The following is a 115,343-nucleotide window of genomic DNA, read 5'->3' as shown; positions in this document are numbered from 1 at the left end:
TTTGGCTAAATGCTGGATACAAGAGATGACGCTCAAAATCATGCCGTAATTCACAGCGTCTCTAGTGTTTTTGGGTAAAACTTCTAAAGAATCTAAGGCTTTGAAAGGTTGCTCTAAAATTTTGGCGCTTTTTTGATACGCATGGATATATTGGGCTAAACCAGGCAAAATACACCCTCCTAAATGCTTGCCCTCTTTGACTAAATCAATCGTAATCGCGCTCCCAGCATCCACCACCACGCCATTATTTAGCGCTAAACACGCCATTTGCCTATCTATCCCAAGCCCTATATAGTCGGTTTCTAAATGAAAAAATCCTGCAATATTTTTAGCGTTAGGGTAACAATTCAAAAGGGCTTTTTCATTTTCTTCATTCACGCTGATGTAAAAAATTTCCTTTTGAATACCCAAACGCTTTAAATCTTCTTTAGTGCTTGAAAAGAGCTGGTAGTTTTGTGCAAAATGGATGCGCGTATTACCTATATCGCATAGAACCAAATCCTTTAAATCTTTAAAACATTTTGGCATGGGGCTACTTCGCTTTTAAAGCTTTTTTTCTTTCTTCAAGCTCTTTTTCATCTCTTTCTTGTTGCTCTTTGGCTCTTTGTTCAAATTCTCTCGCTCTTTGTGTAGCTTTGGCTTTTTTCTTTTCTTCTTTCAAGCGGCGTTTTTCTTCTTTAGAATTTGGTTTATTCTCTTCTTTAGAAGCCTTGTTCTCTTTAGGAGCGTTTTCTGTGCCTTTTTCGTTACTCTCTTTTAAAGCAGGAGCGTTTTTGTTTTCTTGATTTTCTTTTACGCCTCGTTGGATAGCGTTATTTTGATTGTTAATAGGCTCCATATCGTGCCTTCTGGTTTTAACTTCTTCTTCTTCAAACCCGCTATTCCCTTGAGTTGGTTTGATTTTTTCTTCTAAAGGCTGTTTATTTTCTTTAGTTTTATGCCTTTCTTGCAAATAAATAGGAGCGTTCCCTTTTTCGCCTTTTTGAGATGGTTTGAATCCAGCGGCATGGGGGTAAAGTTTTGGTTTAAAATCATTATAATCTAAATAGTAGCGATCATAATACACCCGATTTTTATCATAGAATACCCCTTTATCCAAACGATTGGATGAAAAAAACTTAAAACTGCCTATAGTTGGCGTTTTATAGACATTATACGAATCAAAATCATTCAAATCCACCTCTATCACATACCCGCGCTTTTCTAAAGAATACAATTTATTATGGTTTAATACAATCGTATTGAGCGAAGCAAAGGGCAGTTTCACGCTGTTTAATTCCCTCAAACTCTTATCCATTTGCAAAATCTGCCCGTCTAGCGTGAGCACGTATAAAGTCCCCTTATTATAAAGCAAATCCACAATATCCCCATCATAGTTGAACTCTTGACCGCTCACTACTGAGAGTATTCTTTTCCCTGTAGAAGCAATCATGTTATTGCCATCTACGATAAGGTAGGTGATATTGTTAAAAAACTTATCGCTGCTGATAACAATGTTTCTAATAGGCGTAGGGTTTCCATGCACATAATCCACGACTAACAAGCGCCCATCTAGCATAGGGAATACCACGACCGTATCCATAAAAATAGGCATCGCCATTAAAGAATTGATCGTGGTGCTTGGGGAACCTTTCTCACTAAAAAGCAATTTTTGAGAAGTGATGTCGTATAAATTCGCTGAATTGTCCGCTAACACCACCGCTAAAAGATTCCCTTTAACGCTTGCGCTCAAGGCAAAAGTCTCCAAAGGAATAACGATAGATTGTTGGCTGGCGTTAGGGTTATTGCTAATCAATTCTACTTGATGGCAGACTTTATCTTGGACTTCCGCTTCAACGCCCTTTAATTTCAATTCCGTTTCTTCAGTCTTAGCCGCCTTGCGTTTGCTTGTTTTTTTATCAATCTTGTTCAAACAATCTTGCGCAAGGATGAAAAACCCTTGACTCTCATTTAAAAAACTGCTTTCATAATTGAAATTCTTACCGATTCTTAATTGCGTTAAACCTTTATCGCCTATAACCGCTCCATTTTTCAAAATGGCTCCATAACGATTAGACGAAACGATACTTTCTTGCAAATGGTTAGGGAAATACGCTTCGCCTTTAACTTGATGTTTAGCGGGTTTGAAGTATTTTTTCATGTTACAGCCACTAAAGACAATTAGGGCTATGAGTGAGATTAAAAATGATCTATTCATCAAATCAATGCGTTCCTTGAATGGTTTCTTTCTTTAGATTAGTTGGTTTGGAAGGGTTTTGTTGGATATCTTCTAACATTCCATAATGTTTTAAAACAGAGATTATAGCATAGAGTGAAGAACTTAGAGGGATAGTTGATAAACTTTGATGCGCTTTTATGATTGCGTCTTTAGAATTTTCTTCATACAACAAGCTCACTTCTTGTAAAGCGCTCATTTCTTTGAGAATGGGGCTTTTTTCAAGCAAGTTTTTATCTCTAGAGAGCGATGCGTAAGAATATTTGGCAAACGCTTTAACGATTCCATTAGAAGATTGCGAAAGTTTTTTAAACGCATCTGCATCGTTATGCTCACTCGCTCTAGCGAACTGATACAAGTCATACAACTCTGGGGCGACTTCTTTCAATCTTTTTTGCAAGGCTATATTATTAGGACTCTCTAGCACTTCATTATAAATTTGAGTGATCCGCTCTCTAGTTTGCTCATGCTTATAATCTTGCAATTTTGTATCCCCTAAATAAGCGATAAAAGCCACCACGATAAACAACAACACCCACTTGTAGCGTTTGAAAAACTTTTCTAATCTAAACGCTCCTTCTAAAAGCTTTTCATCGCTTTTAAATTCGTTTCTGACTTGCTCTAAATTTTCCTTAATGCTCATGCCTTACTCACTCCTGTGCTGCCAAACCCCCCACTACCCCTTGAAGTTTCATCTAATTGTTCGCATTCTATAAATTCGGCTTTATAAGTTTTTTGAATCACCCCTTGAGCGATCCTATCCCCTACTTGAACTTTAAAATCTTTATCGCTCAAATTCGCTAAAATGACTTTAATTTCGCCCCTATAATCATTATCCACCGTGCCAGGAGAATTTAACACCATCACCTGATGATTCAAAGCCAAACCGCTACGGGTGCGCACCTGTAATTCATACCCCACTTCTAAAGACAAACAAATCCCTATTTTCACCAACCCCACGCTATGAGATTTGATCGTTACTTCTTCTACAGCATGCAAATCAAAGCCTGAAGAACCCTCGGTTTGGTATTTAGGGATAAGGGCGTTTGGGTGGATTTTTTGGATTTTAATTTTCATCAAAACGAATCTCTTTATAATAAATGTCTAAAATTTCAAACTCGCTCTCGCCATTAGGCAATTGAATACTCACCGCATCGCCCTTGCTCTTACCTATCAAGCTCTTAGCGATCGGCGAACCAAAAGAGATTAACCCTTTAGACGGATCGCTCTCCACGCTCCCTACTATCGTATAAGAAAACTCTTTATCGTTGTCTAGATTAAGGATTTTAATCGTGCTCCCAAAACTCACTTTATTATGGGCTAAAGCGCTCGGATCAATCACCTGAGCGTTAGCGACAATTTCGCTTAAATCCACGATTCTCGCTTCAATGAAGCGTTGTTTTTCTTTAGCAGCATGGTATTCAGCGTTTTCTTTCAAATCCCCATGCCCTCTAGCAATATCAATTTCTTTCACAATATTAGGCCGTTCCACCTCTTTTAATTGCTTTAATTCCGCACAAATTTTATTGTATCCATACATACTCATAGGTTCTTTATTCATTTAATCTCCTAAGCTTATTCAGTAGAGATTATAGTAAAAATTAAGTTAAATTCAGCAAAAAAGCCATTTCATTAGCGATTTTTCTCGCGCTCCCACTGGCTAAATATTCCCTTAATCTCAAACTTTCTTTAAAATAGCGTTCTCTATCCATTCCTTCATACGCTTTTAACAAACCCTCTACGCTCAAAAAATGCTGGATCAATTCCGGGTGTAATTGGCTCTCCCCAAGCCCTGGAGTCTCATTATTTAAGGCGTTATAAAAGATGTTCGCTAAACCTATATAATGCAAATTGACAAGCATTCTAGCGATCAAAAAATCCATCTTTTTAGCCCTATACGCTAACACAAAAGGCGTGCCAATCAGAGCGGCCTCTAAAGTCGCTGTGCCGCTGCAAATAAACGCAAACTCCGCTTCAAACAAACTTTTATGCGCATCATAAGAAATTTCAAATAATTTAATGTCTTCTCCATAAAGGGCTTTCAAATCCAACCCTTTAAAGAAACTCGGCACGACCAACACACGCCTTTTAAACCCTTCGTTTTGTTCTAAAATTTGAGCCGCTTTGACAAACAAAGGGAATATTTTAGCGATTTCACTTTTTCGGCTTCCTGGCATAAATACCAGAGTTTCGCCCTTAATATCTTTTTTATAGTATTTAATTTCATCTAATAAAGGGTGTCCTACATATTGGGCTTTTTTTTGGTAATAGCCCACTTCAAAAGGCAAAATCGCTCCCAAAAAATCGCAGTGTTTTTCAAGGCTTTTAGCGCGCCATTTTTTCCATGCCCAAACTTGCGGTAAAATATAATACATGATTTTTTTATGTGGGTCTTGTTTTTTGATTTTTTTGGCTAGGGGGATATTGAAAGAAGAAGAATCCATTAAAAGCACCATATCAGCTTGTTTGGCTAATTGGACCATTTCTTTATGGGCTTTGAGTAAAAACCCCAAACGGCCTATCACATCTCTAAAACCCATGATAGAAAATTCCCTAGGGCTATAAAGCGCCTCTTTTCCTTCAAACACCCCAATAAAACGATAATCTTTAGACAAATTACGGCGTAATTCCTCTAAATGCATATTAGAGCTCGCTTCTAAAGCGCTCACTAAAATCGTGGGCATTATTTGTCTTTCAAAAGGTTTTGGACTTGATAGAGCTTGATTTCTTTATGCAAATCCCTTAATTCAATTTTGAGTAACGCATTTTCAAAATCTTTTTTAGAGAGATGGTTTTTTAAAAACCTGTTTTCGCGCAAAACGCTGCGGTATTGCAAGTAAATCCCTTCATCAAACACGCGCTTGCTGGGTTTTGCCATTACAACCTGATTGTCCTTAGTGTAAATCTCCACTTCTTCAAGGGCTTTAGGGAAAACCACATCCTTTTCTGTATTTTGTGTTTCTTTGTTGGAGCGGGAGTGTTCTTTTTCTAATTTCTTTTGATAGATTTCTTGCTTCAAACCTTTCAAAGCGCTCTTTTTCTTACGCAAGATTTCTTGGACTTGCTTCAATTCCAAACGGATTTTTTTTAAAACTTCTCTAGTGTCTTTAATTTCTTGTTGGTAAGCGTTCAATTCTTCTTGCATCGGTTTTTATTCCGCTAACATTTCTAAAGACAACAAACGCATTTCATTGCCTTGAGTGATAATGACATTCTTGCTGTGGCATTTCTCACACACCCCATAATCTAGTGCGTTAGGCTTAAAAACATGCGAACAATCCTTGCATTCTAATTCAACCTTTTCATCCACAATGTCTAAAATAGCGTCTTTACACACCAAAGATTCTTCTCTAAAAGTCTCAAACGCACTCACAAACAAGCTCTTATCCATAGCACTTCTTTCGCCAATACCGACCACGACTCTTTCAATCTTATGGGCTTGATTTTTCTTCGCATGCTCTTCGCAAAGAGCGATTAAAGAAGAAACGACCGAGTATTCATGCATACTAAACCTTAATCTTTAAATTAGCCCCTATTATATTGTATTGGAGTAATCTTTTAGTTTATTGCTTAAGATTCAATAGGGTGTTAAGGATTTGATCGGATGTGGTTACCGCTTTAGAGTTCGCTTGAAACCCCCTTTGAACCACAATCAAATTCGTTAAACTCCGGCTCAAATCCACATTACTAGACTCTAGTTTAGATCCTGAAATCGAACCCCTACGCCCCGTATTAGCCGCACCGATTAAGGCTTGCCCTGAATTCCCGGTTTGAGAAAAGACATTCCCGCCTAAAGCCTGTAAGCCCGCATCGTTAGCGAAATTCGCTAAAGCCACTTGAGCGAGCGCTAAAGTCCTGCCGTTACTGAACGCTCCTAAAAGCACCCCGTCTGAATCAAAGCGGACATCCATCAAATCGCCCGCTTGATAGCCGTTTTGCTCAATCGCATAAGTTTCAGAAATCTTATCCACGCTCGTGAGCCCGTCAAAGCTCCCTGAAGAACCAAAGGCTAAATTGATGCGTTGAGGGGCATCAGCGCCATTTTTAGGGTCAAATTGCAAAAGAGGCGGGTTCATGCCTGCAAGCGATCCGTCGTTATTAAAATGCAAACGACCTCCTTCAAACACATTAGGCCTAGCCGCTGACCCCCCTACTAATTCCCCAGGCTCAGGCACGATCACTCTAAAATTCCATTCCGCTCCTCCGCTCCTATAAAACTCAATGCGCATAGCGTGTTTAGTGCCTAAGCTGTCTATCACATCAATGCTTGTCGCATGCGTAGCGTGGGTGAATTTGGAACTGCTCGCTGACGCTCCCCCTTCAATTAAAGAAGCGGTATTAAGCCCTTTCATCGCATTTTTAAACAAAACATTGTTCGTTACGCTGTCTGAAGAATACCCGCTCACAAAGATATTAAGATTTTCTTTAATGACATTTTTATTGTCTTTATTGTTGATTTCAAACATGCCGTATTGATTGATTGTAACCCCTATAGAAGCGGCTGAGTCCTGGTAATTGTCCGCCAAGCTAGGATCTTTAACGATATTAGCGTCATGCTGGATCAATGCACGCAAGTCTTCAGTGGTCCTAAACTGCCCAATATCCGCATTAGGGCTGATAGAATGCGTGTAGCTGTATTTGAAAGCCGTTACATCTTTATCGCCGTCTAAAAAGTTAGCGAACGCCCCAGTTCCGGCTTGAGTGACCACAATGTTTTTAAGCTTTTCATCGCCGTCTAATTCATTGGTGTTTTCCAAACGCAACTGCTTGCCGTCCAAATAAGCTTCAATGCCTGTCTGGCTTTTGACCGCATTGATCGCATTTTTCGCCGCCACCAAGCTTGAAGTCCTGCTCACCGCTGAATCGTTCGTGAAAGAAATCTTAACCCCATTCAACTCAAGCGTGCTGTTTTCTGCAGAAGGGAGGATGTCTTTGATCATTTTTGCGCTCTTATAGCTCACCCAAATCCCTTGATTTTCATTCAATAAAAGAGCGTCGCCATCTTCATTGTATAAAGACCCCATGTCTTCGGCGACTTGAGCTAGATTCGTGCCTGAATCATACACCGGATTAATGCCATCTGAAGGGGTTTTAGCCGAAGAATCCAAAGCAAATATCGCCGCTGTTTGATCCGCATGCCTTCCAGCGTTTAAATTCGCTCTCATAGAAATGCGGTTACTCGCTCTGGCTGGCATCACCATTCCAGGATCAATTCTAATGTTTTCTAAAGGGCCGGTGTTATCCACTTTTAAAGCGTCCGTATCGCTCCCTTTATTGCCGGTATCGCTCCCGTTTCTCACCCACCCTTGCACCACAAGACCGCCGGTAGTAACCAAACTCCCTTGCGAGTCAAAAAGGAACTCCCCATCTCTAGTGAAATTGCGCGTAATCCCCCTATCAGGGCTAATGATAAAAAAGCCATCGCCTTGAATCGCTAGATCGGTTTTGACATCTGTGTTTTGGATATTGCCTTGTGAAAAGATTTTAGTCGTCGCATCCACGCCTACCCCAAGCCCTACGGAAAAGTCATTCTGCCCTGCTAACCCGTTTTTATAGGGTGCGGTAGCGATGAGTTTGACTTGAGAGAGCATATCCACAAAAGAAGCCCTAGAATATTTAAAACCAGTGGTATTCACATTCGCAATATTATTACTCTCAATATCCAAAGCGATTTGGTGGGCTTGCATCCCATTGACACCAGACCATAAAGACCTAAGCATGGTTATCCTTTAATTTAAAGAAATTCAATCTATGCAAAATAAAGCAAAAGTTGTTCCTAAATAGCTTTTTAGAATGATTGATTGCGGATTTTAATTTTTGTTAATCAAAAAGATCAGTCAAATTCATAAGGGATAGGGGGTTTTGTAACACTACCCCCATAACGCTTTTTAAAGGTTGTCGCTCAAGCTTAAGAATCTACCTTAACGCAAAATCGCGCATTCATGATCTTGAATCTCTTCGGCTGAAGCGCGATTGGAAGTCAATGGGTTAAATCGTGTCGCTAACAAGACAAAGGAGTTATCGCTTTGTTGCACCACCGCCAAACCATAGTCTCCCATGCGTTTGCGCGCATTAGGCATTTCTTCAGCAAGCATGATAAAGGGGCTTTTTTGCGCCAACTCGCTTTCTGTTACCCGACGCGCCAAATACTTATGCCCACTCAAGCCACCTGATAATGGAGACCAACGGCTGTTGATTTTTTTTAGATTATTGTCCAGCTGTTTGCGCGCTTCAAGGCTAATGCAAGAGATATGGATATGAAAATGATTTTGCGATCGCCCCTTACGAGAGTTAATCGTCAAAGAAATCGCGCTATCAGGAATGGGTTTGCCGTATTTTTTACTCATAAAATCACGTGCTTGCCAGGATAAATAAAAAAAGTTAGGCGTAGAGGGATCAAGCAACAAAGGGCTTTCAATACCGCTAATGTGATTTGTTGGCATCAATAAATATTGCAACGGGCCATTAATATCTTTTAAAACCACATACCCAACATCGGGTTTGACTTCTATGCATGGCGAAGGATTCTGATTTTTCTCATAATTAGGCAAACATTTTTCAAAAACAATCTTACGCAACACATTCGGATCTTTAGCGTTTAAACTCATAACAACGATAGCCACCACTGCTAAAAAAAGAAAGCCCGCTTTTTTCATCTTTTTTGCTCCTTGTTTTTAATGAGAGTTTTTACAACCCTCTTGTTATTTTTCTACAATAGTGGTTAAAAGCTTTAATCATTATGATTATTTTAACGAATTTTAATTTATTAGTAACTTTTAGTAACCTATTTTTAAAAAGACTTTTTGAATACTAGCTAGAAAAAACTTCAATTGATGGCATTAAAAAATGCTAAAAGAATTTTTAAAATATGAAATAGCTTGCGCTAAGCAGGCGGTAATTTTCGCCATGCGATCTTATGGGGTTGATACTTATCAAAATAAAGCGTTTTATAACCTTGATTCAGGTAATATCATCATCTTAATACCACGATAAGGACGATTATCATGCAAGATTTACCCCCATGCCCTAAATGCAACGACACCTACACCTACCATGATGGCACGCAATTGGTTTGCTCTAGCTGTTTGTATGAATGGAATGAAAATGAAGCTAATGATGGAGAATTGATCGTTAAAGATTGCCACAACAATCTTTTACAAAATGGGGACTCGGTCATTCTCATTAAGGATTTAAAGGTTAAAGGCTCATCTTTAGTGCTTAAAAAAGGCACCAAAATCAAAAATATCAAGCTTGTCAATGGCGATCACAATGTGGATTGTAAAATAGAAGGGCAGAGCCTGTCTTTAAAATCTGAATTCCTCAAAAAAGCTTAGGAAAATACAAAAGCTTAAGAGTAAGAAAAGATTAGTGGCTTTTTAAGCTTGTAAAAATCATTTTTTAGAAAAAATCAACTTATCCAACTTGAAAAAAATTACCGCCCCAATGGTTTGCCCCAAGAAAAGATTGAGCCACAACGGAAAATTGAAATAATAAAAAATCTCCATAAAAGGCAGCATCACCAACGCGCTCAACATCCATCTAAGCCAATAAACTAAAAACAGCTTAGAAGCGTATTCTGTGCCAAGTTTCTTAAAAAATTCTCGCATAAAGACAACCCTTTAAACCCTTTTTGCAAACCTCCCTAAAAAGGAAAGCTCACTATCAAGGAATATTCCTAAATTTCATGCCTTTAGACAATCGTATAGGATACTCTTTTTTCAAAAAGTTTGCTCTCGTAATTGCCTAAATCCCTACCATCCACAAGGGCAAAGGCATCGCCAAAAGTCGCCAATAAGGCAGAATCTAACTGCATGTCTTTATGACGATTCAACGGGATAAAAACTTCCTTGTGATTATTTTGAAAATCAAACGCTAGAAATGAATCTTTCAAATACACTTCTACCCTAGAAGTGTTTTTCACCACGCTGTTTTGAGCCAATTTCAAGCCTTGCACTTCAGCGCTTTTAATCCCACACGCATGGCATAAGGACACAAACATGCTCTCTTTTGAAATGGTTGCAAACCAAGGCAAACTCTCACGCTTGGATAAATTTTCTTTACCCTCTAAAGCCTTCTGCCTCTTAGGCATCTCATGCTTGATAAACGCATAAAAATTACGAACGCTTTCTTTAGGGGTTGTTCCCTTGAGCTGGTTGGCAATGTTAGCCACGCTCGCATCGTCTCTTTCATAACGCCCCATTGCTACAAAATCGCTCGTTTCAAACAAACGCTCATTCAATTGATAGCTAGCGATCTCATAAGACAAATGGACTTGCTTTTTTTGAGCGCTTTTTAAAAAATCCACTTGCAAATAAGGCACTCCAAAATTGAGCATGCTTTTATAGCTAGCATGATTGCCTTGTAAATGCACATTGCTCGCTACAACACTCGGCATGGGAACGAAAAGTGAAGTGTGTTCTGCAGAATCAAAATCAATGCTGTATTGAGCTTCTATTTTATATTTTGCAACACTCCCTTTGCTTTCTTCTGCCTGCAAAATCTGTGCCCCTAAAACAGCACCTGTAGCACCTAAAGCAGTCGTCTTAATAAAATCCCTTCGTTTCATAACTATAACTCTTTATTGTAATTTTTAAATTCGTTGAACGAATGAAAAAGTAGGACACGCCACCAACCCTAAAGGATTGATAAGTATCCAAAAACCTAAATTTTGAAAGACAAAGCATTCCTAAAAAATAAGAACGCTCAAAGAAAAAGGTTACTTTTTCTTTTTCATGTGATGCATGTCTTTTCCATGCATGTCATGCATGTCTTTCATCATTTTTTGGTGTTTTTCAAGAGCTTTTTTAACTCCCTCAGCGTATTTGGGGTCAGCTTTCTTGAAATGCTCCAATTGTTTATCCACAATTTCCTTATGGGTAACATGCGCTAAAGACTCTCCAACAGTGTCATGCAACCTTTCTTTTTCATCAGCCGGCAATGAGCGGTAGTAATCACCTGGTTGGGTGTAGTAATCGCTATCATCAGCCCTATAATCCCAATTCCACACTTCAAACTCTTTCTCAATATGAGCTAAGTTGAACTTAGGATCTCTCGCACTCTTATCTTCTTTATAACCTGGTAACGAGCTAGGCGTATAGTTTTGTAAAGAGCCGTAGTATCCATTTTGCATGTAACCATCTCTGCTAGAAGAGTGGAACGGGCATCTTGGTTTATTAACCGGTATCTGAGGATAATTAACCCCTAAGCGGTAGCGCTGTGTGTCTGTATAAGAGAATAAGCGGGCTTGCAACATCCTATCAGGGCTATAGCCAATTCCAGGAACGACATTAGACGGAGCGAATGCCGCTTGCTCCACTTCTGCGAAATAGTTTTCAGGATTTTTATTCAACTCTACAATACCCACTTCCATCAATGGGTAATCTTGGAGATACCAAATTTTGGTGACATCAAACGGATGGAATCGATACTTCTTGGCATCCTCTTCTGGCATCACTTGAATGCTTAATTTCCATTTTGGGAAATCCCCTCTAGCGATCGCATTGAATAAATCCCTTTGATTGGAATCAGGATCATATTTTCTGATTTCTGCGGCTTCTTCGTTAGTCAAATGCTTAACGCCTTGCATGGTGTGAAAATGGAATTTCACCCAAAAGCGTTCGCCTTTAGCGTTGATAAGGCTGAAAGTGTGGCTACCAAAACCATCCATGTGGCGGAAAGATTTAGGAATCCCTCTATCGCTCATAACCCATGTTACTTGATACAAACTTTCAGGAACATTGCTCCAAAAATCCCATACCATGTCGTGGTTAGGCAAATTGGTTTGAGGATCTCGTTTTTGAGTGTGGATGAAATCAGGGAATTTGATCCCGTCACGGATAAAGAAAACAGGCGTGTTGTTCCCCACTAAATCCCAGTTACCCTCTTCAGTGTAATACTTCATCGCAAAACCTCTAGGGTCTCTCACCGCATCCGCACTACCTTTTTCACCAGCCACAGTAGAAAACCTGAAAAAGCATTCAGTTTTTTTGCCCACTTTAGAGAAAATTTTCGCTTTAGTGTATTTAGTGATATCTTTAGTCACGGTGAAAGTGCCATAAGCTCCGCTTCCTTTAGCATGCACTACCCTTTCAGGGATCCTTTCTCTGTCAAATGCCGCTAACTTTTCCAAAAACCAAGTGCTTTGTAATAAAACAGGACCTCTAGGACCAGCCGTAATCACATTGTTGTCATCCCAAACGGGAGCGCCAAAAGCAGTGGTTTGTTTCACATCTTTATTAACCATCTTCTTTCCTTTATTTGATTTTAAATCTTCGTAATCAGACACTAATCCAATTACTTGTGGTGATTATCACATAATTTGTTATACAAAGACTAACAAGATTCAATTTCCTTAAAAAATCTTTTTTTTAAGAATAAAAAACCCCTTAAATATTTCTATTTGTAACAATTAATGAAAATAAGAAGGATTAAAAACAAAATTTTATTTTTAATCTGGTTTTAATAATAATTATCATACTATTATATCTCAATGCATTGATGGATTTTGTTTTTTTTGATTTTTATTTTTTGAATTTTTAGATTAAGGAGAGTTGTTGGATGTTTTTAAGATCATACCCAAAGCTTAGATACGCTTTATGTTTCCCCCTGCTCGCTGAAACTTGCTATAGCGAGGAGCACACTTTAAATAAGGTTACCACCCAAGCTAAAAGGATTTTCACTTACAACAATGAGTTTAAAGTAACTTCTAAAGAATTGGATCAACGCCAAAGCAATGAAGTCAAAGACTTGTTTAGGACTAACCCTGATGTGAATGTGGGCGGAGGGAGCGTGATGGGGCAGAAAATCTATGTGAGGGGCGTTGAAGACAGGCTTTTAAGAGTTACGGTGGATGGGGCTGCGCAAAATGGCAATATCTACCACCACCAAGGCAATACCGTGATTGATCCTGGCATGCTCAAAAGCGTGGAAGTTACCAAAGGTGCGGCGAATGCGAGCGCGGGGCCAGGAGCGATCGCGGGAGTGATTAAAATGGAGACTAAAGGAGCGGCTGATTTTATCCCTAGGGGGAAAAATTATGCAGCCAGTGGGGCGGTGAGTTTTTATACCAATTTTGGGGACAGAGAGACTTTTAGATCGGCTTATCAAAGCGCGCATTTTGACATTATCGCTTACTACACGCACCAAAACATCTTCTATTATAGAAGCGGCGCTACAGCGATGAAAAACCTTTTCAATCCCACACAGGCCGATAAAGAGCCAGGAACTCCTAGCGAGCAAAACAACGCTTTGATTAAAATGAATGGTTATTTGAGCGACAGAGACACGCTCACTTTCAGCTGGAACATGACACGAGATAACGCTACACGCCCTTTAAGGAGTAACGCTATAGGGTTAGCCTATCCTTGTGAAGCCCCCTTTAGCCCTGATAGTTCTCAAGGGTGTCCTAATGTGTTAGACAGCTTCACTAGATACATGTATCACTCTGTCAATAGCGCTAACAACCTTTCATTACAATACAAAAGAGAAGCAGGAAATTCTTTTGGCGACCCACGATTAGATTTTACCCTTTATACAAGCATTAGAAACGCTAAGTTTGATCCCCTATTTGATCCTAATGGCGTTTATGCTAGATTCCTCACTTCTCAAGCGAGCGCATGGGAAAAAGAAAATTACCCATGCGTTGAAGGCGGGTATTGCACCCCAAGCTTTTCAGATGTGGATAAACCAAGCTCACAGCCTAGGGATTTGTTTTTAAACAACACCGGGTTAAACCTTAAGGTCGCGCATGTGATTGATGAAGCCACAGACAGCCTTTTTGAATACGGATTCAACTACCAAAATTTAAGCGTTTTTGACGCTCGCATCCCTAAATCAGAATTATACAAGCCTAATCAAGTTTATACTGATGATAAAGGACAAAAACAAATCGCTTGCAGTCTTGTGGATAATAACCCCAATGACCCTACTCTGTGCCAAAGAGGGAAAGCGAATGGGAATATTTATGGAGGCTATGTGCAGGCGAATTACTCGCCTCATAAAATCATCACTTTTGGAGCCGGGGTCAGGTGGGATGCATACACGCTTTATGATAAAGACTATAACTACCGCTACACTCAAGGCTTTAGCCCTAGCGCGGCTCTTGTGATCAGCCCCATTGAGCCTTTATCTTTAAAAATCACTTATTCTCAAGTTACAAGGGGAGTTATGCCAGGAGATGGCGTGTATATGCGCCAAAACGATTTACGATACGCTAAAAATATCAAGCCTGAAGTGGGCTCTAACGCTGAATTCAATATTGATTATTCAAGCCAGTATTTTAGCGGGAGGGCTGCGGCGTTTTATCAAGCTTTGGATAATTTCATCTCACAATACGCGCAAAATTTGGTTGTAACCAATTTGAGTCAAGCAATTAGGATTTATGGCTATGAAGTGGGTGGGATTTTCAGATATAAGGGCGTGAGTTTGAATGTAGGGATCTCGCGCACTTGGCCCACCACTAGGGGGTATTTGATGGCAGACAGCTATGAGCTTGCCGCAAGCACCGGTAATGTTTTTATCATTAAATTGGATTACACCATCCCCAAAACAGGGATCAATCTTGCATGGCTTAGCCGTTTTGTTACCGGTTTAGATTATTGCGGGTTTGATATTTACTTGCCTGATTATGGGACGGCTGAAAAACCCAAAACCCCTACCGATTTAGCCAAATGCGGATCACAATTAGGGTTAGTGCATATGTATAAACCAGGCTATGGCGTGAGTAATTTTTATGTCAATTGGAGTCCTAAAACCAAAAGCCGCTGGAAAGGTTTGTTGCTTTCAGCTGTATTTAATAATGTTTTCAACAAATTTTATGTGGATCAAACAAGCCCTTATGTCATGAGCCCGGATATGCCAGGCACTGACGCTGTTAAAAGAGCGATCGCAGAACCTGGTTTTAACGCGCGTTTTGAAGTGGCTTACAAATGGTAGTTAGTAGGGCTTCAATCGTTGCGCATGCGTGATAGCAACGGCTATCGCATCGCTAATATCCAAAGGCTTGATTTCGCTTGTGATGTTAAGCAAGCGTTTGACCATAAAGGCCACTTGCTCTTTAGCGGCTTTCCCGTTACCGGTCAGAGCTTTTTTGACTTGTAAGGGCGTGTATTCGCTAAAATTACCAATCCTTTCTAAAATCTTTAAGGACAACGCCCCCCTGAATTGCGCGAGCTTAATCACGCTTTTAGGGTTATACCCAAAAAAAATATCTTCAATTGCCACTTCATTGACTTCGTAACGATCCAATAAGCAATCTAAGGCTTCTATCAAGTCTAAAATCTGTTCTTGCAAGCGTGTCGTGGTGATATTAATGAACCCGGCCGTGATTAAAGAAAGCTTGTTAGAAGTGTGAGAGATAATAGCATACCCGCATTTCCTACTGCCCGGATCTATTCCTAAAATACGCATCAACCATTCCTATTATTTAAGCGCAAGGTTTAAAAAACGCTATTATTATATCCATGTTTCTTGTTAGCGCAAAATACAAGACTGCATTAAGAATTTTAAAAAATTTAGCCTATAAATAAGGGAGCAATAAATGAAAGCAAACACAATCATACTAGTGGATTGGGAGAATTTCAGGCGCGATATTAAACAAACAAAATGCGTTAATTATAATATCGCTTTAGATGTTATCGTTACTATTAGGGCTTTTTTACTGGATGATGAGAGGATCAGTCGTATTTACTTTTATACCACCCCACCCTTTGATTTTAAACATGCGTTATGGGATAAGAGGAATGACACCCTCCAAAATGAAAAAAATCCGGGAACAGAAATGAAAATCTTCACAAGCAGCGACATTGAAGAGATCTTACAAAGCAGTGGAGCGACTAAATGGGAAAAGATTTATAGCGATGTGGAAAATTTCCAACACGATCTGGCTTCATTGGATCAAGTGGAATTGAGATTAGGGAGAACGAAATTGCATGCAATAAGAGTGGAGTTTGATGGGAGTTATAGGGCGTTATTAGAGCAAAAACAGGTGGATATGCTCATGGGTCTTGACATTCAAAGAATAGCCTTTAAAAAAATAGCTGATAGGATTCTTATATTTTCAAAAGATACTGATTTGATCCCAGCACTCAAATTAGCCAGAGATGAGGGGCTAAGGGTGGATATTGCCGATTTGTCTAACAGATTGTCTCTTCTTAGCCAGGATTTGAAATACAATTCTGATAAAGTGAGGAAATTGAGTAGTAACGAAGTCAAAGACAAGTTCTTTTCAATCAGAGAAAATCTCACTAAAACCAACTGGGCTTTAAACTAAAAACCAACAAAGTTCTAGTAACGAGGCAAACAGAGTAACCAAAATTTCTTTTTTTAAAAATTAAAAGGCTTTAACCAAAGAGCTGACCCATTAACGATCCTATTCCTTAGGTTGTGGAAGTTTAAAATGAAGGATCTTACTGTCCTTATCGGTTTGGATTTTAATCTCCATGAGATTTTTGCAATCGTGTTCTATTGTCAGAGATTCTCCAAATTTAAGCTTGGACATAGCGGTTTTTTTGGCTTCGAACTCCTGGGAGTTGTCTTGTGCTTTATCCGTTTCATCTATGAGGTTTAGTTCAGATTTGTTACTATCTAGAAGCTCTTGAACCTTATTTTGCAATTCTTCAACTGAATGTTCAATAGAACTTAAAAGGCTTTTTTTAAGGGATTCAAAATCAAGATCATTATCCCAAGTATAAGAATCTTTTCGTTCATTGAGCCAACGGATTAACGCCGGATAATCATCAATATTTATTACATCTTTATAGTATTTTTGAAAATTAGCAATTTCATTTTGATACTCTTAAATCGTTTTTTCATTTTTAGCGATGAAATTTCGATCACTCTCAAGCTCATAGTAAAAGTATTCTCTTGCTAGTTCTTCTTCTGACTCTTTTTCAATTCTTTCTGAACCTTTATTGTAAGCAGTATCAGAACAATTCCCCCTATTAAACTCAATATTTTGGATTTCTATATTGTCTGTTTTAGAGATGATTGTCAGTTTGTTTTCATGGAGTCTTGTTTCAATGGGGATTGTATCATCTTTTATTAGACTAATTAATCCCTTACCTAATGACATTATAATCAATAAAGTCAATAATACTTTAGCGCTTGTTCATTGTGTGATTGCCCTTCAACATCTATTGGTGGTTTCTATCATGGGACTGGCAAAACCAAAAATTATTATTAATATTAGGCCCACTTCTTTTTATTATACCCACATTAAAACCTTTTCACCTCTTTCAAAACTTGTAATCGTATAATGATTTTTTAAAGGCGTATTTCCTTTTTGACTGCTTCAACCTTTTTTTAAGAACGCAGTTGCTGTAAGGCTTCTTTAATCGCTGCTTCGGTGCTGAGATTGGGTTTTAGGGTTTTTAAAACTTTATTGATTTCAACGCTTTTAAAGCCCAAACTCTCTAAGGCTAAAAAGACTTCATTGCGTGCAGGGCTGGTTTCATCTTGAATGAAAAAGCCAATCAAATCCACCATGATCTTATCAGCGAGCTTTTTGCCTATGCCTGGGACTTGCTGGAGTCTTTTGACTTCTTTAGTGGCGATAATGTTTTCAAATTCATTCGGCGAAAAGCTTGAAAGAATGGCCAAAGCGATACGCCCCCCTACCCCATTGATTTTTAAAAGCCTTTCAAAGAGAATTTTTTCGCTCTCTTCTAAAAACCCGTATAAAAGATGTGCATCTTCTTTAATTACTTGTAAGATTTTCAAACGCGCCTTTTGGCCCGCTTGAAGCAAAGCAGAAGTTCGCATAGAAACTTGCACCCCATAAACAACCCCTTGCACTTCTATATGCACTTCTAAAGCGGAGATTTTTTCCACAACCCCTATCAAACCCACTATCATTTTTATCCCTTTTTTATTTCTCGCTCTAGCCTTTTATAGCACTTTTAGGGACTTTTTTGATTTTATGATCTTCATAGATCACATTCACGCTTTCATTATGGCTTAACATAGCGCTCAAGTTGCTCACTTTAGGGTAATTGCGATGGTAGATCACGATATTTTCTTGCTTGAAAGGGTTTTTAGTCATAACGCTTGCATGCTGGAAGCTGTTTTCTATGCTAATGAGTTTAGCGTAGCATTCGTTGTTGATTTTTTGCAATTCTAGCATTTGGGCTTTTAAGATTTTCAAACGCTTTAAAGCAAACATAAACTCGCTATAAGCGTCTTTCACGCTTTCTTGTTGCATTAAAGAGCGTTTGATTTCTTCGGTGGCATTTTTAAGCTTTTCCATGATGGCTTGATTGTTTTTGACTAAATGGTTTAAGGACTGGTGCTGAGCGATGATTTTTTTAGATTTTAACCCTAATGCATTGAGTTTTTGTTTAGCGGCTTTCAATTCTTCTTGGTTTTCTCGCCCCCCAAAAGCGTAAAAAATAAAGCGGTTGCCATTGCCATCCACCTCATCAATCAAACATTGCTTGGAAAAATACAGCTTGTTATCGCTTTTAAGCTTTTCTAAAGCGATTTCTTTCGCATAGACCACGCTCCCCGCGCTCGCTTCCACTTTAACGCTATTGGCATACACTTTAGCACGCTCTAAATACTTGCACTCAAACTCTTTAGCGTAGCACACGCCCTTATGGTTAGTGATACGCGCTTTATTGGCATAGACATAGCTTTCAGGGTGGATTTGCCCCTCTATAGTAATTTCTTTAGCCACTAAGATCACATTCTTGCCCACATTGCCCTTAATGTTAATCGCACTCGCTTCTAAAATGAGGTTAGAATCAATCGCATCGCTCAATTCATCTTTAGCTTGAATCTCTAAAACTAGAGCGCTTTCCACTCCCCCTAAAAGATTAGGCGTTTCAATGGATTTGATCCCGTTTTTAAAAATAAAATTTTGCTTAGAAACCAAACGCCCTTTTTCCATTTTAACCCCTTGTAAGGCTTTGGAGTAATACACTAAAGCGTTATTTTCTTCTCTTTCTTCAAAAGCGTTTTTGTCATGCCCTATAGGGGTGGGCGAATTGGCCGCTTTAGGCAATTCAATATAAAGACCTTTAAGGTTACGGCCGTCTCTACCTTGTTTGGGGTAATTCACGCAAGCGACTTTTTGATTTTCTTTAGCGATATAATAATTTTCTTTAACAAACGATTCTTCTTGATCGCTTAAGGGAATGGTATGCGTTGGAAGGTATTCTTCTTCTAATAAAAAATGGGATTGTTCTTCTGTATTGGGGATAAAGGTTGAAGAAGCGTATAAAATAAAGCGCTTATTTTGGGCTTCTTTTTTATATTTTCTTAATTCTGTTTTTAAATTTTCATACATTTGTGGAAGATGGCGGAACACCACGCCCTCAAAGGCTAAACGCTCTTTAATATACGCAAACATTTCTTGGTAATGCTCTTCAGTGTCTAGGACAATAAAACACTCGTCTAAAACAATTTCTATCCCACTCAAATTTTCATCCACTTCCACTTCAAAAAAGCGCTTATAAGCGTTTGATTTGATTTTAATGTCGTGGGTTTGATAAAGGGTTAGCTCTTTTTTTTCATAGTATTCATCTTCTTCTAATTGTTGCAATTCCCCACCAAAAGCCTCGCTAAAATCGTCTTTAGCGCTGTTTTTGATAAAAATAGAAGTTTTTAAAATCTCAAACCATAGATCTTCTGTTTGTAATTTATTTTCAGCAGCCGCTTTTTTTAATTCGTTTTGAATGTCTTTGCACCGCTCAACTTTTATAGGGGCAAAATGCTCCAAGCTCATTTTTTAATCCTCAAATGGTATAATATAAGAATTTGAAAAAAGAAATATGCTAACAAAAAAACACTGAAAATTAGGTAATAAATACGGCTAGCATGCTAAAAAAAATATTTTTAACGAATAGCTTAGGGATTTTATGCTCTAGGGTTTTTGGCTTTTTACGGGATTTGATGATGGCTAATATTCTAGGGGCTGGGGTGTATAGCGATATTTTCTTTGTGGCTTTCAAATTGCCTAATTTATTCAGGCGTATTTTTGCGGAGGGCTCTTTTTCTCAAAGCTTTTTACCGGGCTTCATACGAAGTTCTATTAAAGGGAGCTTTGCGAGTTTAGTGGGGCTTATTTTTTGTGGTGTTTTATTGGTATGGTGCTTATTGGTGGCATTAAACCCCTTATGGCTCACCAAACTCCTCGCTTATGGCTTTAATGAAGAAACGCTCAAACTCTGCGCTCCTATTGTAGCGATCAATTTTTGGTATCTTTTATTGGTGTTTATCACCACTTTTTTAGGTGCGCTTTTACAATACAAACACAGCTTTTTTGCCAGCGCTTATAGCGCAAGCTTACTCAATTTATGCATGATTTTAGCCCTTTTTATTTCTAAAGAAAAAACGCATTTAGAAGCGTTGTATTATTTGAGCTATGGCGTGCTTTTAGGAGGTGTGGCTCAAATTTTATTACACTTTTATCCTTTAGTGAAATTAGGCTTATGGGCTTTATTATTTAAAGGGTTGTTGGGCTTTAAAACTAAAAACGCGCTCAAAAAAGAATATCGTTTGAATCGGGCTAAAAGGGATTTGAAAGGGTTTTTCAAGCAATTCTTCCCCAGCGTCTTAGGCAATTCTAGCGCTCAAATCGCTTCTTTTTTAGACACCACGATAGCCTCTTTTCTAGCGAGCGGGAGCGTGTCTTATTTGTATTACGCTAATAGAGTTTTTCAGCTCCCTTTAGCTTTATTCGCTATCGCTATCTCTAGCACCCTTTTCCCTAGCATTGCGATCGCACTTAAAAACAATCAGCAGGATTTAATCTTACAGCGCTTGCAAAAGGCGTGGTTTTTTTTGGTGGGGGTTTTGCTCTTTTGCAGCATTGGAGGGATAATGTTAAATAAAGAAATCACAGAGCTTTTATTTGAAAGAGGGCAATTTAGCCCTAAAGACACCTTAATCACTTCGCAAGTCTTTTCGCTCTATCTTTTAGGCTTACTCCCTTTTGGGCTAACCAAACTCTTTTCTTTATGGCTTTATGCGAAATTAGAACAAAAAAAAGCGGCTAAAATCTCTTTAATTTCGCTTTTTTTAGGTTTAGTGGCTTCTTTGAGTTTAATGCCTTTGTTAGGGGTTTTAGGTTTGGCTTTAGCGAATAGTTTGAGCGGGTTATTTTTATTTGTTTTAACGATAAAAGCGTTTGGCTTTCAACCATTCTTGGGTATAATTAAAAATTTAAAATTATGGCTTGTAATCCTTTTCCTCGCTTGCGTGGAAATCTTATTACTCTTAGCGTTCAAATCGTGGGTTACACATTTACATTTATTTTATTATTTTCAAGGTTTTTAAATGTTTATTTATGATACCAAATTAAAACAAAAAGTCCCTTTTGAGCCTTTAGTTGAAAAAAAGGCGAATATTTATGTGTGCGGGCCTACGGTGTATGATGACGCTCATTTAGGGCATGCCAGGAGCGCGATTGCTTTTGATTTGCTAAGGCGCACGCTTGAATTGAGCGGCTATGAAGTGGTGCTAGTAAGGAATTTCACGGATATTGACGACAAGATCATCAACAAAGCCTTAAAAGAAAACAAAAGCATTCAAGAATTAAGCAGTATTTATATTGAATCTTACACGAGGGATTTAAACGCTTTAAATGTGAAAAAACCCAGCCTAGAGCCTAAAGCGAGCGAGTATTTAGACGCTATGGTGGGTATGATTGAAACGCTTTTAGAAAAAAATATCGCTTATCAGGTCTCTAATGGGGATATTTATTTAGACACGAGCAAGGATAAAGATTACGGCTCTTTGAGCGTGCATAATAGCAGCATTGAATTTGGCCGTATTGGTTTGGTGCAAGAAAAACGGCTTGAGCAGGATTTTGTTTTATGGAAAAGCTATAAGGGGGATAATGATGTGGGCTTTGATAGCCCTTTAGGCAAAGGGCGCCCTGGCTGGCATATAGAATGCTCTAGCATGGTTTTTGAAACTTTAGCGCTCACTAACACCTCTTATCAAATTGACATCCATGCAGGCGGAGCGGATTTGTTATTCCCCCACCATGAAAATGAAGCGTGCCAAACCCGTTGCGCCTTTGGCGTGGAGCTTGCTAAATACTGGATGCATAATGGCTTTGTGAATATCAATAACGAAAAAATGTCTAAAAGTTTAGGGAATAGCTTTTTTATTAAAGACGCTCTCAAAAACTATGATGGCGAAATTTTGCGTAATTACTTACTAGGGGTGCATTATCGCTCTGTTTTGAATTTCAATGAAGAAGACTTGTTAGTGAGTAAAAAACGCTTGGATAAAATCTATCGCCTAAAACAGCGCGTTTTAGGGACTCTTGGAGGAATAAATCCTAACTTTAAAAAAGAAATTTTAGAATGCATGCAAGATGATTTAAACATTTCTAAAGCGTTGAGCGTTTTAGAAAGCATGCTTTCTTCTACTAATGAAAAACTTGATCAAAACCCCAAAAACAAGGCTTTAAAGGGCGAAATTTTAGCGAATTTGAAATTCATAGAAGAACTGCTTGGCATCGGGTTTAAAGACCCTACTATCTATTTCCAATTAGGCGTGAGTGAAAGCGAAAAACAAGAAATTGAAAGCAAGATAGAAGAAAGAAAACGCGCCAAAGAACAAAAAGATTTTTTAAAAGCCGATAGCATCAGAGAAGAGCTTTTGAAACAAAAAATCGCTTTGATGGACACCCCACAAGGCACGATTTGGGAGAAGTTTTTTTAAACGCCTCCAATTTTACCTTTTTACACATTCTAGCCACAACTTTCAATATTTTTGCTTTTTAATCTTGTAAATTTTATATTTATTTACCTAATACTTGATAAAATTAAACATCTGTTGTAAATACTACATATTTATAACCTTAATCGTAAATGCAACAGAAATTTTCTAGTCTAAAGTCGCACCCTTTGTGCAAAAATCGTTTTATAATAAAGAAAGGAAGAAAATGGAATTACAACAAACACACTGCAAGATCAATCGCCCTCTAGTTTCTCTTGCTTTAGTAGGAACGTTGGTCAGCATCACACCGCAACAAAGTCATGCCGCCTTTTTTACAACCGTGATCATTCCAGCCATTGTTGGGGGTATCGCTACAGGCACCGCTGTAGGAACGGTCTCAGGGCTTCTTGGCTGGGGGCTCAAACAAGCCGAAGAAGCTAATAAAACCCCGGACAAACCCGATAAAGTTTGGCGCATTCAAGCAGGAAGAGGTTTTAATGAATTCCCTAACAAGGAATACGACTTATACAAATCCCTTTTATCCAGTAAGATTGATGGAGGTTGGGATTGGGGGAATGCCGCTAGGCATTATTGGGTCAAAGGCGGGCAATGGAACAAGCTTGAAGTGGATATGAAAGACGCTGTAGGGACTTATAAGCTTTCAGGGCTAAGAAACTACACTGGTGGGGATTTAGATGTGAATATGCAAAAAGCCACTTTGCGCTTAGGCCAATTCAATGGCAATTCTTTCACAAGCTTTAAAGATAGTGCTGATCGCACCACGAGAGTGGATTTCAACGCTAAAAATATCTCAATTGATAATTTTTTAGAAATCAATAATCGTGTGGGTTCTGGAGCCGGTAGAAAAGCCAGCTCTACGGTTTTAACTTTGCAAGCTTCAGAAGGGATCACTAGCAGTAAAAACGCTGAAATTTCTCTTTATGATGGCGCCACGCTTAATTTGGCTTCAAACAGCGTTAAATTAATGGGTAATGTGTGGATGGGCCGTTTGCAATATGTGGGAGCGTATTTGGCCCCTTCATACAGCACGATAAACACTTCAAAAGTGACAGGGGAAGCGCATTTTAACCATCTCACTGTGGGCGATAAAAACGCTGCTCAAGCAGGCATTATCGCTAGTAAAAAGACTAATATTAGCACATTGGATTTGTGGCAAAGTGCAGGGTTAAATATCATCGCCCCTCCAGAAGGTGGTTATAAGGATAAACCTAATAATACCAATTCTCAAAGTGGTGCTAAAAATGACAAAAATGAAAGCGCTAAAAACGACAAACAAGATAGTAACACTCAGGTCATTAACCCACCCAATAGCGGGCAAAAAACAGAAATCCAACCCACGCAAGTCATTGATGGGCCTTTTGCTGGAGCCAAAGACACGGTGGTCAATATCAACCGCATCAACACTAACGCTGATGGCACGATTAAAGTGGGAGGGTATACAGCTTCTCTTACCACCAATGCAGCTAATTTGAATATCGGCAAAGGCGGTGTCAATCTGTCCAATCAAGCGAGCGGGCGCTCTCTTTTAGTGGAAAATCTAACCGGGAATGTCACCGTTGATGGGGCTTTAATGGTGAATAATCAAGTGGGCGGTTATGCTTTGGCAGGCTCGAGCGCGAATTTTGAGTTTAAGGCTGGTGTGGATACCAAAAACGGCACAATCGCTTTTAATAACAATATCAGTCTGGGAAGATTTGTGAATTTAAAAGCGAGCGCTCATACGGTCAATTTTAAAGATATTGATACTGGTAATGGTGGTTTCAACACCTTAGACTTTAGTGGTGTTACAAACAAGGTCAATATCAACAAGCTCATTACAGCTTCCACTAATGTGGCCATTAAAAACTTCAACATTAATGAATTGTTGGTTAAAACCAATGGGATAAGTGTGGGGGAATACACTAATTTTAGCGAAGATATAGGCAGTCAATCGCGCATCAACACCGTGCGTTTGGAAACTGGCACTAGGTCAATCTATTCTGGGGGTGTTAAGTTTAAAGGCGGTGAAAAACTGGTTATCAATGATTTTTACTACGCCCCTTGGAATTATTTTGACGCCAGGAATATTAAAAATGTTGAAATCACCAACAAACTTGCTTTTGGGCCTCAAGGGAGCCCTTGGGGCACGGCAAAACTCATGTTTAATAATCTAACCCTAGGTCCCAATGCAGTCATGGATTATAGTCAATTTTCAAATATAACCATTCAGGGGAATTTTATTAACAATCAAGGCACTATCAATTATTTGGTTCGAGGCGGGAATATAGAAACCTTAAGCGTAGGCAATGCAGCAGTCATGAGTTTTAATAATGATATAGATAGTGCGACTGGATTTTACAAACCGCTTATCAAAATTAACAGCGCTCAAGATCTCATTAAAAATAAAGAACATGTCTTATTGAAAGCGAAAATCATCGGTTATGAAAATGTTTCTTTAGGCACTAACAGCATTAGTAATGTGAGTCTAATAGAACAATTCAACGAGCGCCTAGCCCTTTATAACAACAATAACCGCATGGATACTTGTGTGGTGCGAAATACCGATGACATTAAAGCATGCGGGATGGCTATCGGCAATCAAGCCATGGTGAATAACCCTGACAATTACAAGTATCTTATCGGTAAGGCATGGAAAAATTTAGGTATCAGTAAAACGGCTAATGGCTCTAAAATCTCTGTGCGTTATTTAGGTAATGCTACAACACCTACTAATCCTACAGATTTACCCAAAAACGCTGAAAACAGCACTAAAAATGCGCGTTTCGCTAGCTACGCTCTTATAAAGAACGCTCCTTTCGCTCACGCCACTCCTAATTTAGTCGCTATCAATAAGCATGATTTTGGCACTATTGAAAGCGTGTTTGAATTGGCTAACCGCTCTAGCGATATTGACACGCTTTATGCTAACTCAGGTGCAAAAGGTAGGGATCTCTTACAAACCTTATTGATTGATAGCCATGATGCGGGTTATGCCAGAACCATGATTGATTCCACAAGCACTGGTGAAATCACCAAGCAATTGAATGCGGCCACTGACGCTTTAAACAACATAGCCAGTTTAGAGCATAAGACAAGCGGCTTACAAACTTTGAGCTTGAGCAATGCGATGATTTTAAATTCTCGTTTAGTCAATCTCTCCAGGAGGCACACCAACAATATTGACTCGTTCGCCCAACGCTTACAAGCTTTAAAAGGCCAAAGATTCGCTGCTTTAGAAAGCGCGGCAGAAGTGTTGTATCAATTTGCCCCTAAATATGAAAAACCCACCAATGTTTGGGCTAACGCTATTGGAGGAGCGAGCCTAAATAGCGGTGGCAACACTTCATTGTATGGCACAAGCGCAGGCGTAGATGCTTACCTTAATGAGAAAGTGGAAGCCATTGTGGGCGGATTTGGAAGCTATGGTTATAGCTCTTTTAGTAACCAAGCGAACTCTCTTAACTCTGGGGTCAATAACGCTAATTTTGGCGTGTATAGCCGTATCTTTGCTAACCGGCATGAATTTGATTTTGAAGCTCAAGGAGCTGTAGGGAGTGATCAATCAAGCTTGAATTTCAAAAGCGCTTTATTGCGAGATTTGAATCAAAGCTATAATTACTTAGCCTATGGCGCTGCAACAAGAGCGAGCTATGGTTATGACTTTGTGTTTTTTAGGAACGCTTTAGTGTTAAAACCAAGCGTGGGCGTGAGCTATAACCATTTAGGTTCAACCAACTTTGAAAGCAACAGCACCCATAAAGTGGCTTTAAAAAATGGTGCAAGCAGTCAGCATTTATTCAACGCTAGTGCTAATGTGGAAGCGCGTTATTATTATGGGGACACTTCATACTTCTATATGAATGCTGGAGTTTTACAAGAATTTGCTAATTTTGGTTCTAGCAATGCGGTGTCTTTAAACACCTTTAAAGTGAATGCCGCTCGCAATCCTTTAAATACCCATGCTAGAGTGATGATGGGTGGGGAATTGCAATTGGCTAAAGAAGTGTTTTTGAATTTGGGCTTTATTTATTTACACAACTTGATTTCCAATGCAAGCCATTTCGCTTCCAATTTAGGAATGAGGTATAGTTTCTAAATACCGCTCTTAAACCCATGCTTAAAGCATGGGATGTGATGGATTTAAAAAGCGTAACTAGGGGAAGGGTTTAATCTCATGTTTGATTTGGTTTATCACCCCTTTCATGCTAGTGTGTTATTAGCAAACCAACCTAAGGGATTAGCCTTTAAAATAAACTCCACTAACGCAAACAAAAAGACTCTAGCTTTTTAAAAATCTTAAATAAAACATATTTTATTAGAAGTTTTTTATTCAGCCTAGTGTTTAAAAATTCAAAAAAATCCTTTTTGTTGTGGTCATTAATTTCAGTAAAACTTTTAATTTTACCCACTAAATTCTCAAAAACTAAAGAATCAAAAGAAGTTTTAAAAGCTACTTGGTGCCATTCTTGAGAATACGGGTAGCCAAAATGTTTCCAAGGCTTTTCATCAGCATAAAAATGCAACATGCAAGCATCAGATTTTTTAGGTATCATCCTCGTCCCAACCATGCGTGGATGGACATTATACTTGCAAGGTATTTCTAAAATACACCCTTGACAAACAAGCACAAATAAATCTTGCTCTGGCAACAAAAGCCCTTCATCTCTTGTTTTAAAAAAATCAATCAGTTTTTCTTCCAAATGACGCTCCCTCCACAACGCCAAATTGACTAGCATAAAACCTGCATTAATAAGGGTTTTCATATAAAATTTCCACTTCTTGAAAGGTTAGGCTTTTATGACTGATTTTAACACCCATTCCACTAGACCAGTTAAGACGAGACAAAAACAAATCATTAGCGCTATGAATGCCAATCAATGAAAAGTCTTCTTTAACTGCTCCCCAATACTCTCCATCCATAGGGATAAAAAAGCTCTCGCTAATATCGCCCGCAAACAAGGTATCCACATCAAATGTGATAATTTTTTCATATTGAGGAAAAATACTCGCTAGTAGCAAACGGCATAAAATCATTTTAGTAAAACGCTTTTTAGCAAAAGAATTGACTCTTAAGAAAAGTTGAGAAATCAATTTAAAAGGGTAAGCGTCATTCTTTGAAATATCACAAAATTCAATATTAGAAAATGCGCTAAATGGGGCTATAGTTCGCTTTATTTTTTCTATACTTTCAGTACTCAAACTATCCACTAAACAATGGATTTGATAAAAAAGTTTTACTCCATCTCTTTCTTGCTTGGCACAAGAAAGCATGGAATATAAACTCACACCAGCAGGGATGCAATAATTATTGTCAAAAGCTACTACTATAGGAATAGTCTGAAATGGGGGGGTAACAGATGCACTAATTTTCATATAAATCCCTTGAAAATAAAAATAATTGAAACATTATAACCAAGATCCTCTATTTTCAAGCCCTACAACGCATACACGACAAGCTTATTATCATGCCAAATCGCTTCTAATGGCGTATCATAGAGCGCGCTTAAATTGTGTGAAGTCATAGCGATTTGCGTGGAAGCTTGCAAGAAAAGTTTTTTATCTTTGAGCATGACCACATGCGTGGAGTGCCTGGCAACCAAATTCGGATCATGGATATTGACTAAAACGCTCAATTCTCGTTTTTTCATCTCATCTTTAATCGCATCAAAAAAAAGGGCTTGATTTTTTAAATCTAAAGCACTCGTAGGCTCATCCAGTAACAATAAAGGCGTTCTTTGCAATAAACTTCTGGCTAAAAGCACCATTTGCCTTTGACCGCCGGACAAATCATTGATGCCTTGATCTTTTAAGGACTCTAAATTCAAGCGCTCTAAAACGCCAATAGCTTCTTTAATGTGCTTAGCTTTAGGCATAGCGAACAGATTCAAATGCGTCGCTTTCCCCATTAAAACAAAATCCAGCACGCTGAAATTAAACGCATAATATTCCACTTGGGGGATATAAGCAATCAATTTGGCTTTTTCATAAGGCTTTAAGGGTAAAATATCTTTGTTACACGCTTTAATTTCGGTTTCTTCTAAAGGCTTTAAAAGCCCTAAAAGGCATTTTAAAAGCGTGGTTTTACCGGAGCCATTAGGCGCTAGTATGCTTGTAATGCTGTTTTTTGGCACGCTGAAACTCAATTTATCCAAAATGAGTTTTTGAGAATATTTAAAGGACAGGTTTTTAACTTCTAAGACCATTACACCCCCCTAGTTCTGAATAAAAGCCACAAGAAGAAAGGCGCTCCTAAAACGCTTGTCGCAATGCCTACCGGTAAATCATAGGGGGTAATGGTTTTAGCCACCACATCCGCTAAAAGCAAGAAAAATGCTCCCATTAACAAAGAGCTTAAAAGCAGTTTTTGCAAATTCGCCCCAAAAAACAACCTCGCTACATGCGGAATGACTAACCCAATCCAACCAATCGTGCCGGACACGCTCACCGCTAAAGCGCTCGCAACGCTCACGCACACCAAACAAAGCGATCGCAACAGCACCGGATTAATACCCAAACTCAAACTTTGCGCATCGCTCAAGCTCAATAAATTGATGCGCCACCTTAACAAAAAAAGCGGGATAAAGCCTAAAGATAGCCCTATGAAAGCGATCAAGCAATCCTTATAACTGCTCAAAGACAAGCTCCCTAAAAGCCACACGACAATCGCTTGCGCTTTTTCGGGGATCACAAAGAATTTTATCGCTCCGGCTAGCGCGCTTAAAAACGCGCTCAACACCACCCCTGAAAGCACCAATGAAAGGACGGAATTGCCTAAAACCCTATTCATCGCTAAGACGGCAAGACTGGCTAAAATTGCCCCAAAAAACGCTAAAATCGCAATATTAGACTCCACTACCGCTATCGCCATCGCCACGCCTAGCATCGCCCCACTAGAAATCCCTAATAAAAAAGGATCGACTAAGGGGTTTCTGAAAATCGTTTGCATCACCACCCCACTCCCGGACAAACTCGCTCCCACCAAGAGCGCTAAAATCACTCGTGGTAGTCGTATTTCTAAAATAATAATACTTAAAGAGCTCAGTTCTTCATTGTGCAAAAAGTGGTTTTTCACATTGAGACACACTTCTTGCCATTCTTCCAAACTCAAAGACTCCCCTCCAAATAAAAGCACCACCACTGCTAAAATCACGCAAGCTAATGCAATATGATAGGTTTTAAGCATCACGCTTCCTTTTAAGAACGATCAATCTAAACAAAGAATCATACCAACTACTGGGGAGGATTCTATACAACGCTAACAATAATTGGGTTTTTAAGCCGATCAAATAGCGGGCCTTGATTTTTGGACTCATGGTAAGAAAAACGATTTTTTGCGCCACTTCTTTAGCGCTTAAAGCTTTTTGATACACGCCAGAATAAAAGCTTTTAGCCGCATCCACCTCTAATGCATAAAGGCTATCTTTTCGCTCATCGTTTTCAAAAGCGGTTTTTTCCCAGTTGCTTTTCACCGGGCCTGGCTCAATCAAACACACCTGAATGTTAAAGGGTTTAAGCTCTAAACGCAAGGCATCGCTATAAGCCTCTAAGGCATGCTTACTCGCGCTGTAATGGCCTAAAAAGAGCATGCTCACACGCCCTGCTATGGAAGAAAGATTAAAAATCTTAGAGTAAGGCTTGTTTTTCAGTAAGGGCAAACAAAACTGCACCACTTCACAAAGGGCAAAAAAATTCACACCAAATTGTTTTTTAACCTCGTCAATAGGCGTGTCTTCTACGCTCCCAAACACCCCATAACCGGCGGAATTGATCAAAACATCGCAATGATTTTCTTTAGCACTGATGTTTGAAAACACTTCTTTTAAAGCGTTAGAATCGCTCACATCAATATCAATGCTCTCGCATAACGCATGGTTTAACGCTACGCACAAAGTCACGTGCCTAGAGAGTGCATAGACTTTATACCCTTGATCTAACAGCATTAACGCACACTCTAACCCAATCCCAGAACTCGCCCCAGTGATAATCGCTACCTTTTGGCTTTCTTTTCTCTCTCCAACGCCCATTATCTAACGCCAACCCTCTTATTATTTTTATAATTCCTCTAATATTCACTTAATATTACTTAATTTTTACTAATATATAGTTCTTGGAATGTTTTTTACAAAAAACATTTTTAACATCAATTTTAATTCAAGGAGAAACAATGCCCCACATACAATCATCGCATTCCAATCATTTTGATTTTTCCCTAGACACAGCGGATTGCACTAAATTATTGATGAGCTATCTGGTTGTGCCTACAACCGCTAATTTCAACAATGTCATGCATGGGGGGGAATTATTGAATTTATTGGATAAAGTGGCTTATGTGTGCTCGGCTCGTTATTGCGGTAAAGGAACGGTCACTTTAAGCGTGGATGGGGTCACTTTTAAATATCCCATTCCTGTAGGGAATTTGCTCACTTTTTTAGCCAGCATCAATTATGTGGGAAACACCTCGTGCGAAGTGGGGATTAAGGTTTTGAGCGAAGATATTAAAACTCGTGAAATCATGCACACTAATTCATGCTATTTCACCATGGTAGCTGTAGAAAATGGCAAACCCACCCCCATGCCTAAATACGAGCCTAAAACAGAGGTTGAAATCCGCCGTTATGAAGGGGCTTTGAAGCGCAAGGAAATGCGCACACGAGGGTATTTAAAAAGCGGGAAACACGAGGGTATTTAAAAAGCAAAAAAAGCGTAAGCGGTGTTTTAACCCTAAATTTTATCCCTAAAAAAGGGGGGGTAGTTGGTGGGCGGTTAGTTTAAGAGCGTTATGGGTGGCTTAAAACAACTCGCTATGACTGCCCAGTCTTACTAAAAAGAGAGCGTTTTCTTGTTTTTTAATTTGATAGACAAGCAATAAATCCGGTTTTAGGTGGTATTAATCTTTTAAACCGCCTTTGAGCGATCGGTCTTTGTATTTGGGAGCGTTACTCTTTGGCTCAATTTTCAACCACTTTAAAACTTTAAATCAAACCCGTTTTGAACAGGTTTTTTAAGATCCTTATCAAATTTTTACTGGTTTCAATCATCAGCATTTTTAAATCTTATTTATAAGTTTTGCTTTTTAAAATCCTCTATGCTTTTAAAACAAAGGCGGTTCTTGGTGTCTTTATCTCTTGCTAAGATTTCTTGCTATTCTCTTATGGTGTATCCATTTTCGGTTAAATGGAGCGCTTTCAATTGGAGCGCTTTTTTGATTCTTTGTTTTTGAGCTTGGATTTCTTTTAATTTTTCTAACGCTCTTTTTTGTTGGGTCTTGATAGAATTTAAAAAGTTAAAAAGCTGTTTTTCGCTGTATTGTGTGTAGTCTTTTTCTGCAGTGGTGTTAGGCATGTTGATTTCTTTTTTTAAAAATACCAGTTCATTATATTATAGTGCAAGCGATAGAGCGGGACTTAGTTCGTCTAACTTCTTAAAAATGTAAGTGGTCGGTATGTTTCTGACAATGTTACTCACTAACCTTTGCGTGATTTTTTGATGTAAGGCGCCTTCTAGGCTTGTTGCTAGAGGGCTTTTAATGTCTTTTGTAGTAGCCTTGTTCTAGTATATTAAATATTGAATAATAAAGTTAAATAAGGCTTTTTGAGTATTAATATTTGATTGGAGCAGAGCCTTTCAATATTTTAAAAAGGCTAATCAAAAATATCCATTAAGGATAAAATGCTAGTAAATCCTAAAACCATAAGTAATGTTAAACATTATATGACTCCTGTCAGAATACACATTATGTGTTAGAGGCTGTGTCCCAGGTCCATTAGGATCGGCTGGAACATACATGCCACAATACCCAATACAATAGCCTTTTTTGGTGATATTGCCATAATATTCTAGCTTCAAATCCATTCTAATATTATACTTATTAGAAAAATAACTCAAAAAGAGCGCAAGACTCCTTTCATCAGCCCTTGGGCTATCCGTCCAACGACCTAAAATTTTCCAACTAAACCCCCTATACTGTGAGCCTACATATAAAAATCCGTTAATAACATTAGCACCAACAATATTGTTAATTTCGGCATCATAAATACTATTCGTCCAAATGTTATACCCCAAAGGATCCCCATAAATACCGATATCACCATTAGCGTTACCGATATTTTTATAGACACTGCCCCCAAATTGCCATTTATTATAGTAAAAACGGGTGCGCAAGAAATAAGTTTGCCCGCTTTTTCCTAACGGCACTTGTTGGAAGAGGATAATATCATTTTCATTAGCCGGAGTGGCAAAAATGGGGAAAAACCCCACGAAAGTGCCTACAAAACGAAAACCTTTATTGTTGAAATTAGGGTTAGTGTCGTAAGTGATATTAATGCCTGGTGCATACATTCTTTGAAAGATCGCATAAAAATAAGGGTTGATTTTTAAGTTGTCTTTTTCATATTTCAAATCCGCTACCATTAGAGCCTTACCGCTTGTATAGTAACGCCCAAAATACCAAAACCAGTCGCTTGATGCTGAAGCCCTAGCGTCTGAATACATCACTCTTAATCTGGTGTCTTTATATTTGACAAAGCCTTCAACCCCTTGAGTGTAAGAAGTGAACCAATCATACTCTTCAGCATCATAGCGCCCCCCTTTCACGCCAAAACTGAATTTGTCTTTTTTGTAGTTGTAGCTCAAAAAAGCGTTATGCACCATGGCTAAACGAGGTTTTTGCACTTGCAAACCACTATGCCCTGCATACCAACCAATATATTGCCAAAAGATACCCGCCCCAAAAGGATCGGTCCTAGAGCCGGGCTGGCCATTAGGGATATTGTTGCCTTGATAGGCGGTAGAGTCATAGGGAAGCGCTGCCATCATAGCCCCCACTTCCGCTCTCAAACCCTTGTATAAACTCATACTTAAATTCAATTCACCGAGCAAAGAAGTATAGCTACCTGTAGGATAAATGTCTTTAGAAGGTTGGTATCTTTGATTGTTAAAGCCAAACTTGGTATAGCTACTCACCTTTCCAACAATGCTCATGTTGAATTTATAAGCTTGAAGTTTGGATAAAAAGAGACTAGAAAAAAACAAAAAAAATAGAGAGTAAGAAAAATATTTCTTAATTTCCAAAACCCTAACTCCCAAAGATATTAAAATAAAAATATAAAAGAAGGCATATCTAAGAGATAGGGGAACTCTCTTAGAAGCTATAACTGATGTGTGTCATCAAATGGCTTCTATCTTGGGTAATGCTTTTTGCGATACCGCCCATGTTTTGAGGACCTTGTGCGAACGCAGAAGATTCAAACAAACCATTATTCAAGTTAAGCGGCTGACCGTTTGGCCCAAGGAAACCGGTTCCAGGGTTGTAACCCGCACGAATTTGGAACTCTAACCATACGAGTTTGAGACCCGCTTTAACATGCTTACTGAACTGATAGTCTAGATACATACCAATACCATATTCCAAAGCCCTTGGAGCGGTAGTGAAGCGTTGATAAACGCTCCAACTAAACTTACCATGCTTGCCTCCACCTTTAACATACTCGGTGAATGCGTCAGCGTCGGTAATGTTGTCAATCCCCGCAAACCCTAAGCTGTAGATACTGCCAACCCATTGTTCGATACCATCCACAGCGATGATGTTACCCCAAGTACCTAAGTTCATGTTAGGGTTACCAATGTTGAGATAAGCACCACCAACCACAAAGTAGTTGTTAATATCTATATGGTGGCGCAAAAAGAGCGTCGCACCACCAGGACCTTGCAAGCCACGCCACTTACCATTATCCAAGAACGGATCCCAAGTGTTATAACGAGCGGGCGCATAACGACCGTATTCAGCGTTATTCCAACGATAGTCATACAACGCATAGAAAGTCGTTCTGTTTCTCATGCCTATCCCTCTAAACTCAGGATTGGTATCATACTCTACTTTAACACCGGGCAATGTGCCTACTTCTGGGATAAGATACACATAAGGGTGGATCATCCAATTCTTTGTAGGGCGATAAATAATACCGGCTTTATGAATACCCCAAGGCTTTTCACGATAGATAGGGAACAACCACTGACCGTCAGCGATACCACGACCCCAAGAGCTAAAGAGCAAGAACTTCATCTTATTGGTAAGCTTGAAAGTCCCATAAAAACCTTGGAACAATTGGTAAACCCAATCCATTTGCTCCTGCTCCGTAACATCAAAACGCCCCATTACCATATGGACTCTGTTGCTATCATAGGTGAGATTCGCTTTATAAACTTCATAGCGTCTTGAACCCCCAGGCAAGTAGGCGTTAGCCGGATAGTAGTTGGGGAACAAGCCGTTCCACTCACCCATATATTCCCAACCAATACCTCTAGGGTCAATAATACCGCCTGGCCCTTGTTGCTGCCACATTTTAGTGGCATTCATACAAAGGCTCAAAGAATCAGTGCCGCAAGAAGTTTTATCCCAATAGCTTGGGGGGGTAAAATCCTTTGCCCACCTATCATACCTAGTGCTATCATAAACTTGTCCGCCCAAAACACCGCCTAAATTCACGGTCCATCCTCTACCTAAATGCACAGACCCCTCTAGCTTACCCGTAAGGTTAACAAAAGTTTCTGTGGGATAGATACCTTTAACAGGGTTAATAGGCGAATGGTTAAAACCCACTTTGGAGAAGTTGATAAAATCCCCATGCACCTCATAAGTAACCGCCCCTAATGAACCCGTAGTGAACAATAGTGGCAAGGTAAAACGCTTTAGCAATGTAGCCGCAACTTTTCGTTTCTTTAATTTCATTCCTCTTCCTTACTTTACCTGAGAATAGATAAATTACTCTGTAGAAGTAATCATAGCATAAAAGAATATAGAATTAGTTTAAAATCAAGCTAATTTTTCTTAAAAATTACAAAATTTAAAACGCGAGTTTATCCTTAAAAGCTTGCTAATGATCATGCAATATGGATAGGATAATCTTTTAAGATCCTAATAAGATATTAAAAAAAGGCTTTTTTAAGGGTCAATGGGGAATTTACTGATACAATAAAAAGCGTTGTTTTATATAAAAAATAACAATAAGGAGCGAAAAAATGAAAAAAATTGGTCTGAGCTTGTGTTTGGTTTTTAGCTTGGGTTTTTTAAAAGCCCATGAAGTGAGCGCTGAAGAGATTGCGGATATTTTCTACAAACTCAACGCCAAAGAGCCTAAAATGAAAATCAACCACACTAAGGGGTTTTGCGCTAAAGGCGTGTTCCTCCCTAACCCGCAAGCAAGAGAGGATTTAGATGTGCCATTACTCAATGAAAAAGAAATCCCTGCATCTGTAAGGTATTCTTTAGGAGGCGTGGCGATGGACGATAAAAGCAAAGTGAGGGGAATGGCGTTAAAATTAGAAAAACAAAACGCTAGCTGGACAATGGTGATGCTCAATACAGAAATCAATTTTGCCAAAAACCCTAACGAATTCGCCCAATTTTTTGAGATGAGGATCCCTAAAAATGGCAAGGTGGATGAAGCAAGAATCAAAAAGCTTTATGAAGAAGTCCCCTCTTATAGGAATTTTGCCGCTTACACAAAAACGATAGGGATTAGCTCAAGCGTGGCTAACACACCTTATTATAGCGTGCATGCCTTCAAGTTTAAAGATAAGAAAGAAAAATTATTGCCTGCGAGATGGAAATTTGTGCCTAAAGACGGCATTAAGTATCTTAGCCCCCAAGAATTGAAGCAAAAAGATTCAAATTATCTGCTTTCTTCATTCCAACAACACCTTAAAACTAAGCCCATAGAATACCAAATGTATCTGGTGTTTGCGAATAAAAATGATGCCACCAACGACACGACCGCGCTTTGGAAAGGCAAACACAAGGAATTATTGGTAGGGACATTGAAAGTGGAAAAATACGAAGGAATGGGTTGCAATAAAGATGTGTATTTCCCAGCCGATCTCCCTAAAGGCGTAGAAGCCCCTACTGATCCCTTATTCCAAATTAGGAATGAAGTTTATGGGATCACTTTTAGCAGGAGGCAATAAAAAGACTAATGCAAATCAAAATACAAGTTGATTGAAAAAAGGCGTTTTTATGGGTTTGGGGGAGTGGAATTTTTGTTTAAAACTTTTAAGTGTGCCCACTAAAACACTTTCTCTCTTATTTGAGGCACACACACTCACTCTGAATGTTGGGCAAAAAATAACGAACGGTCAATCCACCCACCACATTTTTAATGCTATTATCTTGTATTTTATTTAGGCTGTATTATGCTATTGATTTTTATGAAAGCGGCTTATTAGGTATTTCTGTAATTTTGTAATCAAAAAAGTTTTGCGAAATATTAAAAACGCTCTGCCCTTCCATTTGTTGGCGGGTTATCCAATTCAAATCATTGTCTTTAATTTTAGAAATTTCTACGCACGCTACTTGCCCGTTAAACAGATCAAAATGCACCACAATAGTAGGAATTTTATCCGTTATCAAACGCCTTTTAGCTTCTAAAACTTTATATTCTTTAATATCATTGATCCCTTGAAACCCGCTTTGAACTTCTAGCAATAAATGATTGTCTAACAAAAAATCGGCTTTAGGATTTCTTTTAAAACTTTCTATGCTCTCAAAATTATCGCCACCAAAAAATTTGATGGTTTCTTTTTGTGCACCAAAAAGACAAGCGATAAAATCCTTAAAAAACTCCGCTACTAAAAACCCACGCATCCAAGAAAAACAAACTTCTTCAGATCTTCTGCCTTGATTATTCAGCTTATGAATAATATGAGTGTCCACTATCTTTGAAAACACTCGCTCTATGGAGTTTTTAAAAAAGCATTCCCATTCATACTCATTATATTTAAAACAATAAATACTATTGATAAGGTTGTATGTCTTTAGCGCCTAAAAATTTTAAACGCATTTTGAGAATTAAAACCCAGTAAATTCCTATAACCTTTAAAATCGTTATTATCAAACATTTTTACCCCTTAAAAAATCAAAGACAGCATGAGCGAGCGCTGCACTCAATAAAGGCGGCACGGCATTGCCAATTTGCAATCTTTTAGCGCTAGCGCTCCCATAAAATTTATAATCATCAGGAAAGCTTTGTAATCTTGCCCCCTCTCTAATGCTTAACGCTCTAGAGTCTCTTGGATGGATACATCTAGAACTGCTTGGAGTGGAAAAATTTCTTGTAATGGTGGGGGCTGGTTTTTCCCACCACATTTTAGCATAGGTATTAATATAACCACTTTTGGGGCGCAATTTTTCTGGCAAATCATCTTTATTCTGTCCGTCTTTTAGCGTTTGCATGATTTTTATCAGTTTTTCATTGTTTTTAGGGCTGCTATGCTCGCTCAATTCTTTAGAATTTCGCACAAATTCCAAAAAAACATTATCCGCATTTTTAAGATAACCTAAAGCATCACCATTCTCACCGCTTTGAATGGGTGGTAAATCCCCTAGCGCGTCTTTTAAAGAAACTTGTGTTTTTATGGGTTTAGGGAAGCAAAATTTTTGCTTAAAACTTTTAAGCGTGCCCACTAAAATCACTCGTTCTCTTATTTGAGGCACACCATAATCTATGGCGTTTAAAATGGCATGCTCTAAAATATAACCTCTCTCTTTAAAAGCGTTACAAATTTGTTTGAATAATTGCCCTTTTTGCATAGACATTAAACCCACCACATTTTCAAAAACAAATATTTTTGGTTTTACTAAATCTAAGAGCCGCAAATATTCTTTAAACAGATTCGCTTTTTCATCCATTTTTCTTTTGCCAAGGGTAGAATAGCTCTGGCATGGTGGTCCGCCTAGTAAAATATCAATTGAAACGCTTGGTAAGTTGTGGCAATTAAGTTGCATAATATCGCATAGAATGGTTTGCGTTTCTTTATGATTGGCTTGATAGCTTAAAATGGCATCCTTGTCTATATCATTAGCCCATATTAATTCAAAATAAGGGTGCATAGAAAAGCCATAGCTCAATCCTCCAGCACCACAAAAAATATCTGCTACCTTATACAAGTTTTATTTTTTCCTTTCATCTAAACCCATACTTTTTAAATGGAGTAAAGACTTGAAGTTCTTTTTTTTTGAGATTGAGTTAAGACTATTTCTTAATCTTTTAAAGTTCCGCTAGGTTTGTCAATCGCTTTTCTATGGACAGCCTTTTCTCCGTTTTGAGCTTTTTGAGTGATATTGGCATGCTCATCTTTAATATCATTTGGCCAATCTTTGCCTTGCTCTTGCACATTCCATTCGGGTAATGCGTCATTGCTATTGTTTCTATAATCCGTCAGGCAAGCTTGCTCTAAAAGTTTATAACTTATACTTACATCTTTAATTGCATGAAAACCAAACAAGCCTTTCACTTGAGTTTCAAAATTAGGCTGATAAATCATGTAAAATTCTATTTTAGCCTTTGTGAGTATTGTGTGATAAAGAAAATACCACACGCCAAAACTTCTAATACTAGGCCTCCCTTTGACTCCCCCATCTTTATAAATGTTGAGCGTGCTTTTAATCCCACCATCTGCTTGAGAACCACCGATTTTTTTAATCTCACCATCCACAACAATTAAATACACTCTAGCCACATTTTGAGTTAAAATATTTTGAGATAAAGATTGATTATTTTCATCTTTTAAATCCTTAAGATAGTTGAAATTTAATTTTGTGCTGTCTTTCACATATTCTACATCAGCGATTTTAAAGGCAGTTTTGACTTCGCTAATATGCATTCTTACTCCTTGATAATCAATAATTCATGGGATTGTTTGACATGGTTATTATCGCCTCTTTCTAAGCGATTTTTACCCATTCTGGTTTCGCCTTGTCCCATAGTGTATTGCCAAGATGGTTCTAAAATTTTAAAATCTTTATAAGCATTCCTTACAAATTCGCAGTCATTATAACTTAAAATAAATGGTCCTTTATGCCTTTTTAGCATGTGAGCTAATACTTCATGTTTAAAACCATTATGGTGGATAGGAAAATTACGCATAGGATAAATCCCCTTAAACATTTTAGAATTTTCTAACACATAAGGGGGATCAAGATAGAAAAAATCATTAGGATAAGCGAGCAACACTTCTTCAAAACTAGAGCATTCCACCTTTAAACTAGAGGCATTAAAACCTTTAATTTTTAAAAGGGCGTTTAAATAGCGTTGTTTATCAGTATAAATTTTACTCATCCACCCTAAAAATCCTGGCCCATAGCTTAAATTAAAGTTAAAGTAATAATCTCTAGCCAAAATTAAAGGGTCTAAAACGCATTCTTTTTTATAATGGGTTTTTAACTCTTGTTTGATAATGCTGTAAGTTTCTTGTGTGGGTTCTAAAGAGAGCAAATGATTATAAAGAGCTTGTTTGTCTTTGAGCAACACTTGATAAAAATTCACTAAAATGTCAAAAATATCAAAGCCCAACACTTCTAAACCCAACTCTGTTGCGCATGCAATTTCTACGCTCCCCCCACCTATAAAAGGGCTAATAATCCTACGCACACCATTAGGTATATACTCCACTATTAACCCTACAGCTAAAGACTTGCCTCCACCATATCTTAAAGGGGCTTTTATGTAGCGTTTGTAACGCCCATTATTAGAGCGTAAATTGTGCAAAAAAACATCTTTTTTACTAGCGTTTTGGTTGAATAAATTGGCATGCATTCCAAAAAATTCTATTTATTTTTTCGCCCTTTTCCTCATGTTAGGATCTAAAATCTTTTTCCTGATCCTTAAATTCAAGGGGGTAACTTCTAAAATCTCATCTTCTTCAATCCATTCTAACGCTCTTTCTAACACCATAGTCCTAGGCGGAGTGAGTTTGATTGCATCATCGCTCCCGCTCGCTCTCATGTTGGTTAAATGCTTGGATTTGATAGGATTGACATCTAAATCATTATCCCTGCTGTGCTCGCCAATGACCATGCCCACATAAACCTTAGTTTGGGGGTTGATAAAAAGCGTGCCTCTTTCTTGGATATTGAAAAGGGAAAAAGCGGTCGCTTCGCCATTTTCCATGCTAATTAGCGCCCCATTTTTGCGCGATTCCACGCTCCCGCTAAAAGGGCGGAATTCTAAAAAGCTATGATTCATCACGCCTTCACCCTTAGTGTCGGTTAAAAACTCGCTCCTATAACCGATAAGCCCTCTTGCAGGGATTTCAAATTCTAATCTTGTATAGCCGTCACTCATGGGATTCATCGCTTTCATCTCAGCTTTTCTTTTGCCTAATCTCTCAATAATGGCCCCGCTAAAATCTTGAGGCGTGTCAATCACTAAATGCTCAAAAGGCTCGCATTTAACGCCATTTTCTTCTTTAATGATGACTTCAGGGCGTGAAATGCTAAACTCAAACCCTTCACGGCGTAAATTTTCAGCTAAAATAGTGATTTGTAATTCCCCACGCCCGCTCACTTTAAACTTGCCCTCGCCCATTTCTTCGCATTTCATAGCGATATTGGTTTGCATTTCTTTCAAGAGCCTGTCTTTCAATTTATTAGCAGTAACATGCTTTCCTTCTAACCCGGCTAAGGGCGAATCATTGACGGCAAAATACACGCTCATCGTAGGCTCTTCTAAATGCATGGGATCTAAAGGCATAGGGTTATTGGGATCAACGACGCTATCGCCCACATCCATTGCGTTAAACCCAGCAATCGCTACAATATCGCCCGCATAAGCGTTTTCAATCTCAGTCCTAGCCAGTCCTAAAAAGCCTATAAGCTTAGTGATACGGCCATTTTCTTTACTCCCATCGCTTTTCATCAACAGCACGCTTTCATTCTTTTTAACCGAGCCATTAAACACTCTAGCGATACCAATTTTGCCCACATAATTGTCATAATCAAGCGTAAAAATTTGCATTTGCAAAGGCTCATCCACGCTCCCGCTAGGGCTTGGCACATGCTCTAAAATCGTTTCAAACAAAGGCTCTAAATTTTTCTTTTCATCGTCTAAACTTCTCATCGCATAGCCATCTCTAGCAGCAGCATACACCACAGGGAAATCCAATTGTTTATCGCTAGCCCCCATCGCTACGAACAAGTCAAAAACTTCATCCACCACTCTATCTGGTTCAGCGGCAGGCTTATCAATCTTATTCACCACCACAATCGGGCAAATCCCAAAACTCAAAGCCTTTTTAACCACGAATTTAGTTTGAGGCATGACCCCTTCTTGAGCGTCCACTAAAAGCAACACCCCATCCACCATTTTTAAAACGCGCTCCACTTCGCCCCCAAAATCAGCATGCCCAGGAGTGTCAATGATATTGATTTTAGTGTCTTTGTAATAAATGGCGGTGTTTTTAGACAGGATAGTAATGCCTCTTTCTCTTTCCAAATCATTGCTATCCATCACCCTTTCATCCACTTTTTCTCTCTCACTAAATGTGCCAGATTGAGAAAGTAAGCCATCTACTAAAGTAGTTTTCCCATGATCAACATGCGCGATTACAGCGATATTTCTAATATTTTTCATGAATGTCCTAACAAGCAAAATTGAAATCAGAAGTATAACACAATATTATAATAGCCCCAAATGGCGGAATTTTTTGGCTAAATCCTGTTCTATAGAATGGCTTTTATGGGCTTTTAGAAAATTTTCATTCTTACTATTAGGTGGCATGAAATCATCATTATCCCTATAAAAAAAGATAAAATAATTTTTCTTTAAATAGTAAGCCAAATGGATCAAAAACGAATCCCCCCCTATATACAAATCGCTTTCTAAAATCAGGTTTTTAACTTCTTCTAAACTGGTTTTAGCGCGATAGTGAGTGGCTTCATTTTGTAAAAAAGCGTATCGTTCTTCAAAATCTAAAAGCGTAACACAAAAGGGTTTCAAGAGTTTTAAAACGATTTGCAAATGCTCTAAAGAAATGTTTTTATCCTTTTCTCTTGTAAAGGGGTTGATCAAAATCTTTTTGGGGTTTTTTAAATTCATGGGATATGGAGAATAATCAAAAACATGCCCATAAATTTGAAAAAACAACTCCTGGCGGTTTTGATAAACATTTTTAATTCCTTTATTTGGAGTGGTTATTGGAATGCATTTGGCTAAAAGAGCACTTCTAAAATCCTGTTTTTCTAAAATCAAATGTTTGATTTGATGCTTTTTAATGGCTTTTAACAACAATAAAAAATCCTTCATCGCCCAAAAAACGCCTTGTTTTTTAAGGTCATAAAAAGCAGGGATATTTTCAAAAAGAGGAATGATTTCAAAATGTTTTTCGCATTCTAAAAGCTTGGCGATTTTTAAAGTCAAATGAGTGCCTAGGATTTTAAGGGGTTGTTGCTGTTTGAAAGCAATTTCTTTTAAAAGGCTAAGCGTGATGAGATTATCCCCCAAAGCTAAAAGACAAGCGATGTGCATGATTTTTCCTGATTGTAAAATGTTTAGGGTCTTTTTTTTCTATCCCTAAATTTTTTAAATAAAATTTTTCATCAAAACGATTGTTGATAAATTGTATTAGGGGCAAGCATTCCAAATCTTTTCTTAAAATTTTATGCGTTTTAAAAAGCGATTCAAAAATAAATTGCATTAAATCGCTGTTTAATAATTCTTTTAGCGCATTAGCGTTGATAGGAAAATTTTCTTTTAAAACAAACATGTTCGCGCTATTTAAAAAAAGGCGTTGCTTATTATCATAAAAAAAACAAGCTTTGAAGAAATGAATTTATACACGATTTTTTCTCTAGACTGATAAAGGCTTAAGGGAGCGACTTGCTGGCAGTCTTTTAAATCAGCGTTAATGAATTGGCTAGGGGCTTTTAATCTGTCTTTTAAAATATCTGAACCCCTAAAAATAGGAATGGTATTTTTTTCTTGTTTGGAGTGTAATTTTTCTTTATTGTTGCCTGTAACAATCCCTAAAGCAAAATGAGCGTTATTTTTTAAAGTTATATGAGAAATGGAAAAAAGGTGGTCTAAAATTTTATTTTCTTTGCTAGAGCAATGGATATTAAAAATCTTTTTAGGGTTGTTAAAAAAAGAAGAGGGTGAGCGTTTGAACTTACTATTTTGATAAAAGCATGAGATTTTTTGATCCTTGTTAGGGGTTTTTTTAAGCACCAAACCCACAGCCTTAGTCATTAGGGTTTTAAAGGGTTTGTTAAAATCAATAAGGCTTCTGATTTGAAACTTCAGAGCCATTTCTCGCATTTTGCTAAACGCATCAATATTCAAACAACTTTCTGGTAATAATAGCCCCAAATGGGCGTTTTCTTTTAAACAATTCAAACTCGCTATAAAAAAGAGCGACGCGCTATCTAGGCTTTGAGAGAGGTTGAATTGCTGTTTGAAATTTTCTTTTTGGTTTTGATTGTATTTCTTACCCCATGGCGGGTTAGTGAAAATGCAATCAAATTGTGGGGTGTGTTTTAAATTTAAAAAATCTTTTTGCACAATATTAGGGCAATCTAAATGATAACGCTCTTTAATACGCTTTTTAATCAAAGCGATAGCAAAAGCGTCCGTATCATAGCCATAAATATTTTCAACCTTAAACCCCAGTTTTAAAGCATGCATGATAAAATTCCCGCTCCCCACAGCCGGATCGCAAAAAACCGCTTGAGAGGCATCAAAATCTTTAGGGATAGTGAAAAGTTGTTCTACTACTTTATTAGGAGTGTAGTAAATGCCTTCTAAATTTCTGGTGGTGTTAGAAAGCTCTTCTTCATAATAAGAACCCAACTTTTCTAAATCAGAGCTATTTTCTAGTATTTTTAGGTATTTTAAAACCAATTCTTGATGGTTATGCGTGCCTTTTAAGGATTTGTTAGCGTATTTGTTAAGTTTGTTTTTCCCTAAATGGTTGCGGCAAAAATCTAAAAAAGAGCTTGTTTTCACATAAATTTTGTGATCAATCTCTAGTTTCTCTAAAAGATTGGTTTTGATCCAGTTATGCACGCTGCTATGAGAAACATTGACTAGGCGAGCGATTTCTTCAATAGAAAGAGCGTTTGAAGGCATTTAATCAAAAATAATCTCAATAATACACTTTTAATAGAAAAAAGTGAAACCATTTTTAAGCCATTTTTGAATACAATAAGAGTATTTTATTTTTAAGGTTAGAATAATGAGTTCGATCGTTACGCGCTTCGCTCCATCGCCCACTGGCTATCTCCACATAGGAGGCTTAAGAACAGCCATCTTTAATTATCTTTTTGCACGAGCCAATCAAGGAAAATTTTTTTTACGCATTGAAGACACGGATTTGAGTCGTAACTCTATAGAAGCGGCTAACGCTATTATAGAGGCTTTCAAATGGGTAGGGCTAGAATACGATGGAGAAATCCTCTACCAATCCAAACGCTTTGGAATCTATAGAGAATATATCCAAAAACTCTTAGATGAAGACAAAGCCTATTATTGCTACATGAGTAAAGATGAGTTGGACGCTTTGAGAGAAGAACAAAAGGCCAGGAAAGAAACCCCACGCTATGACAATCGTTATCGTGATTTTAAAGGCACGCCCCCTAAAGGCATAGAGCCTGTAGTAAGGATTAAAGTCCCACAAAATGAGGTGGTTGGTTTTAATGACGGAGTTAAAGGTGTAGTGAAAGTGAATACTAACGAATTAGACGATTTTATTATCACACGAAGCGATGGAACGCCCACTTATAACTTTGTGGTTACCATTGATGACGCTTTAATGGGGATTACTGATGTGATTAGAGGCGATGATCACCTTTCTAACACCCCTAAACAAATCATTCTCTATAAGGCTTTAAATTTTAAAATCCCTAATTTTTTCCATGTGCCGATGATTTTGAATGAAGAAGGACAAAAATTAAGCAAACGCCATGGGGCCACTAATGTGATGGACTATCAAGAAATGGGCTATCTTAAGGAAGCGTTAGTGAATTTTTTAGCGCGTTTGGGGTGGAGCTATCACGATAAAGAGATTTTTAGCATGCAAGAATTACTAGAATGGTTTGACCCTAAAGATTTAAATTCTTCGCCCAGTTGCTTTAGCTGGCACAAGCTTAATTGGATCAACGCTCACTATTTAAAAAACCAAAGCGCTCAAGGATTATTGGAGCTTTTAAAGCCTTTTAGTTTTAGCGATCTCTCGCATTTAAACCCCACCCAATTAGATCGCTTGTTGGACGCTCTCAAAGAAAGATCTCAAACTTTAAAAGAATTAGCCCTTAAAATAGATGAGGTTTTAATCGCTCCTGTGGAATATGAAGAAAAGGTTTTTAAAAAGCTCAATCAAGCGCTTATTATGCCCTTGTTAGAAAAGTTTAAGCTGGAATTAAATAAAGCCAATTTCAACGATGAAAGCGCTCTAGAAAACGCTATGCACAAAATCATTGAAGAAGAAAAGATTAAAGCGGGTAGTTTTATGCAGCCTTTAAGATTAGCCCTTTTGGGTAAGGGGGGTGGGATAGGCCTTAAAGAAGCACTTTTTATTTTAGGCCAAACAGAGAGCGTCAAAAGAATAGAAAATTTTTTGAAAAACTAAAAGATTGGCTCTGTTTTCATTGAATGCTAATAATAAAAGAGTTTGATTTTAGCGGTTGTTATGAGAGCGACTCCCTAAAACTTTAGCGCTATTTCTCATACTAAAATGGGTGCATAAAATTTGCATTTTTTGAAAAATAAAAGGGTTTTAAGAGAAAAATGAAAAAAATATTTCTAAAATTTTTTACCCTGATTGAAATCAAGCTTAAAAGTTGGGTTCAGGCAATCTTTTGGCAAACTGATCGTTTGAGGAATGACCTCATAATGGCAATAATTTTCATCTTCAAAGAGAAGTTTTATCAATAAGCGGTTTGAAAAAGGCAGATTTTCTTGATTAGGATCAATAACGCCATTGTTTAAAAAGAGAGAAGTTCGCACGAGTTTGGTTGTTTCATTTGGATCATGGCTTACCAATAACACGCTTAAATTTTCACGCTTGATAAAATCAAGCAAATCTTGTTGCACTTCGTTTTTTAAGGCATTATCCAAGGCGTTTAAAGGCTCATCTAAAAGCAATAAATTCTTGGCTGCGATTAAAGCTCTTTCTAAAGCGACTCGTTGGGCTTGTCCGCTAGAGAGTTGAGGAATTCTTTGCTGGCTTAGATTTTCTAAACGCATTAAGCGTAACACTTCGTGGATTTTATTTTTATCTTTAGGGTGAGCAAAGGCGATGTTTTGATACACACTTAAATGAGGGAATAGGGCGTAATCTTGAAACACAAAGCCGATTTTTCGTTGTTGTGGTTTTAAAAAAATCTTTTTTTTTGGGTGTCTAGCCACACTGAATGATTGGCTTCAATATAGCCACTATTCACGGCTTCAAGCCCTGCTAAAATTGATAAGCGTGAGCGTTAAGGCGTATTGGTGGGCTTTAGGGTAATTGAGTACTTCAGTTTCGTTAAAAATCGCAATACTAGCCACTCTTGTTTCCCCTAATATATCACCCCCAAGCATCATCACCACGCCAAATTCACCTATAGTGTGCGTAAAAGTTGTAATGATAGCTATCAATAAACTGGGTTTAATGTTAGGGAGTAGGACAAAAAAAAGGGTGTAATATTCCCCTTTACCCAAACTATAACTGGCTTCTTTTAAAGAAGTGGGCAAGGAAATTAATGCGCTTTTAATAGGGCTTACCATAAAGGGTAAAGAAAAAATCACACTCCCTAAAATAAGCCCTTGAAAGCTAAAAACAAGTTTCACATTTAACGCATCTTGTAAAAACGCTCCCAAAAAAGAAGGAGGCGAAAAAATGAAAAGAAGATAAAACCCTAGCACGCTTGGGGGCAAAACTAAAGGCATATACACAAGCATTTCGGTTAAGCTCGTTAAAAAATTGCGTTTAAGGCTTAAAAAATAGCCTAAAAAAATCCCTATAGGGAGTAAAATAAGGGTGGTAATAAAAGCTAAAGAAAAGCTCAAACGCATGGTAATCAAAAATTCATGATCTATTGTTCGCCTTTTTTATGCGTTTTAATCCACAATATAGCCGTATTCTTTAAAGACAGCTCTAGCTTTAGGTCTGAATAAAAAATCTTTAAAGACTTTAGCTAAAGGGTTATTAGCCCCATTTTTAGTGATAATCAAGGCTTGTTCAATAGGGTTATAAAGGGCTTTATCAATGATGAAATAAGAGAGGTTTTTATCTTTTTTATCAATCAAGGATAACGCTCCAAAGCCTATTTGAGCGTTTTTAGTAGCGACAAATTGATGGGTTTGAGAAATAGAAGCGCCATAAATGATTTTAGATTTAAGACTGAAAGTGAGTTTTAAACGATCTAAGACTTCCATACTGGCTTTTCCATAAGGGGCTAATTTAGGATTAGCCATAGCGATACGCTTAATTTTAGGATCTTTAAGAATTTCTAAAGAATCCATTTTCAGATTTTCGCTCCATAAAACCAACACGCCTTTAGCATAGACTTCTCCTTTAAAAGGGGTTATTTTTTCATCATAAAGCTTTTTAGGTCTAGTAATATCTGCTGAAATGAATAAATCAAAAGGGGCGTTTTGGATGATTTGAGCGTAGAGTTTGCCTGAAGAATTAAAGCTAATACTAATAGCGTCTTTTGAGTGTTCTTTTTGGAATTCTTTAACAAGGGCTTTTAAAACGCATGTGAAATTAGCAGCAGCAGCAATTTTTAAATCCTGTGCCAACAGAGCGCTTGAAAAAATACGATTAAAAAGGCAAACGCTTTGAAAGTATTTTTCATAGAATTCCCTTTTGTTAAATGATTGGAGTTGGTGATTATACCTATTTGTATCTTAAAAATTTGTATTTTAAAAGTTTGAGATGGTTTTGTAGGTGTATTTCACTTATCCATATTTAATCAATATTTTCACTCTAAAACCCTCAATCTTTGATAAAAAATTAAATCTTTTAGAAAAATAACCGATTCTAGGGTGTAACTTTAATTCAACGAGAGAAGGATTTATTATGATTAAAAGAATTGCTTGTATTTTAAGCTTGAGCACGAGTTTAGCCCTTGCTGGCGAAGTGAATGGATTTTTTATGGGTGCGGGTTATCAGCAAGGTCGTTATGGCCCTTATAACAGCAATTATTCTGATTGGCGCCATGGCAATGATCTTTATGGTTTGAATTTCAAATTAGGTTTTGTAGGCTTTGCCAATAAATGGTTTGGGGCTAGGGTGTATGGCTTTTTAGATTGGTTTAACACTTCAGGGACTGAACACACAAAAACCAATTTGCTCACCTATGGTGGCGGTGGCGATTTGATTGTCAATCTCATTCCTTTGGATAAATTCGCTCTAGGTCTCATCGGTGGCGTTCAGTTAGCTGGAAACACTTGGATGTTCCCTTATGATGTCAATCAAACGAGATTCCAGTTCTTATGGAATTTAGGTGGGAGAATGCGCATTGGGGATCGCAGTGCATTTGAAGCGGGCGTGAAATTCCCTATGGTTAATCAAGGCAGCAAAGATGTAGGGCTTATCCGCTACTATTCTTGGTATGTGGATTATGTCTTTACTTTCTGATTTATTCTTTCATCCGCTCTTCTCCATCAAATTAGACCCTAGCCTACTCTTAAAAGGTTGGGGTTCAAAAATCTTTTTCATAAATAGAAAGTTTGCTTTAGTGCAGTATAATCCTAGCGTTTTAATTTTTATTTTACTAAATAGAGTGTTTGGTATTTGCGTTTGAATATGGGTTTAGTGAGATTTAAATAATAAATTACTTATATATATTTGATAGATATTATTTTATTTAATAGTGTTATTTAATGGCTCAATTTAATAGGATAGTTTCGCTTTTATTTCTTTAAAACATGGGGAAAGGTTTTTATGGAAAATAGCACACTTTATATTGTTATTGCTGGCTTATGGCTTGCTGTAGGTTTTGGGATCTTTTTAAAGAAATTAGACATGCCTGTTATCATTGGTTACATTTGCACAGGAACGGTCTTAGCGGCTTTTTTTAAAATTAATGATTTTAATTTATTGTCTGATATTGGTGAATTTGGTATCGTCTTTTTAATGTTTATGATAGGCATTGAATTTAATTTTGACAAGCTCAAATCCATCAAACAAGAAGTGCTCGTTTTTGGGCTTTTACAAGTAGTTTTATGCGCTTTAATCGCTTTTTTATTAGGGTATTTTGTCTTGGGTCTTTCACCCATTTTTTCCCTTGTTTTAGGCATGGGGCTTTCGCTCTCTTCAACCGCCATTGTGCTGAAATTCTTTGAAGATTCCAAACAGCTTAGCACACCCATGGGAAAGAGCGCGGTGGGGATTTTGATTTTCCAAGATATTGCAGCCATTCCCATGCTTTTAATTTTGACGATTCTAGGCAGTAAAGACTCTAATGTTAATTTACTCATTCTTAAAACCCTTATTTCAGCAGGGATTATTTTAGTTCTTTTATTATTGCCTGGAAAAAAAGGGGCTAATCTCATCTTAGAGCAAGCAAAAGACACGCATTTGCCTGAAATTTTTATAGGCACGATTTTAGTGATTGTTTGCAGCGCGGCGGGTTTGAGCCATTTTTTTGGGTTTTCTATGTCTTTAGGGGCGTTCATTGTGGGCATGGCCATTTCTAAATCGCGCTATAAAATCAATGTCCAAGAAGAATTCGCGCAATTAAAAAACCTCTTCTTAGCCCTTTTTTTCATTACGATAGGGATGCAAATTAATGTGAGTTTCTTCATAGAGAAGTTCTTTGTTGTCATCTTTTTACTCATTTTAGTGATGGGTTTTAAGACTGCTATCATTTATGCGCTTTTGCGTTTTTTTAGAGACGCTAAAACTGCCATAAAAACCGCTCTTTCTTTGGCGCAAATCGGGGAGTTTTCTTTTGTTATCTTTTTAAATTCAGGCTCGCACCAGCTCTTTAATTTGCAAGAAAAAAAAGGGATTCTTGGTTTTTTACACCAAAAAAATATCTTAAATATCGCTCAAAATGACATCCACCAGCTCCTTATCCTTATGGTGGTCTTTTCTATGTTGGCAACCCCTTTTATTTTAAAATACCTAGAATCTATCGCTCAATTTATTTTGCACCAAAAGAGCCAAGAAAATGAGCCGGCTAAAAAATAATTGCGTAAAAACCAAATTATAAGTTTGCTTGTATTGTCAGTGTTATGTTAAAATACAAGTGCATTGAACTCAAACTATTAAACAAAGGGGGCTTTTATGAAAGAGCAAGAATGGGATTTAAGTGCTTTATTTGAAAATAAAGAAAGCGCAGAAGAATTTTTAAAAACCTTACAAACAGAAGCACAAGAATTTGAGAGTGCTTATCAAAACAACCTTAAGAATTTAGACGCTACAGGGTTTGCCAACGCTCTTAAACATTACGAAAACTTGTCAGAAAAAATCTCTAGAGTGATGACTTACGCTCAATTACTTTTTGCCAAGAACGCTAAAGAAGCGAAGTTTTATTCGCAATGCGAAATGGCTTGCACGAATATCCAACAGCACTTTTTATTCTTTGAAATTGAATTTAAAAATTTAGACGCCAAAAAACAGCTCGCTTTCATTAAAAAATGCAAAGATCATGCTTTTTACTTAAACAATCTCATAGAAAAGAAAAAGCACACCCTAAATTTAGACGAAGAAAAGATCGCTCTAGCCCTTTCACCTGTGGGAGTGGGCGCGTTTAGCCGTCTTTTTGATGAGCATTTTTCTTCTTTGAAAATCCCTTTTGAAGAGCAAAATTTAAGCGAAGAAGAAATTTTAGCCCTCTTGCACAACCCCAAACGCAAGATCCGTAAAAAATCTCAAAAAGCTTTCAGTAAAGCGTTAGAAAAATCTCGCCCTTTGCTCACTTACATTTTAAACATGGTGCGTAAAGATTTGCTCATTGAAACCAGGCTAAGAAAATACGATAAAAAAGAGAGTTTCCGCCACATTGACAACCAGATCTCGCAAGAGAGTGTGGATAGCATGATAGAGATTGTGAACGCTAATTTTTCTTTAGTGCATCGTTACTACCATCAAAAAGCGCAAATTTTAGGGCATAAACTCAAAGATTACGATCGCTACGCCCCTTTAAGCGATGGAAATACCACCATGACTTACTCTCAAGCTTTAGAAGAAGTGCTTAACACCCTTAAAGCCTTTAGCCCTGAATTTTACAAAATCGCTTCTAAAGCGATTAAAGAGGGGTGGGTGGATTCACACCCTAAAGACTTTAAGCAAGGCGGGGCTTTTAGCCATGGTGCAGTGCCTAGCGCTCACCCTTATGTGTTATTAAACTACACAGGAAATCGCCGAGACGCTTTCACTATCGCTCATGAATTCGGGCATATGATCCACCAAGAATTGTCCAAAAAACAAGGCGTATTAAACATGGATACGCCCTTAACCACCGCAGAAACCGCTTCTGTCTTTTCTGAAATGCTGTTTTTTGAGCATTTAAAAAAGGGTTTAAAATCTGACGAGATCCTTTTCATGCTTGCAGGCAAGCTAGAAGATATTTTTTCTACCCTTTTTAGGCAAGTGGTGATGACTAATTTTGAAAGAAGAATCCATGAAATTGATGAAGAATTAGACACCAAAGATTTTGACAGGATTTGGTTTGAAGAAAATCAAAGGATGTTTGAAAAGAGCGTGAAACTCACTAAAAACTACCATTTGTGGTGGAGCTATATCCCCCATTTTATCCATTCGCCTTTTTATTGCTACGCTTATAGTTACGGGCAGCTTTTAACTTTGGCGCTTTATGGGCTTTATAAAAAAAGCGACGCTAAAGAGTTTGTTAAAACTTACACGGAATTTTTGAGCTTAGGAGGGTCAAAAAGCCCTAAAGAATTAGTGTCCATGTTTGGCTTTGACATTGACAGCAAAGAATTTTGGGAAATTGGCATGCAAGAGGTGCGTCATTTGTTAGAAGAATTTGAAAGGTTGCTCGCATGCAAAGAGAATTAAGGCTTTTAAACAACAAACATTGCATGGAATACTTGCAATTTCTGTCAAAAAACCATTTGAGTTTTAACCTTTTGTGCGGAAGAGATGCGATTGATTTTTCCCCCAAGCTCCCTAAAGAAATTCATGAAAAATTCGGCTCATTGGTGCTGTTTGTTTTAGCCGGATACACCTTAGAAAGCTTGATAATTGATGCACAAAGCGTGCAGTTTGAAGCCGGGTTTGGCCCTAATAACATTGGCAGCGTGGTTCAAGTGGAACTTCCTGGCATCATTCAAATCCTTATCAAAGAAAAAAATGAAAATGTCGTTTTATTCAATCGCTGCGATTCGCTTGAATTGTTTCAAAGAGAAGAGCCAATTGCACAAGAGCCAAAAAAAGACGAGCGGGAGTCTAAAGAATGGTTGGATTCTAAAGAGGCCCTTTTTTCCAATTCCAAAAACCGTGCGATTTTAGAAAATCTGCACAAAAGCTAAAGGACTGATTGATGAGCGTTTTGAAATTGCATGTAAAAGTCTTTCGTTTTGAAACCAACAAAGATTACAACCCTGCTTATGAGTCTTATTTTTTAGAATACCAAGAAGATCAATACCTTTTGGATCTCTTAAAACAACTCAAAGGCGTGAGCTATAATGAAAATATCGCGCTTAAAATCAACCAAATTGCGGTGTTTGAAGACGCTAAAGTGAGCGATTTGGTGGCGTTTTTTTCTAAAGAGTGGGTGCTAGATCCCCTATCCAAACGATACGCTTTAAAAGACTTAGTGATTGATGAAAAGGCGGTTTTAAAAAACTATGAAGATTTTTTCAAACAAGTCCCCTATATCACTAAAGGCGAAAAAGAAGAATTAGAAAAGTTTATTCAAATCAATTTTATCAACCCCCAAACAAACCCTAAATATCTGGGCGATGGCTTTTTCTTGTATGTTAAATGGCTGATGAAACGCTACCCCACAGAGCGCAACCGGTTATTAGAGATGATTTCTCAGCCTGAAAGCGGCGTGATGAATTTTTTAAGCGTGGCGCATTATCTATATAAAAACGATGACAACATTGACCATGAAATCTATGAATTGCAAGAAATCCTAACCAATTCCAAAATCAAGCCATGGAAAGATTTTTCTAAAAACCTTTTAAGCCTTTTTCAATACCATTCTAACCCCCCTAAAACGCCTAATCCCCCTAAAACTTGCGCACTCTTTAACACTTATGCAAAGCATTTAAACACGCAATCGCTTCTCAAAAGCGCTAAGCTCTATTTAGAAAAAATGGGGCAAAAAATCATTGATCTACCTTTTTGTTATGATGGAGGCTATTATGGGAAGATTATAAGCACGCATGATTTTCTCACCGCTTCTGCGTATAATCTGGCTCTGGCCAAAGCCAATGGCGTTTCGCTCATTTTTTGCGAAGAAGATGCGTATTTGAATATCTTGCATGCTAGAGAAGTTTTAGACAACAACCCTGAAATCATCGACTCCATTAATGAAAAACTGAAAAAATACCAACTTGTTTATGAAAAAGGCGTTGAGGTAGTCTATCTTAATGAGTGGGTTAATGAGTTTTTGGCATGGGAATTGAAAAGCCCTTTTGATGCGTTTTTAGGGGCTGAATTTTCTCGCATTAAACAAAGCGATCATTTTTTCAATAAAATCCGTTTAAAAGCCCCCCATTTTTTAGAGTCTTTTCAAAATTACGCCCCCCTTTTAGAAGTCAATGAAGAAAGCGGCTTACTCCAGTGCGCGCATTTACGCTATTTAGGGATTGATTTGGGGGCGGATTTTTTAATCGCGCATTCTTTAGGGCTTTTTTACGCTTTTGAAAATTTAAGCTTAAAAGCTTCAAAGATTTATAAAAGAGATAATGACAACACCCCCACTTTATTTTTATCTCAAATCGCACTGATGGCTATGGGGGAAAAAGACACGCAAGCTTTAGGGCTTGATACGCATTATCATAAGGTTACTTTCATTTAAAATGAACGCTTTTTTAAAACTCGCGCTCGCTTCTTTGATGGGGGGGCTTTGGTATGCTTTCAATGGCGAAGGCTCTGAGATTGTCGCCATAGGGATTTTTTTATTGATTTTGTTTGTTTTTTTCATCCGCCCTGTGAGTTTCCAAGACCCAGAAAAACGAGAAGAATATATAGAACGGCTTAAAAAAAACCATGAGAGGAAAATGATCTTACAAGACAAGCAAAAAGAAGAGCAAATGCGTCTTTATCAAGCCAAAAAAGAGCGAGAGAGCAGGCAAAAACAAGACCTTAAAGAACAAATGAAAAAATACTCATAAAGGAAAAAGATGGAAATCATTTTATTAATTGTTGCGGCGGTTGTGTTATTCTATTTTTACAACACTCTCAAAGAATATTTGAAAAACCCCCTAAACCCTAAAACAAAAACCGAAGAATACGACTTGAAAAATGACCCCTATTTGTTGGTGCAATCTAGCCCCCTAGACAAATTCAAGCAAACCCAAACGGGTGCGTATATGCGTCTTTTAAAGTTTTTAGACATTCAAAAAAACGCTTTGGATAACGCCTTAAGATCACTTTTTATCAATGAATTAGAACAACCCTTAAACAGCGAACAACAAAATTTAGCCAAAGAGCTTCTTAGTGAGCCTGTGGATAAAAAAGAAAATTTTGAATCCTTATGCCAAGAAATCGCCGACCACACGCATGGGGAATACACCAAACGCTTGAAATTAGTGGAATTTCTCATGTTATTAGCCTACGCTGATGGGATTTTAGACAGCAAAGAAAAAGAATTGTTTTTAGATGTGGGGGCGTTTTTGCAGATAGACAATCAGGATTTTAACGAGCTTTATGATCATTTTGAACGCTTCAATGCAATAGAAATCCCTATGTCTTTAGAAGAAGCAAAAAATCTTTTTGAAATCCCTAAAGAAACTAATGCAACCAAGCAAAATTTAGAGGAAAAAGCCCTAAATTTAAGCACCCCCTATTACCATAAAATGAATGACAACAAACGCTACAGCGAACAAGATTTTATCTCTCTAAAAAAGATCGCTCTCGCTTCCCAACTCTTAGAAAACGATTTAAAAGACTCATAAGGGTCTTATGAAAAAGGCTATTGAATGCCCTTTTTAAAAGCCCTAGAATCTTTTGATGCGCCCTTTTTAGAAAAAGAAATTTTAAAGCGTTTTAGGGATAATTTAGTTTTTTTCAAATCTTATAATCCCAATCTTTTTAATGCTCTCAATACGCCTTTTAAAAATTACCGATTGCTTTTTGAAAAAAACCACTTCAATCTCTTACACACGCACACAAACGCTTTAAGCTACCCTAAAAATCAAATGATAGAAATCGCTTTTAACATGGCTTCTGACCCCTTGAATAATCCCAGATGGTCATTAGACAATAACCACCTCTCTTTAAATTATTTAAAAACTCAAAACAACCACAAACTCCCCCTAACCCTTAAAGCCACGCATGCGATCTTAAACTTTTTAAATAACCATCAAACGCCTTGCTCTTTAAAGAAATTCTTACCCCCTACCATAATTTATGGCGTCTTGGACGGCTTGTTTTTGGCGATTTTACAGGCTCAAAATTACCGCTTCCATTCGCTTTATTTGTTTGAAGAAAATTTAGATTTGTTTAAAATCAGCTGTTATTTTACGCGTTATAAAGATTTGATTATAAAAGGGGCTAAACTCTTTATTCAAGGGTTTTTTAACCCCAATGAATTGAAAATGGATTTTTTGAAACGCCCTATCACGCATTCTTTTTTAAAGCTAGAAATCATGCCCTATAAAAGCGCTTTTAATTCACGCATGAAAGAAAACATTCAAAGCTATTACAAACAAGCTTTAAGGGGTTGGGGGAGTTTTGAAGATGAATTACTAGGATTAAAAAACACGCTTAAAAACTTACCCTTATATCCAACTCTAAAAACCAAACCTAAAAAGATTAACTCCCCTATTTGCGTGGTGGGTAATGGGCCAAGCTTGGATTTATTGTTGGATTTTTTAAAAGAAAATGAAGACAAATTCATTATTTTTTCATGCGGAACCGCTTTAAAGCCTTTAAAAACGCATGGCGTTAAAGTGGATTTTCAAATAGAAGTGGAGCGCACAGACTATCTTAAAGAGGTTTTGGAAAAAGCCCCCCTAGAAGACACCCCCTTAATGGGGGCTAACATGCTCAATCCTAACGCTTTTAATACAGCCAAAGAAGCCTTAATGTTTATGCGTGGGGGGAGCGCTTGCGCGTATATAGACCCTTTAAGCATAGAATACGCCGCACCTTTTGTGGGCAATGCCGGGGTGGCTTTAGCGAGTTTGATGAGCGATGAAATTTATTTGTGTGCTTTAGATTGCGCTTATATTAAAGGGTTTAAAAAGCACGCTAAAAATTCCTATTATGAAAATGAAAAAGAAATTGACACTTCGTCTTTAATCAGCGTAGAGGGTAATTTTAAAGGTTATGAAACTTTTAGCGACTCGCTTTTTTTGCTCTCTAAAGAAAGGATTGAAGAAGCCCTTAATTATTACCAGCCTAAAAAAGTCTATAATTTAAGTTATGGGGCTAAAATCAAGCATGCTGTTAGCCTGAATTACTCTCAAGTGGGATTGAAAAATCCCGACAAACAAGAAGCTATCGCTCGCATTAAAAGCATGTTTAGCCCTAGAAATAATCATGCTAACGATTTAAAAAATTTACAAAAAAATCTTATTAGTTTTAAAGAGGATTTTTTCACGCATCTAAACACGCCTTGCAAAACCAAGCAAGAAATATTTGAATGGGTGGATAATTTGAGTGGATTTTGCCAAACCGCCAGCGCTAAAACCCCCACTATAGGCATTTTATTTGAAGGGAGTATCGCTCATATCTTACAAAGCGTTCTAATCGTTTCATTGCATCTTAACGAAAATGAGCTCACACCTTTTATCAACCACTCTCAAAACGCCTTAAAACAATTTCTTAAAAAAGCTTGTTTGTTATTGCAAATGTAACTCAAACAACCATGATTTTTATTTTTACACTATAATAACAACCTTAAACCAAAGGGGTGTTCATGCCATACAATGAAAAAACAAGGGTTCAAATCCCTGCCTTAATGCATTTAGCTAAGTTGGGCTATGATTTTATCCCCATTAATTCTAAAGAAAATAAGCCTAACCTAGATGCAACCACTAATCTTAACGGATAGTTTCACTCAAGCGTTTAAAAGATTAAACCCCACTAAAAACGCAAAAGAAGCGCTCACTGAAATGAAAAAACGCTTGGATTATGGTGATTTAGGCAAAAGCTTTTATGAATACTTGCTCAAAAGCGAACATCAAATCATAGACTTTGATAACCCTAACCATAATCTTTATGAAATGATGGCTGAATTACCCTACAAATCTTTTAGACCTGATATAACCCTTTTTATCAACGGCTTGCCTTTGGTGAATATAGAAGTTAAACAGCCTTTAGCTCAACAAGGCATTAAAGAGGAAAAAGATCGCCATATCAAACGCTATACAAACACTGAAAACAGAGTTTTTTATAACCTTGCACAAATTTGGCTCTTTAGCGATAACTTACCCTATGATGAAAACAACCCCGATCAAGGCGCGTTTTATAGCGCTTCTTATTCGCCCATTTTCCAACGCTTTATTGAAGCCGATAAGCTAGATATTACCCCCCCCCCGAAAATGATCAAAATCATAGATCGCTTGAAGAAATTCAAAAACGCATCTTAAACGAATTCAACCTTAAAGACACCGCCTATTTAAAAAGCCCTGAAGACACCCCCACAAACTCCCTTTTAACTTCGTTTTGCTCTCAAAAAAGGCTTTGCTTTATCCTAAAATACGGCATTAGTTTCTTAAAAGAAAAAAATTCAGAGTTTAAAAAACACATTTGGCGTTACGCGCAGATGTTTGCAAGCTTGAATGTTTTAAAAGAATTAAAAAAGCATTATAAAAGCAATGAAACCAACTCAAAAGATCCCCTAAAAGGCGTCATTTGGCACACGCAAGGCAGCGGTAAAACCGCTTTAACCTACCACTTAACCAAAATCATAAGAGACTTTTTTAGCCCGCTAGGGAAAAACGCTAAATTTTATTTTATTGTGGATAGGTTGGATTTATTAGAGCAAGCCAAAAGCGAGTTTTCAAAAAGAGGCCTTCAAGTGCATGAGGCAAAAAATAAAGAGGATTTGAGCCAAAAATTAAAAAGCCCTAGCGTGTATGTTGGTCCTCAAGGGAATGATGAAATCATCGTTGTGAATATCCAAAAATTCAAAACCCCCAATGAAAACCTCTCTGATAGCGCTGAAATGATTTCTAAAACAGAATTACAAGAATCCATTCAAAATAGCGGCAATTTACAAAGGGTGTTTATCATAGATGAAGCCCATAGGAGCTATAAACCTGGAGGTTGTTTTTACGCTAATTTGATAGAATGCGACAAGACAGCGGTTAAAATCGCCCTCACAGGCACGCCCCTATTAGAAGAAAATGCGCAAGATAAAGCCACTAAAAAAACTTTTGGCAACTACTTGCACACCTATTCTTATGTAGAATCTATTAAAGACGGACACACCCTAAAACTCCAGTTAGAAACCATTGAAAAGAGCTACAAAGAAGAACTACAAAAAACCTATCGCCTTTTACAAGAAAGCATCACGATTGAATATAAAGAGATTAAAAAAGAAACGATTTTTAATGATGCAACATACATTAAAGCCATACTCTCTTATATCATTAGAGATTTATTATATTTCAGGCGTTTGAATGATGAACATGTAAAGGCTATGGTGGTTTGTTTTTCAAGCGAGCAAGCCAGATTAGCTAATTGTCTTTTTGATGATGCCCAAGAGAAAGTCTTACAACAAAACCCTAACCTGACAATTTTAAACAAACTCAAATCCAGCCTGATTTTGCATGATAAAGAAGAAGTCAAAGAAGAAATTGATTCTTTTAAACATGGGGATACGGATATAGCCTTTGTGTTTAACATGCTTTTAACCGGCTTTGATTTACCCAATCTCAAGCGCCTTTATATCCACAGAGAATTAAAAGATCACAATTTACTCCAAGCCCTAGCCAGAGTGAATCGCCCCTATAACAACATGTCTTTTGGCTACCTTATAGATTTTGTAGGGATTCAAGAAAATTTTGACAAAACGACTGATGATTATTTGAAAGAATTAAACCGATTCAATCAAAGCGATGCCAACAGCGATTCTAATATCAAAGACATCTTTGCGGATCGTGAGGTTTTAGAAAAAGACATTAAAAACGCTTATGATGATCTTTTTAATTACCCCATTGACGATATAGAGAAAATGACTAGCGCCATTGTCAATATAAGCGAAATGAACGAGCTTTCAAAAGTTTCACGCGCCATTAACACGCTTAAAGAGCGTTACAATTTAATCCGCACTTCTGATGATGAAAAAATCCTTTCACTAAAAGAAAAAATTGATATTGAAAAGATCCATAAAATCTCTTCAACGCTCAACCAAAAAGCCAAACAACTCCATGCGTTAAAAAATATCAATGATCCCAAAAATCCGAACGATTTAATCATGTTAGAAGACCTCATCGCTCTTTTAGACTTTAAAATAGAGTTTAAAGAACGCAAAGAATTACGCTTTAAAGAAAAAGAAGAGATTGAAGCCAAAGAGAAGCAAGTTAAAGAGCTTTTAGAGAAAACCACGGACCCAAAGAATAAAGAAATCCAAAAGATTTCTAAAGAGCTTTCAAAACTGATCCAAGAGCCCCTAACAAGCCAGAATTTTAATGAAATTTCTCATTCCTATAGCGCAATCATTTCACAATTAGAACAAAATAACCAACAAACCACCCACCTATTAAATAAATACAACAATGATTTATCTTATGCGAAAACGCATAAGCGCCTTATGGAAAAAGATATTTCTAACCCAACGGACATTTTCACGCTTTTAAGCGCGTTAAAAAAAGCTATTGATAAGGATCTTTCTAAGCGTAAAGAAATCTTATACGAAGAAGGCTTAAAAGATACCATAGAAGTAAAATTAAGGGACACTATTAAACAAAACTCCTCCTTAAAAGATTTAAAAAAAGAAGAAAAAGAATTTATCGCTCAAACCCTTTTTGACGAACTCACACAAAACCACAATCAAGGAAATTTGCATGCCTAATGACGCTTTAAAGCAAATCAAACAAGACACCCTAAACCTCATTGATGATTTAAAAACCATTTGCACGAGTTTTGGTTTAGGGAACGACGGCAACGAATACAAGATCATCACGCAATGCTTTTTGTATAAATTCTTATGCGATAAATTGGAATTCCTTTTTGAACAAGAATTTCCCAACAAAACGATACAAGATTACAAAAACTTTAACGAAGAAGAATAAAGAAGACTTTTTTCTTACCTTAAGATATAAAAAACTCCCCACACTCTCTTATGATGAGCTTTTAAATTATCTTTTTGAAAAACATTTTAACGATAACGATTTACACCTAAAGCTAGACGCTATTTTTGATCGCATTTCTAGCAATAATGCCAAGCTTTTTAACACCATAAGCACAGATAATACCACTATCGCTTTATTTGAAAACATTTCAAAATACATTAACGAAGAGTCTAAAAGGGCTAATTTTACAAGAGCTTTACTAGACAAACTCAAAAATTTTAATTTCAAACAAGCTTTTTTAAACCTGCAAAACCAACAAGGCTATGATTTTTTCGCTCCCATTTTTGAATACTTACTCAAAGATTACAATAACGCCAGCGGAGGGAAATACGCCGAATACTACACCCCTTTAAGCATCGCTAGCATCATTGCTAAGCTTTTAATTAATGAGCCGACTCAAAGCGTCAAAATCTATGATCCAAGCACAGGCACAGGAACGCTTTTAATGGCATTAGCCCACCAAATAGGCACGGATTCTTGCACCCTTTATGCCCAAGACATTTCGCAAAAATCCTTAAGAATGCTCAAACTCAACCTCATTTTAAACGACTTGACCCACTCTTTAAGAAACGTCATTGAGGGAAATACTTTAACCAACCCCTACCATTCTAAAGACTATAAAGGGAAAATGGATTACATCGTGAGTAACCCCCCTTTCAAGCTGGATTTTTCCGACTATCATGCCGAAATCTCGCAAAACAAAAACGATTTTTTCTTAGGCGTGCCCAATATCCCTAAAAAAGATAAAAGCAAAATGCCCATTTACACGCTCTTTTTCCAGCATTGCTTGAACATGCTCAATCCAAAGGGTAAGGGGGCTATAGTCGTGCCAACCGGATTCATTAGAGCTAAAAGCGGGGTAGAAAATAAGATTGTCAGGCATTTAGTGGATGAAAGGCTCGTTTATGGGGTAATTTGCATGCCCAGTCAGGTTTTTGCCAACACCGGCACTAATGTGAGCATCATCTTTTTTAAAAAAACTCCAGATGAAAATAAAGTAGTTTTGATTGACGCTTCCAAACTCGGCGAAAAATACACCGAAAACAAAAACAAAAAAACGCGCTTAAGAGAAAACGATATTAATTTGATTTTAGAAACTTTTCAAAATAAAACCCAAAAATCGGATTTTTGCGCTCTGGCTTCTTTTGATGAAATTAAAGAAAAAAATTATTCTCTAAACCCCGGGCAGTATTTCACCATAGAAGACACAAGCGAGAAAATCAGCCAATCGGAATTTGAAAATTTAATGAAACAATATTCAAGCGAACTGACAAGCCTTTTTGATGAAAGCCAAAGCTTGCAACAAGAAATTTTAGAAGTTTTAAAAGGGGTTAGGTTTGAGTGATAATAAAACGTATAAACTTAAAAATATAGGAAAAATCGTAACAGGAAAAACCCCTAAAACTTCTAATTTAGACTTTTTTAATGGCAAATACATGTTTATTACGCCAAATGATTTGCATGGCACATATCGTATTATTAAAACATCAAGAACGCTTAGTGATAGTGGTTTAAAAAGCATACAAAACAACACAATAGATAATACAAGCATTCTTGTAGGGTGTATAGGTGATGTGGGTATGGTTCGCATGTGTTTTGATAAATGCGCAACAAATCAACAAATAAATTCTATTACAGACATTAAAGATTTTTGTAATCCATACTACTTATACTACTATCTATCTAATAAAAAAGAGCTTTTTAAAAATATAGCTCTCTCTACAGTTGTGCCAATTATTCCAAAAACAATTTTTCAAGAAATAGAAGTCTTATTGCCAAATATAAAAACACAACAAAAAATAGCCCGCACGCTTTCTGTCTTAGATCAAAAAATAGAGAACAACCATAAAATCAATGAGCTTTTACATACGCTCGCTCATAAAATCTATGAATACCATTTCAAATACAAACCTAAAAATGCAAAGCTAGAACGAATTATTATTGAAAATCCTAAATCTAGTATTATGGTTAAAAACGCCCAAAAAACCCAAGATAAATACCCCTTTTTTACAAGCGGGGATAATATCCTATCCTATCCTAAAGCGATCATTAATGGCAGAAATTGCTTTTTAAACACTGGGGGTAATGCTGGTATTAAATTTTATGTAGGCAAAGCTTCTTATTCAACGGATACTTGGTGTATTTGCGCTAACGAATTTAGCGACTATTTATATTTACTGCTCTCAAGTATAAAAACCCATATCAATCAAAGCTTTTTTCAAGGAACTAGCCTTAAACACTTACAAAAAAATTTGCTTAAAAAATATTCTATTTACATGCCGTCGGTGCATGAAATTAAAAAATTTAATCAAATTATGATGCCACTACTCACGCTTATATCCATTAACACAAGAACTTCTAAAAAATTAGAACAAATCAGAGACTTTCTGCTCCCCCTACTTTTAACACAACAAGTCAAACCCCAATAAAAACCAAAAATAAGCAATAACTAAGAAAACTTATATTAAAATACCCCTTTTGATTGCGGAGTATGGCGCAGCCTGATTAGCGCGCACCCTTGGGGTGGGTGAGGTCGTGGGTTTGAATCCCGCTACTCCGACCATGACTTTTTTAAAAAAGCTTCAATTGCTATCATTTCATTATATAATCACACCAAGCAAAATGATTTTAAACATGAGGATTTAAAGGATTTCTATTGAATCGTTTCTTTAACCGAGAGCTTTCATGGTTAGCTTTTAACACAAGGGTTTTAAACGAAGCCAAAGATGAGAGCTTGCCTTTATTAGAGCGCTTGAAATTTTTAGCCATTTATGACACGAATTTAGATGAATTTTACATGATAAGAGTGGCAGGGCTTAAGCAACTCTATGAGCACAAAATCGCCTCTAAAGGCATTGATGGCGCAAGCCCTGAAGAACAATTAGAAAAAATCAAGCATTATTTAGCACATGAAATTGAAGAAAGGGAGTTAGAATTTCAAAAAATCCAAGCCCTACTCTTTAAAAAAGGGCTTTGCATCACCCCCTATAATGAATTGAATTTAGAGCAAAAAGCTAAGGCTAAAACCTATTTTAAAGAGCAACTTTATGCACTCGTTTTGCCTTTTAAGTTGGATTCTTCGCACACCTTCCCGCCTTTAGCGAATCTGACTTTCGCGCTTTTTGCCCGCATTAAAGACAAAGAAACCCAAACCATCTCCCATGCACTCATCAAACTCCCCTCTTTTATTTTCCGTTTTGTAGAGCTAGAAAAAGGCTTGTTTGTGCTGGCTGAAGAAATCGTAGAAGCGCATTTAGAAGAATTGTTTTTAGAGCATGAGATTTTAGATTGCATGGCGTTTAGGGTAACTTGCGATGCGGATATTGCCATCACTGAAGATGAAGCGCATGATTATGCGGATTTGATGAGTAAGAGTTTAAGGAAACGCAATCAAGGTGAAATCGTGCGCTTGCAAACCCAAAAAGGGAGTCAAGAGCTTTTAAAAACCCTTTTAGCGTCTTTAAGGAGTTTTCAAACCCACTCCCACAAAAAGCACAAACCCACCGGCATGCATGCCTATAAAAGCGCGATCATGCTCAATTTAGGGGATTTGTGGGAATTGGTCAATCACAGCGATTTTAAAGTACTCAAATCGCCCAATTTCACGCCCAAAATCCACCATCATTTCAATGAAAACGATCTTTTTAAATCCATAGAAAAACAAGATCTGTTGCTGTTCCACCCTTATGAAAGTTTTGAGCCTGTGATCGATCTCATAGAGCAAGCCGCTAGCGATCCAACCACCCTTTCTATCAAAATGACGCTTTATCGTGTGGGCAAGCATTCCCCCATTGTCAAAGCTTTAATTGAAGCGGCGAGCAAGATTCAAGTGAGCGTTTTAGTAGAATTAAAAGCACGCTTTGATGAAGAGAGTAATCTGCACTGGGCAAAAGCTTTAGAAAGAGCAGGTGCGTTAGTCGTTTATGGCGTTTTTAAACTCAAAGTGCATGCCAAAATGCTAGTGATCACTAAAAAAACAGACAACCAATTACGCCATTTCACCCATTTAAGCACGGGCAATTACAACCCTTTGAGCGCTAAAATCTATACCGATGTGAGTTTTTTTAGCGCTAAAAATGAAATCGCTAACGACATTATCAAGCTTTTCCATTCCTTGCTGACTAGTAGCGCGACTAATAGTGCCTTAGAAACGCTTTTTATGGCGCCCAAACAAATCAAGTCTAAAATCATTGAATTGATCCAAAATGAAATGAACCACAAACAAGAAGGCTATATCATTTTAAAAGCCAACGCCCTAGTGGATAGCGGAATCATTGAATGGCTCTATCAAGCCTCTCAAAAAGGGGTTAAAATTGATCTCATTATTAGAGGGATTTGCTGTTTAAAGCCCCAAGTTAAGGACTTGAGCGAAAATATCAGGGTGTATTCTATTGTGGGGAAATATTTAGAACATGCACGCATTTATTATTTTAAACATGAAAATATCTATTTTTCTAGCGCGGATTTAATGCCCAGAAATTTAGAAAGGCGCGTGGAATTGCTTATTCCGGCCACAAACCCAAAGATCGCTAATAAATTGTTGCATATTTTAGAAATCCAATTAAAAGACACCTTAAAACGCTATGAGTTAAATTCTAAAGGCCGTTACACTAAAGTTTCAAACCCTAACGATCCTTTAAATTCGCAGGATTATTTTGAAAAACAAGCCCTTAAAACCTTTTAAGGGTTATCGTTCAAATCATAAAAGATAAGGATTTAAATGCTTTATTCATTATTAAAAAAATATCTTTTTAGCCTGGACGCTGAAGATGCGCATGAAAAAGTTTGTAAAATTTTAAAAAGGCTTTCTTCATCGCCCTTTTTGTGCAGTTTGATTCATGCTCAATGGGGTTATAAAAACCCAAAGCTTGAAAATGAAATTTTAGGCTTGCATTTCCCTAACCCTTTAGGATTAGCCGCCGGTTTTGATAAAAATATCTCCATGCTCAGAGCGTTAATCGCTTTTGGGTTTGGCTATTTAGAAGCAGGTACATTGACTAATACCGCTCAAATCGGGAATGAAAGGCCAAGGCTTTTCAGGCACATTGAAGAAGAGTCCTTACAAAATGCGATGGGGTTTAATAATTACGGGGCGGTTTTAGGAGTAAGATCGTTCAATCGCTTCGCTCCTTATAAAACCCCTATTGGCATCAATTTAGGCAAAAACAAACACATAGAGCAAGCGCATGCCCTAGAAGATTACAAGGCGGTTTTAAATCAATGTTTAAACATTGGCGATTATTACACTTTCAACCTTTCTTCGCCCAACACCCCTAATTTAAGGGATTTACAAAACAAAGCGTTTGTGAATGAGCTTTTTTGCATGGCGAAAGAAATGACCCGTAAGCCTTTATTTTTAAAAATCGCCCCGGATTTAGAAACAGACGCCATGTTAGAGGTTGTCAATAGCGCTATTGAATCAGGAGCGCATGGGATTATTGCAACTAACACCACGATTGATAAAAGCCTGGTGTTCGCTCCTAAAGAAACGGGGGGCTTGAGCGGGAAATGCTTGACTAAAAAAAGCCGTGAAATCTTTAAAGAACTGGCTAAAGCTTTTTTTAATAAAAGCGTTCTTGTTTCTGTGGGGGGGATTAGCGATGCCAAAGATGCTTATGAAAGGATTAAAATGGGAGCGAGTCTGTTACAAATTTATAGCGCTTTTATTTACAATGGGCCAAATTTATGCCAAAATATTCTTAAAGATTTGGTAAAATTACTCCAAAAAGGTGGATTTTTGAGCGTCAAAGAGGCTATAGGAGCGGATTTAAGATGAGATATTTTTCTGTTAAAAGACTTTTGAGGCTTAGTTCTGTCTTGTTAGTCACTTTAGGAGCGAGCATGCACGCACAATCTTACTTACCCAAGCATGAGAGTATTACCTTAAAGAATGGGTTGCAAGTCGTAAGCGTCCCCCTAGAAAATAAAACCGGGGTTATAGAAGTGGATGTGCTTTATAAAGTCGGCTCTAGAAACGAAGTCATGGGCAAGAGCGGGATCGCTCACATGTTAGAGCATTTGAATTTTAAAAGCACCAAAAACCTTAAAGCCGGCGAATTTGATAAGATCGTTAAGCGTTTTGGGGGCGTGAGTAACGCTTCTACCAGCTTTGATATTACACGCTACTTCATTAAAACCAGTCAGGCTAACTTGGATAAATCTTTAGAATTGTTCGCTGAAACCATGGGTTCTTTGAATTTAAAAGAAGATGAGTTTTTGCCTGAGCGTCAAGTGGTCGCTGAAGAAAGGCGATGGCGCACCGATAATTCCCCTATCGGCATGCTTTATTTCCGCTTTTTTAACACCGCTTATGTCTATCACCCCTACCATTGGACGCCCATTGGTTTTATGGACGATATTCAAAATTGGACTTTAAAAGACATTAAAAAATTCCATTCGCTCTACTATCAGCCTAAAAACGCTATCGTTTTGGTGGTAGGCGATGTCAGTTCTCAAAAGGTTTTTGAATTGAGTAAAAAGCATTTTGAATCCTTAAAAAACCTTGATGGAAAAGCTATCCCCACCCCTTACATGAAAGAGCCTAAGCAAGATGGGGCCAGAACGGCAGTCGTGCATAAAGATGGGGTCCATTTAGAATGGGTAGCCCTTGGGTATAAAGTGCCTGCCTTCAAGCATAAAGATCAAGTCGCTTTAGACGCATTAAGCAAGCTTTTAGGCGAAGGTAAAAGCTCGTGGTTACAAAGCGAATTAGTGGATAAAAAACGCCTAGCTTCTCAAGCCTTCTCACACAACATGCAATTGCAAGATGAAAGCGTGTTTTTATTCATTGCGGGGGGTAATCCTAATGTCAAAGCCGAAGCCTTGCAAAAAGAAATCGTAGTGCTTTTAGAAAAGCTTAAAAAAGGCGAAATCACTCAAGCTGAGTTAGACAAGCTCAAAATCAATCAAAAAGCGGACTTCATTTCTAATTTAGAAAGTTCTAGCGATGTTGCGGGGCTTTTTGCGGACTATTTAGTGCAAAACGATATTCAAGGCTTGACCGATTATCAGCAACAATTTTTGGATTTAAAAGTGAGCGATTTGGTGCGTGTGGCCAATGAATATTTTAAAGACACCCAATCAACCACCGTGTATTTGAAACCTTAAAAGAGCCTTACAACATGCAATTTCATTCATCTAGTGCGTTAATTACGCCTTTTAAAAAAGATTTGAGCGTTGATGAGGCCGTTTATGAAACCTTGATCAAGCGCCAAATTTTTCAGGGCATGGATGCATGCGTTCCTGTTGGCACGACAGGAGAATCCGCCACGCTCACCCATAAAGAGCATATGCGTTGCATTGAAATCGCCGTAGAGACTTGCAAAAACACTAAAACGCCCTCAAATTCAAGCATGAAAGTGTTAGCCGGCGTGGGCAGTAACGCCACGAGCGAGTCCCTTTCTTTGGCAAAGTTCGCTCAAAAAATCGGTGCGGATGCGATTTTATGCGTAAGCCCCTATTATAACCGCCCCACCCAACAAGGCTTGTTTGAACATTATAAAGCTATCGCTCAATCGGTGGAAATCCCTGTCATGCTTTATGATGTGCCAAGCCGAACAGGCGTGTCTATTGAAGTTCCAACCGCTCTCAAACTCTTTAGAGAAGTCCCTAACATTAAAGCCATTAAAGAAGCGTCTGGCTCTTTGAAAAGAGTAACAGAATTGCATTATTATGAAAAAGATTTTAAAATTTTTAGTGGGGAAGATTCACTCAACCACTCTATCATGTTTTCAGGGGGGTGCGGCGTGATTTCAGTGACCGGTAATTTAATGCCTAATCTGATTTCACAAATGGTCAATTGCGCGCTCAAACTTGAATACCAACAAGCCCTAGAAATCCAGAATAAGCTTTTTCATTTGCACCAAGCCCTTTTTGTAGAAACAAATCCTATCCCTATTAAAATGGCTATGCATTTAGCCGGCTTGATTGAAAACCCAAGCTACAGACTGCCTTTAGTGGCCCCAAGCAAGGAAACGATTCAACTTTTAGAAAAAACTTTACAACAATATGAGGTAATTGCATGAACAATTCCAATCACATGAAAAATAAAACCCTAGTGATCAGCGGCGCGACTAGAGGGATTGGCAAGGCGATATTGTATCGCTTCGCTCAAAGTGGTGTGAATATCGCTTTCACTTACAATAAAAATGTTGAAGAAGCCAACAAAATCATAGAAGATGTGGAGCAAAAATATTCCATTAAAGCCAAAGCCTACTCCCTTAATGTTTTAGAGCCTGAGCAATACACGGAGCTTTTTAAGCAAATTGACGCTGATTTTGACAGAGTGGATTTTTTTATTTCTAACGCTATTATTTACGGGCGTTCTGTCGTGGGCGGATTCGCACCGTTTATGCGATTAAAGCCTAAGGGGTTGAACAATATTTACACAGCCACTGTGTTAGCGTTTGTAGTGGGGGCTCAAGAAGCGGCAAAACGCATGCAAAAAATAGGCGGTGGGGCGATCGTAAGCTTAAGCTCTACCGGGAATTTGGTCTATATGCCTAATTACGCTGGGCATGGCAATTCTAAAAACGCCGTAGAAACCATGGTCAAATACGCTGCTGTTGATTTAGGCGAGTTTAACATTAGAGTGAATGCGGTTAGTGGTGGGCCTATTGATACGGATGCTTTGAAAGCCTTCCCTGATTATGTGGAGATTAAAGAAAAAGTAGAAGAGCAATCGCCCCTAAAACGCATGGGCAATCCTAACGATCTAGCCGGAGCGGCTTATTTTTTATGCGATGAAACCCAAAGCGGTTGGCTTACAGGGCAAACGATCGTTGTAGATGGTGGGACCACTTTTAAATAAAGATATTTCTTGCAAAACATTATCCATATCCACCAAAACAAAGAGTTGCAATTCATTAAAAAATGCTTGTTGTGCTATTTTTTCGCCCCTTTGTGTGGGGCTATCTTGTTGGTGCTTTTTCTTGTTTCAAGTGGGGTAAAATCGTTTCAAATTTCTAACCTCTTTAGCAACCAACTGGCTTATATCGTTTTATTGTCTCTTTTTTTATGTGCGCTCGGGTTTATTGCCGGAGCAATTGGTTTTTACAGGCTTTCTAAAATCACACGCCATCTGAGTTTTTTTGAAAATTTTGCTTTTAGTTTTTTGGCGGTGATTTTATGCGCCCTTTTAAGCTATCTTATCCCTAACGCTAGCAACGCTCTTTCGTTAATCGGTAATGGCGTTTCTATTTTTTATTTGCACAAACTCTATAGAGAATTGAGCCTTTACACGCAAGAAAGATTTTTTTTAAGCGGGTTTAGGTTACTGCTTTTTAGTTTCATGCTGGCTCTTTTAGGGGTTTTAGCGCAAGCGTTAGTTGTCCTTTTTTTAACGATCGCTGTGGTTTTAATGTGTGTGGCGCTTGGCTTTTTAGGGCGTGCGTTTTTGAATTTTTCACAAGTCTTTTTGAAAGCATGAAAGTTTTAAAACTCCTGCCTAATTTTTTAACGATTCTACGCATTGTCTTATCCTTATTTTTATTATTTTTATTGTTAAACACGCGCACTTATTTTAGTTTTTTAACCCCCTTTCACATCAACATGATCTCTTCATTGGTTTTTTTGTTTGCCGCGCTCACGGATTTATTGGACGGATACATCGCTAGAAGCTATAAAGCCAAATCGCGCTTTGGGGAAATCTTTGATCCTTTAGCGGATAAAATCCTTATTTTGAGCGCGTTTTTAGGGTTAGTCCATTTGGATCGCGTGAATGCGTGGATCCCGTTTGTGATTTTAGGGCGTGAATTTTTCATTTCAGGGCTTAGAGTCTTAGCCGCTAATGAAAAAAAGGATATTCCTGTCAATGCGCTAGGCAAGTATAAAACCGTTTCTCAAGTCGTGGCGATTGGCGCTTTATTGGCTGATTTAACTTACTCTTATGCGCTTGTGGCTATAGCGGTTTTTTTAACCCTTTATTCGGGGATAGATTACACTATTAAATATTATAAATCTTAATGTTTTAAGATAAGTTTTTAGCTTTCTTTAAAAAATACCTTAAAACTCCGTTCTCATCAAATATTGATAAACATTAGCCTTAACATTCTTTCGTTTTTTTAAATTCTATTTTCAATATTCAATTAAAAAAAATCATTTTATTTTATTTTTGTTATAATTCAAGCTATTTTTATTTTCAATCTAAGGAGGTGTCGCATGAACAATCAAAAGATAACGCATCAAAATATCACGCAAAAACAAGGCGAGCTTAAAAGAGACATGAAAATGCGCCATCTCTTAATGATTGCATTTGGGGGAGCGATTGGCACAGGGCTTTTTGTAGGCACTGGGGGTAATATTGCGAGCGCTGGCCCTTTAGGGACCTTGATCGCTTATTGTTTTGGAGGGCTTGTGGTTTATTGCATCATGCTCTCTTTAGGCGAATTGGCTAGCGTTTATCCCACTACAGGCAGTTTTGGGGATTATGCGGCTAAATTCATAGGTCCTGGCACGGGCTATATGGTTTTTTGGATGTATTGGCTTGGCTGGGTGATCACGGTTGCGTTAGAATACATCGCTATAGGCATGCTCATGCAACGCTGGTTTGCTAGTATTCCTATCCATTATTGGGTTATTTTATGCATTGCGTTAGTTTTTTTACTGAACTTTTTTTCGGTTAAAATTTTTGCCGAGGGCGAGTTTTTCTTTAGCCTGATTAAAGTTTTAGCGGTGATCGCTTTTATAGGCATTGGCACGATTGGGATTATTTATCAAATCTATTTGCATGGGTTTAGTTCTATTTTTGATAACTTCTATTTTGGCGATAAGGGGTTTTTCCCTAACGGGAGCGCAGCGGTTTTTAGCGCGATGCTCGCTGTCATTTTTGCTTTCACGGGCACAGAGGTGATTGGGGTGGCTGTGGGAGAGACTAAAAACGCTAGCGAAGTGATGCCCAAAGCGATTAAAGCGACTTTGTGGCGGATCGTCTTTTTCTTTTTAGGCTCTGTGTTTGTCATTTCCGTTTTTTTACCCATGAGCGATTCTTCTATCACGCAAAGCCCTTTTGTGAGCGTTTTAGAACGCATCAACTTGCCCTTTATTGGCATGGGTATCCCTTATGTGGCTGATATAATGAACGCTGTTATCATTACGGCGATGTTTTCTACCGCTAATTCAGGGCTTTATGGAGCGAGTCGCATGATTTATGGGCTGTCCCAACAAAAGATGTTTTTTAAGGTTTTTTCCAAACTCAACCGACAAGGCATGCCCACTTATGCGATGTTTTTTTCCCTTTCTTTTTCCCTCATAGGGCTTTTAGTCCAAATTTATGCCAAAGAAAATGTCGTGGAAGCTTTGATTAATGTGATCAGTTTCACGGTGATTATTGTGTGGGTTAGCGTGTCTGTTTCGCAATATTCTTTCCGCAAACAATACTTAAAAGCCGGGCATTCTTTAGAGGATTTGCCTTATAAAGCCCCCTTTCTACCCTTTTTGCAACTCATAGGGATCACTGGGTGTATCATCGGCGTGATTGGTTCGGCTATGGATAAGGATCAACGCATTGGGATGATTTTAACGATTGTTTTTGCCATTGTGTGTTACATTGGATACTATTTTACACAAAAAGCTAATGAAAATAACAAAAAAGATTTGATATAATCTTTTTTTAATTTTGAAGTTTAGCAAATTTTAAGGAAGTAACCATGATGAAAAAAACTTTTTTTATCTCTTTGGCTTTAGCGTTAAGCTTGAATGCGGGCAATATCCAAATCCAAAACATGCCCAAAGTTAAAGAGCGAGTGAGTGTCCCCTCTAAAGACGATACGATCTATTCTTACCACGATTCTATTAAGGATTCGATTAAGGCGGTGGTGAATATCTCTACTGAAAAGAAGATTAAAAATAACTTTATAGGTGGCGGTGTGTTTAATGACCCCTTTTTCCAACAATTTTTTGGGGATTTGGGTGGCATGATCCCTAAAGAAAGAATGGAAAGGGCTTTAGGCAGCGGCGTAATCATTTCTAAAGATGGATATATTGTAACTAATAACCATGTGATTGATGGCGCGGATAAGATTAAAGTTACCATTCCAGGGAGCAATAAAGAATATTCCGCCACTTTAGTAGGCACGGATTCTGAGAGCGATTTAGCGGTGATTCGCATCACTAAAGACAATCTGCCCACGATCAAATTCTCTGATTCTAATGATATTTTAGTAGGCGATTTGGTTTTTGCGATTGGTAACCCTTTTGGCGTGGGTGAAAGCGTTACTCAAGGCATTGTTTCAGCGCTCAATAAAAGCGGGATTGGGATCAACAGCTATGAAAATTTCATTCAAACAGACGCTTCTATTAATCCTGGAAATTCCGGCGGCGCTTTGATTGATAGCCGTGGAGGGTTAGTGGGGATCAATACCGCTATTATCTCTAAAACCGGAGGCAACCACGGCATTGGCTTTGCCATCCCTTCTAACATGGTTAAAGATATTGTAACCCAACTCATCAAAACCGGTAAGATTGAGAGAGGTTACTTGGGCGTGGGCTTGCAAGATTTGAGCGGCGATTTGCAAAATTCTTATGACAATAAAGAAGGGGCGGTGGTTATTAGCATAGAAAAAGACTCTCCGGCTAAAAAAGCAGGGATTTTGGTGTGGGATTTGATCACTGAAGTCAATGGGAAAAAGGTTAAAAACACGAACGAATTGAGAAATCTGATCGGCTCTATGCTACCCAATCAAAGAGTAACCTTAAAAGTCATTAGAGATAAAAAAGAACGCACCTTCACCCTCACTCTTGCTGAAAGGAAAAACCCTAACAAAAAAGAAACCATTTCGGCTCAAAACGGCACGCAAGGACAATTGAACGGGCTTCAAGTAGAAGATTTAACTCAAAAAACCAAAAGGTCTATGCGTTTGAGCGATGATGTTCAAGGGGTTTTAGTCTCTCAAGTGAATGAAAATTCCCCAGCAGAGCAAGCCGGATTTAGGCAAGGTAACATTATCACAAAAATTGAAGAGATTGAAGTTAAAAGCGTTGCGGATTTTAACCATGCTTTAGAAAAGTATAAAGGCAAACCCAAACGATTCTTAGTTTTAGATTTGAATCAAGGTTATAGGATCATTTTGGTGAAATGATAGAGGTGGGTTGTCAGTCGCATGTCTTTGATTAGAGTGAATGGGGAAGCTTTTAAACTCTCTTTAGAAAGTTTAGAAGAAGACCCTTTTGAAACTAAAGAAACGCTAGAAACGCTTGTTAAACAAACGAGCGTTGTTTTATTGGCTGCTGGGGAATCTAGGCGTTTTTCTCCAACAATCAAAAAACAATGGTTACGCTCTAATCATACCCCCTTATGGCTCAGCGTTTATGAAAGCTTTAAAGAAGCCCTAGACTTTAAAGAAATCATTCTAGTTGTAAGCGAATTGGATTATCTTTATATCAAACGCCATTACCCTGAAATCAAGCTTGTAAAAGGTGGGGCATCAAGGCAAGAATCCGTGCGTAACGCTCTAAAAATAATTGATAGCGCCTACACGCTCACCAGCGATGTGGCTAGGGGTTTGGCCAATATTGAAGCGCTCAAAAGTTTGTTTTTAACCCTCCAACAAACCAGTCATTATTGCATCGCTCCTTACTTGCCTTGCTATGACACGGCGATCTATTATAACGAGGCTTTAGACAGAGAAGCGATCAAACTCATTCAAACCCCGCAATTAAGCCACACCAAAACGCTCCAATCAGCCCTAAATCAAGGGGATTTTAAAGATGAAAGCAGCGCGATTTTACAAGCTTTCCCTAATCGTGTGAGCTATATTGAAGGCAGTAAGGATTTGCACAAGCTCACCACGAGCGATGATTTGAAGCATTTCGCGCTCTTTTTTAACCCAGCAAAAGACACTTTTATAGGCATGGGCTTTGATACGCATGCATTCATTAAAGATAAGCCTATGGTTTTAGGGGGGGTTGTTTTGGATTGCGAGTTTGGGTTAAAGGCTCATAGCGATGGCGATGCTTTGTTGCATGCAGTGATTGATGCGATTTTAGGGGCGATTAAAGGGGGAGATATTGGCGAATGGTTTCCTGATAATGACCCCAAATACAAAAACGCCTCTTCTAAAGAGCTTTTAAAAATCGTGTTGGATTTTTCTCAAAGCATTGGGTTTGAATTGCTTGAAATGGGAGCGACCATCTTTAGCGAAATCCCTAAAATCACTCCTTACAAACCGGCGATTTTAGAGAATTTGAGCCAACTTTTGGGTTTAGAAAAATCTCAAATCAGCTTGAAAGCCACCACAATGGAAAGAATGGGGTTCATTGGCAAACAAGAAGGGCTGTTAGTCCAAGCGCATGTGAGCATGCGTTATAAACAAAAACTTTAAAGGTAAGGAAGAATTGATGAAAATCTTAATCATTGAAGACGATTTAGCGCTAGCTAGGAGCATTTCGCATAATTTGCATGATTTAGGGCATTTTTGCGAGATCATCTCTAGCATTTCAGAAGAAAATAAAGAGCCTTATGATGTGATTTTAGTTTCTTCTAAAGTTTGCACTCAAGGGCGTTGCGAACATTTTGTGCGTTATAATTCCAAGCAAATCATTATCATGATGGCTTCGCATGTCAATGAAGATGGCGTGAATAAACCCATTCAAGCGGGAGCGAGAGATTATATTCTAAAACCTTTTAAAATGGATGAATTGTTGCGTAAGATCCAATACCACAAAGCCTACCAAGAAATGACCGCTCGCTTGGGATTTTATGAAAATTACTTAGACTTTATCCATGCGGAATTGCCCTTGCCTAAAGATTTTTCTTACCGACCGCCCTTTATCATCCACACGCCCTCTCAAGATCTTGCGAACGCTTATTTATTGCAATACGCTAAAGAAAGGCAAATGGATTTTTCTTTTTTCTCTTTAAAGGATACCACTTGGAAAGAACTATACAAGAATAAAGACAAACTAGAACGCCCTTTTTACATCATGCATTTAGAAGAGCTTAAAAAAGATGAGCAATTGAAATTACTAGAATTGGCCCGTTCATGCCCTATTGTTTTGTCCTATACCCATAAAGAACCCCTAGAATTTCCTAAAATTGTGAGCATTGAATGCGGCAATAAACCCCTATCTTTGTTTAACAACCACACGACTTTCCTTTCCATTCAAGAATATGAAAGAGAAGCGATTAGGCATTTTTCTTCTACTTGCACCGATACAGAATTGGCTAACAAGCTTGGCATTAGCCGCAAAAGTCTTTGGGAAAAACGCCGGAAGTATAACTTACCGCGCAAATAAAAAAAATCCTTAAGCTCTGTTTTCATTGGGCGTTTGATCATAAAATGTAAAAATGCCAAAAGCGTTTTTACAATCAAAAGATCTAAAACAAGCGATAACCTCTCAAAATTTAGCGTATTTAATGAGAATAGAGCTAATTATTATTAAAACAACTTATTATTTGCTATATATTTACTATAATAGTTTAGCCTTTAAAAAAGAGAAATTCAACTTAAGGATTAACCATCAGACAAGCGTTTAACAAGACAAGATTCACGCATTCAAAAACCCTTTTACTAGACATTGATTGCGTTATCCCTAATATTGTTAGGCGTTTGCTCTCTAATAAAACGCTCCCTAAAAGATTCGCCGCTTATAGCTTGCAAGAAGTGGGCATAATCTTTCTTACCACTCAAATTTTATCCATCATGCGTAAAACCCGTTGCTCCAAAACGCTTTTTTTTATCACTAGGGGCAGAGAGAGTTTCCGCTACCAGCTGTGCGATCATTATAAACAAAGACGCCACCAATTTGATGAAGATTTTAGATCTCTTTTAAAAGCCCTAAAGATCGCTTTAGTGGAAAAATACCCCCTAAAAAAAGGGGCTAGAATCCAGGGCGAACATTGTTTTGAATATGAAGCCGATGATATTATCTCTTTTTACAAAAAGAAAGACCCCAAAAATTATGTGATAGCCAGCATGGATAAGGATATTTTGTATTCTAATAGTGGCTCTCATTTCAGCCTCAAAACAAACGCTTTTTTTAATGTGAGTCAAAAAGAGGCTCATTTTTTTGCTTATTATCAGTGCGTTGTAGGGGATAAGGGGGATAATATTAAAGGGGTTAAAGGGATTGGCGGTTTCAACTATAAAGATTTTTTAAACGAAGACGCTAAAGAGCATGAGCTGTGGGAGCAGATCATTCAAGCGTTCAAAATTAAAGAAGATTTGAGCGACAGCGAAGCTAAAGAAAAGGCTCTTTTAAACATGCGTTTAGTCAATATGCACCAGATGACCCACCATGGCGTGATCAAACTATGGGAGCCTGAGTTTAAAAAAACTTTTTTCCCTAAAAAACCCCAAAGATCTGATTTTAAAAGAATTTCTTAAAACAAAAACTTCTTTTAATGTTGATTTTTTAAAAAAAGAAACTATCGCTTGCTTTTGACAAGCCTTTCACTATTGATTGTAGAAATGGTATTTTTTAAAACAAAAACTTCCCAAAAAAGACAAAAGAACTATTTCCAAGACTTTTTCTCGTGGCTTTAGAATTATAAGCATACACATACCCCCCACCCATATCAAAAGACAAACTCCTATAAGTCCAAACCCTAAAACTGCTCATTAAAGAATATTCTTGGTAATCCCCAAAAGCCACCATCGCATCTAAACGCACCCTTTTAGTCTTAAGCCCTAAAAAAACATAGCCTGAAATGCTAGAGTTAGCAAAATAAATCGCTGGCACGCCGGGCGCGTTGATCCCACGGCCATAGAATTTAGTCCTGTCATTAAAAGTCCATAGATAGCCCTTATTGTTTCTTGCCGGAACGATATAAAAACCCGTTCCAAAATTAAAAATTTTGTATTTAAAAGTTTGATCGATCAAAAACAAGCCGGCATTTTTAGCGCTTGTAGCAGCGTCAGTGTTGCCGTATTGATACATGCCATGCACTAGAGTGCGCGAAGTGAAACCCTTAGCTAAAGAAGCGTCATACTCAAACTTACCCCCCACTTGCACTAAAACATTTTGAGTGGGCAAAGGCAAGCGGGTATCCGTTAAAATAAAAGGAACCACTTTAAGATTTTCATGCCTGTATTCTGCGCCTAAAACAAACACTTCCCCCCCCACATACAAGCGTTTAGACACAGGGTCATAAGACGCTAGAGTGTTTAGAGAAGTAGCGATCCGATTCCCTTGCTCTTTATTGATTTGATGCCCATTATAAAGCATGCTATCCATAAAAATCCCAAAATAACGCATGGAATTTTGCTTAAAAGCCACAGAGACCCCTTGAATATTGCCCCCTATCCAATCAAAATCCACAAAATCGGTATTGAAACGCCCTAAAGCTATTTTAAAACGCTGGTTAGTGTATTGAACATACGCATCTGAAACATCGCCAGCGCTCAAATAAGGTTTAACATTTTTAGAACTACCAAAAAAATTCCCTAGACTGATGTAAAGGTTAGCCAAACGCTGTTTGTTATAAATATTCCAAGCTCCAATCGCTCCAATGCCAAAGGACCACCCATTGCTATAAGAAAAATCCACCCCAAGGCGCGCTAAAGCTCCTACATAGCTGTGAGGGTTTTTTTGCACCCCTTGATTATACAATAGCCCCAGATAGCCAAAAGGTTTGATTGCGATTTCTAAAGCTTTCAAAGACAGACCATTTAAAAAAAGGATCCATAACGCTAAATAATAATATCTTTTCTTATTTTTCTTATATTGCATTAAAAACTCATCGTGGATTTAAACTCAATATTTTAGTTAAAATTCCTTTTAATTGCGCTGAAACGGGTTTAAAATCTCAATTACCTAAAAGCATTATCAATAAACTTGATTGACTAACACTAAAGATTTATGATAGTATTCTAATAAAACTATTTTAAAGGTGATCCATGAGCAAGAGTTTATACCAAACTTTAAATGTGAGCGAAAACGCCAGCCAAGATGAAATCAAAAAATCCTACCGCCGTTTAGCCAGACAATACCACCCAGATTTGAATAAAACCAAAGAAGCCGAAGAAAAATTCAAAGAAATCAACGCCGCTTATGAAATTTTAAGCGATGAAGAAAAACGCCGCCAATACGATCAGTTTGGCGATAACATGTTTGGTGGGCAAAATTTCAGCGATTTTGCCAGAAGCCGGGGTGCTAGTGAAGATCTAGACGATATTTTAAGCTCTATTTTTGGGAGAGGAGGTTTTTCACAAAGATTTTCTCAAAACTCGCAAGGCTTTTCTGGCTTTAATTTTTCCAATTTCGCCCCTGAAAATTTAGACATGAGCGCCACTTTAAATGTCTCTGTTTTAGACACCCTTTTAGGCAATAAAAAACAAGTGAGCATCAATAATGAGACTTTTAGCCTTAAAATCCCTATCGGCGTGGAAGAGGGCGAAAAAATCAGGATCCGCAACAAGGGGAAAATGGGGCGAACGGGTAGGGGCGATTTGCTCTTGCAAATCCATATTGAAGAAGATGAAATTTATAGGCGCGAGAAAGACGATATTATCCAAATCTTTGATTTACCCTTAAAAACGGCTCTTTTTGGAGGGAAAATTGAAATCGCTACTTGGCATAAAACCTTAACCCTAACCATTCCCCCTAACACAAAAGCGATGCAAAAATTCCGCATTAAAGACAAAGGGATCAAAAACAGAAAAACTTCGCATGTGGGGGATTTGTATTTGCAAGCTCGTTTGATTTTGCCTAAAACTGAAACGCTTTCTAATGAGTTAAAAGCGTTATTAGAAAAAGAATTGTAAGGAGGAATCGTGTGCGATTATGATGAACCGCTTTATTTGATCAGCGTTGTGGCTAAAATCTTAGGCGTGCACCCTCAAACCTTGCGCCAATACGAAAAAGAGGGTTTGATAGAGCCTAGCAGGACTGATGGGAAAATGCGCTTGTATTCCCAACGAGACATGGACAAAATCAAAACGATTTTACGCCTTACAAGGGATATGGGGGTTAATCTGGCGGGCGTGGATATTATTTTGCGCTTAAAAGAAAAGCTTGATGAATTAGACAACCTGAATAAAGAATTGCAAGACGCTCTGCAGAAACACTCCAAAAACAACAAAACCCCAACGAAAAATTTAAACACCCCTACTAATTTTTATGAATTGATTTTATTTAAAAAATGAGCCTGACTTCGCTTTTAAACCCAAAAAGCCTAGAAGATTTTTTAGGCCAAGAGCATCTAATAGGGAAAGACGCCCCCTTATTTAAAGCCCTACAATCCAAACACTTCCCCCATGCCTTTTTCTATGGCCCTCCTGGCGTGGGTAAAACAAGCCTGGCTCAAATCATCGCCTGCATGCTAGAGCGCCCCATTCTTTCATTTAATGCGACAGATTTCAAATTAGAGGATTTACGCCTTAAGCTTAAAAATTACCAAAACACTCTTTTAAAGCCCGTTGTTTTTATGGATGAAACCCACAGATTGAATAAAACCCAACAAGAATTTTTACTCCCCATTATGGAAAAAGATCACGCTCTGATCTTAGGGGCTAGCACGCAAGATCCTAATTACAGCCTAAGCCAAGCGATTCGCTCAAGAAGTTTTATTTTTGAATTAACCCCCCTAAACAAGAGCGATTTAGACAAGCTTTGCACTAAAGCTTTGACATTGCTCAAAAAACAAATAGAGCCTAATGCTAAAACCTATCTCTTAAACAACAGTGCTGGCGATGCCAGAGCGTTATTAAACCTTTTAGATTTGAGCGCTAAAATAGAATATCCTATCACTTTAAAAACGCTGCAATCTTTACGGCCTCATAGCTTGAATGACGGATCTTATAGCGGTGATACGCATTATAATCTTACTAGCGCTTTAATCAAGTCTTTAAGGGGGAGCGATGAAAACGCTTCCATCTACTATCTGGCGCGCTTGATTGCTGGCGGGGAAAACCCGGAATTTATCGCCAGAAGGCTAGTGGTTTTTGCGAGCGAAGATATTGGTAACGCTAACCCGAACGCCCTTAATTTAGCCGCTTCTTGCTTATCTTCAGTCAAACAAATCGGCTACCCTGAAGCGCGCATCATTTTAAGCCAATGCGTGATTTATCTGGCCTGTTCGCCCAAGTCTAACACGGTCTATAGAGCGATCAATCAGGCTTTGGATTGCGTTCAAAAAGGCTTGCTCTACCCTATTCCTAAACACCTACTGCCTAACGCTAAAGATTACCTTTACCCGCATGATTATAACGGCTATGTCAAACAAGATTATTTGGAAAAACCCCTAGATTTGGTTTCTTCTCAAGGCATAGGGTTTGAAAAAACCCTTTTAGAATGGCTTGATAAGATAAGAAATTGATCTTATAAGTTACATTAAAATGCGACAATGGTAATAAAAAAATCAATATTTTTTGATTAAATTAAAATAATAATGAGTTTTATATATGTTTCATCACATTATTATTGTATAATAATATTCTAGTTATAAAAATCATTTTACGGATAAGGAAAAGATTAGCATGAAAAGATTAGAAACTTTAGAATCTATTTTAGAGCGCTTGAGAATGTCTATCAAAAAAAACGGACTCAAAAATTCAAAACAGAGAGAAGAAGTGGTGAGCGTTTTGTATCGCAGCGGCACACACCTAAGCCCTGAAGAAATCACGCATTCTATCCGCCAAAAGGACAAAAACACCAGCATTTCTTCAGTCTATCGCATTTTGAATTTCTTAGAAAAAGAAAATTTTATCTGTGTTTTAGAGACTTCAAAAAGCGGTCGGCGCTATGAAATTGCGGCTAAAGAGCACCATGATCACATCATTTGTTTGCATTGCGGTAAGATCATTGAATTTGCCGACCCTGAAATTGAACACCGCCAGAATGAAGTCGTTAAAAAATATCAAGCCAAGTTGATTAGCCATGACATGAAAATGTTTGTGTGGTGTAAAGAATGCCAAGAGAGTGAGTATTAAAAGATTTTAAAGAAGAAGCTTAAATAGGGCTATCTTTAATGGTTTTAAGGACTTCATTCAAGTTAAAACGCTTGAGTTTTAGATTTTTGATTTCTTCATCGCTCAAGCGTTTCCAAGTAAAAGTCTTACCCACATACCCCCATTTATCATAGCTTGAAGTGAATTCTAAATCCCCGTTTGAATTTTGAGTGACTCTCACATAGTAGGTCTTGCCGTCATAAAAATTATACGCCTTACCGCCTTTATAAGATCGTTCTCCAACCTTAATCAAATCGCTTAAAAACACCACGCCTTTATCGCTGCGATCCCTTAGTTTTGGGTTAGGGTTAAACTTGTCTTTTCTGGCTTTAGAGCCATCCGCATCAGAAATACCATAGGCATAGAACTTCCCGTTATGCTCAAAAAACTCCACAAAAGAGCTTTTCATGTATAAAAATTCTTGAGTTTGATAAATTCCAGGCAACTCTACAGCCCCTAAAAAACAACAAAAAACTAATGTTATAACAAGACTCACTAATTTCATAATTTTAATTTGATCAATCCTTTAGGCGCTTTAACGACCGCTTTAAAAATCGGCTCTTCCCTATATTTTTCAAAAGACTCTCCATAAAACCTCAACGCATGCGCATCGTTTTCAAAAAAAATAGCTAGCATGCCCGCATGCAAACGCAAAAAAGAAGCTTCACTGACCGGCTCATAAACGATCAAGTCTCTTTTTTCATCGTAAGGGTTTTTAATGACAGCTTGATTGATACCAACCGCTTTAGCCCCCTCAACGCCTTTGACAATCAGCTGGAAATCCACATATTTTTTGTGGCTTTCAAAAAAGCCTTTCTCGCTTTCTTTGGCATGCTCTAAACAATAACTCTGCTCTATGCTAAACATGCCATGCCCTAAAGGCACTTGAAATTCTGTATTGGTAGCGAGATTTAAAACCCTTTGATGCGCTCCACTACCCTTTTGCATGACCTCTTTTAAATACTCGTGCAAAATTTCTAACGCTTGCGTTTTTTTAAACAAATGCCCAAACGAGCTTAATTCCCCAAAAATAGCCATATCCCTTTCCTTTTTATGATAAAAAATTTAATGTTTCAATTGCTCTAAGCGTTCTTTTTTAGTGCCAATATCCGTGATCTGAATGCCAAAATTCCCATCCACGATCACCACTTCGCCCTTAGCGATCACCTTGTCATCTACAAGAATTTCCAAAGGGTCATTCACCAATTGATCAAGCTCTACCACGCTCCCTATATCCATAGAGACCACATCTTTTAAAATCATCTTTTTTTGCCCGATGCGCACCTTAACATTCAATTTCACGTCTAAAAGCATGCTGATATTGCGGATTTCTATGTTTTCTAAAGACGCATCATGGGTTTTAACCTCTTCAGTAGCGCTCTCTGTCGTTTCTTCTTTTTCTTCTTTATGCGTTTTTTCAAATTGGCGTTCAAAAGCCGCCGTAGTCAATAAAATGATTTGGCTTTCTTTGAGTGCTTCCATTTTAAAAGAAAACACTACCGCTTTAGCGTAATCTTCTTTTTTAGGAAGCTCCTTAGCGATTTCAGCGTTTATAGTGGTGAAATTGAGTTTAGGGAGCAATTCTTGAGACTTCAAGCTTGTAGCGATCGCGCCAAAAATATTAGAAGCCATTTCTTTAAAAGCATCTAAATCGTCGTTATCCATTTCTTCCTTACTCGCTCCCTCACCTCCTAGCATCAAATCGCTTAAAGCGGTAACTAAAACTACCGGGGCCAGTAATTCAATAGAGCTCTCTTCTTTTTCAATCGCACTCATCTTGACTCTTGCATAAGGTGCCTTGATCAACCCCAAAAAAGATTCTTCACTATTAGAAACTTCTTTTTCTAACCCCACGCTTGGAGCCTTACCCACTAACCCTTCTAAAGTAGAGACAGCCTCTTGAATAAAAATTTTAATAAAATCTTGCATTTCTCACTCTTCTTCTATTTTCATAATATCGCCCACTTTGCCTCTGCGCTGTTCTTCTAGCATTTCTAGAATTTCTTTAGTGCGTTCTTTTTCGCTATAAACCACTTCTTTAATTTGAATGGTTTTCCTATACCCTTGAAACCCCACGCTCGCTAAATAACGCTTTTTTTTATGCACATACACACTCACTTCATCATTAGCGATCTTATTCAACCGGATAGTATCCCCCACATCTAAATCCAACATTTCTTTCAAACTCAATTCCACCGCGCCCAAAAACACCATCATATCCACGCTCACACCGCTCAATAACGCTTGCAATTCCTTATTACGGCTCTTTTTGGAATTCGTTTCTGAAAGCATCAAATCCCTACTCCCCATTTTAGAAAGAATGCTCTCAATTGAAATCACCGGGTAACAAATATTCATCATCCCACGACTATGCCCGATAATAATCTCTAAAACCACCATGATAGAAATTTCATTTTGAGCGACTATTTGGACCACATTCGCACTGGATTCTTTAGCGTCAATGGTAGGAAACATCTCCACCACGGGCGACCACACTTCCTTTAAAATTTGCATCACTTGGCGTAAAATCGTATCCAATAAATTCAATTCAATATCGCTAAACTCCCTGTTTTGATCATACGCACTCCCCTTGCCCCCTAATAGTCTGTCAATCATAGGGAAAGCGATGCTAGGATTGATTTCTAAAACCCCTGTTCCTCCCATAGGCTTCATGGAAAAGACATTAAAACTCGTAGGGCTAGGCAAACTCATCAAAAATTCGCCATAAGTCATTTGATCCACGCTATGGAGCTGAATTTCCACAATAGAACGCATGATAGAAGAGACTTGACTGGAAAGATTCCTAGCCATTTTGTCATGGATGCTCCTAAAAGAGCGCAGTTGCTCCTTACTCACACGATTAGGGCGTTTGAAATCATAGAGAGTTACGCTGCGCTGCGGGATAATATCTTTTTTTTGGACATTTTGAATATCCACATTCTCATCAACGACTTCTAAAAGCGCATCAATTTCTTCTTGGCTTAAAATATCAGCCATGATCCACTCCTAAGGATTTACGCACCTTTTTAATCACTTCTTTAATAATTTGAGAAATGCGCGATTCAGTAATGCCTAAAATCTCTTTAATCTCGTTCAAATTCAACTCTTCAAAGTAATAAAGCTGGATAAGGATTTGCTCTCTTTCGCTCATTTGATTCAATACTTTTTGGACATGCTCTAACAACTCTTCGGCTTCAATCTTTTTAATGATTTCGTCTTGCTCAATCGCATTAAATTGTTCGTCTATTGGCACTAACGCATAAATATCTGAAGCCGTTTTGGCTTCTCTGATTTTTTCAATATTTTCGCCTAAAGCTTCCGCTAAATACGCATCGCTAGGCTCTTTCCCATGCTCATTAAGGTGTTTGGTGACCTCAGCATCAATGCTTTTAATCAGCTTTCTGTTGGAGCGAGAAATCACATCTAAAGAGCGCAAATAATCCAACATCGCCCCATTGACACGAGTTTTAGCATACCCCCAAAAAGAGTCATTTAACGCACTCTCATAACGCCTGGCTAATTTAATCAATTCTTCAGTGCCAATAGAAACCAGATCGTTAAAATCAATAGAGCTGGGCAAGCGCTCTTTTAAACGAAACGCCATAGCACGCACGGCCGGTAAATACTGGATAGCGAGCGCGTCTTGATGGTGGTGTTGTTGCTTATCATAGGCGTTCAAAACCTTTTCTATACTTTTTTCGCTTGTTTCAGTTTTTTGAATTTCTTTGGGCATTCTATTTTCCATCATCAAAATCATAATTTCTAATGTAATTTAAAATACTAGCCACTTCTTTTTCTCTGTTCTTAAATTCATGGTTGAAACGAAGCAAGCTCTCTTCAGTGCCTTTTTTGTCAAAAAGACAAATATCTAAATCCGTGCAAGCGATAAAAACAGACGCGAACAACAACGCAATCAAGTATCCCCCAAGCGTGGATAACACCGTCCATAATAAAATGCTCTCTGGCTCATTGAATTTCAACACCGAAAACACTAACCCCAAAAAAAACCCTACCACAACAGAAAAATGGATAAAATTTTGTACTTTCATGAGCCTACCTCAAATATGTCAAAAGCCTTTTAAAAAAGCTTTTCAAACCTTCTTTTGGTATTTCTAAAGCGCCGGTTTCTAATTTAGAAACTAAAAGACCCGCTATCTGATCAATGGATTGCGAAAACAAATCATTAGGGGCTATTTTTCTCAGAATTTTGCGCTCTCTCACATAGCGTTTCAATAAGGAGCTGTTTTCAATCGCTCCTAAGTAATGCAATTCTAGTGAAGCGATATTGTTTTTAGCCACTTTAAACAGCCTTTCATAAGTCGCCCTGCCCTCTTTAGGTTGGGCTACCATGTTAGCAATAAGAAACAATTCGTCTTTATTTTTGGAGTTGATTTTAATGCATGCATACGCATCTGTAATGGCTGAGGGATCTGGTGTGGTTACAATCACCACGCAATCGCTCGCATTCAAAAACGCTTGCGTAGTGGCTCCAATCCCAGCACCTGTATCAATCACAATATAATCCAAAGAGCTTAAAACCCCCTCTTCATCCACGAATTGATCTAAAGCTTCTGCGCCGCTAATGTATTTTAAAATTTCTTCACCACTATCCCCAGGAATGAGACAAAGCCCGGGTTCAATCTCGCAAACGATTTCTTGTAATTTGGCTTCACCTTTTAAGGCATGCAAGATGTTTTTATGGGTTTTTACCCCAAAAATAACATCTAAATTCGCTAAACCAATATCCGCATCAAACACCCCTACCTTATAACCTTTCTTGTATAAAGAATAAGCTAAATTAGCGCTAATATTGGATTTCCCCACGCCTCCCTTACCGCTTGTGATAGCGATGAATTTGGTATTCCCTTTATTGTCAAAAAAACTTTTGGGGTTTTTAATATTTATCAAATTATCTAAGCGACTCGCTTGATTGTTCATGCTTGTTCCTTATTAGGGTTACTAAAGCCATCTAGCATGCAATCCACTAAATATTCATTAGTAGCCACTTTCAAATCCATAGGCACTTCTTGCCCAATAGAAAGATAGCTGATAGGCTTTTGGCTTTCATGCACTAAAGAAAACAAATTCCCTAACCCTCTACTCTCATCTAATTTCGTAAAGATTAAAGTGTCAATCCCTAACACCCCAAAAGAATCATAAATGTCTTTCATGTCTTCATACTTAGTGGTGACCGAAAGCACTAAGGACACATCAATATTATAACCCCCATCTATAAATTCCTTCAACCCGGCAATTTTTTCTTTATCGTATTGCGAATGCCCTGTCGTATCCACTAAAATAAAATCGCAGTATTCCAAAGCTTCAATTTCTTTAGCAAAATCTTTAGCGTCAATCACCGCTTCTATACTCATTTTCATTTTATTAGCATACCAACTTAATTGCTCCAAAGCCCCAATGCGGTAATTGTCTAAAGTGATAATGCCCACCTTGTATTTTTTAGCTAGCATCCTAGAATAGCGTGCGGCTAATTTAGCTAAAGTAGTCGTTTTCCCCACGCCTGTTGGCCCTACAAGCATTAAGATGCGTTTTTGCCTTAAATTCAAATCTTCAGGGCGGCACAAGATCATTTTGCGCAATACTTCTCTAAAATAACGCTTGATGGTTACGGAATTTTCCCGCATGCGTAAAGGCATCAATTCCAGGCTCAATTGCATGATTTCATCTAAATGGCTGGATTTCATCCCGCTTTGTTTGGCTAGTTTGTAAATTTCTGCAAATTCTTGAGGGATATTGATAGAATTGGGGTTTTTCTCATCCCAAAACATGTTTTGAATGAGTTTCAGGCTGTCTCTGATTTTGCTTAATTGCAGATTAATGTCTTTAATTTCTTCTTCTTGTTTAACTTCTCTTTTTTCTCTTTCTTTTTTATGGTTGGCTTCATCTTTTAAAGCTTGCAATAAAGCGTCTTGCTTATTAACCTCTAAAGGTGGTGCATTCTCGAACGGAGCGTCTTTTTCTAAAAGGGTCTTATTTTTTGAAAAACTATAGTTGCGCTGACTGGATGAAACCCCGGCGAGTTTGCGCATTTCTTCTACCGTGCTTGAAAGCTGCATGACCACATCTTCTTCATTCAATTCTTCATTATACAAACTTTCTGGAATAAGGGGGGCTTTAGGGGGTTTGTTTTCGCTTTCTTCTTCAACCGCCACAACGATTTCATAAAGCCCAGAAGAAGTGAGCGTTTTTTTACGGATTTCTTGGGTTTTAAACACCAGCGTATCCACCCCATGGTGGCTTTGAGCGATCTTTAAAGCTTCAGCGGCCGTCTCCCCACTATAGGTATAGAATTTCACCACTCCCCTTTTTTAAAAAGAATTTGTTGCAAAGCCAACGGCACTAACACCGAATCCCTTTCGCTCCATTTAGGATGAGGTAAAGTCAAATCATTCTGTCTTAAAATGACTTGGTTGAAAGCGATAATATCAATATCTAAAGTTCTTGGAGCGTCTTTAAAATCGCGCTTCCTTTGGCGCCCAAAACGCCTTTCTATATAAAAAACCAGAGCAAAAAAATGGTGCAAACTTAAAGATGTTTTAAGGATAATCGTAGCGTTATAAAAGTCAGGTTGATTGGTGTAACCAAAAGGCGGATTGATATAAACAGGCGAAGAAAAAATTTTCCCGATTTTACTATGATTTTTAAAAGATAAAAAACAATTTTTTAATATTTTTAAAGGATTTTTAAGATTAGATCCCAGCCCTAAAACCACCCTGTTAGAAAAATCAAGCCTTTTTTTAAAAAGGCTAGGGAAAAAGCGGCTAGTAAGGATCTCTCGCATCACAAAAGCTCAGCCCTAGAATTTTTGATCACCACTAAATCCTCAATGCGCACCCCAAAAAATCCAGGGATATAGATCCCAGGCTCTACAGAAAACACCATGCCCTCTTCTAAAATGGTTTCACTGCGCGATGAAATATAAGGAAGCTCATGAATGTCTAAGCCAATGCCATGCCCGGTGCTGTGAGTGAAATATTGCCCATAACCATAATCGCTAATCACTCCCCTAGCCAAGCTGTCCGCTTCTTTACCGGTCATGCCCGCTCTAATGCCTGAAATAGCCTTTTCTTGTGCTTCTTTCACAATGTCATAAATCTTTTGACGCTCTTTATCCTTGAAACTCTGCTCTCTTGTGAAGACAAAATCTTTAGGGTCAAAAAAAGCCGTGCGAGTCCTGTCAGAGCAATAACGTTCGTATTTGATCCCCATATCCAAAAGAATGCTATGCTCCGCTTTTAAAAAATCCTTCGCGCTAGGCAAAGCATGGGGCTTGCTCGCATTCGCATTCAAGGCTAAAATAGGCTCAAAACTCAGATCATAAACCCCCTCTCTAGTCAAAAAGTCCTTAACCTTATGCTGCAAATACCGCTCGCTCAATGATTCTTTTTCATCAAAAATCTTTTTCACATACTCAGCAAAATTTTTAAAAGCTTCAACATTCAACGCTTGAGATTTTTTGAGAAGTTGGATCTCATACTCGTTTTTAATGATGCGTTTTTGGCGGTGGTAACTAGGCACGCTCTCTAAAGTAACCCTATCCCCAACCGCTGCATTTAAACGCTTATAGGTTTGTAAATTCACTTGATTGGCGTCAAAAAAGAGCTTTTTAACTGAACTTTTTGCAATCAAACCAATCGCACTTTGCACTAAATCGCTAGATTCTACCACTTCCGCTAAAACGCCATTTTTAGGATGAATGCTTTCTTTAGCTTCTTGAGTGTAGCGAGAATCAGTGATAAAAAACGAGCGATCCTCTAATTGCAAAAACAAAGCGTTATCGCAACTATAAGTGCACTCAAAAAACATCGCATTTTCATCAAGCGTGAAATGCGACTCTCTCTCTAATTCTCTCATCAATAACCCCCTTTTTATTTTTGATTGTTGATAGGGTTATTAGGGCTGTTTTGTTGGGCTTCTTGGAACGCTTTCATTTCGGCTAAAATATTGACCATCGCCATTAAAGCCATGTTGTAACCAAGCGGGCCAAATCCCATAATCACGCCTCCACAAGCCGCTCCAGTGTAAGAATTTTTCCTGAATTCTTCTCTAGCCTGAATGTTAGTGAGATGCACTTCAATAACGGGTTTGCCCGCTAGCATGATCGCATCCGCAATCGCGATAGAAGTGTGCGAAAACGCTCCAGGGTTAATGATAATCCCTTCATAATCGCTGCCCACGCTCTCTTGGATTTTATCAATGATTTCGCCCTCAAAATTGGTTTGAAAAAACTCTAATTCCACATCTAAATTGCCTTGCTTCACGAAAGTTTGCATGATTTCATGGATTTGGTCTAAGGTTACCATGCCATAAAGTCTTGGATCTCTGTGTCCTAACATGTTTAAATTAGGCCCTTGAATCACTAAAATTTTCATTATTTATTTCTCCTTGTTTAATATGGAATGAGACCGCATTATAGCATAAGTTTTTATCTTACCCCTTAAATCCAAAGAGACTAGGCTTTAGAATCCTTTTTTAAACAAACAGCCATCATGACCATTCCTGCAAAAAAACTTCCCGTAATGAAGAAATCAAAGGGGTCAAACCCGATGCCAAAAACAAGATAAAAGGTCAGTGTAGTTAATATAAAAAACGATATTAAAGAGTTTTGCTTTATCCCGCTCCAAAAAATCTTTACAATGACTAACAACCAAAAAAGCCAAATCAAAAAGCCTATGATCCCCCTAGTGGCTAGAATGTGAATGATTTGATTGTCGTATCTTTCATAACAAAGAATCAAGTCTTTTGCCCTATAAGACTGCGACAGAGATAAAATCTCTTCTAACCTCTGGCATTTCTCGCTAGCGGCCATACCAAAAAAGGGCCTTAAACGCAAAACCGTTAGGGCTTCTTTCCAACGCTCCAAACGCCACCCGATACTGCTATCAGCGTCCTTTTTAGCGTAGCGTTTCAAATCTTCTTCAAAGCTTTGATTTTGAACCCTAGATTGCTCTATTGCCCCCTTTTTTTCTAAAGCGTTACTCCCCATATACAAAGCGCTCAAAATAAGACTCACAACCACCATATAACCCAATGGTTTGAGCGATTTTTTGGCGTATAAAATAAAGCAAGAAAGGATTAAAAAAGTAATAACAAAAGCGATTGTTGCACTCCTTGTAGCGCTTAAAATAACGACTAAAAACCCCACAAAAACAGAAAGAGTGAAAAAAAGTTTCTCTTTTTGATTGCACGAATAAAGCGCATAAATATAACAGCCCAAAATGGACACGCTCACTAAAACCACATACTCCTTAACCGTGCTAAACCCTTGCGCTCTAGGCATGTTAAAATAAATTTTTTGCACTAGTGAAAGCAAGCCGTTGATGCAATTTGCAACAGCCATGCTGTAAAAAAGGATTTTTTGATTCAATTTGATTCTTAAACAACTGGCAAAAAGCAAGCATAACGCCCCGCAAGCATAAGTTAAGGACATGTTTAGAGCGAACAAATTGTAGCGGAAAGTTTGGCTATCATACATGGTAAACATGTTGGGGAAAATGCTTAAAAACACGCCCAAAAAAGCTAGAGTAAGCCATTTGAAAGGCATTATTTTTAGATGATGGATTCTAAAGGTTTCTTTCAAAGACGCTTGAAAATAACACCTAAGAAACAAAAAAACCATTAAAACAATCAACAAGACTTGAGTTAAAGGTTTTTTAAATGAAGTGAGAAAGAAAAGGGCAAAAATTAAAGTGAAAACAGAGTCCGCACTAAAAAAGACCTTCAAACGCTCTTTCAACACAAACTCGCCATACCCTAAAACCGATAAAAATTATCTGTCTTTAATGCCTAACTTTTCAATCAAAACCACATAACGCGTATGATCGGTGCGTTTGATGTATTTCAACAAGTTGCGTCTTTGAGCGACTAATTTTAAAAGCCCTAAACGGCTGGAATGATCTTTGGGGTTAGCCTTTAAATGCTCGGTTAAAAGCTTGATCCTTTCATTCAACAACGCCACTTGCACCTCACAAGAACCCGTATCGTTCTCTTTAGTAGCAAACGCCTTAATGATTTCTTGTTTTTTCTCCAGATTCAAAGCCATAACGACCTCCTAATTGGTATTTAATAAAGATCGCATTATAGCGTAAAATAAGCTTTTTTGTGTCATACTCTTAAACTTTATATTATAATAAGCCTAAAAAGACAAACCACCTACCAAATTAAGGCATTGATTTTAGATTATGGCAAACGAACGCTCCAAATTAGCTTTTAAAAAAACTTTCCCTGTCTTTAAACGCTTCTTGCAATCCAAAGACTTAGCCCTTGTGGTCTTTGTGATAGCTATTTTAACGATCATTATCGTGCCGTTACCGCCTTTTGTGTTGGATTTTTTACTCACGATTTCTATCGCGCTATCGGTGTTGATTATTTTAATTGGGCTTTATATTGACAAGCCTACTGATTTTAGCGCTTTCCCCACTTTATTGCTCATTGTAACCTTATACCGCTTGGCTTTAAATGTCGCCACGACTAGAATGATTTTAACGCAAGGCTATAAAGGGCCTAGCGCGGTGAGCGACATTATCACGGCGTTTGGGGAATTTAGCGTGAGCGGGAATTATGTGATTGGGGCTATTATCTTTAGTATTTTAGTGCTGGTGAATTTATTGGTGGTTACTAATGGCTCTACTAGGGTTACTGAAGTGAGAGCGCGATTTGCCCTAGACGCTATGCCAGGAAAACAAATGGCGATTGATGCGGATTTAAATTCAGGGCTTATTGATGATAAGGAAGCTAAAAAACGGCGCGCCGCTCTAAGCCAAGAAGCGGATTTTTATGGTGCGATGGATGGCGCATCTAAATTTGTCAAAGGCGATGCGATCGCTTCTATTATCATCACGCTTATCAATATCATTGGAGGGTTTTTAGTGGGCGTGTTTCAAAGGGATATGAGCTTGAGCTTTAGTGCTAGCACTTTCACTATCTTAACCATTGGCGATGGGCTTGTAGGGCAAATCCCTGCCTTAATCATTGCGACAGCGACCGGTATTGTCGCCACTCGCACCACGCAAAACGAAGAAGAGGACTTTGCTTCTAAACTCATCACACAGCTCACCAATAAAAGCAAAACTTTAGTGATTGTGGGAGCGATTTTATTGCTTTTTGCAACCATTCCTGGACTCCCTACCTTTTCTTTAGCGTTTGTAGGGACTCTCTTTTTATTCATCGCATGGCTGATTAGTAGGGAGGGAAAAGACGGGCTGCTCACTAAATTAGAAAATTATTTGAGTCAAAAATTCGGCTTGGACTTGAGCGAAAAACCCCACAGCTCCAAAATCAAACCCCATACCCAAACCACAAGGGCTAAAACCCAAGAAGAGCTTAAAAGAGAAGAAGAACAAGCGATTGATGAAGTGTTAAAAATTGAATTTTTGGAATTGGCTTTAGGCTACCAACTCATTAGTCTTGCGGACATGAAACAAGGGGGCGATTTGTTAGAAAGGATTAGAGGGATTAGAAAAAAGATAGCGAGCGATTATGGTTTTTTGATGCCTCAAATCCGGATCAGGGATAATTTGCAGCTCCCCCCAACGCATTATGAAATCAAGCTTAAAGGCATTGTGATTGGTGAGGGCATGGTAATGCCAGATAAATTTTTAGCCATGAATACCGGTTTTGTGAATAAAGAAATTGAAGGCATTCCCACTAAAGAGCCAGCTTTTGGAATGGACGCTTTATGGATTGAAACTAGAAATAAAGAAGAAGCCATTATTCAAGGCTATACCATTATTGATCCAAGCACCGTTATTGCGACGCACACCAGCGAATTAGTGAAAAAGTACGCTGAAGATTTTATCACTAAAGATGAAGTGAAATCCCTTTTAGAGCGCTTGGCTAAAGACTATCCTACGATTGTAGAAGAGAGTAAAAAAATCCCCACCGGTGCGATCCGATCAGTCTTGCAAGCCTTGTTGCATGAAAAAATCCCCATTAAAGACATGCTCACTATTTTAGAAACGATTACCGATATTGCCCCATTGGTTCAAAATGATGTGAATATCTTAACCGAACAAGTGAGGGCGAGGCTTTCTAGGGTGATCACTAACGCTTTTAAATCTGAAGATGGGCGTTTGAAATTTTTAACCTTTTCTACCGATAGCGAACAATTTTTGCTTAATAAATTGCGAGAAAATGGCACTTCTAAGAGCTTGCTACTCAATGTGGGCGAATTGCAAAAACTCATTGAAGTGGTCTCTGAAGAGGCTATGAAAGTCTTGCAAAAAGGGATCGCTCCGGTGATTTTGATCGTAGAGCCTAATTTAAGAAAAGCCCTTTCTAACCAAATGGAGCAGGCCAGGATTGATGTGGTCGTGCTAAGCCATGCTGAATTAGATCCTAACTCTAATTTTGAAGCCTTAGGCACGATCCATATTAACTTTTAATGGATAAATATATTGATAAAAAAGGAGGATGATGCAAGTTTATCACCTTTCACACATTGATTTAGACGGCTATGCATGCCAGCTTGTTTCAAAACAATTTTTTGAAAATATCCAATGCTATAACGCTAATTACGGACGGGAAGTCTCAGCGAGAATTTATGAGATTTTAAACGCGATCGCTCAATCCAAAGAGAGTCAATTCCTTATTTTGATTAGCGATTTGAATTTGAATTTAAACGAAGCGCAGTATTTGCAGGATAAGATCCAAGAACACCGCTTGCAAAATAAAAACATTCAAATCCAGCTTTTAGATCACCATATCAGCGGTAAGGAAGTGGCTGAGAGTTTCCATTGGTATTGTTTAGACACGAACCGCTGTGCGACTAAAATCGTGTATGAGTTTTTGAAAAAACATTACGCTATTTTAGAGCCAAAAAACACAACATGGCTAGAGCCTTTAGTGGAAATGGTCAATTCTGTGGATATTTGGAACACGCAAGGTTATGGCTTTGAATTAGGTAAGGTGTGTATGCGCATGATTAACCAAAGCTCTGAATTGAATCGTTTCATGTTTGATGATGAAAACCGCGATTATAAATTAAAGCTTTTAGAAGAAGTTAAAAACTATTTGTTTTTAGAAAATGCCCCTGTAGCCTATGATAATGATTTGTTCAAACTTAAAAAAATCGCTCTGGGGGGCGACCCTGATACAGAAACGATGGACAATATCTCTTCAAATGTGCAAACGCATTTGCTCTCTTTAAAAAAACATGATTGCAGCGTTTATTACCAGGATAAAAAAGGGTTTTTAAGTTATTCTATGGGGGGCATTAGCGTGTTAGCTAACCTTTTTTTAACGCAAAATCCGGATTTTGATTTTTATATGGATGTGAACGCTAAAGGGAATGTGAGCTTAAGAGCGAATGGGAATTGTGATGTGTGCGAACTCAGTCAAATGTGTTTTAATGGAGGCGGGCATAGGAATGCGAGTGGAGGCAAGATTGATGGCTTTAGAGAAAGCTTTAATTATAGGGATATTAAAGAACAAATTGAAGAAATCTTTAATAACGCTTAAAAATAAGCTGTTTGCAAAAAGCTAACCAAAACTAAAAAGAATTTAAAAACTCTTTTTAGAAGGTTTAAAAATTTTCATTCTATCATTTTATGGCAAAAACTCGTTTTTTAAGGGAATAAGGAGTATTTTAAAATAATTCTCCCCCTAAAACAAACCCCCTAACCCCCAAAAGACCGCTTAAAAATTCATCGCTTGATTAAAAAATCACGCTCTTTTAATGATTTGATTGTAAAGAATGCTTTTAGCATTTTTTAAATTCTATGGTCAATATTTGATAGAGCCAGAGTTTGCATTTTTGTGTTTTAACGGGTATTTAGATCCACGAATTTATACGAATCTATTTTAGTGTTTTTTAACCAAAATACCCTACTAATCGCAGATAAAATGACTATGCCCCCTATCTGAACACCAACATGATAGGAGTGCCTCTACTATCGTTATAAAAATATTTGATTTTATCCACTCCACACCCTCATTCTAATCTATTTTTTAGCAAAAACCACGGGATTTATTCTTCACACACCGGTTTTGGGTAACAAAAACGATAGCCTCTGCGCCTTACGGTTTCAACCGTGGAAATCCCCAAGGGTTTATCCATTTTTTGGCGGATTTGATTGATAGCCACTTCAATGACATTAGGGGTAACCATTTCAGGCTCTTCCCAAATAGCGTCTAAAAGCTGTTCTTTGGAGACGATTTGATCCCTATGTCTGGCAAGATGGGTAAGCACTTCAAAAGGCTTCCCTTTAACCTCAACTTCACGCCCCTTGTAAATAATCTTTTCTTCATCAGGGCTAATGGTCAAATCCCCAATTTCAATCACATTAGAGCCCCAAAACCTCAAACGAGCCTCAATCCTTGCGACTAAAGCCTTAATGCTGCGATAAGGCTTAGCGATATAATCGTCCGCACCTTGCTCAAACGCTTGGACTTCTTCCTCGCTTGTAGGGTTATCAGAAGAAACTAAAACAACAATGGAAGAATGCTTTTCCTTGATTCTAGAAATAAAACTTAAAGCATTTTTATCGCTAACCATAACTAAGTCATAATTCCTAATATCCATAAGGTATTCCCCATCCTCTAAACTCTCCGTTACATCAGCCATAAAGCCTTTAACATTTAAGCCCTTTTCAATTTCTCCACCCAAAACAGAATTTTTTTCAATCAGTAGAACACGCATGGTTTTGACTCCCGCATTTAAGAGTAATTCAGACACTGATTATATCATAATTTTAAATTAGTTTAAGAAAATATTAATAAAAGTTATCGCTTGATCAAAATCAAGCCCTTGATTATTGGTTGTAAAAAATGCCTTTGAGCGTTTTTTATGGATAATTTTTAAAATCATTTGCTAAAAACTACCATTTTATTGTATAATTACAAATCCAACCATTCCTTATGGTTTGGTTGGCATCGCTAAGATTGAAGGGTCACCTCCCCCTCCTTTCCCTTTGTCTTGGCGGTTGTTTTTTAAATCTTAAATCCTTGTTTAATCCTTATTTTTAACCGCTTGATTACGATTTAATCCATAGCTTGCTATTCTTAATATGTTTAAAATTTTTAGTTCAAGATTGATTTTTAGGTAAAAGCCTAAGGTATGCGATCTCGCTAGGGGCTAAAAACCTTAAAGGAACACCCCAATACCCTGCCCCACTGCTCACATAAATTTGAGTGGTGTCGCTGTGCTTGTATAAACCATATAAATAAGTTTGCGCTAACTTGACTAAAAGGCTAAAGGGAAAGATTTGCCCTGCATGGGTATGCCCTGAAAGCACTAAATCTACAAAGTGGCTTTCTTTGACGCTTCTAATTTGTTTGGGCTGGTGGGCTAAAAGGATCGTGGGCTTACTCTCATTGCGCTTTTTTAAAGCTTTATCAATATCAGGGGCAAAATTTTGATGCTTTCGTGCGAAATAATCATACACGCCGCACAAATTGATCCCCCCTAAATGCACGCACTCATTCCCTAAAATCGTTAAATTAAGCGTGTCAAGAAACGATAAAATCGGCTCTATGCCATGATAATACTCATGATTTCCTGGCACATAAAAAGTGCCATGCGTGCTTTTAAGGTTGTTTAAGGGCAGTAAAAAAGATTTGACTTTTTCAATGTTTTCATCCACTAAATCCCCCCCAATCAGCACCATATCCACTTCTTTTTGATTGACTTCTTCTACAATGTAATCAACAAAATCTTTTTGCAACAAACTACCCACATGCATGTCTGTGAGTAAAATAATCTTTAATTCTTTATCCAGCTTATCCAAATAAATAGGGGTTTCTTTGATTTTAGGGCGGGCTAATCCTTCATAAAACCCGCGCCAAAAATACCCTAATAACGCCAGATAAAACCCCAATTTTAAAAAGTTTTTTAAACTTTTACGCCTTGAATGCAAAAAACCTATTTTTTCTATAGAGTAGGAAAACCCGTAAAAACTTAAAGAAAAAATAAACACAATAAAAGATACAAACGAACACGCCGAAGTCAAAACAAACCAATGGCTAGGCATGGTATTTCTATAAAAAGCAAAAGCCGCCTCGCCCACACTCAAAAGGATAAAAAACCCTAAATAAGTGTATTGAGAGACTTTCTTTAAGGTTAAAAACGATTTTAACATCCTAAAAGAACTATAATTCAAAAGGCACAAAACCAATAAAAACGCTATGGAGATCAGCATATCACCCTTTTATTATCATAAAGTGTTCCGTCATTCTAGCATATTAACGCTAATATCCCCTTTAGGGCTAATATCCTTATTTAACGCCTTATCGTTCTCAATTTAATGGCTTTTATAATCCAAATTATTCTTATAACTAGCGCTATTTTTAATATTCAAAAAATAATCTCACCACTCAAAAAGCGTTTTAACTTTCTTTAAATCTTTATACTCCACGCTTTTGATGGTGTGATCCTCTAATTCAAAATCCGCACTCAAATCGTTAGCGTCTTTAAGGACAGCTTGAAAGCTTTCTTTATTGATGAGTTTGACTCCCACTTTTTCGCCTAAAGAAAGCTTGAAGTGTTTGGGGGTTTTAAGCGTTCTTTCTAACCCCATAGAGCTCACTTCCAAAATATAAGCGTCCTGAATAAAATCGCACACATCTAATAAGGGCGAAATAATCTCGCTCACTTGCTGGCAAATATCCAAACTAACCGCTCCATTAGGGTTTTTAAGACTCACCCTTAAAACATGCTGCTCATTTTCTTTAATCAAACTCACATCATAAAGCAAATAACCCAAACTTTCAATCACGCCCTCTATTTTCTCTTCTATTTTTTTAGTCATTATCTTTCCCTTTAGCGATTTCATTAAATAGGGCGTCTAATCGGAGCTGCTTTTCTAAGCTATTGTCTGAAACAAAACTGAGTTTTGGGCATTTAAACCACCCGCTCGATTGCAAAACAAACTGCCTGATCAAACCCTCAGCTTTTTTTAATTTAGAAAGGATTTTATGATCTTGTGAAAGCACAAACACAAAAGCGTGGTGCTTCCCTTTAGAGCATTCCACTTTAGTAACGCTTAAAGAATTCAACTCGCTGTCGTTCAAACCCGCTAAAGCCTCTTGTAATAATTCTAAAAGATTGGATTCTAAGCGTTCTTTATGAGCGTTCATTAGAGGGTTCTTTTTTTATGGATTTCTTTATAGGTTTCAAACACATCGCCCACTTTAATCTCATTATAATTGTCTAACATGATCCCACACTCATAGCCCTTAGAAACTTCTTTCACATCATCTTTAAAGCGTTTTAAAGAAAGGATTTCGCCTGTATGAATCACCACGCCATCCCTAATCAAACGCGCCTTAATGCCACGAGCGATCACCCCATCGCTCACCACACACCCGGCTATCGTGCCAACTTTAGGGATATTAAAGGTTTCTCTCACTTCCGCTTGTCCGGTATGCTCTTCTTCAATAATAGGACTCATCAAGCCTAATAACAGCGATCGCATTTCTTCAATCAAGGCATAAATCACCGTGTAAGTTTTAATGCTCACATTGTATTCTTTAGCCTTATTTTTCACATTACCGGTGGGGCGGATATTAAAGCCTAAAATCACCGCATGCTCACTGCTAGAGACTAAGCTCAAATCATTCTCAGTAATGCCCCCCACCCCTGAGTGGATCACTTGAATCGCTACCTCTTCGTTATTAAGCTCTAACAAGCTGTTTTTAATGGCTTCTAAGCTTCCTTGCGTATCCGCTTTAATGACTACAGGAATATTTTTTAATTCCTTATTAGCGACCATTTCTGAAAGCTCATCAAAAGACACTTTAGTGCTTTTGCTCAACGCTTTTTGGCGCAAATAAGTCACTCTCTTTTGAGCTTGCAAACGCGCGATAGAATCGTTTTCTACCCCTATTAAAACCGATCCTGCAGGCGGCACTTCGCTCAAGCCTGTGATGAGAGCCACCATAGAGGGTTTTAAATTTTGAATGCTCTTGCCTTGATCATCAGTCATCGTTCTTACCTTACCAAACGCCGTTTCGGCAAAAAAACTATCCCCCACGCTCAAAGTCCCGATTTGGACAATCACAGTGGCTACTGCCCCACGCCCTTTTTCCACGCTTCCTTCTAAAACAACCGCTCTAGCGCTGCCCTCTTCTATGGCTTTTAATTCCATAATATCCGCTTGAATAAGAATGGTTTCCAATAGATTGTCAATACCATCGCCCGTTTTAGCCGAAACAGGGATAAATTCATACTCTCCGCCCCAATCCACAGGGTTATAGCCAAGCTCAGCGCATTCGGCTTTGAGTTTGTCCGGATTCACATTAGGCTTATCCATTTTATTCATCGCAAAAATCACAGGCACATTAGCAGCCTTTGCATGCTCTAAAGCTTCAATAGTCTGTTGCTTCACCCCATCATCAGCCGCTATCACAATCACTGCAATATCTGTAACTTGAGCCCCACGATTACGCATCTGGCTAAAGGCTTCATGCCCTGGGGTGTCAATGAAAGACACCCACTTACCATTCTTTTCTACCATGTAAGCGCCAATGTGCTGAGTGATCCCTCCAGCTTCAGTGTGAGCGACTCTTTTATCACGGATTTTATCTAATAGCGAAGTTTTACCATGATCAACATGCCCCATGATGGTAACCACAGGTGGGCGCTCTTTTTTCACCCCCTCTAGCACTTCTTCTACTTCAAATTCTTCTAAAGTGTTTTGAACAGAAATTTCTAAATGGAACTCTTCGGCTAAAATTTCTATGCTATCCTTATCCAAAAAGTCGTTTTTAGTTACCATAAGCCCTAAATTAAAGAGAGTTTTAATCACATCAGCCAGATTCAAATTCGCTTTTTGTGCGAATTCATAGACGCGCACCTCTTCAGGGATTGAAATCGTGCTTTGGATCACTTTTTGGCTGTTATCGTTACGGAATGCGCGCTTTTTCTTGGATTGTCGTTTGATCCCGCTTTCATTCATCCAAGGGTTTTTTCTTTGGACGCGCACCCTGTCGTTGATATTTTGGCGGGTTTCTTTTTCTTCTTCCTTATTGAAATCATCTTGTTCATGCAAATCAAACAATAAGATTTCATCGGTTTCATCATCATAAATATCATTGCCCTTAAAATCCCTCGCATCGCTAAAATCAATTTTATGGGATTTGTTGTTTTTGGCTATGGGGGTGGGTTTAGGCTTACTTGGTTTTTTGGCTTTTTTAGCCTCTTGCTTGTCTTTTTCTTGCCATTCTTTTTTAATGTCTTCAAAAATAGCCGCAGCACTTTGAGTGGGTTTTTTGCTTTCATTTACGCTGTTTTCAGTTTCATTTTCTGTTTCATCGTTGCGTTTAATCACTCTAAAACCGGTGCGTCTTTTAATGTTTTCATGGCGTTTGATCTCTTGCTCTTGCTTTTTAACTTCGCTGATTTCTTTTTTAGTGTTGCTAGCGTTATTGGTGCTGTTAGCGTTGTTAGTATTGCTTTGGGTGAGCTTGTTTAGAGCTTCTCGGCTTTTTTGGATTTCTTGGAGCTTTTGCTTGGCTTTTTCTATTTGAGAGTGGCTAACCATTTTAGGGGTGTTTTCTACAGGGGGCATTTGGTTTTCAAAAGTATTGACAATCTCTATCCCTCCTTTTTTTTTGGCAATGGGCACAGGAGATTCTTTTTTCTTTTCTTTAGTTTTTTTGGGCTTTGGCTGGCTTTTTGTTTCTTCTTTTTTAGGCGTTTTGGAAACCTTTTTGTTAAGGGGTTTGGGCGTTGCGGCCGTATTCAAACCATCTTTATTGTCTTGTTCAGGATTTTTAGTGGGTTTATTGGCTTGTATTTGTTCTTTAATACCATCCACAATGTATTTGTATAGCTTGCCTGCTTGCTCTGGGGTCATTTTAGAATTCGTCTTAAGCTCTAAACCAATGTCTTTGGCTTGCCCGATCACATTTTTAAGCTCTTTTTGGGTCTTACCAAGCTCGGCTAAAAATTCTTTTAAATCAACCATACCACTCATGCTATGCTTCTCTCCTTAATCCAAGTAATGATATTTTTGGTATCTTTTGGGGCATTCTTTATTTTTGAAACCGCTTTCAACAACTTTTTTTCTCCATTTTTCAAACAATTTTCACACACATAAAAACTACGACCTTTGCCATCAAATTCCATGATTTGATTTTCAAAGCTTTTCAAACGCAACAAATCCTTTTGAGGTTGACGCATTCTGCACGCCACACACATGCGGATTTTAATTTCAGTCTTTCTCAATAAGGACTCCATCATTATCAAAATCTAAAACCGCTACCCTAAATTTAGGGAATTTCTTGCTCAAAACTTGCTTTAATTTAGGGGCGTCCTCTTCATAACACATGTTAAAAAACGACGAACCGCTCCCTGAAAGCGTGCTCATTAAGGCGTTATTTTCTAAAGCGAGCTTTTGGATCGCAAACAACACAGGATAAGTTTGCATGCGCTTATGTTGATGCATCCTGTCTTTAGAGCAACAACGCAATAAATCCCACTTCCCCTGCATAATCGCCATCGTCATCAAACTCGCATGCGAAAGGTTAAACACGCTTTCTTGCACGCTGTAACGCTTAGGCAAGAGATGGCGCGATTGTTTGGTAGAAATGGCTCTATTAGGGATCACCATCACCGCTTTTAAAAAAGAAGGGATTTTGGTTTTTAAACTTACCACTTTCTTTTTTTCCACAAACGCTGCATTATACCCCCCAAACACCGCCGGGGTGATATTATCCGGATGGTTTTCATAAATTAAAGCGGTATTGACAATGTTTTCTCTATCAAAAGCAAACCCTAAAAACGCAAATGCTGAAGCGACCGCCCCCACAATCATCGCCGAGCTAGACCCCATGCCCCTTGTAATAGGGACTTTATTATGCAATAAAAATTTAAATGAGCCGTCATTCCCATGCTTTTTTAAAATCTCATAAAAAACTTTAGTGAAAATATTGTTGGTTAAAAACTTAAGGATCCCTTCACCCTCCCCAACCAATTTCACCGCATGAAAATTGCTAGGCTCAATAAAAAAACGATTGCGTAAATTCAAGCTCAAACCCAAGCAATCAAAACCAGGGCCCAAATTCGCACTTGTTGCAGGAACACTCACTACCAAATTTTAAACCCCTATTTTTGATACCCTTTCATTTTTAAAGCTAGCATTATACACTAAATTATACACTAAATAGGAGGCAAAATGTAAAACGGCGTGTTCAATTGGGTGAATTTGTCTTTCTCTAAGAAGGGGGGCAGCATGAAATCTTTTGGTGCAATTTTCAAATCTTTAAAATCGGTCAAGCTTCCCGTTTCTTTTGAAACAAAGTATTTATTGGCATACGCTAAAATGGGCGTGTTGCCGTTAAAATCAAAGCCTGTGGTTGAATAAAGTTCAAAGTTATAAATTAAAGCCAAAGTGTGTAGGAAAACATGCGTGAGTTTTAGGCTAGTGAAACTCCCTGGCCCTTTAGCGTAATAAACCCCCTTAATCGCCGGTAAAGTAGGGTTTTTAAAATCTTTAAATAATTGTGAAAAAACTTCCACTAAAGCTTCGCTTGTTTTTAATTTGGAAGTGTAAGAAGCACATAAAAAATCGTTTTGATACGCCCCAAGCGAAACCCCATCGCCTAAAGAGATAAGCACTAAATCCAATTCCAAAAAATAAACCCTAATTCAGGATTAAGCGAAAGCCTTTTGCAACGCAAATTCCTTAGCTAGATCTGTAGCGATCAAAACTTCGTAATTTTTAGCGTCCGCCAAAATGGCTTTAACCAACATGGAATTGAGCTTATGACTCCCTGAAAAAGAAGTGTATTTACCCATCACAGGCATGCCTAAAACCATTAGATCCCCCATAGCGTCTAAAATCTTATGGTACACGAATTCCTTTTCGCACCTCAAACCCTCTTTATTCAAAATGCTGTTTTCATCCAACACGATGCAATTATTCAAGCTCCCCCCTTTAGCCAAACCAATGGATCGCAAGTAATTCACTTCTTGCAAAAACCCAAAGGTGCGAGCTTTAGCGACTTGCTCTTTGTAAGCGGTCTTGCTAAAGACGAAATGATGGGCTTGCTTAGCAATAACCGGATGGTTAAAATCAATCGTGAAATTCAAAGAAAGTTGGCTGTCTGGCTCAATTTTAACAAATTTATTGCCCTCTCTAACTTCAACGACTTGCTTGATTTCCATCACCTTTTTAGGAGCGTCTAATTCTCTAATCCCTGCTTCATCTAAAAGCATGCAATAAGTCAAAGCACTCCCATCCATGATAGGGATTTCTTCGTTATCCACAGAGATCTTAAGGTTGTCAATGCCATACGCATGGATAGCTGAAAGCAAATGCTCAATCGTAGAAATTCTAGCATTATCCCTACCCAACACGGTTGCCATTTTGGTATCCACGATATTTTCAGGCTTTAAGGGGAGTTTCACGCCCAAATCAGAGCGGTAAAAAACAATGCCCTGATTTTCTTCTAAAGGCTCTAAAACAAGCTTCACAGGAACGCCCTTGTGCAAGCCTATCCCTACTAATTCCACAGAGTGGTTAATGGTTGTTTGCTTCATAATACTTCCTTTATGTCTAGTATATCGTCATTTTTAGTGATTATTTTAATATTTTTATTTACCAAAAGCCGTTCAACCTCTTTTAGAGATAAAATTTTATTTTGAAAAACGATTTGAGCACTCCTAACTTCTTTCAAAATCAAGCACTCTCCAAAGCACACGATCGCCCCTTCGCAAACCCCATAAACCGACACACAGCCCTCTGAAATAATCTTGGCTCCATTGTGGATATTACCCAAAAAAATCAGATGATTAGCGCTATAAATCTCTTCCCCACTCCTGATATGGCGCTCATAAATCGTTGTTTTAGGTTCTGTTTTAGAATGATTGGGTGTTGGATGATTGGTTTCTTCTTTTATAGACATGGTTTTGATATGACGCCCGTTTAAAGGGCGATTCGTTTCTAAAAACAAAAGCTGGTGTTTGTACAAAATGGCTTTGATTTCTGGTTCAATATCATATTTAAATATAATAAGAAAATACTGCAAAAGGGCATGGTTTTTTTCTAAAAATCCTATGACCGCTTCAGGCTCTTGCTTTTCAATTTCAAACGCATGCACATTTTTTTGATTCGTTTTTAACATGACTATCCTTTCATTAAAAGCCGTTTGGCTTGCTCTATGGGGGTGGTGATATTGGTTTTTATCCATGGCTCATTAAGCCATTCATTAGGCCGCACAAAAACCCCTTGCAAAAGCATCCCTAAATGCAACCCGCTCCCTAATTTCAAACCACTACTCCCCACGCTTTCATCATCTTTTAAATGGGCTAAAAAAACGCACAAACCTAGTCCATAGCAATTGATTAAACTATTACCATAAAAGTCTAACTCCCCCTTAAAAACCCTATTCACAGATAAATCAAACGCTAAAGATAAATCCTTGCCAGGTATCAAATCCACCCCTAAATGCGGAAATTGGAACAACACCTGATTATCTTTTAAGATACGCCGATCTTCTAAAAAATTGCTTATCGTTTTAAAAGACCCGTTCAAGGGTTTTAGCGCTTGAAAATGAGAAAAATCCTTATAAAAACCCCCTCGCTCTAAAGCGATCTTTTGGATTTTTTCTAAATCTTTAGAGTGCATTTTGGAAAATCTTTCTAATAAAGTTTGTTCAGCGTAGTTTTGAAATTTTTCTTGCTTTACAATCTTATCTTTTAAGGCGCTTAAGTCTATATCTTTTTCCCTCAAACGATGGGTTTTTCGCTTGAACAATAAAGGGGTGGTATTAGAGTTATAGGCTTTATCTTTAGCGACAATGAACGCCTTAAAATCCTTATCCTCATAAGACCAAGGCACTAAAGCGATAAAAACATTACGCTGTTTGAATTCTAAAAGCCTGAAAGCTTCAAAATTCTTTTTTTTGATGCACACAAACGCTTGAGACAAATTCTTATCCAAAGCTTCAAAGACAACTATCGCGCTCCCTCCATAAGCGATGCTTGGGGATCGAGATAAAATAGCGATTGAGGGTTTTATCGTATCAATACACACTTCTTGTTTGAAAGACGCCTTATTGCCATTGAAAAAATTAGCATAGCTCCAATCATTAGCTTGAATTTCATACAAAAGGCACTTGTCTTCTAGCCCCATGATTTCAGGCTTGATCAAAGGCACTTCTAAAGACTTGGGTTTATCCAATACTAGATTTTTTTTTTCATATAAGACCAAATCATCTTGTGTGGTTACCTTTAGATCATAGCGTTTGATTCCCTTTGGGGCTACTATTTTAATCTTAATGGGTTTTTTTAAATCCCAAAAAAGCGCTTCATCATTGTCATTAAGCGCATCCTCTTTGCTACTTAAACTAAAACTTAAAGCTTTGGGTTTTGTGATTAAAGCGTTAAAAATCAAATAACCCCCTAAAATTAAAACGACTAACGCTAAAATTTTAAACCTTAACTCCAAGATCAAGCCTTAAAAAATAAACGCATAATTCACTAATAAAAAACTAGATCGCTTGAACTGGTTGTTAGCCGAAATCAACAAACGCTCATCATCTTCTTCTTTATTTTGATAAATCGCTCCCTCTTCCACTCCCATTCTCAAATAGCTAATCGGTAATTTTGTGCCAATCTCTAAGCGGTGTTTCCTATAAAGCGTTAAACTCACGCCCACATTAAAAGTGTAATCCACTTCAATCAAAGATTTCCATAAAAAATTAGGGCTTGAATAGCCCCCCACTACCAAATTCCTCCCGTTTTGATTAGGCTTGTCTTGATAGAGCATAAGCCCTATCCCAAAACCCGCATAAACGCCTAAGAAATGCTTTTTAGTTTTAAAATCTAAAGGCATATCAAACAATAAATCGGTATTGACAGCCCCTAAAACATAAAAAAACGAGCCTACAGGTTGCTTAAATGCATTCTCTTTTAACGCCCCACCTCCAAGCAATAAATCCCCATAAAATCGTGTCCCAAAATAAGGCACAAAGTATTTTTGATACCCGAATTTAGCGCTAATCATAGAAACAGGAGCGTTAATATTGATATTGTTTTTAAACGCGCTAGGGGCATTCGCACCATATCTGTCTAACATTTCCCCTTGATAAGACAAGTTAAGTTCCCCATAAGCATACCCACCCCCTAAAAAAACCCCACTCTTATCATCGGCTATGGAAAAAGATTTGAGCAATTTCTCTTTTTTTTTGGAGGAAATTTTAGGATAAGATCGATCAATATATTCTTCTTCAAACTTATCCTTATCCATCTCTTTGGGCGAAACCCCTTTTTCGGTGAGCTGTTGCTTTAAATTGTTTATTTTTTCGTCTAATTGTTGGTTTTCTTCTTCTAAATTGTCATAATCTGTCGCTTGAAGTCCCAGTATGAGTGCGATATAAATCAAACCATATTTAAATTTCAACATTCTAGCCTTTACAATAAATAGTTGTAGCTAATATAATAAATATTAGTGCTTTTAAAATAATATAAAAAGGTTTGCGAAGTTTCTTTTAAGGGAGGCATTTTTAAGGCTAATTCAAAGCGGTGTTTGAGGTTAAGCGTCATGCTCACCCCTAAATTTAATACTAATCCAAAAGCGTTAGGCTGTGAATACCCTTTAATCTCTTTTAAATTTTGATACATCCCATTCCACCCCACTCCAACGCCTCCAAATATCCCTAACGCAAACCTTTTTTCTTTGTCAATAGGCTTATCCATCAATAGATCAATATTCAAGCTTGCGGTTTGATAAGAGGCTAAAGAATCGCTTTTAAATCCTTTCATTGCCCCCCCTAAATATTCCCCATAAAAGCGTAAGGCGCTAATCCCGTTAGCAAAATACTTTTGATACCCGCTCCTTAACCCATACAATAAAGGAGAAGCTTGAATATTGCTTAAAGATTCAAAGCTTTCATAAGATCGGGCGTTAGAATGAGCGTTAATCCCTATATCGCCAAGAATGACGCCTATAAAAAAACCGCTCTTATTTTTAGCCATTCGTTGGAATAAGATGGACTCATTCTTTTCATGCAATTCTCCTTTGAGCATGTAAAGTTGGCGTTTTTTCTTATGGATTTCTTCAAGTAGGCTTTTTTCATCAATCTTTTTAGCTTCCTTGTTTTCTTCAAACTCTAGCGCGCGTTTTTCTTCCAAAAGAATGGGAGCGTCTTTAGGGGTATTTTCTTCAGTCATACTCTCTTGAGCCGTATTTTCTTCGGCACGCAAGCTTAACATAAAACCAAAGCATAAAATAAGATTTATTATTTTTTTAAAACACATATTGATACCCAATGCTTGCTATAGCTCCCCACCAAGTCTCTTTTGAAGAATTAGATTGCAAAAAAGGGAAATTATTTAAAATTTTAAATTCAAATTCAATGCGGTTTTTTTCTAATACCGTTAGAGCCAGTCCTGCATTAAAAGACATCCCCCATTCCGCCGTATAATTCACCCCATGCGCTACAACCCCTAAACCTAAACCCATATAACCCCCCATATAAAGGTATTTTCCCACAAAGGGTAAGGGAATGTCTAATAAAAAATCCCCATTCAGCATAACCGATTGAAACCCCACGCTCCCAAAGCCCGCTTTTTTAGGTGCTCCTCCATAATATTGGATATAAATGCGCCTGCCAATGATATTTGGCTTGACCAAGCGCGCAAAAAACGACGGCCTGAAAGTTTGATAGCCAAAACGCAATCCGTAAGCGAACAAATAATTTAAAATATTCCCCGTGATGCTAGAGCTATTCGTTCTAACCATGATTTCATGGTTGTAAAAAAACCCGGTATTGATCCCTAAAATAAGCCCGCTTTTAGCGTTCGCCCTTTTTAAGTCTCTGATCAATTCTTCAACTTCTTTATCTTCATAGGCTTTATAATACTTGATATACTTGTAGTATTTTGGGTCTAGGGTGTCATAATCAAGCGCGTCCAATCCCACATAAAACCCCATTAAAGACCATAAAATAACATATTTTTTAAGACCCAAAATCGCCAAATCCCTTGAATTGTTTGTTAAAAGTTTCTTTCAATTATACTAAAATAATTAAAATGACCGGTTAAAATTGAGTGAAATTTCACCCACCCTAATAAAGTCATGCTACAATGCCACTACATTTAACATTTAGGATTTTCAATGAGCATGCAAACCGCCCCGATTAAAAAAATCACTCTCAACCACCTCCAAGCTAAAAAAAATCAAGAAAAAATCATTGCCATCACCGCTTATGATGCGCTATTCGCTCAAATATTTGATCCGCTAGTGGATGTGATTTTAGTGGGCGATAGTTTGAATATGAGTTTTTTCAATCAAAACGACACTTTAAGCGCGAGTGTGGGAATGATGCTCTATCACACTAAAGCCGTGTGCGCAGGCGCTAAGACTCCTTTTATCATCACAGACATGCCCTTTGGAAGCTATAGAGATGAAAAAACAGCCCTAAAAAACGCTATTAGAGTTTATAAAGAAACCCAAGCGAGTGCGATCAAACTAGAGGGGGGGAAAGAAAAAGCGAAACTGGTTAAAACGCTCACTGATGAGGGCGTTATCGTGGTAGGACACATCGGCTTAATGCCCCAATTCGTGCGTCTTGATGGAGGTTATAAGATTAAGGGCAAAAATGAAGAACAACAAAAAAAGCTTTTAGAAGACGCCTTGAGTTTAGAAGAAGCCGGAGCAGGTTTGTTGGTTTTAGAGGGTATAACCACCCCTATCACTCAAAAAATCACGCAAACAATCAAAATCCCCACGATCGGCATAGGGAGCGGTAAAGATTGCGACGGGCAGATTCTAGTGTGGAGCGATATGTTAGGCTTTTTTGATAGCTTTAAGCCTAAATTCGTGCGAGAATACCTTAAAGGGAAAGAATTGGTTCAAAACGCTATCAAGCAATACGCTGATGATGTGAAAAAAGGAAACTTCCCTAACGAGCTAGAAAGTTATTACTAAATGAAAGAACGGATAGTCAATTTAGAAACTTTGGATTTTGAAACTTCTCAAGAAGTGAGTTTGCGCCCTAATCTTTGGGAAGATTATATCGGTCAAGAAAAGATTAAAAGCAATTTGCAAATTTCTATTTGCGCGGCTAAAAAACGCCAAGAAAGTTTGGATCACATGCTCTTTTTTGGCCCACCTGGTTTAGGTAAAACTTCAATAAGCCATATCATCGCTAAAGAAATGGAAACCAATATCAAAATCACCGCCGCTCCTATGATAGAAAAAAGCGGTGATTTAGCCGCCATTTTGACTAATTTGCAAGCTAAAGACATTCTTTTTATTGATGAAATCCACCGGCTTAGCCCAGCGATTGAAGAGGTGTTATACCCAGCTATGGAAGATTTCAGACTGGATATTATCATAGGATCAGGTCCAGCGGCTCAAACCATTAAAATTGATTTACCCCCTTTCACTCTCATCGGCGCTACCACCAGAGCCGGAATGCTCTCTAACCCCTTAAGAGACAGATTTGGCATGAGCTTTAGAATGCAATTTTATAGCCCTAGCGAACTAGCCCTTATCATTAAAAAAGCCGCCACTAAACTCAACCAAGATATCAAAGAAGAAAGCGCTGATGAAATCGCTAAAAGGAGTAGAGGCACGCCAAGGATCGCTCTAAGGCTTTTAAAAAGGGTGCGCGATTTTGCGTTAGTCAAAAATTCAAGCTTGATGGATTTAAACATCACTTTGCATGCTTTGAATGAATTGGGCGTGAATGAATTAGGCTTTGATGAAGCGGATTTGGCGTATTTATCTTTGTTGGCTAACGCTCAAGGACGACCGGTAGGTTTGAACACGATTGCAGCATCTATGAGAGAGGATGAAGGCACGATTGAATATGTGATTGAGCCTTTTTTACTCGCTAATGGTTATTTAGAGCGCACCGCTAAAGGCAGAATCGCCACGCCTAAAACCCACACGCTTTTAAAAATCCCCACTTTAAACCCCCAAACTTTATTTTAATCTTGTTTAGAAAGAAAATTACACTACAATAACGATAAAATTTTAAAGGGTGTAAAAGTAGATTATTATGTTTGGCATGGGCTTTTTTGAAATCCTTGTGGTGTTGGTTGTGGCGATTATTTTTTTAGGACCAGAAAAATTCCCCCAAGCTGTCGTGGATATAGTGAAGTTTTTTCGCGCGGTTAAAAAAACGCTCAATGACGCTAAGGACACTTTGGATAAAGAAATCAATATTGAAGAAATCAAACAAGAAACCCTAGAGTATCAAAAGCTCTTTGAAAATAAAGTGGAGAGTCTTAAGGGCGTTAAGATTGAAGAATTAGAAGACGCTAAAGTAACTGCAGAAAATGAGATTAAAAGCATTCAGGATTTGATGCAAGATTATCAACGCAGCTTGGAAACCAACACAATCCCTAACCATTCCAATGAAGAAGACTTAAATAAAGAAGCTTCAAGCGATGAATCTCCTAAAGAAGTCAAATCAGCAACCGATAACAACACCAAAGAACACGACAAAGAAAAAGAGCATGTTTGAAGATTTAAAACCGCATTTACAGGAATTAAGAAAGCGTTTGATGGTTTCTGTAGGAACGATTCTAGTGGCGTTTTTGGGGTGCTTTCATTTTTGGAAAAGTATTTTTGAATTTGTTAAAAATTCTTATAAAGGCACGCTCATTCAGCTCTCCCCTATTGAAGGGGTCATGGTAGCGGTTAAAATCAGTTTTTCAGCCGCTATCGTCATTTCCATGCCCATTATTTTTTGGCAATTATGGCTCTTTATCGCTCCAGGGCTTTACAAGAATGAAAAAAAAGTGATTTTGCCTTTTGTGTTTTTTGGGAGCGGCATGTTTTTAATTGGGGCGGCGTTTTCTTATTATGTGGTGTTCCCTTTTATCATTGAATACTTAGCTACTTTTGGGAGCGATGTGTTTGCGGCTAATATTTCTGCGTCCAGTTATGTGAGCTTTTTCACGCGCTTGATTTTAGGCTTTGGCGTGGCGTTTGAATTGCCTGTTTTAGCGTATTTTTTGGCTAAAGTGGGCTTGATCACCGATGCGAGCTTGAAAGCGTATTTTAAATACGCTATTGTAGTGATTTTTATTGTAGCAGCCATTATCACTCCCCCTGATGTAGTGAGTCAAATCTTTATGGCGTTGCCCTTAGTGGGGCTTTATGGGCTTTCTATTTTAATCGCCAAAATGGTCAATCCGGCTCCCAAAGATAACGAAAAAGATAACGAAAATAACACCAAAGAGAATACAAGAAACGAGTCGTAGTTGAAAGAATTTGATTTAGAAAGCTATGATTACCATTTGCCTAAGGAATTGATCGCAAACTATCCCATTTTGCCCAAAGAAAAGGCTAAATTACTCGTATATGAAAGGCGTTCACAAAAAATCACGCACACCACTTTTGAGCATGTTTTAGATTTTTTCCCTAAAAACGCCCTTGTTGTGTTGAACGACACTAAAGTGATTAAGGCCAGGCTTTTTGGATCTAATCATGCCTTTTTACCATCAAAAACAACCGAAGTGTTTTTCCACCGCTTTTTTAAAAATAATACCGCTCTGACTCAAATCAAGGGCAAGATCAAAGTGGGGGACAAAATCTTTTTTGATGCAAATCATTACGCTGAAGTCTTGGAATTACTTCATAACGGCCAGCGCTTGATCGCTTTTTATGGCCATAAAACCCCCTTAAATCAAGCGAATATCTTAAAACTTTTAGAGCAATATGGGCACATGCCCTTACCCCCTTATATTAAAAGAGCGGATGAAAGTTTGGATGCGCATGAATACCAGAGCGTGTTCGCTAAACACATCGGCGCGGTGGCTGCCCCTACAGCGTCATTGCATTTTTCTCAAAATACCTTAGAAAAATTATTGAAAGATTTCAAGCACGCTTTTTTAACCTTGCATGTGGGGGCTGGGACTTTTCTTGGCGTAGAAACTAAAGATATTAGAGAGCATCAAATCCATACAGAAGTTTTACGCATTCCTAAAAAGAATCAAGAAATTTTGCAGAAATCCCAAGAGATTTTATGCATCGGCACGACCGCTTTAAGGAGCGTGGAATACTTTAAGCGTTTAGAAAACCCTAATCAAGAGGTGTTTGAATGCGATATATTCTTGCATCTTGCTAATCCTATTTTGCATGTTAATCACTTGCTCACTAATTTCCATTTGCCCAAATCAAGCCTTTTAATGCTTGTAAGCGCGATGATAGGCTTAGAAAAAACCAAAGAAATCTATCAAATAGCCATAGAAAAGAAGTATCGTTTTTATTCTTATGGTGATGGGATGCTGATTTTATGAACCCCTTATTGCAAGACTATGCGCGCATCCTTTTAGAATGGAATCAAACACACAACTTGAGTGGTGCGAAAAATTTAAGCGAGTTAGAACCCCAGATCACAGACGCTCTAAAACCCTTAGAATTTATCAAAGATTTTAAAAGTTGTTTGGATATTGGGAGCGGAGCGGGTCTTCCGGCTATCCCTTTAGCCCTTGAAAAACCTGAAGTCAAATTCATTCTTTTAGAGCCAAGAATAAAAAGAGTGGCTTTTTTAAACTACCTTAAAAGCGTTTTGCCTTTAAAAAATATTGAAATCATTAAAAAGCGTTTAGAAGATTATCAAAATCTTTTACAAGTGGATTTAATCACTTCTAGAGCGGTCGCTAGCTCTTCTTTTTTGATAGAAAAAAGCCAACGCTTCCTAAAAGATAAGGGGTATTTTTTATTCTATAAAGGCGAGCAGTTAAAAGATGAAATCGCTTATAAAGACACTGAATGCTTTATGCATCAAAAGCGTATTTATTTTTACAAATCAAAGGAAAGTTTATGTTAAGAATTTTAATCCCCTTACTCATTATTGTGTGGGTTTTATGGCGTTTGTTTTTGAAGCAAAAACCCCTTAAAGACAACCACTCTTATAGGCAACAAACCCCTAAAGAATTAGAAGATCACATGATTGTATGCTCTAAATGCCAAACCTATGTCTCTAGCAAAGACGCTATTTATAGCGGGGCGGTGGCGTATTGCAGTGAAACTTGTTTGAATGATAAAGGATAAATATGCTTATCTTAGGACACCCTTTAATCCCTAGCGATCGTTTTATTTTCATTAAAAATACCGATGGCATTCATTCTAGCACCAATAACGATATAGTGTGTTTTGAAGCAAACCAAAAAAATGTGGAATTAGCCAAATATTGCTGTGAAAATAGCGTCAATTTTAGCGTGATCTTTTTATCGCACAAGATGGAGACAGACACCTTTTTTTTATTCAACGCTTTCAAACCGCTCTATTGTATTTTTAAGGATATTAAACAAGCTACACTCGCCCAACAACACGCCACTAATTACTTATTGGATAGCAAAATTTTGTTTTCTATGGATTTAAACGATACAGAGTCATGGGAAATTTGCGCTAAAAGTCAGATTGATGGCGTTATTTCTAAAGATTCACTCCTTTTAAAATAAGCCCTTTTTAAACAAATATTAGTTATAATGAGCCCTTTTTAAGGGGAGATGTCCGAGTGGTTGAAGGAGCACGCCTGGAACGCGTGTAAGGTGCAAGCCTTCGAGGGTTCGAATCCCTCTCTCTCCGCCATTTAAAAATGCCACGAATGCGAAACAAAAAATAAAAAACTCCTTTCAAACAAGCTGTTTCTTTCAGGGGTTAGAAAGATTTTCATGCCAATTTCTACATCCACCTTATGATACAAAACGATTGTGCGAAACTGCACCCCGAATTTCCCGATAGCCCTGAAATAAGTGTTACGAAAATTGAAATCTTTTAATGAATCCCAAGTATTCACCACCAAATCTTTGACTTTATTGTTGAGTATCCATGTGTTAGCGGCCAGTTGCAAGCCAAAGAAAAAAGCCCAGCGGTTGATAGGGTTTTTAGCGTAGGCGACCATAAAATCCCCTCCCACCCCATAAGTGAACATGTTCGCCTGTAAAGTAGAGTCATTATTAAAAAGCACATTACCATAATCTATAAAGAAATAATACCTAGAATAAGCCCAATCGTTTTTAGGATTCACTTCATAGCCTTGAAGGATTGAAGCCCCTTGTAAAAGCTTGTTAGTATTTAAAGGGCGCATAAACACCGTGCCTATTTGATAAGAAGAAGACATATAACTCAAATTTTCAGCATCTAAAACATTTAAAAAACTTATAATCAGTATTAAAATTCTTAAATAATACACTTACTTGTAAAATCCTTGTCTTTCTTTTTTCAAACCATCCAATGACCCTTTATCGCACTCAAGAGTTATTTTATTACTTTTAAACTATTATCATAGCAAACAAGCTAAATTTTTTTACAAGTAAGAACGCTCATTGAACGCTCCATTTAGCCAATGATTATTGTCGGTCAAGATAATTTTAATCAAAACATGCTATTATTTGGAATGACTTATTATTATAAGACGTTAGAGACGCTTTGGCTGTTTAAAAAGAGC

103 protein-coding genes, 2 tRNA genes and 12 pseudogenes (1 of these 117 running past the window's edge) are annotated in these 115,343 nt (G+C 37.9%); 52 read left to right on the top strand and 65 right to left on the bottom strand.

The genetic code is table 11. The annotated features are described in order from the left end of the window. The 10 genes and pseudogenes from AA974_RS02240 to cdh form a co-directional block, all read right to left on the bottom strand. Nucleotides 1-528: the 5' portion of a type III pantothenate kinase gene (locus tag AA974_RS02240; RefSeq protein ID WP_064433241.1), read on the bottom strand. It extends 138 nt beyond the left edge of the window; 528 of the gene's 666 nt are visible here — the first part of the coding sequence; it begins with the start codon at nucleotides 526-528; its stop codon lies beyond the left edge, outside the window. Nucleotides 529-532: 4 nt separating this feature from the next. Further along, nucleotides 533-2,197 (bottom strand): plasminogen-binding protein PgbB, encoded by a 1,665-nt coding sequence (gene pgbB, locus AA974_RS02235; protein ID WP_064433240.1) that lies wholly within the window; start codon nucleotides 2,195-2,197, stop codon nucleotides 533-535. Nucleotides 2,198-2,201: 4 nt separating this feature from the next. Continuing rightward, nucleotides 2,202-2,858, bottom strand: coding sequence for a hypothetical protein (locus tag AA974_RS02230; protein ID WP_064433239.1), 657 nt, complete (start codon nucleotides 2,856-2,858; stop codon nucleotides 2,202-2,204). Then, on the bottom strand, nucleotides 2,855-3,292 hold the full coding sequence (gene dut / locus AA974_RS02225) for a dUTP diphosphatase (protein ID WP_064433238.1): 438 nt from the start codon (nucleotides 3,290-3,292) through the stop codon (nucleotides 2,855-2,857). Before dut ends, AA974_RS02230 begins: the two co-directional genes overlap by 4 nt. Beyond that, nucleotides 3,282-3,776, bottom strand: coding sequence for a transcription elongation factor GreA (gene greA, locus AA974_RS02220; protein ID WP_064433237.1), 495 nt, complete (start codon nucleotides 3,774-3,776; stop codon nucleotides 3,282-3,284). Before greA ends, dut begins: the two co-directional genes overlap by 11 nt. Nucleotides 3,777-3,816: 40 nt before the next feature. After that, on the bottom strand, nucleotides 3,817-4,899 hold the full coding sequence (gene lpxB, locus AA974_RS02215) for a lipid-A-disaccharide synthase (RefSeq protein WP_064433236.1): 1,083 nt from the start codon (nucleotides 4,897-4,899) through the stop codon (nucleotides 3,817-3,819). Further along, nucleotides 4,899-5,360 carry a nickel-binding protein Mua gene (gene mua / locus AA974_RS02210; RefSeq protein ID WP_064433235.1) on the bottom strand — a complete coding sequence of 154 codons (462 nt, stop codon included), beginning with the start codon at nucleotides 5,358-5,360 and terminating at the stop codon, nucleotides 4,899-4,901. The genes lpxB and mua overlap by 1 nt, the downstream gene beginning before the upstream one ends. A 6-nt stretch (nucleotides 5,361-5,366) precedes the next feature. Then, nucleotides 5,367-5,720 (bottom strand): hydrogenase/urease nickel incorporation protein HypA, encoded by a 354-nt coding sequence (gene hypA / locus AA974_RS02205; RefSeq protein WP_000545280.1) that lies wholly within the window; start codon nucleotides 5,718-5,720, stop codon nucleotides 5,367-5,369. A gap of 58 nt (nucleotides 5,721-5,778) precedes the next feature. Beyond that, nucleotides 5,779-7,935, bottom strand: a complete 2,157-nt coding sequence (gene flgE / locus AA974_RS02200; RefSeq protein ID WP_064433234.1) for a flagellar hook protein FlgE — start codon at nucleotides 7,933-7,935, stop codon at nucleotides 5,779-5,781. Between the two features lie 201 nt (nucleotides 7,936-8,136). Beyond that, nucleotides 8,137-8,953 (bottom strand): annotated as a pseudogene (cdh, locus tag AA974_RS02195) (CDP-diacylglycerol diphosphatase). 266 nt (nucleotides 8,954-9,219) lie between these two features. On the opposite strand from cdh, the gene AA974_RS02190 reads away from it, so the two are divergent. Then, a complete protein-coding gene (locus AA974_RS02190; RefSeq protein WP_064433232.1) occupies nucleotides 9,220-9,549 on the top strand; it encodes a zinc ribbon domain-containing protein YjdM in 330 nt (109 codons plus the stop codon). Nucleotides 9,550-9,606: 57 nt separating this feature from the next. On the opposite strand, the gene AA974_RS02185 is transcribed toward AA974_RS02190, so the two are convergent. The 3 genes from AA974_RS02185 to AA974_RS02175 form a co-directional block, all read right to left on the bottom strand. Beyond that, entirely contained in the window at nucleotides 9,607-9,822 is a 216-nt protein-coding gene (locus tag AA974_RS02185; RefSeq protein WP_001206520.1) for a hypothetical protein, read from the bottom strand. Nucleotides 9,823-9,905: 83 nt separating this feature from the next. Beyond that, on the bottom strand, nucleotides 9,906-10,781 hold the full coding sequence (locus AA974_RS02180; RefSeq protein WP_064433231.1) for a twin-arginine translocation signal domain-containing protein: 876 nt from the start codon (nucleotides 10,779-10,781) through the stop codon (nucleotides 9,906-9,908). 150 nt (nucleotides 10,782-10,931) lie between these two features. Further along, entirely contained in the window at nucleotides 10,932-12,458 is a 1,527-nt protein-coding gene (locus tag AA974_RS02175; RefSeq protein WP_064433230.1) for a catalase, read from the bottom strand. 314 nt (nucleotides 12,459-12,772) lie between these two features. Between AA974_RS02175 and AA974_RS02170 the strand changes: the two genes are divergently transcribed. Further along, nucleotides 12,773-15,148 carry a TonB-dependent receptor gene (locus tag AA974_RS02170; protein ID WP_064433229.1) on the top strand — a complete coding sequence of 792 codons (2,376 nt, stop codon included), beginning with the start codon at nucleotides 12,773-12,775 and terminating at the stop codon, nucleotides 15,146-15,148. Here the strand turns inward: AA974_RS02170 and ruvC are convergent, their stop codons facing one another. Then, the gene (ruvC, locus tag AA974_RS02165; protein ID WP_064433228.1) at nucleotides 15,149-15,622 is read right to left on the bottom strand and encodes a crossover junction endodeoxyribonuclease RuvC; all 474 of its coding nucleotides are present in this window, start codon (nucleotides 15,620-15,622) and stop codon (nucleotides 15,149-15,151) included. A 130-nt stretch (nucleotides 15,623-15,752) separates the two neighbouring features. Between ruvC and AA974_RS02160 the strand changes: the two genes are divergently transcribed. Next, nucleotides 15,753-16,484: an NYN domain-containing protein gene (locus AA974_RS02160; protein ID WP_064433227.1), complete on the top strand. Its 732-nt coding sequence runs from the start codon at nucleotides 15,753-15,755 to the stop codon at nucleotides 16,482-16,484. Between the two features lie 525 nt (nucleotides 16,485-17,009). Here AA974_RS02160 and AA974_RS02150 read toward each other — a convergent pair. The 4 genes and pseudogenes from AA974_RS02150 to AA974_RS02140 form a co-directional block, all read right to left on the bottom strand. Beyond that, complete coding sequence (locus AA974_RS02150) at nucleotides 17,010-17,285, bottom strand: hypothetical protein (protein ID WP_230380955.1); 276 nt, start codon at nucleotides 17,283-17,285, stop codon at nucleotides 17,010-17,012. A 144-nt stretch (nucleotides 17,286-17,429) separates the two neighbouring features. Beyond that, nucleotides 17,430-17,504, bottom strand: a pseudogene (locus tag AA974_RS08345) (DUF3519 domain-containing protein); the annotation flags it as partial. Between the two features lie 11 nt (nucleotides 17,505-17,515). After that, the gene (gene ruvA, locus AA974_RS02145) at nucleotides 17,516-18,067 is read right to left on the bottom strand and encodes a Holliday junction branch migration protein RuvA (RefSeq protein WP_064433224.1); all 552 of its coding nucleotides are present in this window, start codon (nucleotides 18,065-18,067) and stop codon (nucleotides 17,516-17,518) included. Nucleotides 18,068-18,092: 25 nt separating this feature from the next. Further along, entirely contained in the window at nucleotides 18,093-19,937 is a 1,845-nt protein-coding gene (locus AA974_RS02140) for a FapA family protein (RefSeq protein WP_064433223.1), read from the bottom strand. 92 nt (nucleotides 19,938-20,029) lie between these two features. Between AA974_RS02140 and murJ the strand changes: the two genes are divergently transcribed. The 3 genes from murJ (at nucleotide 20,030) to AA974_RS02125 (ending at nucleotide 26,981) form a co-directional block, all read left to right on the top strand. Beyond that, the gene (gene murJ, locus AA974_RS02135; protein ID WP_064433222.1) at nucleotides 20,030-21,490 is read left to right on the top strand and encodes a murein biosynthesis integral membrane protein MurJ; all 1,461 of its coding nucleotides are present in this window, start codon (nucleotides 20,030-20,032) and stop codon (nucleotides 21,488-21,490) included. Further along, nucleotides 21,491-22,888 carry a cysteine--tRNA ligase gene (gene cysS, locus AA974_RS02130; RefSeq protein ID WP_064433221.1) on the top strand — a complete coding sequence of 466 codons (1,398 nt, stop codon included), beginning with the start codon at nucleotides 21,491-21,493 and terminating at the stop codon, nucleotides 22,886-22,888. Nucleotides 22,889-23,111: 223 nt separating this feature from the next. Then, on the top strand, nucleotides 23,112-26,981 hold the full coding sequence (locus AA974_RS02125) for a vacuolating cyotoxin family protein (protein ID WP_064433220.1): 3,870 nt from the start codon (nucleotides 23,112-23,114) through the stop codon (nucleotides 26,979-26,981). A 163-nt stretch (nucleotides 26,982-27,144) separates the two neighbouring features. Here AA974_RS02125 and AA974_RS08225 read toward each other — a convergent pair. The 4 genes and pseudogenes from AA974_RS08225 to AA974_RS02105 all read right to left on the bottom strand — a co-directional run bounded on the left by AA974_RS08225 (nucleotide 27,145) and on the right by AA974_RS02105 (nucleotide 30,909). Further along, a pseudogene (locus AA974_RS08225) lies at nucleotides 27,145-28,258 on the bottom strand (glycosyltransferase family 8 protein). A gap of 62 nt (nucleotides 28,259-28,320) precedes the next feature. Beyond that, on the bottom strand, nucleotides 28,321-29,088 hold the full coding sequence (locus AA974_RS02115; protein WP_064433219.1) for an ABC transporter ATP-binding protein: 768 nt from the start codon (nucleotides 29,086-29,088) through the stop codon (nucleotides 28,321-28,323). Continuing rightward, nucleotides 29,088-30,068, bottom strand: coding sequence for a FecCD family ABC transporter permease (locus AA974_RS02110; RefSeq protein WP_064433218.1), 981 nt, complete (start codon nucleotides 30,066-30,068; stop codon nucleotides 29,088-29,090). Before AA974_RS02110 ends, AA974_RS02115 begins: the two co-directional genes overlap by 1 nt. Then, entirely contained in the window at nucleotides 30,061-30,909 is an 849-nt protein-coding gene (locus AA974_RS02105) for an SDR family oxidoreductase (RefSeq protein WP_064433217.1), read from the bottom strand. The genes AA974_RS02110 and AA974_RS02105 overlap by 8 nt, the downstream gene beginning before the upstream one ends. A gap of 140 nt (nucleotides 30,910-31,049) precedes the next feature. Between AA974_RS02105 and AA974_RS02100 the strand changes: the two genes are divergently transcribed. Continuing rightward, nucleotides 31,050-31,574, top strand: coding sequence for an acyl-CoA thioesterase (locus tag AA974_RS02100; protein ID WP_064433216.1), 525 nt, complete (start codon nucleotides 31,050-31,052; stop codon nucleotides 31,572-31,574). A gap of 99 nt (nucleotides 31,575-31,673) precedes the next feature. Here the strand turns inward: AA974_RS02100 and AA974_RS02095 are convergent. From AA974_RS02095 to hofC, 4 genes and pseudogenes are all read right to left on the bottom strand, one after another. Then, a pseudogene (locus tag AA974_RS02095) lies at nucleotides 31,674-31,929 on the bottom strand (type II toxin-antitoxin system RelE/ParE family toxin). Nucleotides 31,930-31,942: 13 nt separating this feature from the next. Continuing rightward, nucleotides 31,943-32,227, bottom strand: a pseudogene (locus tag AA974_RS02090) (type II toxin-antitoxin system antitoxin). 330 nt (nucleotides 32,228-32,557) lie between these two features. Continuing rightward, a complete protein-coding gene (gene hofD / locus AA974_RS02085) occupies nucleotides 32,558-33,955 on the bottom strand; it encodes an outer membrane beta-barrel protein HofD (protein WP_064433214.1) in 1,398 nt (465 codons plus the stop codon). Between the two features lie 70 nt (nucleotides 33,956-34,025). Then, on the bottom strand, nucleotides 34,026-35,612 hold the full coding sequence (gene hofC, locus AA974_RS02080; RefSeq protein ID WP_064433213.1) for an outer membrane beta-barrel protein HofC: 1,587 nt from the start codon (nucleotides 35,610-35,612) through the stop codon (nucleotides 34,026-34,028). 290 nt (nucleotides 35,613-35,902) lie between these two features. On the opposite strand from hofC, the gene AA974_RS02075 reads away from it, so the two are divergent. Continuing rightward, nucleotides 35,903-36,847 carry a catalase family peroxidase gene (locus tag AA974_RS02075; RefSeq protein ID WP_064433212.1) on the top strand — a complete coding sequence of 315 codons (945 nt, stop codon included), beginning with the start codon at nucleotides 35,903-35,905 and terminating at the stop codon, nucleotides 36,845-36,847. Nucleotides 36,848-37,085: 238 nt separating this feature from the next. Here AA974_RS02075 and AA974_RS02070 read toward each other — a convergent pair. From AA974_RS02070 to AA974_RS02040, 7 genes and pseudogenes are all read right to left on the bottom strand, one after another. Further along, nucleotides 37,086-37,777: pseudogene (locus AA974_RS02070) on the bottom strand (restriction endonuclease). Then, complete coding sequence (locus AA974_RS02065; RefSeq protein ID WP_064433211.1) at nucleotides 37,770-38,825, bottom strand: DNA cytosine methyltransferase; 1,056 nt, start codon at nucleotides 38,823-38,825, stop codon at nucleotides 37,770-37,772. Before AA974_RS02065 ends, AA974_RS02070 begins: the two are co-directional and overlap by 8 nt. Nucleotides 38,826-38,917: 92 nt before the next feature. Then, nucleotides 38,918-39,541 (bottom strand): GIY-YIG nuclease family protein, encoded by a 624-nt coding sequence (locus AA974_RS02060; protein ID WP_064433210.1) that lies wholly within the window; start codon nucleotides 39,539-39,541, stop codon nucleotides 38,918-38,920. A gap of 2 nt (nucleotides 39,542-39,543) precedes the next feature. After that, complete coding sequence (locus AA974_RS02055; RefSeq protein WP_064433209.1) at nucleotides 39,544-40,473, bottom strand: DNA adenine methylase; 930 nt, start codon at nucleotides 40,471-40,473, stop codon at nucleotides 39,544-39,546. A 15-nt stretch (nucleotides 40,474-40,488) separates the two neighbouring features. Beyond that, nucleotides 40,489-42,288, bottom strand: a complete 1,800-nt coding sequence (gene typA / locus AA974_RS02050; RefSeq protein WP_064433208.1) for a translational GTPase TypA — start codon at nucleotides 42,286-42,288, stop codon at nucleotides 40,489-40,491. Nucleotides 42,289-42,333: 45 nt separating this feature from the next. Further along, nucleotides 42,334-43,182 carry a glycosyltransferase family 9 protein gene (locus AA974_RS02045; RefSeq protein WP_064433207.1) on the bottom strand — a complete coding sequence of 283 codons (849 nt, stop codon included), beginning with the start codon at nucleotides 43,180-43,182 and terminating at the stop codon, nucleotides 42,334-42,336. Beyond that, a pseudogene (locus AA974_RS02040) lies at nucleotides 43,148-44,781 on the bottom strand (class I SAM-dependent methyltransferase). Before AA974_RS02040 ends, AA974_RS02045 begins: the two are co-directional and overlap by 35 nt. A 106-nt stretch (nucleotides 44,782-44,887) precedes the next feature. Between AA974_RS02040 and gltX the strand changes: the two are divergent. Next, the gene (gene gltX / locus AA974_RS02035; protein ID WP_064433206.1) at nucleotides 44,888-46,279 is read left to right on the top strand and encodes a glutamate--tRNA ligase; all 1,392 of its coding nucleotides are present in this window, start codon (nucleotides 44,888-44,890) and stop codon (nucleotides 46,277-46,279) included. Between the two features lie 173 nt (nucleotides 46,280-46,452). Here the strand turns inward: gltX and AA974_RS02030 are convergent. The 3 genes and pseudogenes from AA974_RS02030 to modA all read right to left on the bottom strand — a co-directional run. Next, nucleotides 46,453-47,120 (bottom strand): annotated as a pseudogene (locus tag AA974_RS02030) (ATP-binding cassette domain-containing protein); the annotation flags it as partial. Then, nucleotides 47,098-47,730, bottom strand: a complete 633-nt coding sequence (gene modB / locus AA974_RS02025; RefSeq protein ID WP_064433205.1) for a molybdate ABC transporter permease subunit — start codon at nucleotides 47,728-47,730, stop codon at nucleotides 47,098-47,100. The gene modB and the pseudogene AA974_RS02030, both read right to left, overlap by 23 nt. A gap of 21 nt (nucleotides 47,731-47,751) precedes the next feature. After that, nucleotides 47,752-48,491: pseudogene (gene modA / locus AA974_RS02020) on the bottom strand (molybdate ABC transporter substrate-binding protein). An 18-nt stretch (nucleotides 48,492-48,509) separates the two neighbouring features. Between modA and AA974_RS08220 the strand changes: the two are divergent. The 28 genes and pseudogenes from AA974_RS08220 to AA974_RS01895 all read left to right on the top strand — a co-directional run bounded on the left by AA974_RS08220 (nucleotide 48,510) and on the right by AA974_RS01895 (nucleotide 77,408). Then, nucleotides 48,510-48,670: pseudogene (locus tag AA974_RS08220) on the top strand (orotate phosphoribosyltransferase). Nucleotides 48,671-48,715: 45 nt separating this feature from the next. After that, nucleotides 48,716-49,276 (top strand): outer membrane beta-barrel protein, encoded by a 561-nt coding sequence (locus AA974_RS02015; protein WP_000595788.1) that lies wholly within the window; start codon nucleotides 48,716-48,718, stop codon nucleotides 49,274-49,276. After that, a complete protein-coding gene (locus AA974_RS08005; RefSeq protein ID WP_080470995.1) occupies nucleotides 49,260-49,442 on the top strand; it encodes a hypothetical protein in 183 nt (60 codons plus the stop codon). Before AA974_RS02015 ends, AA974_RS08005 begins: the two co-directional genes overlap by 17 nt. 140 nt (nucleotides 49,443-49,582) lie before the next feature. Then, complete coding sequence (locus AA974_RS02010) at nucleotides 49,583-50,833, top strand: cation:proton antiporter (RefSeq protein WP_064433203.1); 1,251 nt, start codon at nucleotides 49,583-49,585, stop codon at nucleotides 50,831-50,833. Between the two features lie 96 nt (nucleotides 50,834-50,929). Continuing rightward, complete coding sequence (locus AA974_RS02005; protein WP_064433202.1) at nucleotides 50,930-52,666, top strand: M3 family oligoendopeptidase; 1,737 nt, start codon at nucleotides 50,930-50,932, stop codon at nucleotides 52,664-52,666. After that, nucleotides 52,651-53,139 carry a hypothetical protein gene (locus AA974_RS02000; RefSeq protein ID WP_064433201.1) on the top strand — a complete coding sequence of 163 codons (489 nt, stop codon included), beginning with the start codon at nucleotides 52,651-52,653 and terminating at the stop codon, nucleotides 53,137-53,139. Before AA974_RS02005 ends, AA974_RS02000 begins: the two co-directional genes overlap by 16 nt. A gap of 11 nt (nucleotides 53,140-53,150) precedes the next feature. Further along, nucleotides 53,151-54,638 (top strand): DUF5644 domain-containing protein, encoded by a 1,488-nt coding sequence (locus AA974_RS01995; RefSeq protein WP_064433200.1) that lies wholly within the window; start codon nucleotides 53,151-53,153, stop codon nucleotides 54,636-54,638. Between the two features lies 1 nt (nucleotide 54,639). Then, nucleotides 54,640-54,954, top strand: coding sequence for a hypothetical protein (locus AA974_RS01990; protein ID WP_001860400.1), 315 nt, complete (start codon nucleotides 54,640-54,642; stop codon nucleotides 54,952-54,954). Between the two features lie 9 nt (nucleotides 54,955-54,963). Then, nucleotides 54,964-55,737, top strand: coding sequence for a TerB family tellurite resistance protein (locus AA974_RS01985; RefSeq protein WP_064433199.1), 774 nt, complete (start codon nucleotides 54,964-54,966; stop codon nucleotides 55,735-55,737). 24 nt (nucleotides 55,738-55,761) lie between these two features. Beyond that, the gene (locus AA974_RS01980) at nucleotides 55,762-57,642 is read left to right on the top strand and encodes a motility associated factor glycosyltransferase family protein (RefSeq protein WP_064433198.1); all 1,881 of its coding nucleotides are present in this window, start codon (nucleotides 55,762-55,764) and stop codon (nucleotides 57,640-57,642) included. A gap of 62 nt (nucleotides 57,643-57,704) precedes the next feature. Next, nucleotides 57,705-58,377, top strand: a pseudogene (locus tag AA974_RS08000) (type I restriction endonuclease). 176 nt (nucleotides 58,378-58,553) lie between these two features. Further along, the gene (locus AA974_RS01975) at nucleotides 58,554-60,806 is read left to right on the top strand and encodes a DEAD/DEAH box helicase family protein (RefSeq protein WP_230380954.1); all 2,253 of its coding nucleotides are present in this window, start codon (nucleotides 58,554-58,556) and stop codon (nucleotides 60,804-60,806) included. Further along, nucleotides 60,799-62,431: pseudogene (locus tag AA974_RS01970) on the top strand (N-6 DNA methylase). The gene AA974_RS01975 and the pseudogene AA974_RS01970 overlap by 8 nt, the downstream one beginning before the upstream one ends. After that, nucleotides 62,424-63,515, top strand: a complete 1,092-nt coding sequence (locus AA974_RS01965; RefSeq protein WP_064433197.1) for a restriction endonuclease subunit S — start codon at nucleotides 62,424-62,426, stop codon at nucleotides 63,513-63,515. The pseudogene AA974_RS01970 and the gene AA974_RS01965 overlap by 8 nt, the downstream one beginning before the upstream one ends. A gap of 56 nt (nucleotides 63,516-63,571) precedes the next feature. Further along, nucleotides 63,572-63,649: transfer RNA gene (locus AA974_RS01960), tRNA-Pro, on the top strand. 93 nt (nucleotides 63,650-63,742) lie between these two features. Then, a complete protein-coding gene (locus tag AA974_RS01955) occupies nucleotides 63,743-65,770 on the top strand; it encodes an RNA degradosome polyphosphate kinase (RefSeq protein WP_064433196.1) in 2,028 nt (675 codons plus the stop codon). Nucleotides 65,771-65,806: 36 nt separating this feature from the next. Continuing rightward, on the top strand, nucleotides 65,807-66,862 hold the full coding sequence (locus AA974_RS01950; RefSeq protein ID WP_064433195.1) for a quinone-dependent dihydroorotate dehydrogenase: 1,056 nt from the start codon (nucleotides 65,807-65,809) through the stop codon (nucleotides 66,860-66,862). Next, nucleotides 66,859-68,193 (top strand): zinc protease PqqE, encoded by a 1,335-nt coding sequence (gene pqqE / locus AA974_RS01945; RefSeq protein ID WP_064433194.1) that lies wholly within the window; start codon nucleotides 66,859-66,861, stop codon nucleotides 68,191-68,193. The genes AA974_RS01950 and pqqE overlap by 4 nt, the downstream gene beginning before the upstream one ends. Before the next feature lie 14 nt (nucleotides 68,194-68,207). Continuing rightward, entirely contained in the window at nucleotides 68,208-69,110 is a 903-nt protein-coding gene (gene dapA / locus AA974_RS01940) for a 4-hydroxy-tetrahydrodipicolinate synthase (protein WP_064433193.1), read from the top strand. Then, nucleotides 69,107-69,895, top strand: a complete 789-nt coding sequence (locus AA974_RS01935) for an enoyl-ACP reductase (protein ID WP_001065845.1) — start codon at nucleotides 69,107-69,109, stop codon at nucleotides 69,893-69,895. Before dapA ends, AA974_RS01935 begins: the two co-directional genes overlap by 4 nt. Nucleotides 69,896-69,904: 9 nt before the next feature. Beyond that, nucleotides 69,905-70,513, top strand: a complete 609-nt coding sequence (locus tag AA974_RS01930; RefSeq protein ID WP_064433192.1) for a hypothetical protein — start codon at nucleotides 69,905-69,907, stop codon at nucleotides 70,511-70,513. Further along, entirely contained in the window at nucleotides 70,510-71,049 is a 540-nt protein-coding gene (gene pgsA, locus AA974_RS01925; RefSeq protein WP_015645287.1) for a CDP-diacylglycerol--glycerol-3-phosphate 3-phosphatidyltransferase, read from the top strand. The genes AA974_RS01930 and pgsA overlap by 4 nt, the downstream gene beginning before the upstream one ends. Before the next feature lie 195 nt (nucleotides 71,050-71,244). Then, entirely contained in the window at nucleotides 71,245-72,687 is a 1,443-nt protein-coding gene (locus AA974_RS01920; RefSeq protein ID WP_064433191.1) for an amino acid permease, read from the top strand. A gap of 44 nt (nucleotides 72,688-72,731) precedes the next feature. Further along, nucleotides 72,732-74,162, top strand: a complete 1,431-nt coding sequence (locus AA974_RS01915) for a Do family serine endopeptidase (RefSeq protein ID WP_064433190.1) — start codon at nucleotides 72,732-72,734, stop codon at nucleotides 74,160-74,162. Nucleotides 74,163-74,183: 21 nt separating this feature from the next. After that, a complete protein-coding gene (locus AA974_RS01910) occupies nucleotides 74,184-75,404 on the top strand; it encodes a bifunctional 2-C-methyl-D-erythritol 4-phosphate cytidylyltransferase/2-C-methyl-D-erythritol 2,4-cyclodiphosphate synthase (RefSeq protein ID WP_064433189.1) in 1,221 nt (406 codons plus the stop codon). 16 nt (nucleotides 75,405-75,420) lie between these two features. Beyond that, nucleotides 75,421-76,317, top strand: a complete 897-nt coding sequence (locus tag AA974_RS01905) for an OriC activity response regulator (RefSeq protein WP_064433188.1) — start codon at nucleotides 75,421-75,423, stop codon at nucleotides 76,315-76,317. Nucleotides 76,318-76,369: 52 nt separating this feature from the next. Beyond that, the gene (locus AA974_RS08215; protein ID WP_064433187.1) at nucleotides 76,370-76,558 is read left to right on the top strand and encodes a hypothetical protein; all 189 of its coding nucleotides are present in this window, start codon (nucleotides 76,370-76,372) and stop codon (nucleotides 76,556-76,558) included. After that, complete coding sequence (locus AA974_RS01895; RefSeq protein WP_080470993.1) at nucleotides 76,542-77,408, top strand: 5'-3' exonuclease; 867 nt, start codon at nucleotides 76,542-76,544, stop codon at nucleotides 77,406-77,408. Before AA974_RS08215 ends, AA974_RS01895 begins: the two co-directional genes overlap by 17 nt. Nucleotides 77,409-77,502: 94 nt before the next feature. On the opposite strand, the gene AA974_RS01890 is transcribed toward AA974_RS01895, so the two are convergent. Next, nucleotides 77,503-78,753, bottom strand: a complete 1,251-nt coding sequence (locus tag AA974_RS01890) for a hypothetical protein (RefSeq protein WP_064433185.1) — start codon at nucleotides 78,751-78,753, stop codon at nucleotides 77,503-77,505. Between the two features lie 167 nt (nucleotides 78,754-78,920). On the opposite strand from AA974_RS01890, the gene AA974_RS01885 reads away from it, so the two are divergent. The 4 genes from AA974_RS01885 (at nucleotide 78,921) to fur (ending at nucleotide 81,953) form a co-directional block, all read left to right on the top strand. Continuing rightward, nucleotides 78,921-79,787, top strand: a complete 867-nt coding sequence (locus AA974_RS01885) for a DnaJ C-terminal domain-containing protein (protein WP_064433184.1) — start codon at nucleotides 78,921-78,923, stop codon at nucleotides 79,785-79,787. Nucleotides 79,788-79,796: 9 nt separating this feature from the next. Then, nucleotides 79,797-80,168 (top strand): heat shock protein transcriptional repressor HspR, encoded by a 372-nt coding sequence (locus AA974_RS01880; RefSeq protein WP_000332997.1) that lies wholly within the window; start codon nucleotides 79,797-79,799, stop codon nucleotides 80,166-80,168. Continuing rightward, nucleotides 80,165-81,340: a replication-associated recombination protein A gene (locus AA974_RS01875; RefSeq protein WP_064433183.1), complete on the top strand. Its 1,176-nt coding sequence runs from the start codon at nucleotides 80,165-80,167 to the stop codon at nucleotides 81,338-81,340. Before AA974_RS01880 ends, AA974_RS01875 begins: the two co-directional genes overlap by 4 nt. A 160-nt stretch (nucleotides 81,341-81,500) precedes the next feature. Next, nucleotides 81,501-81,953: a ferric iron uptake transcriptional regulator gene (gene fur, locus AA974_RS01870; RefSeq protein ID WP_021177510.1), complete on the top strand. Its 453-nt coding sequence runs from the start codon at nucleotides 81,501-81,503 to the stop codon at nucleotides 81,951-81,953. A 19-nt stretch (nucleotides 81,954-81,972) separates the two neighbouring features. Here fur and AA974_RS01865 read toward each other — a convergent pair whose 3' ends face one another. The 13 genes from AA974_RS01865 to rpsO form a co-directional block, all read right to left on the bottom strand. Then, entirely contained in the window at nucleotides 81,973-82,476 is a 504-nt protein-coding gene (locus AA974_RS01865; protein ID WP_064433182.1) for a DUF2147 domain-containing protein, read from the bottom strand. Beyond that, on the bottom strand, nucleotides 82,473-83,009 hold the full coding sequence (locus tag AA974_RS01860; RefSeq protein WP_064433181.1) for a NanQ anomerase/TabA/YiaL family protein: 537 nt from the start codon (nucleotides 83,007-83,009) through the stop codon (nucleotides 82,473-82,475). The genes AA974_RS01865 and AA974_RS01860 overlap by 4 nt, the downstream gene beginning before the upstream one ends. Before the next feature lie 27 nt (nucleotides 83,010-83,036). After that, complete coding sequence (gene fliY, locus AA974_RS01855) at nucleotides 83,037-83,900, bottom strand: flagellar motor switch protein FliY (RefSeq protein ID WP_064433180.1); 864 nt, start codon at nucleotides 83,898-83,900, stop codon at nucleotides 83,037-83,039. Between the two features lie 3 nt (nucleotides 83,901-83,903). Next, a complete protein-coding gene (gene fliM / locus AA974_RS01850; RefSeq protein WP_000763582.1) occupies nucleotides 83,904-84,968 on the bottom strand; it encodes a flagellar motor switch protein FliM in 1,065 nt (354 codons plus the stop codon). Next, entirely contained in the window at nucleotides 84,961-85,728 is a 768-nt protein-coding gene (locus AA974_RS01845) for an RNA polymerase sigma factor FliA (RefSeq protein ID WP_064433179.1), read from the bottom strand. Before AA974_RS01845 ends, fliM begins: the two co-directional genes overlap by 8 nt. Then, on the bottom strand, nucleotides 85,706-86,020 hold the full coding sequence (locus AA974_RS01840) for a hypothetical protein (RefSeq protein ID WP_064433178.1): 315 nt from the start codon (nucleotides 86,018-86,020) through the stop codon (nucleotides 85,706-85,708). The genes AA974_RS01845 and AA974_RS01840 overlap by 23 nt, the downstream gene beginning before the upstream one ends. Before the next feature lie 4 nt (nucleotides 86,021-86,024). Further along, on the bottom strand, nucleotides 86,025-86,909 hold the full coding sequence (ylxH, locus tag AA974_RS01835) for a flagellum site-determining protein YlxH (protein ID WP_064433177.1): 885 nt from the start codon (nucleotides 86,907-86,909) through the stop codon (nucleotides 86,025-86,027). Further along, entirely contained in the window at nucleotides 86,906-88,285 is a 1,380-nt protein-coding gene (gene flhF / locus AA974_RS01830) for a flagellar biosynthesis protein FlhF (protein ID WP_064433176.1), read from the bottom strand. The genes ylxH and flhF overlap by 4 nt, the downstream gene beginning before the upstream one ends. After that, entirely contained in the window at nucleotides 88,282-88,770 is a 489-nt protein-coding gene (gene folK, locus AA974_RS01825; protein ID WP_064433175.1) for a 2-amino-4-hydroxy-6-hydroxymethyldihydropteridine diphosphokinase, read from the bottom strand. The genes flhF and folK overlap by 4 nt, the downstream gene beginning before the upstream one ends. Beyond that, nucleotides 88,770-89,843: an aminopeptidase gene (locus AA974_RS01820; protein WP_064433174.1), complete on the bottom strand. Its 1,074-nt coding sequence runs from the start codon at nucleotides 89,841-89,843 to the stop codon at nucleotides 88,770-88,772. Before AA974_RS01820 ends, folK begins: the two co-directional genes overlap by 1 nt. Before the next feature lie 14 nt (nucleotides 89,844-89,857). Continuing rightward, nucleotides 89,858-90,361 (bottom strand): type II 3-dehydroquinate dehydratase, encoded by a 504-nt coding sequence (gene aroQ, locus AA974_RS01815; RefSeq protein WP_064433173.1) that lies wholly within the window; start codon nucleotides 90,359-90,361, stop codon nucleotides 89,858-89,860. An 80-nt stretch (nucleotides 90,362-90,441) separates the two neighbouring features. Further along, complete coding sequence (locus AA974_RS01810) at nucleotides 90,442-91,728, bottom strand: O-antigen ligase family protein (protein ID WP_064433172.1); 1,287 nt, start codon at nucleotides 91,726-91,728, stop codon at nucleotides 90,442-90,444. Nucleotides 91,729-91,758: 30 nt separating this feature from the next. Then, on the bottom strand, nucleotides 91,759-92,031 hold the full coding sequence (gene rpsO / locus AA974_RS01805; protein ID WP_001207119.1) for a 30S ribosomal protein S15: 273 nt from the start codon (nucleotides 92,029-92,031) through the stop codon (nucleotides 91,759-91,761). 139 nt (nucleotides 92,032-92,170) lie between these two features. On the opposite strand from rpsO, the gene flhA reads away from it, so the two are divergent. Both flhA and AA974_RS01795 read left to right on the top strand, forming a co-directional pair. Then, nucleotides 92,171-94,372: a flagellar biosynthesis protein FlhA gene (gene flhA / locus AA974_RS01800; protein WP_064433171.1), complete on the top strand. Its 2,202-nt coding sequence runs from the start codon at nucleotides 92,171-92,173 to the stop codon at nucleotides 94,370-94,372. A gap of 31 nt (nucleotides 94,373-94,403) precedes the next feature. After that, complete coding sequence (locus AA974_RS01795; protein ID WP_064433170.1) at nucleotides 94,404-95,447, top strand: 3',5'-cyclic-nucleotide phosphodiesterase; 1,044 nt, start codon at nucleotides 94,404-94,406, stop codon at nucleotides 95,445-95,447. A 508-nt stretch (nucleotides 95,448-95,955) separates the two neighbouring features. Here the strand turns inward: AA974_RS01795 and hsrA are convergent. From hsrA to AA974_RS01725, 14 genes are all read right to left on the bottom strand, one after another. Then, the gene (gene hsrA, locus AA974_RS01790; protein ID WP_064434045.1) at nucleotides 95,956-96,627 is read right to left on the bottom strand and encodes a response regulator-like transcription factor HsrA; all 672 of its coding nucleotides are present in this window, start codon (nucleotides 96,625-96,627) and stop codon (nucleotides 95,956-95,958) included. A gap of 385 nt (nucleotides 96,628-97,012) precedes the next feature. Next, complete coding sequence (locus tag AA974_RS01785; RefSeq protein WP_064433169.1) at nucleotides 97,013-98,125, bottom strand: metallophosphoesterase; 1,113 nt, start codon at nucleotides 98,123-98,125, stop codon at nucleotides 97,013-97,015. 168 nt (nucleotides 98,126-98,293) lie between these two features. After that, entirely contained in the window at nucleotides 98,294-98,734 is a 441-nt protein-coding gene (locus AA974_RS01780) for a ribosome maturation factor RimP (RefSeq protein WP_064433168.1), read from the bottom strand. After that, on the bottom strand, nucleotides 98,727-99,062 hold the full coding sequence (gene rbfA, locus AA974_RS01775) for a 30S ribosome-binding factor RbfA (protein ID WP_064433167.1): 336 nt from the start codon (nucleotides 99,060-99,062) through the stop codon (nucleotides 98,727-98,729). Before rbfA ends, AA974_RS01780 begins: the two co-directional genes overlap by 8 nt. Further along, complete coding sequence (gene infB / locus AA974_RS01770) at nucleotides 99,062-101,902, bottom strand: translation initiation factor IF-2 (protein WP_064433166.1); 2,841 nt, start codon at nucleotides 101,900-101,902, stop codon at nucleotides 99,062-99,064. The genes rbfA and infB overlap by 1 nt, the downstream gene beginning before the upstream one ends. Continuing rightward, a complete protein-coding gene (locus tag AA974_RS01765) occupies nucleotides 101,899-102,153 on the bottom strand; it encodes a DUF448 domain-containing protein (protein ID WP_001232496.1) in 255 nt (84 codons plus the stop codon). Before AA974_RS01765 ends, infB begins: the two co-directional genes overlap by 4 nt. Continuing rightward, complete coding sequence (gene thrB / locus AA974_RS01760; RefSeq protein ID WP_064433165.1) at nucleotides 102,140-103,021, bottom strand: homoserine kinase; 882 nt, start codon at nucleotides 103,019-103,021, stop codon at nucleotides 102,140-102,142. Before thrB ends, AA974_RS01765 begins: the two co-directional genes overlap by 14 nt. 65 nt (nucleotides 103,022-103,086) lie before the next feature. Further along, nucleotides 103,087-103,560, bottom strand: a complete 474-nt coding sequence (locus tag AA974_RS01755; protein ID WP_064433164.1) for a hypothetical protein — start codon at nucleotides 103,558-103,560, stop codon at nucleotides 103,087-103,089. A 21-nt stretch (nucleotides 103,561-103,581) separates the two neighbouring features. After that, nucleotides 103,582-104,469, bottom strand: a complete 888-nt coding sequence (gene lpxC / locus AA974_RS01750; protein ID WP_064433163.1) for a UDP-3-O-acyl-N-acetylglucosamine deacetylase — start codon at nucleotides 104,467-104,469, stop codon at nucleotides 103,582-103,584. Then, nucleotides 104,466-105,053, bottom strand: a complete 588-nt coding sequence (gene minC / locus AA974_RS01745) for a septum site-determining protein MinC (protein WP_064433162.1) — start codon at nucleotides 105,051-105,053, stop codon at nucleotides 104,466-104,468. Before minC ends, lpxC begins: the two co-directional genes overlap by 4 nt. Nucleotides 105,054-105,055: 2 nt before the next feature. Continuing rightward, complete coding sequence (locus AA974_RS01740) at nucleotides 105,056-106,378, bottom strand: M23 family metallopeptidase (RefSeq protein ID WP_064433161.1); 1,323 nt, start codon at nucleotides 106,376-106,378, stop codon at nucleotides 105,056-105,058. Nucleotides 106,379-106,387: 9 nt separating this feature from the next. Beyond that, nucleotides 106,388-107,335, bottom strand: coding sequence for an outer membrane beta-barrel protein (locus AA974_RS01735; protein WP_064433160.1), 948 nt, complete (start codon nucleotides 107,333-107,335; stop codon nucleotides 106,388-106,390). Between the two features lie 8 nt (nucleotides 107,336-107,343). Next, nucleotides 107,344-108,189: an outer membrane beta-barrel protein gene (locus AA974_RS01730; RefSeq protein ID WP_064433159.1), complete on the bottom strand. Its 846-nt coding sequence runs from the start codon at nucleotides 108,187-108,189 to the stop codon at nucleotides 107,344-107,346. Then, entirely contained in the window at nucleotides 108,179-108,901 is a 723-nt protein-coding gene (locus tag AA974_RS01725) for a hypothetical protein (protein WP_064434044.1), read from the bottom strand. Before AA974_RS01725 ends, AA974_RS01730 begins: the two co-directional genes overlap by 11 nt. A 147-nt stretch (nucleotides 108,902-109,048) precedes the next feature. Between AA974_RS01725 and panB the strand changes: the two genes are divergently transcribed. The 9 genes from panB (at nucleotide 109,049) to AA974_RS01680 (ending at nucleotide 114,484) form a co-directional block, all read left to right on the top strand. Continuing rightward, a complete protein-coding gene (panB, locus tag AA974_RS07800) occupies nucleotides 109,049-109,861 on the top strand; it encodes a 3-methyl-2-oxobutanoate hydroxymethyltransferase (protein WP_064433158.1) in 813 nt (270 codons plus the stop codon). Continuing rightward, nucleotides 109,862-110,872, top strand: coding sequence for a Holliday junction branch migration DNA helicase RuvB (ruvB, locus tag AA974_RS07795; protein WP_064433157.1), 1,011 nt, complete (start codon nucleotides 109,862-109,864; stop codon nucleotides 110,870-110,872). It begins immediately after the preceding gene. A 67-nt stretch (nucleotides 110,873-110,939) separates the two neighbouring features. After that, nucleotides 110,940-111,407 carry a Sec-independent protein translocase protein TatB gene (gene tatB, locus AA974_RS01710; RefSeq protein ID WP_064433156.1) on the top strand — a complete coding sequence of 156 codons (468 nt, stop codon included), beginning with the start codon at nucleotides 110,940-110,942 and terminating at the stop codon, nucleotides 111,405-111,407. After that, nucleotides 111,400-112,149: a twin-arginine translocase subunit TatC gene (gene tatC / locus AA974_RS01705; protein WP_064433155.1), complete on the top strand. Its 750-nt coding sequence runs from the start codon at nucleotides 111,400-111,402 to the stop codon at nucleotides 112,147-112,149. Before tatB ends, tatC begins: the two co-directional genes overlap by 8 nt. Beyond that, nucleotides 112,150-113,187, top strand: a complete 1,038-nt coding sequence (gene queA, locus AA974_RS01700; protein ID WP_064433154.1) for a tRNA preQ1(34) S-adenosylmethionine ribosyltransferase-isomerase QueA — start codon at nucleotides 112,150-112,152, stop codon at nucleotides 113,185-113,187. Next, nucleotides 113,184-113,720, top strand: a complete 537-nt coding sequence (rsmG, locus tag AA974_RS01695; RefSeq protein ID WP_064433153.1) for a 16S rRNA (guanine(527)-N(7))-methyltransferase RsmG — start codon at nucleotides 113,184-113,186, stop codon at nucleotides 113,718-113,720. The genes queA and rsmG overlap by 4 nt, the downstream gene beginning before the upstream one ends. Next, nucleotides 113,714-113,944, top strand: a complete 231-nt coding sequence (locus AA974_RS01690; protein ID WP_064433152.1) for a PP0621 family protein — start codon at nucleotides 113,714-113,716, stop codon at nucleotides 113,942-113,944. Before rsmG ends, AA974_RS01690 begins: the two co-directional genes overlap by 7 nt. Before the next feature lie 2 nt (nucleotides 113,945-113,946). Next, complete coding sequence (locus AA974_RS01685) at nucleotides 113,947-114,354, top strand: hypothetical protein (protein WP_064433151.1); 408 nt, start codon at nucleotides 113,947-113,949, stop codon at nucleotides 114,352-114,354. A 42-nt stretch (nucleotides 114,355-114,396) separates the two neighbouring features. Continuing rightward, a tRNA-Ser gene (locus tag AA974_RS01680) sits at nucleotides 114,397-114,484 on the top strand. Nucleotide 114,485: 1 nt separating this feature from the next. On the opposite strand, the gene AA974_RS01675 is transcribed toward AA974_RS01680, so the two are convergent. Then, nucleotides 114,486-115,016, bottom strand: coding sequence for an outer membrane protein (locus AA974_RS01675; RefSeq protein ID WP_230380972.1), 531 nt, complete (start codon nucleotides 115,014-115,016; stop codon nucleotides 114,486-114,488). Between the last annotated feature and the right edge of the window lie 327 nt (nucleotides 115,017-115,343).

It is taken from the genome of Helicobacter pylori (assembly GCF_001653475.1).
Taxonomy (GTDB): Bacteria; Campylobacterota; Campylobacteria; order Campylobacterales; family Helicobacteraceae; genus Helicobacter; species Helicobacter pylori_CM.
This window is presented reverse-complemented; position numbering and strand designations above follow the sequence as displayed.

Bases quoted from the DNA above. Each gene is read 5' to 3' on its own strand.
- pgbB (WP_064433240.1), bottom strand. From the start codon at position 2,197: ATGAATAGATCATTTTTAATCTCACTCATAGCCCTAATTGTCTTTAGT.
- AA974_RS02230 (WP_064433239.1), bottom strand. From the start codon at position 2,858: ATGAGCATTAAGGAAAATTTAGAGCAAGTCAGAAACGAATTTAAAAGC.
- dut (WP_064433238.1), bottom strand. From the start codon at position 3,292: ATGAAAATTAAAATCCAAAAAATCCACCCAAACGCCCTTATCCCTAAA.
- greA (WP_064433237.1), bottom strand. From the start codon at position 3,776: ATGAATAAAGAACCTATGAGTATGTATGGATACAATAAAATTTGTGCG.
- lpxB (WP_064433236.1), bottom strand. From the start codon at position 4,899: ATGCCCACGATTTTAGTGAGCGCTTTAGAAGCGAGCTCTAATATGCAT.
- mua (WP_064433235.1), bottom strand. From the start codon at position 5,360: ATGCAAGAAGAATTGAACGCTTACCAACAAGAAATTAAAGACACTAGA.
- hypA (WP_000545280.1), bottom strand. From the start codon at position 5,720: ATGCATGAATACTCGGTCGTTTCTTCTTTAATCGCTCTTTGCGAAGAG.
- flgE (WP_064433234.1), bottom strand. From the start codon at position 7,935: ATGCTTAGGTCTTTATGGTCTGGTGTCAATGGGATGCAAGCCCACCAA.
- AA974_RS02190 (WP_064433232.1), top strand. From the start codon at position 9,220: ATGCAAGATTTACCCCCATGCCCTAAATGCAACGACACCTACACCTAC.
- AA974_RS02185 (WP_001206520.1), bottom strand. From the start codon at position 9,822: ATGCGAGAATTTTTTAAGAAACTTGGCACAGAATACGCTTCTAAGCTG.
- AA974_RS02180 (WP_064433231.1), bottom strand. From the start codon at position 10,781: ATGAAACGAAGGGATTTTATTAAGACGACTGCTTTAGGTGCTACAGGT.
- AA974_RS02175 (WP_064433230.1), bottom strand. From the start codon at position 12,458: ATGGTTAATAAAGATGTGAAACAAACCACTGCTTTTGGCGCTCCCGTT.
- AA974_RS02170 (WP_064433229.1), top strand. From the start codon at position 12,773: ATGTTTTTAAGATCATACCCAAAGCTTAGATACGCTTTATGTTTCCCC.
- ruvC (WP_064433228.1), bottom strand. From the start codon at position 15,622: ATGCGTATTTTAGGAATAGATCCGGGCAGTAGGAAATGCGGGTATGCT.
- AA974_RS02160 (WP_064433227.1), top strand. From the start codon at position 15,753: ATGAAAGCAAACACAATCATACTAGTGGATTGGGAGAATTTCAGGCGC.
- AA974_RS02150 (WP_230380955.1), bottom strand. From the start codon at position 17,285: ATGTCATTAGGTAAGGGATTAATTAGTCTAATAAAAGATGATACAATC.
- ruvA (WP_064433224.1), bottom strand. From the start codon at position 18,067: ATGATAGTGGGTTTGATAGGGGTTGTGGAAAAAATCTCCGCTTTAGAA.
- AA974_RS02140 (WP_064433223.1), bottom strand. From the start codon at position 19,937: ATGAGCTTGGAGCATTTTGCCCCTATAAAAGTTGAGCGGTGCAAAGAC.
- murJ (WP_064433222.1), top strand. From the start codon at position 20,030: ATGCTAAAAAAAATATTTTTAACGAATAGCTTAGGGATTTTATGCTCT.
- cysS (WP_064433221.1), top strand. From the start codon at position 21,491: ATGTTTATTTATGATACCAAATTAAAACAAAAAGTCCCTTTTGAGCCT.
- AA974_RS02125 (WP_064433220.1), top strand. From the start codon at position 23,112: ATGGAATTACAACAAACACACTGCAAGATCAATCGCCCTCTAGTTTCT.
- AA974_RS02115 (WP_064433219.1), bottom strand. From the start codon at position 29,088: ATGGTCTTAGAAGTTAAAAACCTGTCCTTTAAATATTCTCAAAAACTC.
- AA974_RS02110 (WP_064433218.1), bottom strand. From the start codon at position 30,068: ATGCTTAAAACCTATCATATTGCATTAGCTTGCGTGATTTTAGCAGTG.
- AA974_RS02105 (WP_064433217.1), bottom strand. From the start codon at position 30,909: ATGGGCGTTGGAGAGAGAAAAGAAAGCCAAAAGGTAGCGATTATCACT.
- AA974_RS02100 (WP_064433216.1), top strand. From the start codon at position 31,050: ATGCCCCACATACAATCATCGCATTCCAATCATTTTGATTTTTCCCTA.
- hofC (WP_064433213.1), bottom strand. From the start codon at position 35,612: ATGAAATTAAAGAAACGAAAAGTTGCGGCTACATTGCTAAAGCGTTTT.
- AA974_RS02075 (WP_064433212.1), top strand. From the start codon at position 35,903: ATGAAAAAAATTGGTCTGAGCTTGTGTTTGGTTTTTAGCTTGGGTTTT.
- AA974_RS02060 (WP_064433210.1), bottom strand. From the start codon at position 39,541: ATGCATATTAGCGAAGTCAAAACTGCCTTTAAAATCGCTGATGTAGAA.
- AA974_RS02055 (WP_064433209.1), bottom strand. From the start codon at position 40,473: ATGCATGCCAATTTATTCAACCAAAACGCTAGTAAAAAAGATGTTTTT.
- typA (WP_064433208.1), bottom strand. From the start codon at position 42,288: ATGAAAAATATTAGAAATATCGCTGTAATCGCGCATGTTGATCATGGG.
- AA974_RS02045 (WP_064433207.1), bottom strand. From the start codon at position 43,182: ATGCACATCGCTTGTCTTTTAGCTTTGGGGGATAATCTCATCACGCTT.
- gltX (WP_064433206.1), top strand. From the start codon at position 44,888: ATGAGTTCGATCGTTACGCGCTTCGCTCCATCGCCCACTGGCTATCTC.
- AA974_RS02015 (WP_000595788.1), top strand. From the start codon at position 48,716: ATGATTAAAAGAATTGCTTGTATTTTAAGCTTGAGCACGAGTTTAGCC.
- AA974_RS08005 (WP_080470995.1), top strand. From the start codon at position 49,260: ATGTCTTTACTTTCTGATTTATTCTTTCATCCGCTCTTCTCCATCAAA.
- AA974_RS02010 (WP_064433203.1), top strand. From the start codon at position 49,583: ATGGAAAATAGCACACTTTATATTGTTATTGCTGGCTTATGGCTTGCT.
- AA974_RS02005 (WP_064433202.1), top strand. From the start codon at position 50,930: ATGAAAGAGCAAGAATGGGATTTAAGTGCTTTATTTGAAAATAAAGAA.
- AA974_RS02000 (WP_064433201.1), top strand. From the start codon at position 52,651: ATGCAAAGAGAATTAAGGCTTTTAAACAACAAACATTGCATGGAATAC.
- AA974_RS01995 (WP_064433200.1), top strand. From the start codon at position 53,151: ATGAGCGTTTTGAAATTGCATGTAAAAGTCTTTCGTTTTGAAACCAAC.
- AA974_RS01990 (WP_001860400.1), top strand. From the start codon at position 54,640: ATGAACGCTTTTTTAAAACTCGCGCTCGCTTCTTTGATGGGGGGGCTT.
- AA974_RS01985 (WP_064433199.1), top strand. From the start codon at position 54,964: ATGGAAATCATTTTATTAATTGTTGCGGCGGTTGTGTTATTCTATTTT.
- AA974_RS01980 (WP_064433198.1), top strand. From the start codon at position 55,762: ATGCCCTTTTTAAAAGCCCTAGAATCTTTTGATGCGCCCTTTTTAGAA.
- AA974_RS01975 (WP_230380954.1), top strand. From the start codon at position 58,554: ATGTTTGCAAGCTTGAATGTTTTAAAAGAATTAAAAAAGCATTATAAA.
- AA974_RS01950 (WP_064433195.1), top strand. From the start codon at position 65,807: ATGCTTTATTCATTATTAAAAAAATATCTTTTTAGCCTGGACGCTGAA.
- pqqE (WP_064433194.1), top strand. From the start codon at position 66,859: ATGAGATATTTTTCTGTTAAAAGACTTTTGAGGCTTAGTTCTGTCTTG.
- dapA (WP_064433193.1), top strand. From the start codon at position 68,208: ATGCAATTTCATTCATCTAGTGCGTTAATTACGCCTTTTAAAAAAGAT.
- AA974_RS01935 (WP_001065845.1), top strand. From the start codon at position 69,107: ATGAACAATTCCAATCACATGAAAAATAAAACCCTAGTGATCAGCGGC.
- pgsA (WP_015645287.1), top strand. From the start codon at position 70,510: ATGAAAGTTTTAAAACTCCTGCCTAATTTTTTAACGATTCTACGCATT.
- AA974_RS01920 (WP_064433191.1), top strand. From the start codon at position 71,245: ATGAACAATCAAAAGATAACGCATCAAAATATCACGCAAAAACAAGGC.
- AA974_RS01915 (WP_064433190.1), top strand. From the start codon at position 72,732: ATGATGAAAAAAACTTTTTTTATCTCTTTGGCTTTAGCGTTAAGCTTG.
- AA974_RS01910 (WP_064433189.1), top strand. From the start codon at position 74,184: ATGTCTTTGATTAGAGTGAATGGGGAAGCTTTTAAACTCTCTTTAGAA.
- AA974_RS01905 (WP_064433188.1), top strand. From the start codon at position 75,421: ATGAAAATCTTAATCATTGAAGACGATTTAGCGCTAGCTAGGAGCATT.
- AA974_RS08215 (WP_064433187.1), top strand. From the start codon at position 76,370: ATGCCAAAAGCGTTTTTACAATCAAAAGATCTAAAACAAGCGATAACC.
- AA974_RS01890 (WP_064433185.1), bottom strand. From the start codon at position 78,753: ATGCAATATAAGAAAAATAAGAAAAGATATTATTATTTAGCGTTATGG.
- AA974_RS01885 (WP_064433184.1), top strand. From the start codon at position 78,921: ATGAGCAAGAGTTTATACCAAACTTTAAATGTGAGCGAAAACGCCAGC.
- AA974_RS01875 (WP_064433183.1), top strand. From the start codon at position 80,165: ATGAGCCTGACTTCGCTTTTAAACCCAAAAAGCCTAGAAGATTTTTTA.
- fur (WP_021177510.1), top strand. From the start codon at position 81,501: ATGAAAAGATTAGAAACTTTAGAATCTATTTTAGAGCGCTTGAGAATG.
- AA974_RS01865 (WP_064433182.1), bottom strand. From the start codon at position 82,476: ATGAAATTAGTGAGTCTTGTTATAACATTAGTTTTTTGTTGTTTTTTA.
- AA974_RS01860 (WP_064433181.1), bottom strand. From the start codon at position 83,009: ATGGCTATTTTTGGGGAATTAAGCTCGTTTGGGCATTTGTTTAAAAAA.
- fliY (WP_064433180.1), bottom strand. From the start codon at position 83,900: ATGCAAGATTTTATTAAAATTTTTATTCAAGAGGCTGTCTCTACTTTA.
- fliM (WP_000763582.1), bottom strand. From the start codon at position 84,968: ATGGCTGATATTTTAAGCCAAGAAGAAATTGATGCGCTTTTAGAAGTC.
- AA974_RS01845 (WP_064433179.1), bottom strand. From the start codon at position 85,728: ATGATTTTGATGATGGAAAATAGAATGCCCAAAGAAATTCAAAAAACT.
- AA974_RS01840 (WP_064433178.1), bottom strand. From the start codon at position 86,020: ATGAAAGTACAAAATTTTATCCATTTTTCTGTTGTGGTAGGGTTTTTT.
- ylxH (WP_064433177.1), bottom strand. From the start codon at position 86,909: ATGAACAATCAAGCGAGTCGCTTAGATAATTTGATAAATATTAAAAAC.
- folK (WP_064433175.1), bottom strand. From the start codon at position 88,770: ATGCGAGAGATCCTTACTAGCCGCTTTTTCCCTAGCCTTTTTAAAAAA.
- AA974_RS01820 (WP_064433174.1), bottom strand. From the start codon at position 89,843: ATGAGAGAATTAGAGAGAGAGTCGCATTTCACGCTTGATGAAAATGCG.
- aroQ (WP_064433173.1), bottom strand. From the start codon at position 90,361: ATGAAAATTTTAGTGATTCAAGGGCCTAATTTAAACATGTTAGGACAC.
- rpsO (WP_001207119.1), bottom strand. From the start codon at position 92,031: ATGGCTTTGAATCTGGAGAAAAAACAAGAAATCATTAAGGCGTTTGCT.
- flhA (WP_064433171.1), top strand. From the start codon at position 92,171: ATGGCAAACGAACGCTCCAAATTAGCTTTTAAAAAAACTTTCCCTGTC.
- AA974_RS01795 (WP_064433170.1), top strand. From the start codon at position 94,404: ATGCAAGTTTATCACCTTTCACACATTGATTTAGACGGCTATGCATGC.
- hsrA (WP_064434045.1), bottom strand. From the start codon at position 96,627: ATGCGTGTTCTACTGATTGAAAAAAATTCTGTTTTGGGTGGAGAAATT.
- AA974_RS01785 (WP_064433169.1), bottom strand. From the start codon at position 98,125: ATGCTGATCTCCATAGCGTTTTTATTGGTTTTGTGCCTTTTGAATTAT.
- AA974_RS01780 (WP_064433168.1), bottom strand. From the start codon at position 98,734: ATGACTAAAAAAATAGAAGAGAAAATAGAGGGCGTGATTGAAAGTTTG.
- rbfA (WP_064433167.1), bottom strand. From the start codon at position 99,062: ATGAACGCTCATAAAGAACGCTTAGAATCCAATCTTTTAGAATTATTA.
- infB (WP_064433166.1), bottom strand. From the start codon at position 101,902: ATGAGTGGTATGGTTGATTTAAAAGAATTTTTAGCCGAGCTTGGTAAG.
- lpxC (WP_064433163.1), bottom strand. From the start codon at position 104,469: ATGAAGCAAACAACCATTAACCACTCTGTGGAATTAGTAGGGATAGGC.
- minC (WP_064433162.1), bottom strand. From the start codon at position 105,053: ATGTTAAAAACGAATCAAAAAAATGTGCATGCGTTTGAAATTGAAAAG.
- AA974_RS01735 (WP_064433160.1), bottom strand. From the start codon at position 107,335: ATGTTGAAATTTAAATATGGTTTGATTTATATCGCACTCATACTGGGA.
- AA974_RS01730 (WP_064433159.1), bottom strand. From the start codon at position 108,189: ATGTGTTTTAAAAAAATAATAAATCTTATTTTATGCTTTGGTTTTATG.
- panB (WP_064433158.1), top strand. From the start codon at position 109,049: ATGAGCATGCAAACCGCCCCGATTAAAAAAATCACTCTCAACCACCTC.
- ruvB (WP_064433157.1), top strand. From the start codon at position 109,862: ATGAAAGAACGGATAGTCAATTTAGAAACTTTGGATTTTGAAACTTCT.
- tatB (WP_064433156.1), top strand. From the start codon at position 110,940: ATGTTTGGCATGGGCTTTTTTGAAATCCTTGTGGTGTTGGTTGTGGCG.
- tatC (WP_064433155.1), top strand. From the start codon at position 111,400: ATGTTTGAAGATTTAAAACCGCATTTACAGGAATTAAGAAAGCGTTTG.
- rsmG (WP_064433153.1), top strand. From the start codon at position 113,184: ATGAACCCCTTATTGCAAGACTATGCGCGCATCCTTTTAGAATGGAAT.
- AA974_RS01690 (WP_064433152.1), top strand. From the start codon at position 113,714: ATGTTAAGAATTTTAATCCCCTTACTCATTATTGTGTGGGTTTTATGG.
- AA974_RS01685 (WP_064433151.1), top strand. From the start codon at position 113,947: ATGCTTATCTTAGGACACCCTTTAATCCCTAGCGATCGTTTTATTTTC.
- AA974_RS01675 (WP_230380972.1), bottom strand. From the start codon at position 115,016: ATGTCTTCTTCTTATCAAATAGGCACGGTGTTTATGCGCCCTTTAAAT.